The organism is Wolbachia endosymbiont (group A) of Icerya purchasi (assembly GCF_947251635.1).
In the GTDB taxonomy this organism is placed as follows: Bacteria; Pseudomonadota; Alphaproteobacteria; order Rickettsiales; family Anaplasmataceae; genus Wolbachia; species Wolbachia pipientis.
On record NZ_OX366357.1, the window covers coordinates 1,210,527 to 1,325,869 of the forward strand.

The window sequence follows — 115,343 nt, forward strand, 5'->3', positions numbered from 1 at the left end:
ATTTTGCTTGCAAAAGTGGACTGCTTTATATCAACGCCTTCAAGAGCACCAAATATTTTCTTCAATAACTTGTCTTTACTAGTCATATAACCCCCATATTAAAAATACTTTTTAAGTATACAAACCTTAGTTTATACACTCTATTACTCATTATAAATTATAGCGAGTAGATTTGCAAATACTTTCTGCTATAACAATCCGTTTTCTCGAAAGCTGAAATAGCCTCCACTTGTGATGATAATATGGTCAAATAATCTAACGCTTACAGTACTACACGCTGCTGCTAAGCTCTTTGTTACTGCTTGATCTTTTTCTGATGGTTCTAAACTCCCTCCAGGATGGTTATGTGACATTATTATTGATGTTGCATTTTTTATTAATGCTTTTCTTGTAATCTCCTTTATATACACTGGTGCTTTTTCCATTTCACCAATATAGGATTCTTCTCCAATTAGTTGACGCCTTTTATTCAAGTACAGTATTTTTACACATTCCCTCTCTGCATGACCTATACTGACGTTTAAGTACTCTACTAGCCCTTGTAAGTCCATTATTGGCTCACTCTTAAGCTTTTCTCTCAGTACCCTTTTTAGTGTTTCCTTAACGCACATAATCATTGCTACTGCAGAATCAGTTACTCCTTCTATAACTTTCAGGTCATCCATTTCTCGGCCTAAAATTCTTCCTACTCCTGTATAAGTATTCACCAGATTTTTAGCAATTTCCTGAGCTTTTGGCCTTTCATGTACTGCACTTAGAAACGTTTCCATTATTTCACGATCAAGTAGTGCTTTGCCTTTGCTTTCTAATATTCTGAATTCGATTTCTTCTTTACTTTTATTCATATAATGTACCTTTCACTAACAACAAACTTTTTTAGATATTTACTGCTGTTTTTTATCAGCATTGGCATAGAGCCATAGCTTTTGAGTGAAGTCAAATCAATTTTTCAATCCTTTTTACTTATTTTTTCATGAATAAGCCAAGATATTAACAGATACTTATTTTATCTAATTGAAAATTAATTCTTTATGTAAAAGAAGTTGTTACTATTTTAGAAATAACATCAGTAGAAAAACCTAACTGAAGTAAATTATTTGCAACTTTCATTTCCTCTGTTTTGTAAATCTTTTCTTTGTAAATTTGCTTTCTTTGCAAGAAAAATTCTGCCCATATATTTAGCTCATCTCGTGATTCTTGATTGTCAATTTTTCTATATTCCCTCGCCCAACTTAATAAATCATTTTCTGCTTCACCATCTTCGCAATCATTTTCTTTGTATTCCTTTATCAGATCTTCAGCATCTACTGATAATTCTTTTGCTATTTCCCATAACCTTTCACTTAAAAGAGTAACACTACCTTGCTCATAATGATGTATCTGCGAGGGTCCTACATTAAGCTTTTTTGCTAATTCTTCTTGTGTATATCCTTTTATCATCCTCCACTTCTTGATCTCTTGTCCTCCGTTTTGGCTTGCACAACCGATACTCTCTTTATCAGCATATTCTTCAATTGATAAGCCTGTTGCTCGATAGATAATCTCAGTATCAAACCCTGCCTTAACTAGATTCTTTGCAATTCTTATTCTTGCTGCTTTTATATTACTTTCTTCCTCAGCTCGGACAGATTTGGTTAATGCATAAATTGTTTTATGTCCTCCTGTTTTTTCTATGAAATTATACATTTCCTAGCTCCTAGCTTCGTCAAAACAACTGCTCTCTTTTAGTACTTTTCGTCTAGGAAATAGATTTCTAATAGGGATTGATAACGACTCTGCTAGGATTTTTAACTTTTCAACTGGAATACCACATGTTCCTTGCTCATATCTTATCAGTGTATGATAGTTTATTCCTGCCTTGTCTGCTAAGTTTTTCAGGGTATATTTTCGTTTTAATCTCCAGCTCCTTACTTTTTGTGCTATCTGATACCTTATTGAAATATTTGCCATAAATATTATATAGGTTAATACTACCAAATAAAGATATACAAAAACTTCTACGTTTCAATTTTAGTTGAATATTTCTTCACAATTGTGTATAATTATTAATGCTTTTTAGTTTTTTTTCTCATGGCTCTTTCGAAATTTCTTGATGCACGCAATGATTATGCCTTTAAAAGAATATTTGGCACTAAAAAGAATAAAGATATCCTCATTCATTTCTTGAACGATATTTTAGGCTTTACTGGTTTAGCTGCTATTCACGATGTTGAATTCTTAGCTACCATTTTGGACCCTGAAATTGCCGCTAAAAAGCAGAGTATTGTTGATGTTCTTTGTAAAGACTCTCAAGGTTCCAGATATATTATAGAAATGCAGTTCACTAAGACCAAAGGCTTCGAAAAACGTGCTCAATATTATGCTGCTAAAGCCTACTCAAGTCAAGCTGATCAAGGTGATAATTATCATAATCTCAAGGAAATTATCTTTATTGCTGTTGCTGATTGTATTATTTTTCCAGATAAGTCTGAGTACAAATCTAATCATGTCATTTTAGATCAAAATAGTTTTGAACATGACTTAAAGGATTTTTACTTCGTATTCATAGAATTACCAAAATTTACAAAGACGAAGGAAGATCAATTAGAAAATATAGTAGAAAAATGGTGTTATTTTTTCCGATATGCAGCAGAAACAAGCGAAGAGGACCTAGATAAAATAGTTGGTAGTGACGTAATAATAAAACGAGCTTATGAAGAGATGAATAAGTTTAATTGGTCAGAAGAAGAGTTACTAGCATATGAACAAATGAAAAAACGCATAATGGATGAGATCGCTGCTTTCGCTCAAAAATTTGATGAGGGTCTTAAAGTAGGTCAAGAAAAAGGTAGACAAGAAGGTAGACAAGAAGGCATCCAAATCGGCCATCAAAAAGGTAAAATTGAAGGTAAAATTGAAGGTAAAATTGAAGTTGCAAAAAATTCACTTAAGGCCGGTGTCTCTATTGATGTGATAGCTCAAATTACTGGTCTCTCTCATTCTGAAATTTTACAACTCAGGGAAAAAACATAATATTCCTACTTATCCACTTCAATATTGATGAAAATCTTTCCTAAGTCGAACATACCACATAATTAAGAGTCTAGTGAACTTTCTAAAACAATTATAAATATTATACATAAAATAACATAGATTACTACCATGACTAACCCTCCTATTCAGCCTTCCATATCAAAGATACATACTGTAAGTTTAATATGGATAGTACATTAACCATTTATTCCCCAACTCTAGTCTTGTATTCCTACTTCATTCATGTTAGTATTAAAATCATCAAACTTGCTACTGGTTTCCCTAATTATTTTGGCTACCCTCACTTTAAATTTTCCACTACTTGGCATATTATAGCTCCACCTCTTATATTATAACCTACCTATTGAGATTACCTCTAAGCTTGGTTACTCTTATCTCAGAAAGACAAGTTGATACTTTTGAATGGCTTTGAATAGAAGCATTACTTAAATAACTTTGAGGCTCTAAACTCATTTGCTTTGCACCATCAACTTCTAATGTATCATCTCTTTTGTGTAATATCTGTTGTATTGATTGATTTACTATTACATCTAATCCTTTATTAAATTTAGCCATAAACTCATTAAACTTTTTCTCGCTTAATTTACCAGGGTACTCTGCTTCCCTACCAGGACATGCTTTCTCTAGATGTGAGTTTAAAATCCCTAAAATCTCATCAAATTTACCACTCATGATTTTTCCTGTAACTTCTTTCTGTATTTCCACAAAATCAATATTTAACCGATGCATTGATACACCACTTTTTAATCCAGCTTGCTCTACTACTTTCTCAAATCCCTTTGTAATATTGAGTGCATAGCCCTGTGCTTCTAGTGGAGATATAGACTGATCTGCTGTAGAAATATACTTTTGACCTGTAACCTTTCTAACTAGTATATCAAGTAACATTATTGTACTATTTACATCCATTGGTACATCTACTTGTGATATTGAACTTCTAGTATTTAATTTTTCCTTAGGTAAAGCAGCCCTAGAATAAAATAACTCACCCACAGAGCTTTTCACCCAACTAAACAAATTATTTACCCATGAAGATGGCCTTGCTGAACTACTTACTGCTATCTCAGGTTGACTACTTAAATTCATAGCAAGAAGTTTTCTTGACATATGATGACGAGCATGATCTCCATGGTGATGACGGCGTTTGCGTTGTCTTACACTATCATCAGCTGGGATAATATGATAAATCAACGCTGAAGATGGAATTGCAGACTTGCTCCTTAAATATTCCTTAATTTCTCTATAATTCTGATTGATAGCCAAATCATAGGGTGTTCTAACGTCAGCAGTTAAGGCATTAACATCAGCACCTCTTTCAACAAGACGCTTAACGACGTCTAATGAACCCAACTGCACAGCCCAATGAATAGGTGTCCAACCTTCATTATCTTTGACCTTAATATCAGCATTGTTATCTAAAAGAAGTTCAACTATATTAAAATTGTTCTTTTGAATGGCCCAGAACACAGGAGTCCAACCCTGCCCATCCTGAACATTAACGTTAGCACCTTGTCTGATACCGTCTCTAACTTTTTCAAGATCTCCTTTTTCTGTAGAAATTAATAATTCTTTATCTAGATCCAATTGTTTTTGTTTCAAAACTTCTACTATATCTTCGTAACCCTTTTGAATAGCTAGGTCTAAAGATGTCCTGCCGTACATGTCTGTAGCCTTTAAATTAGCACCCCTGTCAAGAAGTAGATTTACTACATTCAACCTGTTTGCGTCAACAGCAATATGCAAAGGTTTCCTATTGTATGCATCTTGAGCCTCAATATTAGCACCTTTATCAAGAAGAAATTGAACCATATTTGAATTACCTTTTTGAGCTGCAAAGTGCAAGGGTGTTCCTTGATTTGTGATCTCATTATTAAACTTGGCACCCTGAGCTATAAGGAACTTGACCATATCCCATTTACTTCCCTGAGCGGCATAGACTATAGGTGTCCAACCATTATTACTATCTTGAGTATCTAAACTAGCGCCTCGAACTACAAAATCCTTAACTTCATTAAGATTACCACCTTGTACTGCAGTTAACAACTGCCTATCTAGACCTAATTGTGTTTGTTGTAAGTATTCTACAAATTATTATGTCCTTTATCTCTAGCAAGATCTAGCGGTGTTTTACCATTCCTATCTTTAGCATTGACGTTGGCTCCCTTACCTACCAGGTATTCTATTATATTAAGATGGCCATTCCAAGAAGCCCAGTGCAGAGACATCCAGCTGTCTTTGTCAACCTCATTAATACTTACCCCTTTATCGAGAAGAAGTTCTATAATATTTTTATTATCGCGCTCAGCAGCAATGTGGATAGGCTCTCTGCCATAAACGTTGTGAGCATTAATATTAGCTTCTTTGTCAACGAGAAACTTAGCAACTTCTAAGCAGCCTTTCCACCATGCTGTATAATGTAGCGGTGTCCAACCATAGTTACTGGTATCATCAACGCTTACTCCTTTACCGAGAAGGAACTCTATAATATCCTTGTAATTTTTTTCAGCAGCAATGTGTATAGGTTTCCTACCAAAAATGCCCACATCTATAGCATTAACATTAGCACCCTGACTAACAAATTTTTTGACTTCAGAGAGATCTCCATTTTCTGTAGCAGTCAATAATTTTTTGTCTAATTCTGTTTGTTTTAAAAATCCTACTATGTCTGTATAATTCCCTTGAATAGCTAAGTCTAAAGGTGTTTTTCCATCGTTAGTTTTAGCTTCAATATTAGCCCCTCGACTTGAAAGTACTCTAACTATATCAAGCCTGTCTTTGAAAACTGCATAATGCAAAGGTGTTAAACCATCATTAGTTTTAGCTTCAATGTTAGCCCTTTTATCTATAAGAAGCTCAATTATTTTCAATTGACCATAAGCATTTGCTATATGCAAAGGTGTTTCTCCAATATTAGTTTTAGCCTCAATATTAGCATTTAGATTTAAAATTGCCCTAGATGTATCAAGCTTATTATCGTTATCAGAAGCATAGTGCAAAGGTGCCCAACCACGTCTATCTCTAATATTAATATCTACACCTATATTAAGAAGATTATTAACTTTACTAAGATTGTTTTGCTTTACAGCACCAAATAGCTGCTCGGTCGATAAAACTAATTTTTCCTTATTAAATTCCACTACAACATCTTCTGAGTTACAAGTAGAAGCTATACACTTTGAGTTAGAAACTGTTGCATCATTAAACCCGAACATCATTTCTCTTGCCGGTTGATAAGTATTCCAGTTCTCTACTTTTACAAGAGTGTTATTTTTATGTGATAGCAATAAGGTATCATTCATAACTCTCATATTGAAATCTAATATAGACTTATCTTTCAAATCAACTAAACCAATATCATTCTTGTTAACAGGTTGATTATGATAAATCTGTAACCCTTGCTCATCTGGTTGGTAATACCTGAAAGAACTAAATTCATCAGCTCTTTCTCCAAATTCTTCTGGTTCCATAATTTTGTCTCTCAACTCTATGGATAAATCCCAGTTTTTATGAACAGAAGAATAGTAATCCGATATTGATAATGCCCCTCTATCTGATAACAATAGCAAATTATTATTTAGCTTTAAAAAAAGTACTTTTTCTGAGTCAAATGTGAAACAATTATGATGATTTAACAGGTCAGTACCATTAACGCTAAATCTTCCATCTATTTTCAAGCTATGAGAGCAATAATCTCGCTCTAATTCTCCATCCTGAAGTTTGTAATATTCTTGCCCATCAAATGTAACTGTGACATCTTTATAATCTGGTAGCAAGGTTACATTTAGGCCATTTTTATTAATCTTTATTTCTCCTTTTTTATTTTCCATAAATGGTATATCATCTAATGTACAATTTAATTGGCTAAAATCTAATATACCATTTGCTTGAGCAATCGTAATATTAGCGTTTCTGTTATCGAAAAGATAAAGATGACTTATATTACTTGGAGCTTCCCAGTAAAAATTATGATGTTCTTTATCAGGATAAAAAATATAATTACTGGAACTACCTATAGTACTATGATAATTAGCACTTGATAATCGCTTTGTGATATTAAAGTTTGAATTGTCCATTTTTCGCAGATTATCCAACTTATTATCTAATTTTGTTATGTGCACATTTGTTACTCTATCAGTATTAATGTCTACTTTTGTTGGAGTTACAAACGAACCATCTGCTGTTTTTACTGATGTTTGTTTATCTACACTTATAAAAGCTCCACTTTTATTGTAGATATTTGTTATATTATTAGCATGAGTCATACTACCTATATCACTAAAATTTATCGGCAATAATACTAAGCCTTTCCCATAAATAGAATCACCAAAATAACCCTTTATTGCAGTAAAGTTTTTTGCTATTATTACATCATTTCCACCTTTACCGTCTACATAACCTGCATGAGAAACTTCTATATGATTAGCTTTGCTACTTCCAATGACAGAGTGTATATTCTCTGAATCTGCAAAATTACCTCGTGTTACAACTATATTATTTTGTCCAGTAGAAGATCCACCTAAATTACATACAAAATTATCCTTTGCTATGTAGAAGAAATTTGTTCCTTGTTTATGAATATCACAATTACTTAACTGATCTGTAAAATAATACCTGTTCTGTACACTAGACCCCTGATTATCGATTCCATAACTATTAAGTAGTATATTCTTACCATTAAAAATAACATCAATAGTATAATTAGAAGTCACATTTATAAAAGCATCATTATTAGGTATGTAAAACAACATATTTGCAGGCAGCCTAGAAGAACTGCTTTTACTATACATAATTGCATTCTGGCAACCAGGCAGATACTCTTTTAAAGAAACTTTTTTCACTGTTGTAGACAATACCATATTCTCATACTCTGATCTGTAACCGCATTGTGCCACACCTTCTACTCTTTGTAAGGTTTTTTCACTTATCACTGTTAGATCAACATCATCCCCTTTAGGACCACAAATAGCACTATAATTTTTCATTGTACTTGGAAGAAGCCTGCTAATATGGTTGTTACCACTCTTTACATTGAGAGAGATATCTGAAACACGTGTTATCAATCGAAAATCAAATTTATTATCAACTATTCTTGTGTGACGGAAACAAGGAGTTATTCCCAAATACGTAGAAGCATCATCTGATTGCATCACCTCTCTTTTTCTCCTAAAAATAGATCCATCAAGGTATTTTTCTTCTGTAAGAAGTATAGAAGGTAATGATATGGCTATTTTATCATAACTACCCTTAAATTGATCTAAGATCTTTGATATATACTGTTTATATATTTCTTCTGCTTGCAGATCATTTCCTATATAATCTGGCACTTTTTTATCAAGAAAGAAATCCCAATACAAGTCATGTTTCTCTTGATCTGTAAGTTTTATATGTTCTTCTAATTTTTCTACTTCAAGTCCTGCTTCTACAAATTGTGCTATAATGATTACAGCAACTGAAATAGCAGCGCCAACCGGACCGGCAAATTCTCCTATTACTCCAGCTTCCATACCTATAGCCGACATTGTTTCAGTAACAACTGCAGGTACATCTGCAGCTATAAAGATGGAATTAGTTGCGATGTTTAGGTCAGCAATCTTTATATCTACAGGATCTGTTACATTTTGTCTTGCTTTAATTGATTCTGCTAGCCCTAAAAATGCTGCAAAGTTACCTATAGCACGTCCCATAGCTGGAGCAAATCCCTTCAACATCTGAGAATCAAGCTTTGTTCCTAACTCTAATATTTTTCCAGAGATTTTTTCACCAATTTTTGGCATTATCCAGAGATTTAATGCATCGTAGCCTAATCCCTCTATATCTCCATTTGCTATATGCTTACCAACTAAGAATGCTGTAAAGGCAAGACCTGCACCTTCTGCTACTTTTCCTATTTTTTCTGCTACTCCAGATCTTCTTAGGATATTTTTTATTTCCTCTTTATTTTCTATATTATCCTTTATCTCTTTCACAATATCCCTAATCTCTGGATCTATTGAACCTAGATCTATATCTTTAATCTTTGCTACAAATGCTTCTTCAACATTTTTGTCTATAATTTCACCTTCAGATATCTTCTGAGAAACCTTAAAAAGCTGATCATAAAACTCAATATTCTTTACTCTTTCTGCTACCTTGTCAGCATTGAATAACTCTTTGATACGCTGCTCTTTTTCTTCCTTTGTAATCTTTTCTTCATCACGTGAATCTATGCAGGACATACTTATACTTCTTTCCTTCCTTGATCTTTTATTTGATGAATACTCTGGTGATGAAGATTCTAAAGCTCTTTTCCTCCTTAGAGAGCATTGACTTACAGCAAGTGACGTATAAACTGAACTATGATCCACTTCAACAGGAATAAACCCTTCCTCACTTGTTCTGCTTGTTAAAATAAGGGAACCTGCATTATTAGCTCCTTTGTCGAAAACAACACCAATGAATTTCACCTCATCACCATCTGTAAGTGTCTTATATGTTACACCTTTTTCATACTCTTTATTTATTTGATCATTCGCTTCCTCCAATAAGGCCTGGGCTCCCTTACCCTGCCTTGATGTCTTAAGTTCCAACCCTATTGGTGTGTACTCCTCAGCATTTCCACCTTGAGCCACAAACTTAATACCATGAACTAGCATGTCAATACGTTCCCCTCTACCAGTTTGAAACTCAGTTAAAACTAATGCTCTGGTTTCTGGAGATTCTTGTAATTTTAGGCCGCTATAATAACTAAACACTCCATTCAATATTCCCTGGAAATGAGCCTCTTTATTAACGAGAGTCTTAAAAGGGAATATTCCTTCTCCAATTTTTCTAATAATCTACTATATCCTTCTATTGATAAAGATTGGATATTTAGTGCTTTATCGAATGTTTCTTTTAACTCACTAGGATAAGGAACTTCTTTGAAAGTACCTTGAAATCTCTCAGCTCCATTGTTGTATTCTTGTAAAGAATTGTATTTTTCAGCCCAAATAGTAAGATATCTTTTAAAATCTGACTTATATCTAGTATCAAAATTAAGATTTAATTCGACTATTTCCCTATTCCCTATTTCTCTATTTAATCTATCAAGAGGGAGCTCTTCATTCAGCACGTTCAAAACATCTTTTCTGTTAGCTTCAACAATATTCATCACATAAACCAACTTCTCCTTATTTTCTGGAATAAGCACCATTGTTACAACTGCATGGCTTGCATCAAGGTTAGCTGACAATCTCCCCCTGGCTCTTTCAGCTGCTAAACGTCCAGGCCCACGAAGATTAGGATGTACCTCGGTAGGTATATTGTCTCTATAGATAAAAATGTATTTTTTAAAATCAGTTTTTAAATCTTCAACTCTATTTAACAATAGTGATTGCCCTAGTAAAAACCTGCTAAAATAATGATTATCTCCCTTCTCCGATGTACCAGGAAACGTGTGATAGATACGTTCCATATTATTTTTATTCGTTTTTTTAGTGCATTTGTGTAGATTTCTTGCGTATCCCAATCATCAGAGGATTTTAACATATCTTGGAAAAGAGGAATTATTCTTTCATTACGATTCGATACCCTAATGTCAGAGACAGGAGATGGATTATCAAGATTTACACCAACACATAAAATGTTATCTGCGGTAGTTAAAACTCGCTGAACATTTGGTTGAAACCCTTGTGCATACTTTTCTGCTTGTTGCAAAGCCTTATCTGGAGTGGCATTAGGACCTGCTCCTGCTTTTAACTCAATAATAATAGGAATAGAATCCAATGCACGGTCAGGACCACGAGCTAGAAGGATAATATCTGCATAACCCCTACCTGCAAATTGCTCTGGATAAACTCTAAGATTATACCTATAGTGGAAATTCATGAAAACGCCTACCATAAATCCATGATGTGCTGCTTCACGTGCACTATTATCATAGATTAATGAGTTTTCATATTTAGAATGAACTTTACTAATCTCTCCAAGAACTCCCTCAAGAGATTCTTTAACTCCTATCTCTCTACTAGAACTTAGCCCAGCTATATCACCTTCCGGATTACTACATATTCCTTTTTCTACTTCATGAAATTCTTTGCTAGTAGCAGAATCAAGTATCCCTTTAGTTTCCATATCAACAAAAATACCATCCTTTCCTTTATAGATCTGTACTAATCTGGATTTTATTCTATCTTGAATTTCATTCTTAATATTTTGCTCAACGTTCCGATCTCTAATCCTACCTCTATCTATATTATTTCTTAATATGTTCTCCAATTCATTAACAGTAAACTGATGGCCACGCTTACCTTCTGAAATGGAAAATAAATCTATATTATTAATCGCGTCTTCAGCATTTCCAATTTGACCATTTTTGACAATAGCTACTTTTAAAGTTTTCGAAGTATCAAAACTAAAATAAATCTTTTTAATATTTAACTTTTCTGCAATTTCTGTATCCAGCAAAGTAGAAAAGCTCCCTAAGAAGAAGTGTGTAAAAAATCCTGCTTTTTCTACAGAGTGTAAATAAGATGGAATCTGATCCACAAATGATTGAAATCTTGTTTCAAAAGATCTAAAATCCCCTTCTTTCTTGCTTGTTCCAACTTCTTTACCTGCTTCCTCTATCAATAACTGTATTAATTCAAAATCTTGTGGCCTTTCTTTACCCATGACTCTTTTTAAGTTTAAGCCTTTTGCAAGCTCTTTATCATTATCAATAATATTTCTTTCAAGACCAAAATTATAATGGTTTCGGTTACCTGGTGCACCAACATGAAATAATTGTATTTGAATACTTCCATCGCCATATTGGCTTCTTGTTGCACCAGAAACACTAATCCTTGCACTAAGCATCTCGCTCATTGCTCTTATTTCAGGTTCATCTCCCCAAGTATTAGGATTTCTCATGTATTCCAAGTAATCATTGAAACTTCGTCCACTTTCACCTTCAACAAAACTTCTAAACTCGTTTTCATGAGAACTTATATGATCAACTACTCGATTGCGAAACACATTTCTTACTAAGTTTGCAAATGTATCATCATAATTCGCAGTACTAAAATTCCTGACCAAATTCCTAATATGATCTAAATTTTGAATTACAGCTCTTTCATTTCCAAATAGAGCTTCATACCTTTGTCGAAATAGAGCATTATCGTTCCTGACAGGTATTAAGTAAGCCATAGTAACAGACCAAAATAAGCAACTACCATCTCCTGGAACATCGATTCTTTTAAATCTACTTTCACTTTCGGAATCAACATCAGACCTTCGATAACGCTTGAATTGAGGAAATTCTTTAGCTTGCTCTATATATTATATTTCATCCGATAATTCAGTAATCCCTGAATTAATGCCTTCTTTTTTTTGATGATCTGTTAGATATTGTGTCTTAAACATAAAACCCTCTTCATTACATTATACCAAACCCACTATTTATTATCAGAGATATCAACAATATAAGCTGTTTTTACCTGCATACTAACTTAGATATATAACATTTGTATTATAATGCAACACCTTTTTAACAAAAACTAAACAGGCTAAAATATTAACAAGAAACCATCACCTGTTTTATAGAATTGCCTTATAATATCTCTTAATTACCCAACTCTAATTGCTCACATACTTTGCTTAATTTAACCTCAGTTAAGCTATTAAGCTCTTCAGTTGTAGACTTTCCATACGCTAGAAACTTATTCAGTGAATCAGTATCTCTTTTTTCCAACATAGATCGTATATACCCCGCTTGTCTAGAATCCATAAATTCTTTGATTTGATCAGAATTAGCTCTATCTAATATTGCCCATACTGGTTCCATACAACCTCTATTAATTAAAGGAGCTAACAATCTTCCTTGAAATACTGAACTACTCTTCATCTCTTTATTTAATAATAAGGCACGATGGCTATCAAATCCCTCTTTCGTCCACATATACATAAAAAGCTTTACCCCTGCACCCACACAAGACTCTGAATAATTTTCTAATTCTTTTATATACTTTAACCAAATACAATAACAACCTTCTAAAACATCACTCGACCCTAAGCAATCAAACAATCTTTGAAATTGATCAAAGCGAAGTGCACCCTGTAGCGTATCTAAACTACCATAATAACCATTTTCAGCTAAGTCTCTTTTTAGAAGTTCTGGATATTTATCAGGGCTTATCTGGCTGAAACAAAACTCAAATATTTCAGGATAACTATTACAACGACTACCTGCTGCATATACTGCTGTCTTTATGAAGATTTCATCCTTTTTCTGTGCGCTGATTTCATCTTCAGGTAATGATTTTATTTTATTCCAGAAGAATTCCACTGCCTGCTCTTGCTTAAAACTCATAGCACATTTAAGCCCGTACTCATATGGATGACAGCCATCTAAATTTAATTTAGAGATATAACCGCTGATAAAATGTGACCAAAACTGCGCTAAAAGACCAGATCCGCAACACCTAACTAAGTGCTCATACTCCAATAGACTACTCTTACCTTGAGCTGATAGGCTTTTTTTTTCTTTCCTCAAATAAAGCAATAATATCTTCTTCTAGACAGCAACGACAGGCAATTTTATAGCTAGAGTTACTAAAGGGACTACCTTCCACTATCAGCTTTTTGCCAACCACCTGTCTATCAAGCTTAACTCCGTGTAAATTATCTACTTTTTTCCAACAATCCTCATTAGATAACACATGCGCAAGAAAATTGTGTCTCTTTTTACCAGCCATTTCGTGCAAATCCCAATTTGCATAGCACCAGCGTTCAATTTGAAAAAGCTTAGATGCTCTATAGGGATCATCTTCTTTAATAGACGAAAATAAAACTTTTGGAATATCTGAATGCAGCATAATCACCCCTCTATGAATGAAAAAATATGGAAACTGTTACGTCTAACATACACTATAGTAACTTGACACCATTTTGAGTAAGATATCCCTTTTCTAAGTTTTGTCAATCCTCAATTTAAAAAATTTTTTTAGACTTGAATAACTCTCAACAAAAGCCTCTTAATATGAGAGATACATGACGTTTTGTTTATTTTAAATTCTGTTTTTTATAAGTGTACCTTAGTTATTATTCTAAAATAAACTAGTATTAATTTAGCAAAATATATTATTAAAACCTCAAGTAAAATAACCATTTTCAGCGCTCAAAACCAGTGGCGGTGAGAATTGTTCGTTTTGGAATTGGTAGGTAAAGTCACTATGAAAAAATCCTGAGAATATTTCTGATCTTATTATAAGCTTCTTCAAGCTCAAAAGTGCTTATTGAATAAGGCGGTAGTAAGTAAACTGAATTACCAAGTGGCCTGATTAAAAGTCCTTGCTCTAAAAATTTTATCTTTAGTGTTTGTGCATCATGAACATCAAAAGCTGCTATTGTACCAGTCACACGTGCACGCTCGACGTTCTTACAAGCTTCAGACAAATTTACTAATTCCTTTTTATGTATACTATGAATCCTCTTAATTGACTCCATGGTATCGTGTTTAACTAACGAGTCTAAAGAAGCAATTGCGGCTGCACAACCCAGGGGATTGGCAGTGTAGGAGTGACCATGAACGAACGCTTTAGTAAAATGTTCACTTAAAAATGCCGAGTAAACTTCTTCGGTAGTAATTGTGAGAGCAAGCGGAAGAAAACCTCCTGTTAATCCTTTAGAAATACACAAAAAATCAGGTATAATTTGAGTTTGTTCAAAAGCAAAATAAGTACCAGTACGTCCAAAGCCGGTCATAACTTCATCACAAATTATCAAAATTCCATGCCGGCGTACTAAATTGACAACTTTTCTAACAAACTCTGGACGGCACATCCTCATACCACTTGCCCCTTGTACTAAAGGCTCTAGAATTAATGCGGCAATTTTGTGAGAACCAGCACGTAAGTGACCCTCTAGTACTTTAAGAGAATGTTCCTCTTTATTTTCTATTTCTTCATCTTCGTCCCAGGTTTCTGGAAAAGGTATTGTTAAGACAGAAAATAACAGATTTGAAAATGCGTCATGGAAGCCGGACTTAACGCCTACACTCATCGCGCCAAATGTATCTCCATGATATCCACCTTCAAAACTCAGAAAAGTAGTTCTTTCACGGTTACCTTGATTCCACCAATACTGATAGGCCATTTTTAGTGCTACCTCAACGGCAGTAGAACCATTGTCTGAAAAGAAAAATCTGGATAATTTATCTGGTAATAAAGTTTTCAACTTTTCACAAAGCGTTACTGCAGGCTCATGGGTAAACCCTGCAAAAATTACATGTTCCAAAGTCATGCTTTGCTCATATATAGCCTGAGCGATCTTGGGATGAGCATGACCGTGCAGATTTACCCACCAACTGGAAATCAGATCCAAGTATGCTTTGCCATTTTCATCATAAAGATATGACCCATGGGCTTTTTTAATTGCAATTGGAAGTTTAGCTACTTTCTCTTGCGTAAAAGGATGCCATATAATTTTTCTATCGCGTTTGCTTAAATTCATAGTTGTTTAACTAAAAATAGCTTTTAATCGATTTGAGAGTGGTATTTGCATTAAACGTTCCATATTGACCTGCTGTAGTTTGGGTACTGATGCTAATACCTGTACTCTACCATAAAATTCTATTGCTTCAAGATTATCTTGGTTAGGTGGTCCATTTAAGATCACCCCCAAAATAGGAATATTTCTAGCACGTAGGGCTCCTAAACTAAGTAATGTGTGATTAATTGTGCCAAGTGTAGACCTTGCAACTAAAATTGTTGGAGTGGCAAGTTTTTTGATTAAATCAACCATTAGTAAGGTTTTATTGATTGGAACTAAAACTCCTCCAGCACCTTCTATGATTAAGTTACGTGCTTTGGGCAAGCTAATCCTATCGATATTAATGCTATCATTCTCTAGTAACGCTGCCAAGTGAGGAGATAGAGGTCTTTTATAAACAAAATTTTCTTTATAAACATTGGCGTTAGTCAAATTGCTTATTTGATGGCTGTCTGTACCTAGAATACTTCCAGTTTGGATAGGTTTGAAATACGAATACCCAGTGTGTAAGCAGAGCCAGCTGCTTACGGTAGTCTTACCAATGTCGGTATCTGTTCCTGTTACAAAGATCTGCATCTACTTAAAACTCCAAAAAATACTTTATAGGTAACATGAATCTTGCCAGTATAGGTTTGAACTACCTTCCTTAGGCCAGGCAGAGGAATTGTCTGACTACTTAAATTTGCTCCCAAATTTTTGAGATATCTGATAAATTCACTTGCACTTGGAAAACACAATATAAATTCTTGCGAATCGAAAAAATACCTTTTTGGCTCTAGGTGAAGTAGATAACTTTCTAATTCTTGTTTAGATGGATACTGATAAGTTGGTACAGGTAATGAGGATTTCATGAAAATCTTAGTCCATTCACTGAATGTACCATCTAGTAAACACGAAAAAACAAAGACATTTGAACTATTGTATGATTTCTTTATCATCTTTTTTAAATTGCACACCCATTGAAGTGCCAGGTTTGAAATGACAAGGTCGTGGAAACTAAGATTTAGCGTTTCCATGTCACTTAAGATGAATTCAACCTTTTTATACCCTACTAACTTTTCTCTTGTTTTTGCCAGCATATTAGGTGATATATCATTTAAAATAAATTTGCTCTGTGGAAACAAACTAAACAAAACCTCTGTAGCATAGCCTGTACCTGTTCCCAAATCTAAAATAGAGCGTGGGTAAAATCCAGGAAGATAACTTTTTAATAAACCGACTAGTTTTGCAGCACATTCTTTTTGGACAAAAGCTACATTATCATAAGACGAGCTTGCTCTGCTAAAATTGTCCTGTATATATCTCTTTTGTAATTCCATTACAAAAACTTATAATTTGCTCGTACACAAAATAACATTCACGTAAACCTAGATTATGGTAACCTCTGCTATGCATAACAACTTTAACATCTTTATTGAAGTTATCATAGATAAGTTCCTGGGGTACAATTGTATCATTTGTTGCACCTAATATTAATAGTGGTATGTGTGGTAGCTGATGTACTGTGGTGAGTAGCTCTAAATCTTGCATTAGTTTTGCTTTATTCAACCGATTAAAAGAGTTGTAGTTTACACCGCATCTTTTATGGAAGGATATCAGGGTATCTACTGGATCCATTTGAAAGTGCTGTGTCATTGCTTTTAACTCTAACTTGCGTTTTTTGTGTAAACGCAAATTAAATCCCAAAAAATTGGTAAAAGCTTGTATGCCGATAAGTGCGTTAAACTTTACATTTAAGGAAGCTAGCTTTATCAGTCCAAGGGAATGGCCAACACCAGTAAATGTACTATCTTCTGGTAAGTCAAGATTTTCTTCTCCAAAATAACCAAGATCCAAACAATGGTAGGGAACTTGAGAGAAATATTCATTTATAAGAGGCTGGAAAAACTTATGATCAAACCCCCACCCATGACAAAACACAAAGCGATAGTTCATATTTGCTGAAGAGCATGTACTAAATGGTCTAGGTTACTTTCAGTGTGATTCACACTTAGTGCAATGCGCAACCTTGACGTTTGAGGAGGAACAGTAGGTGGACGTATAGCAGAAACAACCAACCCTTGTTTCAAAAGCTTTTCTTTTGCACTCATTACAGTATTCTCATCACCTAGAATTATTGGTATAATGTGTGTAGCTGAATCACCTGTATTAAATCCAAGATTTTGCAAATTGTTTCTTAAATTTGCAGCTTTAAAAGATAAAGCTTGACGTTGATCAGCAAGATGTTGTACTAAATCCCAAGCCTTGGCTGCTGCACCAATTACCATTGGGGAAAGAGAGGTTGAATAGATAAACCCTGGACATTTGTTGATTAGGTAATTCTTTATAACATTGGAACAAGCAACATACGCACCAAAGCACCCCAGGGCTTTACTAAAAGTGCCTAAGATTAAATGTGGAATTTCCTGAAGATTAATGCTGGAGGATAAGCCATACCCATTATGACCAATAATACCTGTTGCATGTGCTTCATCTAAATATAGAAAAGCTTCATGTTCTTTACTCAGAGCAAAAATTTTCTCTATTGGCGCAATATCTCCATCCATACCAAAGATTGTTTCAGTAACAATGAACTTTGGTCTTAAGTCATTTTTGAATTTTGTAAGTAAATTACTTAAGTGATCTGCATCATTGTGTTGATATCGTATGAGTTCAGCGTTGCTCAAAAATACAGCTTGATATAAGCTTGCATGGTTTAACTTATCAAAAAAAACAATAGGTTTGTCACCAAGCACTGATTGATTAAGTAGGCTTGCAAGAACAGTTATATTGGCCTGAAAACCTGAATTGAAGATAAGAGCCGACTCAGTTCCTTTGTCTTGGGCAATCCTCTTCTCAAGGTCTTCAAATATTTTTTTATTACCTGAGAGCAACCGAGAACCAGTGGATCCTACTCCAAACTGTGCTCCAGAGAGCTTTGCTGCATCAAACAGTACTTCTGACTGACTTAGGCCAAGGTAATCGTTGGTAGAAAAATCGATGAAGCTTCCCAGGATAGTTTTTGGCAACTGTCGATATTTCCCTTTACTTTGTAATGTATTACAATACTTATTATATAACAATCTATTTACCGAGAAGGAGCCTAGATCATGACAGAAGAATGGACCTTTGCCAAGGCAAAACAAATCTTTAATCTTCCGTTTCCTGAACTAATTTATACAGCACAAACAGAACATAGAAAGCAGTTTAATCCTAGTGAAGTGCAAATTAGTACGCTTTTAAGTATTAAGACAGGTAGCTGCCCAGAAAATTGTTCTTACTGTCCCCAGTCAGCACACTACAACACTGGTTTGCAGAAAAAGCCTTTGTTAGAAGTTGCCGAGGTAATTGAAGCAGCAGAATGTGCAAAAAAGGCTGGGAGTACTCGTTTCTGTATGGGAGCAGCTTGGCGTGGTCCACGTGATCAAGATTTAAAAGTTGTTTGCGAAATGATTAGAGAAGTGAAAAAATTGGGTCTTGAAACGTGTGTGACTCTTGGGCTGTTAAAAGATTACCAAGCTAATATGTTAAAGGAAGCCGGCTTAGATTTTTATAATCATAATATTGATACATCCGAAGAATATTATCATAAGATCATAACTACGCGTACTTTTCAAGATCGCTTGAAGACATTAGAATACGTACGTGCATCTGGCATTAAGGTCTGTTGTGGTGGCATTCTTGGCATGGGTGAGACTAACGAAGATCGAATAAAGATGTTAGTTCTTCTTGCTAATTTGAATGATCCTCCAGAGTCAGTATCAATTAATATGCTGATAAAAATTCCTGGAACTCCTCTTGAGAATGTGGCTGATGTTGATCCGTTTGATTTTGTTCGTACTGTCGCAATAGCCAGAATTATTATGCCAAAGTCCTACATCCGCTTATCTGCTGGGCGAGAGAAAATGTCGGATGAACTGCAAGCATTATGTTTCCTTGCTGGTGCCAATTCAATTTTTTATGGTGAAAAGCTATTTACAGCTCAAAATCCAGTACCTGAACAAGACAATTATTTATTTCAAAGATTGGGATTACAAAAATTACACATAGAACATTAAAGGAATTTCTGCATTGACAGAAAAAAAGATCTATTTTTACTATGAATTTGCCTCAAATTTTCTTTCCATCCTCAGATAAGTTGCTATTAATTTAGTAGTATATATCATTAATAATTTAAATAATATAACCATGTTTAGCAACCAAAACCAGCAAGCGTGAGAATCGTTCGTCTTGAGATTAGTTGGTCTACCACGTAATACATACGAACTTTTTAATATAGTGATTTTGCTATACGCTAAAACTACCCATATTAGCCCATTTTATCCATATCTACATACGAACTGTTTTGCCTAACTTTGTTGCAACAATTTTTCGTTTTTATTTTCACAACCCCGTTTTTGCGCAACTTATTCTCACAAATATACGTACTTTTTTAGATTTTTGGACAAGTAAATAATTAAATTGTTGTTGCTACTAGTTATTGCAATATTTTACCTAAAAAATGCTCATTCAAAAAATATTGCTTGTATCGTGGAAGGCGGAGAGATGGATGATAATGATAGCCTATTTGTCAAGGAATTAATGATTTGCTTGGGAAGATTATTGTTTGGTGCTATACTTAATTGGTTATTAGTAGGAGATAAGATATGGTTAATCAAACTGACTCTCTAGATTCAAGTTGGGTTAATTTGGGCACAGAAGAGAATCAAGAAATAACCAAAGATCGTCGCTATTCTGGAGATTCAGGCATTGAAGAAAAGGAAGAGCTTGAAGTTTTAGATGGCAAAAATCAAGAGATACAAGCTAATCTATGTGATACACCCCCTGAAGATCTGAGTCTAGAGAATGCAATACTTACAAACTTTCCTGATAGTTGTGATAGATCATTTACCGTAGAGTCGAAAGATGAAGATTCATATGACATTATTCCTAAAAATTTAACTTTAACTGAAATAATCAATATCTTAAATCAAGCTATACGGGAAGATGATTGTGAAGAACTAGGCAGGGTTATACAAAATATTGAAAATTATGAAGGCAGATATATTACGCTGGACAATGTAAATTTAAAGAGTTTTTGTGAGCAACAACTTAATTTAGATTTACGAGATAGAAGGGATCACCAGCATATATACTCAAATATACTATCACGGTATAATTTTGATCAGGAGAATTTCAAGTGTGATTATTTAGTAAAAGAATTGGTATTAATGGCAATTGCAGCTAATGATAAGCTGATAGAACAATATCAGGGCATACTTTTTGCTGAAGGAAATTTGAGTCTTTTATCTTTACTTGTCGGTGGTCAAAAATATATTGAAGCTTTTATAGAAAAGTTCCGTGGTACCGATTGGATTTATAGAGCATTAAAAGATCAGGCTATACAATTTATTGAACCTAATAAGATTAGCTTCTTCTCAGCTATAGCATTAAGAAAAGAACGAAATTTATTAGACACAGTTTTTGTTGAATTCATCTTAAAAGATCTTGCACGAGCATTAAAAACAAGTAATCCTGATCTTTTGTATGGTGTGCTTGAAACAGCATCTCTGATCGAAAATGAAGAATTTATCATGATAGTGCTAGGTGCATTTGAAGGATATATTAATAATACGGATAAAAAAGATCTGTTAAGAAAAAGTTTTGTTACTTTGTTAGAAACTGCAATAAGCCAAGAACACATATCTGTCGTTGAATACTTGTGCAAACGATATACTAATAACGCGAATTCTGGATTAAAGGAGAATAGAAAAGGCAGAAAACAGGGTAAACTCAGCAGTTATAAAAAAATAGATGAGGTTACCCATGGAAGATATAACAAAACTGTTTTGTTTGGTCGATGATTTTTGCAGAGATATAGAGAAAAATTTTGCAGGCAAACTACTGCCAAATGGTAAAAAACCCACAAGAACAACGGAAATTGAGCACTCTGAAATCATGACAATAATCCTGCTATATCAACAATCTCCGTGTAAAAATTTCAAAACTTTCTATCTACATTACCTAACGTTGCTCTACAAATCAGAGTTTCCAAAGTTGCCTTCATATACCAGGTTTGTTGCTCTAAAGCCTAGGGTTTTGTGGCATTTAGCAATGTTGTTGCATTGGCTTTGTGGACAGTCAGAAAACACTGGAATTTCATATATAGACACAACTCCCATTGCAGTTTGTCATGCAAAAAGAATATCCAAAAACAAAGTTTTTGCTGGAATTGCAAAATTAAGCAAGAGTACTTACGGCTGGTTTTTTGGTTTCAAATTACATATGGTAATCAATGAAAATGGTGAAATTCATGCACTTACGCTAACAAAAGGCAATGTTGATGATAGGATACCTGTGCCAAATTTGACGGAAAAATTAACCGGCCTTTTGTTTGGTGACAAAGGTTATATTGCAAAAGAGCTTTTTCAGAAGCTGTTTGACCGAGGTTTGAAACTTGTTACCAAGGTGAAAAAAGGTATGAAAAATACATTAATTTCGCTAAATGAGAAGATTTTACTGAGAAAAAGGTCTATCATTGAGACTGTTTTTGGTTACCTAAAAAATAGACTAGAAATTGAACACACTCGCCATAGATCCCCTGTTGATTTCTTGGTTCATATCTTTTCTACTCTCATCTCCTATTCCATCAAATCCAAAAAGCCTTCTATTTCCTATACTTCCTTCCTTAATCCAGAATTTGCGTTTTAAAAAGCAACTATTAGATTATTATAGGATAAAAAAGTTAATGATTTAATAATTTTAAGGCTAAAATTAGCATATACAAAATCCTTAACTTACAGTACATTTCAAAATACGACTTTAATGTAGCAGATATTAGAGTTAAAAGTTTTACTATGGTAGAATAATGATAAGATTCCAAGAAGAAGCTGTCAGTAGTCAAATTAGTCGTGTTGCTGAAATAAATTGTAATATATGGTTACTGTGAATAACAATCGCTTATCTTCTCAAGCAAAACATGAAACACATGGGTTCCCATGTGCTCTTGGAAGCACGTCTAGCTATACGTGCGTTTATGAGTTGTTTAAAAACAATCTTCTAACAAAGAAACCCAAATTCATCACAAGGATTATGACATGTGTCATAATAATTATGATATGAGTTAAAATGATTGTGGCACGAATTAGTAGCACAAGGTGCGTATGCAGGTGCACAAGCTTGTGCACAGTTCGATACTGGTGTTGGTGAAACTGATGCTGGCGAATTAAAAGCTGTACATGGTAGTTTTGGTAAATGACTATAATTATAAACCATAATGATCCTTTAAAAAATACTATGAGATTATTATAAATTAAAATAATTAAAAATTTAATAATTTTAATTATAAATCTAGCATATCAACTAACGGTATGTTTTAAATTTTCTTTCAATTCCACTGTATCTTCGCCAGTTTTGCATACAGCCCGTCTTTACTTATTAGAGAGTTGTGAGTTCCTACTTCTTCTACTTTTCCATGATTAATTACTATAATCTTGTCAGTTTTAAGTGCGGTTGATAGCCTGTGTGTAATTACGATTGTTGTTCTGTTTTGCATTAACTTGCTCAATGCTTTTTGCACGAGGTTCTCACTTTTATAATCAAGGGCAGAGGTTGCTTCATCCAGTATTAAAACCTGAGGATTGTTGAGTATGGCCCTTGCTATTACAATACGTTGTTTTTGTCCTTCAGAAAGTTTTAATCCTCTTTTTCCTACAAATGTATCAAATTTATCAGGCAGCTTATCAATAAATTCCATCGCATAAGCGCTGATGGCTGCTTGCTTCACTTCCTCATATTCGGCACCTGGTTTGCCATATAGTATATTTTCCATTATTGAGCAAGAAAATATCATGTGATCTTGTGGCACTAAGCCAAACAACGATCTGAGGTCATTTAGCGCAATTGACTTAATATTGTGCCCATCGATAGTAATGCTACCTTTGTTTGGATCATGAAAACGGAGCAGAAGCTTTAAAATGGTGCTTTTACCACTGCCAGATGGTCCAACAATTGATACTGCTTGACCTGCCTCTATAGAAAATGATACGTTATCTAATGCTGGCTTATCAGCATAAAAAAATGTTACACCATTAAACGAAATTCCCTTTTGAACACTACAAATTTTTATAGGATCATCGGGATCTGCTATAGAGCTTTTCATATTTTTAAATTCAAATAAACGCTCTACTATTCCAAGACCTCGTTGTAAATCACTGATATTATCGCTCAAATTATTTATAGCTCCTGCTGCGAGCGCTGAATAAAACACAAATGAGGAGAGTTTTCCAATAGTTATATTATTGCTTAAGACTTCTTTAATACCAAAAAAGAGCAAAACAACTAGTGAACCTATCACACACGTGATAACTAGAGTTACTAGAATAGCACGCAAGAGTACTAATTTTACGTATGATTTTGATACTGAGTTTAAATACTCCTTAAAACGGTTTTTTTCATTTTCTTCGAGTACAAACGATTTGATAGTCACTATAGATCTAAAATTTTCCTCACTAAATGACGCGAGCTCACTTAATTTATCCTGGGCAAAGCGTGCATAGCTACGCACTTTTTTTCCAAGTGAGGTCATGATAATGAGTAGTATAGGTATTATTGCGGCTGCATACGCAGTTAGTTGTATATTTGTATACAATAACATAGCAACACTACCAATCAGAATCACAAAATTTCGTAATATGGTTAGTAAGCTGCTGTTTATTATTGATTGCAACACAGATGTATCAGTAACTAACGCTGAGATAACATCTTGTACGCCTGTGTTCTCAAAGAAACTTGGTTGCAAGTTAGTGATACTGCTATATAAGTCATATCTGATTCTTGCGATAACTTTCTCGCTGCCAATGCCAATGAAATATAACCGAGTAAATGCAGTGAGAGAAATGGCTAAAACTATAAGTATTGCAACTAATAGTTTGGTAGTAAAATCGTGCTCTGCGCCAGAATCAATGATGTTACTTAAGCCTCTGCCAAAGAGGAGGATCGTTAAAGCTGAAAATAAAACTGCAATAAAAGCTACGATGAAATAAGATAGATTAGGCTTTATATAGTAAAATAACTGCCTAATATTAGATCGCATCGTATTTTAAAGTTTCTAAAGTTAAGTATATAGATTCTAGTTTCAGGGGAAAGGGGCATAAGTGTTGAAAGTAACACAAAAAAGACATAAAGAACTATTATTGCAAGAAAATGGAGGCAATAATGGATCAAATAGAAAGAGTACTAAATTTAATAAAAGATGAGGATTTAGAAAGGCTAGGAAAATTAAGTGAAGTAGATAAATGTAATACTAAATTGTTGGGCAAGATTATATTTAAAGGTCTAATGAAGTTAATATTAATGGGGCAAAAAACAAGCCTAAGAGCGCTAGAAATGGTAATAGACAGGTGTATAATGGATAAGAATAGCGATAAAAGTACAGTAACATACAGTGGTTTGTCAAAAAGGTTAAAAGTTATAAATCCAGAATATTTTAAGGGAGTATATATTGATTTGATGAGCAAGATTAAAAAGCTATTACCCCAAAAAACATCAAATAACTTACATAAGTTTGATTCGACGATCATAAATTTATCGGGATATCTCATAAAAGATGGGCTAAAAATAGGCGGTAAAAGTAACGACAGTCAAGTTAAAGTGAGTGTAGGATTAAAGGATCAATTGCCGACAAGTATAAGATTTTGTAAAGGACAAGAAGAAAGTAGTGAAGATATGGCATTAGTGAGAGCAATTAATGAAGCTAAAGTTGAAAAAGAGGATATTTTATTATTTGATAGAGGAATCAGAAAAGTTGGAACTTTTGCCGAATTTGATGAAAAGGAGTACAAATTTATCACAAGAGTTAAAGTAGGAAGAAAACATGATGTTATAAGCAGGAACAAAGTTATAAGAGAACAAAAATCGGATGGATCAGAGATTTTAGAAGATATAATAGTTAATCTTTATCGTGCACGAGGTAAAGTGGCAGAAAAGCATGATCTACGGCTAATAAAAATCAGAAATAAAATTGGAGATGAAATATGGTTTTTGACAAACTTGTTTGAAATGCCAGCTTATGAAGTAACAGAGCTATATAGGCGCAGATGGATATAGAAGTGTTCTTTAAATTTATAAAGCAAAATCTTGGATATAAGCACTTTTTAAGCCATACTATGAATGGCATGAAGGTGTATATTTACATGATTATTATTACGGCTTTGTTATTTCTTGTTTATAAAATCAAAAATAATCTACATGGGTTCAAAATAGCATTACTGCAATTCACATTGGATCTAAATGACTCTTTTATACGTTCGATTGTTTTACTGTCGGGAGGTAATTTACATGCCGTTGATCATCTCATATCACGTTATTTTTGATACTTTCAACACTTATGGGTATACTCCTCTTCACTTTGCTGCTTTGTATGGGAATAAAAATATAATACAAGCCTTAATTGATAAGGGGCAAAGTATCGAAGATGTGGACAATAATGGGCGAACAGCTCTGTTTTTAGCTGCTAGGCAGTGCACTGAAGCAGAAGATGATAGCAGAATAGAAATTATCAAGTATTTGATAGACAAGATCAAAGCAGATGTAACAAAGAAAGATAATAATAACAATGCAGTACTCTTTCCTGCCGCTAATAATTGCCCTGGAAAAGTGGTAGAATTCATCATTGAGCAATATATAAAAATCTTTGAGTTAGAGAATTTTATCAACCACAAAAATAATGATGGAATGGATGCTTTGGATATTGCGCTGAATAGTGGAAACGAGAAAGCTATTGAAGTATTAAGATCATATGGAGCAGATATCAAGAATAAGGTAGATGGTAGCATTCAAAAAATTACTGCAGAAAAACCAAGTAGTACCCTAGACAGAGCAGAAAGTGCAGAGGTAGCACCTCCAATTAAGCAAAGAGTATAAAGCTTTTTATAAAGCGATTATAAATTTCAGTAAGTTGCAGAGGCTCTACAATGGGAAGTGTAGTATGTTAGCAGATACAAATGACTAGATAAATTATATTTCATTAAAGTCATTTATCTTGAAACATAAGCAGGATTTTGTATAGTTGTTTCAATTTGGGTCTGTATATTGAAACAACGCGTGAAAATGACAGGTCATTGTACAAGAGGTACCTAATTCACCGACAAGAATGCTAGATAAAGACACTTACATTTCAATTATTTCACAATTTCTGTATAATCTTAAAAACTCAATTAGTGCGTTATGAAGATAATAATAGGTAATGCTAGTAAGGAATTAGGGGAATCAGTAGTTAACCGGCTAGATGTTCAACCATCCTCTGTTCAGGTGTCAGAGTTTGCTGATGGTGAGGTAAATGTAGAAGTAGCAAATGATCTATATAATCAAGAAGTATATATAATACAATCTCTTTCTCCCCCTGTGAATGATAACCTTATGGAGCTTCTGCTCATAATTGATGCAGTAAATAGATTAGGAGCCAAAAGGATAGTAGTAATTATTCCTTATTATGGATATAGCAGGCAAGATAGAATTATCAAGAACAATAATGTGCAGTCTGCTTTAAGTGCTAAATTAGTTGCAAATCTTATTCAAACTGCAGGTGCAAGTAGTGTTGCAGTTATTGATTTGCACTCAAGTCAAATTGAAGGATTCTTTGATGTACCGATAACTAATTTGAACTGCTTTGAAGCATTTGTTGACTCTATACACACAGAAAATTTGGCAATTGTTGCACCTGATGTTGGAGCAATTGGCAGAGCACGTGCTTTTGCAAAGACTTTAGAGGAAAAGTACAAGATAGGGTTAAGTGATAAGATTATTGTAGTAGATAAATATAGGGAGAGAGCAGGCACATCTCAAGTAATGAACATAATAGGAGAAGTTGCGAATAAAAATTGTGTCATTGTTGATGATATAGTTGACTCTGGTGGAACATTGTGTAATGCAGCTCTTGCTTTAAAAGGCCACGGAGCAAAGTCCGTAATTTCATGCATCACACATGGCGTGCTTTCAGGAAGTGCAGTTGAGAAAATCTCTTCCTCTTCTTTAGATAAATTAGTGGTTACGGATACCATACTTCACAAATTTGAAAAAACTGATAAAATAGAAGTTGTTTCGGTCGTAGATATTTTAACTCACTTTATCCAAGGAGGTAAAGATGCCAGCTAAGTCAACAGAAGACGTTATTACTTCACTAATAGAATTTGCAAATAAGAGAAAAATAACAATTACCAAAGAAGAAATGCTTAAAATTGCACAGCTTGTAAGGATTAAGTTATCAAATGACGAGATTGATCACTACTCCAAAGAACTGACAATGCTGGATTGGATACATGATACTTTATTGCAAGTTAATACTGAAGGTGTTTCTCCTATGCGTTATGGCAGCATAGACAAGGACATTCATGTACGCGATGATGTTATAAATTCTCAAAACATTAAAAAAGAGATATTGTCCAATACAAAACCTGAGCATGGGTATTTCGTAGTGCCAAAGGTTATAAGCGATTAAAGTAAAATAAGGCTCATATCAAATCTATAATAGATCGTATCTGTTCAGCAGAGTGGCAAAATAAGGTAGACGAGAAAAGACAACTATAGGAACAAATGGGTGTCATTCCAGTGCTTGACACTGGAATCCAGTCCTTTTGCACAGTTCCATCAAAAACGTTGTAGAGGATTAACCGCTTTCGTGTTTACCAACTTAGTGCCCAATCTGGATCCCAGTGTCAAGCACTGGGATGACAAGAAAGGGAGCACTGGAATTTTTGTTTCAGCATTAGCCATGCATCTGAACAGATACAATAAATCTACTTTCAAAAATAAGACCAATCCGGTAAAGAAGCATTTGTGGGAGTGGAAACCATTTTTTGATTTTTCTTTACCAAGTCTACTAAATATAGTTTAGAGTTGCTTGGTGATTCTGTTCTTGTAAAAATGATTTCTCTACCATTTGGTAACCATGCCGGGGATTCAATTTTATGCCCCTCTGAAAGCAGACGTTCTTCTTTGCCATCTGGCTTCATAACTCCTATGTAAAATTTTCCTGACTGAATCTTTGTAAAAGCTATCAGATCTCCTTTTGGCGACCAAACAGGCGTAGCATATCTTCCACTTCCAAAACTAATTCTTTTAGGTTTTTTACTTTTGTTAGTAAAATCGATAACGTACAGTTGCTGACTTCCACTTATATCAGAACTAAAAGCCATATACTTTTGATCTGGAGAAAAAGAGGGAGAAGTGCTTATAGCTGAACCTTTAGTAATTTTTTTTGTTCGTTTACTACTTAAATCCAAAGATAATATATTCGTTTCACCACCCAATGAGTGGGAAATTAAAAGAGATTTACCATCGGGAGAAAATCTTGGTGCAGAAACAACTCCTTCAAATGCGCTGATTATTGATTCAGTGTTATCTTTTAAATTTTTTAATATTATATAACTTTTACCATTTGCGTACGAGATATAAACAATACCCTTTCCATTTGGTGAGAATCTCGGTGTTGACACAAATCTATCGCCATTTGTTAAGTATTTTATATTACTTCCATCTTGATTCATCACAGCAATTTTACGCACAGATTTGTAGTTGCTATCTTTTTCTTCAGCGATATACGTGATTTTTGTGTTGAAGTGCCCTTTCTCACCAATTAATCTATCATGTATCACATCCGAAACGAGGTGACCAATTTTTCTCCAGTCTTTTGCTGGAAAAACAACTGACTGAGTAAGTAATTCTCTTTTTGTAAAAGTGTCAAATAAACGAAATGATAGCTCTAATGCACTACCAGATATTTCGCTTAAACTTACTGTGACTACAGTATCGCTTTTCCAAGATTTAGATTCAGCTTCCGCGCCACGTTTTACATTAAATAAGCCACAATTAGATAAATTTGTTCCTATTACCTTTGCAATATTTTCGCTTAATTCGCTTTCCAACGCTGTTTTACATGTACATTTAGATACAACAAGACCAATGTTACCAACACTGCTTTTTTTTATATCAACATATAAAGCAGCTTTTGTAAAATAAGGAATAAATAACGAAATAAATAACACCAGATGAGCGAATAGCTTCATTCATTTCATACCTGTTCTATCTGAACCTCAATTATAGGTCTTTTTAGTAAATATTCCTTTAAGATACTCAATATTGAACTTTCAATCTTATTTTTAATTTTTTTTGTTGGCTGCAAACTAAACAACGACTCAACTTTCTTGACAATTTTCTGTATGGTAGCTGCATCTTCTAGCACTTCAAAAACACCAGGTACAAATACTTTTGGTTTAGCAAGCAATTTATTTTTCTTGTTTACAACTGCTGTTACCACAATAACTCCGGCATCTCTCATTCTTTTACGCATTTTTATAACACTGCTCTCCGGATGACGTAGCAACATACCATCAATACCAAAGTAGTCAACATCAATTGAATCAAACTTTTCTCCGTTCTCCAAATTAACAATATCACCTGGTGCAATCATTATTGCTTTTACCACACCGCACTCTTTAGCAAATTTTACATGTGCATGCGTGTGAATATATTCGCCGTGAACTGGAATAGACATCTTCGGTTTTATTAAAGAATACATTTCCTTTAGCTCTTCTCTTGTTGGATGACCAGAAGCATGAACATGCTCTGTTTTTTCAGTAATAACTTCTACCCCCATCTCAATAAAGGCATTGAGCATGTTGTGCGCACGAGTTTCATTTCCAGGAATGATTTTTGACGAAAAGATCATGGTATCACCTTGCTGCATTTTAAATGCTTGATGACTCTTAGCAGCAAGTCTTGCGGTAGCTGCCAGTGGCTCACCTTGACAACCTGTGCAAAGTAGCACCAGTTCTTCCCTTGGAAAATTTACTGCTTCCTTTGCTTCAAGAAACTGAGGAGAATCAGTTAAATAACCACTATCTTGCGCAACTTTCACTATTCTCCATAAAGATCTACCAAGTAAAACTACTTTTCTATTTAGTGCTTTTGCAGCTTGGCTTATCGTTTCAATTCGTGCCACATTTGAAGCAAATAGCGAAACAGCAACTAATTTTTTAGATCGCTTTATTATGTTATAAATATTATTATAAATTTCACCTTCTGACTCAGGGTGATGCTTGCTTAATATATTGGTTGAATCGCAAATTGCTGCAAGCAGGTCACCTTTATCGCCAATTTCTTTTAGACGCTCCATATTAGAAGTTAATCCAACAACAGGTTTTGGATCAAATTTCCAGTCTCCGGTATGGAGTGCACTACCCATTTCAGTGCTAATTAATATTGAATTTGCCTCAGGAATTGAATGAGTTACATTTATAAACTCGACGGTAAAAGGACCCAAATTTATGCTGCCATTTATGTCTACCTCTTTCACAGGCACTATACCTTCCAATCGAAATTCTTTTAGTTTCTCTTTAAGAAAATTAACCGTAAACTTTGTTGTATATATGGAGCACTGCAACTCTTCCCACAAGTGGGGCACTGCACCGCAGTGGTCCTCATGTGCATGTGTAATTATTATTCCAAGTAAATCTTTTTTTCTTTGAGCAATAAAATCTATATCAGCAATGAGCAGCTCAACACCTGGCATAGTTTCATCTGCAAAACCAACACCAAGGTCGATCATAATCCACTTACCTTGGTAATGATATAGGCTAACATTCATCCCGATTCTTCCTACTCCCCCAAGCGGAAGAAATAAAAACTCATTTTTGTTTATATTCATTAAATTTAAATTATTAAAACCTGAGAATAGCAAAACTTCGACCTTAAATAAAGAAATTTATTGCTTTTACATAGTTTTAAGGAACTAAGAAGTTTCTGTTGGCTAATAATAACACTATTGTTAAGTTTTCCATTAATAAGGTCAAAGAATTGCAGGATTAAATGAAAACCCGTAAACAGTTACCCCTTTATGTCATTTAGCAGATTTCTTATTTTTTTTTTACTTTACTAAAAAACCCTTCAGATTGCTGTTGTACACTTGCATTTTCCTCTTCTTCAAGCGCTTTTAATAGTTCAATTTGCTTTTTAGTTAAATTTTTTGGATTTAAAGTCTCAACTATTACCTGTACGTATAAATCACCACGAGCATGTGAGTTCATATATGGCATACCCTTTTCCCTACAACGTAGTTTGGTACCAGTTTGAGTGCCTTCAGGGACCTTTACTTTTATTTTAGCTCCATCAATTGATTGAATATCGATTTCACCACCAAGCACTGCTAGTGTCATTCTTATAGGCACTTTACAGTGTAGATCTGCTTTATTTCTAGCAAAGATTTTATGGGAAATTATTTTCACGTATACGTATAAATCTCCACTTTTTCCACCTTTTGTTCCAGCTTCTCCTTTACCATTTATCCTTACCTTAGCTCCTTCTTCTATGCCTTTTGGAATTGAAACGGATATATTTACTTCATCTCTTCTACGTCCACTTCCACCACATTTCTTACATTTGTTTTGTATTATTTCTCCTTCCCCATAGCATGTAGTACATGTTCTTTCGATGGTAAAAAAGCCTTGTTGAGTTCTAATCCTACCGCTTCCCTGGCATGTGTGGCACTGAACTGGTTTAATTGCTCCTTCGCCACCTGTGCCTTGGCATGTATCACATTTTACATTTGTCACATAATGTATAGGCGCTTGTATTCCTTTAAATGCATCTTCTAAGGTAATTTCAAGATCATAACGTAGGTCTGCTCCAGATACTCCTGTTGTACTTCTTTTTGCTCTCGATCTACTTGCACCACCACCGAATCCTCCACCAAAGAAGTCATTGAATATGTCGCTAAAATCTCCTGCAGAGCTAAAGCCTTGAAATCCACCAGAAGCACCTTCGTGGCCATAACGGTCATAGCCTGCCCTTTTCTCAGAGTCAGACAGAACTTCATATGCAGCTGTTACTTCTTTAAATTTTTCCTCTGCTTCTTTATTGCCAGGATTTCTATCAGGATGATATTTTAACGCTAATTTTTTATATGCTTTTTTTATCTCGTCAATATTGGCATTTCTGCCTACTTCCAGCAGATCATAGTAGTCTTTTTTGCTCATATATAATAGTTTAGTGTTTAACCTTTAAAGATAGGCATTACATATATTAATTTCAAGTGTGACTTCTGTTTCCTATAAAATGTGGTGCACCCTGAGCGACTTGAACGCCCGACCTTTTGATCCGTAGTCAAATGCTCTAATCCAACTGAGCTAAGGGTGCTTTCATAAGGTTAACTTTAGCAGATTTTGTGGCTTGATTCAATTAATTTGGCTAAAAATAAAACTGTTAATTTTTATCACGCATGAACCCCCTCATAACTCCCAAACTGCTGTTCCACATTAGAACTATTAAATTCACTATAAGAAGGAGGAGCGCTTTGAGGAAAGTAAAGAGGAGCGCTTGGAGTAGTATTAGGATATTGAGGAGAGTAAGGAGGTGGTGCATCACGAGAAGAATCTCCATAACCATGCACTTGTTTAAGATAGCTATCTACCGCTTCTTCAACCTTCTCAATATTACTTGATTCTTTCTCATGCTTCATATGAAAAGCTAAACCACCAGCAAAACATACGAGAGAATTAACACCAAGGATAACTAAACCCCACACTGGTAAGACTGGGTAAACAGCACAAGCTACCAAAGCTGCCAAAGAAACAGCGCCAACCGCAAATTCTATATTCCTAAGCATCTTAAGTTTATTATCCAGGTAATCTATTTTTTCTTCTTTTCTAGCCGTTTTTCTGCTGCTGTTATACCAAAAACACATACCAGCATGGAAAGCAACACACACAACTGCAACTGTTATACCTAAAGCTAATAACTTCCTACTATCTTCTGATTCTTTTTTATTCTCTTTTTTCTCTTGATGAGTGGTATTACCATTGTTAATATTCGTTATATTATTAACCGTAGTATGACCACCAAACAGGTTGCTAAGTAGTAAATAATCCCAAAAGTCTAAACCTCTATTATTGTGTACATGTATATGTGTAGTCTGAGAGCTTGTAGGTTGTGGGTTATTCCCTGCGTTATTTCGCTGGCTTCTGTTTTCTCTAGTACTGCGTTCATAACTTGAATTTTGATTCTCATTAAATCTTTTATACACATCGTTAAAATTCTCCTTGCTCCAAGTTAAATTCGGTGTATTATTACAATACTGTAGAAACCCTTCAATATTATTATTACCTAATTTCTTTATATAGGCTAACGCATACCTTTTTAAAGCACTATCTTCTGCTACCATAAATACCCTCTTAAGTTAAGATTAAATTAATAAATACTTACTTATTATAACAAGATAACATCTACTTGTCAACTTGAGCCTGATTCAAGTATCCGTTCAGAGTGTGGCAGAAGAACTTATTCAAATAAAGTAGGTGGTAAAATATAAACATTTTATAAAGTGAAAAATGGACTTTTCAGACCACTGCCGAGCTAAAAAAGCCCTAAAAACCGTGATACTTAGGCCACTTCTTGCTTAAGCTGTACAATTTCAGCTTGAGAAAGGCCAGTGGATTCAGCTATTAAATTAACAGATACACCAGCTTTAAGTAAATTTTTTGCAACTTCGATTTTTCCTTTCTCTATACCTTCCTCAAGTTTGTATTCAAGAATGGCTTCTTCCTTACGTAGATCCATTATTCTTTCTTCATATGCTACTAAATCTTTCTCATTCCAGCAAAACTTGTCTAACTCATCATATGCTAGCTTTACTATTGGTGATTTTTCTGCTATATTCCTTAGGTCTTCATCTGTAGTTTCATCTGCATACTGTTGTCTAAGTGAAGAAGGTCGCCCCTCCTCACTCGACTTCAAAACCGTACGTGAGACTTTGCGCCTCATACGGCTTCTCTCCAATTTGGTGCTTTTCATGCACACCTCCTGTGTAATTCATCGTGACAATGTCCATGTAACAAAGATAAGTTTTTGATCATATTGTTTCGTCTATTCCGGTCCTTGTGATGTATTTCTATTGTATCATCACTTTTAAACCATAGTCTACAATTATCACATTTACTTTGTTGTAACTTCAATAGTTTTATTACTCTTAATGGCTTATCTGGTATCTTTCTCAGACGTTTACCCCAATAAACCCAATCACCATCATATGGAGATCTGGTTTTTTGCACTTTGATATGTCGTTTAATAACATGATCGCTGTGTATAATAAGATGTATCTTGTTACTTGTCATAAAACGCCAGTTATCGTTATTATACTTTTTAAAGTATTTTCTTTTTATCCAGCATTTCCCTTTGTTTGGGTGCCTAAAGACTGACCTTACCCAGAAAAAGTGGAGAGAAAGAAAAGAGTTTTTTTGGGTAAAATAAAATTTTGGAGGATTAGAAATGGTAAGAGAATATACAGCAGAATTCAAATTGGAAGCTGTTAAACTGGCAAATGAACAAAGAAAGGCAGGTCAAACAATTACAAAAACAGCAAAGGATTTGGGAATAAAGGGTGGTTTATTAGGAAAATGGATAAAGAAACACAACGAAAAAAGTCGGCAGCAGAAGCATTTCCAGGTAGAGGTAACATGGCTCCTTACGACAAAGAGAGGTTTGATTTACAAAGAGAGTTAGCAAGAGTAACAAGGGAAAGAGACATTTAAAAAAAAGCCCTGGCCAGTCAAAAAGAGTAAAATATTTTTTTATATAGTAACTGCTATAAAGTACAGGAATTATGTAGGATTTTCTGCTAGTGGCTACTATAAGTGGACCACAAGGAAAATAAGCAGTAGAGAATCAGCAAATAAAGAGCTACTCGCAGCTATTCAAAAAATATATCAAGTTTCTAAATGTAGATATGGAGCTCCTAAAATTCATGCTGAATTGAAGGCTTTGGGTAAAAGTTGCAATTTAAAAACGGTGCAAAGTATTATGCAGAAAAATGACATCAGGGCTATACTGAGAAGAAAGTTTAAAATTAAAAAACAACAAACAGATAATAGAGCTGTAGCTCCCAATATACTAGATCAAAACTTTATTGTTGATCAACCAAATAAAGTATGGGATTACTTACATCAAAACCAAGGAGGGATGGCTATATTTGGCAGCAATAATTCTCACGTATGGTAGTTAATGAGTAGTGCAATAAATAAACAATTGGTTATGAACTCTTTATTAATGGCCATTAATAGGCGTAAACCTGTTAAAAATCTACTGCTGCACAGTGACCAAGGTTCACAATATACTGCGCAAGGGTATCAATATCTCTTAGCTGTAAACAATATAGATGAGTAACAAAGGCTGTTGTTACGACAATTCTGTTGCAGAAAGCTTCTTTAGCTCATTGAAAAGAGAAATACTTATTGATACTTCACAACACTCTGCTCAACAAACTAGAACTGCAATATTTGAATAGGGAATGTTCAAAAAAGTGTGTCAAACCGAAAAAAAGTAATAAATTGATATAAAAAAATGGAGGTTTGACAATGAGTCAGAAAGTAGTAAACAGAACTACCGGATTGGTAGATTATAAAGAGTTGGAAACAAATATCCTGTCGTCTATACGAGAAGGAAGACCGTTGACAGGAAGGGACGGAGCATTAACACCATTTATAAAAAAGCTGCTGGAGGCAAGTTTGGAAGGTGAAATAGAAAACCACTTGTTGGCTGAAAGCGAAGAAAATAATCGAAGAAATGGGAGAAATGGAAAGACTTTACGGACAAGTGCAGGTTCATTTGAGCTTTTGACGCCAAGAGATAGGGAAGGAAGTTTTGAGCCGTAAATAGTCAAAAAAAGGCAAACAAACCAGAGCTTGAAACGAAGATTTTGAGCACATTTGCCAGTGGTATGAGCTATAGAGATATAGCGTCACACGTTGAGGAAATTTATGATCACAAAATATCGGTTGCAGAGATATCAAGTATTACCGACAAATTACTGCCTATAATAAATGAATGGCGTAGTCGTCCACTGCAATCAGTATACCCGATAGTATTTATGGATGGGATGTTCTTTAAGGTCAAAGAGGATGGACATTGCGTAAGTAAATGTATGTACAATATATTGGGCATAGACCAAAATGGCAGAAAAGAAGTCTTGGGCTTTTATTTTGCTGAAAGTGAAGGAGCTAACTTTTGGTTGGGAGTGCTAAATGACCTCAAAGAAAGAGGAGTAGAAGATATTCTGATTGCATGTGTAGATGGGCTAAAAAGCTTTCCTGCAGCTATAAATAGTGCGTTTCCTAAAGCAGAAGTACAGCTATGTATAGTGCATCAGATAAGGAATTCACTGAAATATGTATCAAGCAAAGATGTGAAAGTTTTCATGAATGATCTGAAAAAATATATCGTGCTGCAAGCAGAGAAATTGCCGAGAATTACTTACTTGAGCTAGAAGAAAAATGGGGAGAAAAGTACCCATTGGTTGTAAAATCGTGGCAGAATAATTGGATCCGGCTATTTTAAGTATTCTGGCCCAATCAGGAGGCTAATTTATACTACCAATCCTATTGAGGGGTTGCATAGACAGATTAGAAAATTCACTAAAACTAAGGGCTCATTTACTAGTACAAATGCCTTGTACAAACAGGTATATTGTGCTATAAAAAAGGTAGAGGAAAAGTGGACGATGCCTATATCTGATTGGGCATTAACTATCTCTCAACTTGATATTTTCTTTCCTGATAGATTGAAAATTGAGTTGAACTAAAAATGCGGTTTGACACACTTTTTTGAACATTCCCTAACAAACAACGTCACTATTAACTATTGCATTCCAGAACAATTTGATGCATCATTCTTTTTGTAAAAAACATTCCAAACTTTCTCTCCACTTTTTCTGGGTAAGGTCAGTTGGATTTTCACCAACTGTATTCTAAACGCTTACTTGGCGTACCCATAACAAAAATGCCTGAAAAACGTTAATAATTATATACTATTATTAATAATTATTCAACCATATTTTAAGCTTGCAATTTTGAGCTTAACTGACGCTTATGGATAGGGGCAACTCTATCACCCTGTGTTATGTTTATTTTCTAACGGACGCTGATTTTTGTATAGTAATTTCTTGCTATAAATTGGTTATACAAGAGCTGGCTTCTAAAATTTTATAACCCTAATTTGAATTAATAGACAGCAGAATCGAAAGATTATTACAAGGAGAAACCTACACAGATCGACCCTTTTGTGAATCTGCGTTTCTGCTTTCTTCAACTTGTTTTGCAAAAGATGTTTCCTGTTTCTGAAGTGGTTTAGCAATTTCGCGCACAACGGCAGTAACTGCTGTTAAAAACGTTTTTAACAATGCACCTAAAGCTCCACCAACTGCTTCCCTGCCATGTATATGAGCTTGCTTTTCGTTATCGTCAGCAGTTTCCCCTGCCCTCCTTCTTGGATCCATCCTATGAGCAATCACCGAAAACAACACTCCCCTGATTGAAGACTTCACTTTTTCCTTTGCTTCGTGGACATCCCCATCTTTTGCTGTTTCATGTCCATGACTTAAGTGTTTAGCGTCCATTAGCTCCTTTTGTTGCTGGGCAAACATGCCACTTAATACTTCTTCTATCACTTGCTTTCTTCTCTTCTCTCTAACTCTTTTCATAGATTCTGATTTATCGCGAGTGTGTTTGGTAGTTTCAAATTCTGCATCAATATCTTCAGACGCAGCCTGACTATATAAAGTCTCTATGAGCCTGTCTATGCTTCGCTTTATTTGCATAGTCCTTTCGTAACTATCTAAATTATCGATTCCTTCGTCGATCTGATTTAGAATATCCTCAAAAACTTTTAAATAGTCTTGAATATATTGTATTATATATTGTTTATCTTCCTCTTTGTGTTGTTCTTCTTGATTTAACTGATTTTCATTTTCCAAACTTCTCTCTCTTTTGTCATCGTTATTTTCTTCAATATTATCACTGTCTTCCTCGAAAAGGTCTTTGTCGTTCATGATTTTTTTTAATTTAGTTAAAATTCTCACCAGTTATTATTGTATATGAAAAAATTAAATTAACATTAATGAAAAGCGTTTACAACTTCAGCACTAGTTAAAACTACAGTAAAGCTGTCAAAAGTAACAGGATCATAATATCTCTCATACAATTCAACTGAACACCTAAGCCTTATATTTTCCTTAGCATTAAAACTAATTTCATAATCATTATTAGAGTTTAGCATAGCAGAATTACGTAATAATTCATCAGCTAATACAGAGTCTAAAATTCCATTAATTTTTATCGTAATATGTCTGCTTCCAGCAGAATCCAATACTTTTCTCCAGCCAAAAGAAGAAATATCTTTTACCTCTTCTCTGTTATTACGCAAAGTAAACCTTAGGTTTCGTATATTATTTAACACGATAAAATTATTGTCATGACCTTTAATTTTTAGCTGTAATTTGCTCATTATCACCTCCTTTTATTAAAATATCAAAATTAATTGTTGAATGTAAAATTTCATTGTGCTGATCCATAGCACAATTACTTTCTAAAATGACCTCACTACTAAAACCTTCAATGCTCTTAAGTATCAAGTTAATATGCCTTATAATGGCAAACATACTGTCTATATGATAAGTATATATGTCGCATGAAAATCTTGCCTTTGTAGCAAAATTGGACAGCATATGCAGGTTATTATAATTCACTACACGCAATCTCAGGTAAGGAATGGTGACCTGTTTAGGTAAGTAGTCATAAATGTTAGTAACATATTTCCTTAAATCAGAATTCGCGTTTATAAAGCAAAATCTTGGATATAAGCACTTTTTAAGCCATACTATGAATGGCATGAAGGTGTATATTTACATGATTATTATTACGGCTTTGTTATTTCTTGTTTATAAAATCAAAAATAATCTACATGGGTTCAAAATAGCATTACTGCAATTCACATTGGATCTAAATGACTCTTTTATACGTTCGATTGTTTTACTGTCGGGAGGTAATTTACATGCCGTTGATCATCTCATATCACGTTATTTTTGATACTTTCAACACTTATGACGCGAATTCTGGATTAAAGGAGAATAGAAAAGGCAGAAAACAGGGTAAACTCAGCAATTATAAAAAAATAGATGAGGTTACCCATGGAAGATATAACAAAACTGTTTTGTTTGGTCGATGATTTTTGCAGAGATATAGAGAAAATTTTGCAGGCAAACTACTGCCAAATGGTAAAAAACCCACAAGAACAACGGAAATTGAGCACTCTGAAATCATGACAATAATCCTGAATCTCCGTGTAAAAATTTCAAAACTTTCTATCTACATTACCTAACGTTGCTCTACAAATCAGAGTTTCCAAAGTTGCCTTCATATACCAGGTTTGTTGCTCTAAAGCCTAGGGTTTTGTGGCATTTAGCAATGTTGTTGCATTGGCTTTGTGGACAGTCAGAAAACACTGGAATTTCATATATAGACACAACTCCCATTGCAGTTTGTCATGCAAAAAGAATATCCAAAAACAAAGTTTTTGCTGGAATTGCAAAATTAAGCAAGAGTACTTACGGCTGGTTTTTTGGTTTCAAATTACATATGGTAATCAATGAAAATGGTGAAATTCATGCACTTACGCTAACAAAAGACAATGTTGATGATAGGATACCTGTGCCAAATTTGACGGAAAAATTAACCGGCCTTTTGTTTGGTGACAAAGGTTATATTGCAAAAGAGCTTTTTCAGAAGCTGTTTGACCGAGGTTTGAAACTTGTTACCAAGGTGAAAAAAGGTATGAAAAATACATTAATTTCGCTAAATGAGAAGATTTTACTGAGAAAAAGGTCTATCATTGAGACTGTTTTTGGTTACCTAAAAAATAGACTAGAAATTGAACACACTCGCCATAGATCCCCTGTTGATTTCTTGGTTCATATCTTTTCTACTCTCATCTCCTATTCCATCAAATCCAAAAAGCCTTCTATTTCCTATACTTCCTTCCTTAATCCAGAATTTGCGTAAGTAGGGTGTCATCCCAGTGCCCAGACACTGGGATCCAGAAAAGTTTGCTTGTGAACAAGCAAACTAGCATGGAAAGTGGTTACAACGTTTTCGATGAGATTATATGGAAAACTGGATTCCAGTGTCAAGCACTGGAATGAAAAGGTATAAACCTTATCGTCATGCTGTCGCGAACCGTCATACCGCGATTCATTCGCGGTATCTCAGCATAGATTCCGCTAACGAGTAGTGGAATGACGGTTGTCGGTAAACTTAAGCCACTTTAGCTATAGCCAGTAACCACTCTATTTCTACCACTGTTTTTTGCTTTATATAAATATCTGTCAGCACGTACTATAAATTTTTTAATATCATCAAAGTCAGATCCTTGCATTTCTGCAATTCCAATGCTCACAGTTACATTATGGGTTGTATTTTTATCCGCAAGTACAAAAGGTTCTTTAGCAATAATTTTTCGTATTCTCTCCGCAATAGTATACGCATCTGATACATTGGTATCTGGCATTACAACAACAAACTCCTCACCACCAAACCTAGCTAGTAAATCTGTCACTCTGATATTTTCAGAAATTCTTTTCTGTATTTGCTTTAAAAGTTCATCTCCAGCATTATGCCCAAAACTGTCATTCACTATCTTAAAATAGTCTATATCAAGTATCATAAGAGACAACCTTCTATCCTTTTCCACAGAGTCCTTAACAATGTTTCTTAAGTGTGCATCAAAATATCTTCTATTATAACAGTTAGTTAATGGGTCCTTTATAGACATTTCCGCATTATTAAATAAATTCATTCTCAAGGCATCTTGATATCTTTTGCGTTTTACTTGCGAATTAACCCTTGCTATTAGCTCACCCTCATCCAAAGGTACTGTTAAATAATCATTAGCACCTACATCAAGTGCTTTTACTAAATTGTTTTTATCATAATCCTCAGAAAGAATCAGAATTGGTGTATAACGTGTTTCCACCTTACTACGAAACTCAGAACACAAACGCAAGCCGTCAGTTTTTGAAAATTGCATATCAGAAATGATCAGGTCGTAACCATTCTCAATACCAACCTTCAATGCTTCCATTGGATCACTCAGTATTTTAATTGACCTAAAGCGTTGCTTTAATATATTATATATCTGCTCTGCTTGATGAACATCCTCATCTATAACAAGTATGTTAGCATCAAAAATCTGATTGGAATAATCCATAATACTGTTTCCTGCGACTCCACCAATCTCAGCGTTAGTTTCTCCTCTTAAACGCAATTCATCTATAATCATTTTTAAGCGCGTGAGAGACTTGATCCTTGCAGATAAAGCAGTTTCGTTTATTGGTTTAGTCAGAAAATCATCCGCGCCAGCATTAATACCTTGCACTCTATCATGAGTGTCATGCAGCGCAGTTACCATAATTATTGGAATATGGGTTGTCAAGGGATCACTCTTTAGCTCCTTACAAACTTCAAAGCCATTCATCTTTGGCATCATGATATCAAGTAATATAATATCGGGCTGCTGCTTTGCTACTAAATCTATAGCTTCTTCACCATCATGAGCTACGATAACCGTATAGTATTCTGCTTTTAGTCGAGCTTCTAAAAGCTTGACATTAGATAGTACATCATCTACTACCAGAATCTTTGCTGTCATTATCTTTAGATGTATTATCTATATCATAAGTAGGATAAAGCTTACCATTTTTACCAATTATGTAATTTACTTTCTCAGCATTACATTCTTTATATAAGTCTTCAACTCCTGCATCTTTCAATAACCTCCTAGCTTTTGATTTTATAATCATAAGATACTTATACACATTCCTAATAAGATCAATAAATACAGGCACCTTATTTTTATCAAGAACAATTATGCTCACTAAAGCTACAACTAAAATTTCTGAAAGACCTATATTGAACATTTTCCTATGAAGCAAGTACTTTAATCCTTCTGATTATAAATATTAATTTGCTTAAATCAAGTTTAGAAGCAACCATCTCATCTAAAAAACTATTATAACGTTTTATGTAGTCCTTATCATTACAAGCCCAGGTTTGAACCTTATCTTCAGGGTTATCAGTAGCTTTTATGACTTTAACAGCTAGCTTGTGATGGTAATTGCTTAAATCGTCCAATAAATCATTAACTAAGCTGCGATCCCAATAAGAAGAGCGGCTTTTCATCTTGATGGCAATTGTTCTAATCAGATCGAATCTTAACAGCGACTTTAACTCAAAGTATATTTTACCAGCATCAAGAATGGACAAAGATGTCTGTTCAGCAACAGATATAATGTCCAGTGCATAAGCAAGAACGCATAGATCAGCAACTTTTTTTGCTAGATCTTTATTTATATTAAATTCTACTAAAGAAGTTGATCCATGGCTATAGATCTTTAATAGGTGTTCATCTAAAACATCAGTTAAGTTCTGGCCTAAAGTTTCAATTGCATCTTTAAATTTTGTAACATCATCCAATTCTACAAAGCTAAGCTTGCCAAGATTTTTCACTAGCCAAAATGATACTCTGCCAATAAATTTCTGCACGTTCCTCACTATTTGTAAGTATGAGTTAACATCAATTTTTCCATCCAATTCATCAATTTTCTGCCACAGGCTGTTTAAATCATACAGGTGGTTAACAACAATATATATGTTAACCGCTTCTTGTATCTTAATTCCAGTGTTCTCAGCCAAATTATTGATGAATATACAGCCCATTCTATTCACTACATCATTTGCAATGCAAGTAGAGATAATTTCTCTACGAAGTTGGTGTTTTAATATGAAATCCTTAAACTTTGTTACCATCTTTTTAGGAAAATAACCTAGCAAGTAGTCATGAGATATAAGATCTTTTTCAGACAGATCGGAATGTATAATTTCATTTTTTATTGCTGTTCTAGCATAAGACATTAGAACAGAGAGCTGAGGAGAACTGAAACCTTCTGCACCAGTTAACATCCTTGCTATCTCTTCTTCAGTTGGAAGAAATTCTACGCTTCGGTTTAACAGCCCAGATTTTTCTAAACTGAGCAGTAACCTGTGGTGCTGCTCCAATCTCTCTTTAGCTTGCAAACACTCAAGAAGTAATGCTTTTGTTTCAATTTTGTTGTGGTTCTCAAGCACTTTGGATGCAACTTCATCCACCATACTTGCCAGTATTTCATTCCTTTTTTCTAAAGAAATACCCCCTGCTTTCATAGCTGAAACAAATGCAATCTTAATGTTAACTTCAAGGTCCGAACATATCACTCCGGCTGAATTATCAACAAAATCTGCATTGATATATCCACCTTTTTCAGCATATTCTATTCTTCCAAGCTGTGTACAACCAAGATTTCCACCCTCTATAAACATAGAAGCTCTAATATCCTTACCATTTACTCTCAGCTCATCGTTTGCTTTGTCACCGACCATGCTATGATTTTCACTCTTTGCCTTAACAAACGTGCCAATTCCTCCATTCCATATGAAGTCCACTTTTGCTTTCAACAGATATCTAATCAAATCACTTGGAGGTAGCATATCTTCTGTTATATCAAAGCATTCTTTTATTTCTTGAGAAATGTTTACTTGCTTGCTGCTACGCTCAAATACTCCTCCACCCTTAGAAATCAAATCTTTATTATAATCCATCCAAGTTGAAAATGGTAACTCAAAGAGACGTTTACGCTCTGTGAAACTCTTTTCTGCATCAGGGTTTGGGTCAACAAAAACATGCATATGGTTAAATGCGCCGATTAAATGTATATTTTTTGAAAGCAGCATACCGTTTCCAAATAGATCGCCAGCCATATCTCCAATTCCAATAACAGTTGTATCCTGGTAAATATCCTTATTCATTTTCCAAAAATGCCTCTGTGCTGCAATCCATGCACCTCTGGCTGTAATACCCATTTTTTTGTGATCATAACCTGCTGATCCACCAGATGCAAATGCATCGCCAAGCCAAAAATTGTATTCAGAGGCTATCTGGTTGGCATAATCAGAAAATGAAGCAGTGCCTTTATCTGCTGCAACTACCAAGTATGGATCGTCTTCATCATACCTAATCACATTCTCTGGTGGAATTATTTCACCATCAACCACGTTATCAGTAATATCAAGCATTCCTCTAATAAAACTCTTATAGCACTCAACACTTTTCTCTCTTAAAGTATCTTTGTCTTTATAAACTTGCTTAATTACAAACCCACCCTTTGCGCCAACAGGGACAATAACCGCATTTTTTGTCATCTGAGCTTTCATGAGCCCCAAAACTTCAGTGCGAAAATCTTCCGTCCTATCCGACCACCTTAAGCCACCACGGGCTAATTTCCCTCCTCTTAGATGTATTCCCTCAAAAAGGTTTGAATAAATATATAATTCACGATACGGACGAGGATCAGACAAACCATTCACTTTACTTGAGTCAAATTTTATGGATAAGTAGGGTTTATTATCTTGATAATAACTGGTCCTTAAAATAGCCATTATCAAGTTAAATATCGAGCGCAAAACGTAATCATGTGAAGCATTGCTGATCTCCTTTAGAAGTTCCTCGATTTTTTCTGTCAAAATGTTAGTAGTTTCTGCCCTATCGATATCTATTTTAGTATCAAACCTTGAGTGAAATAATTCTATCAAATACTTTACTACTTTTGGATACTCTGAGACCACTTTTTGCATATATTCTGGGTTATAGTTAAATGACGTCTGCTTTAGGTAAGCACTTAACGCTCTAACCAGAAGCACTTCCTTCCACTTGAGCCCAGCAATAATGATCAAACTATTGAAATAGTCATTTTTAATTTCCTTGCTAAATACTTTTGCAAGCGTTATTTCAAATTGTTCTTTCAGAGTAATGTTGTCTATTAATTCATCAACTCTTGACAACACAAAATGGTGTATCCATATTCCACCATTAATTTCTATGTAATAGCCATTATGAGATAGAATCTTAGCTCCCAAATTCTTAGTAATTCTTAATATCTTCGATAATTCAAGACCTCCATTGCTTGGAGTATAAACCTTTAATTGATAATTAAGATTATCACGAGTAAGTCTTAAATCGACCTCGCTAACTCCTTTTTTCCTCACTATTTCCAATTTTTTCATATCGTAATATGCGTCATGAGGTTCGAAACTCTCTTGATAGCTTATTGGAAATGCCTTGCAATAACGGATGAATATATCCTCAACAGTGCTAAAAGTATTATATAAATTGTCTATAAAACGATCTTCCCACTTTTCCGTAATGTTCCTTAATTTGTTTTCGATACGCAAAACTTCATCATCAGGAACACTAGCGTTTTTAGCCTTTAGCACCACGTGCAATTTCATCAAATCATATTCATTGATAATGTGATTGTTATAAATATCTGAACTTCCTGCACTTGTCTCATCCTTCAATATGTCGCGTATCTTGAACATTAGCCTAGCGCTAGCATAACGCATTGGTATCAGCACTATGCAACTAATAAAATCCCCGACTCTTCTTAAAAATAATCTGACCCTTGGCCTAATCGCAAGAGACATGATCGAAATGCAAATTTTAAATAATTCGTCTTCATTTGATTGGAATAATTCATCACAAGAGAATGCTTGTAAAATAGAAATTAAAGCTTTGTTATTGTGGCCCCCGGTTACAAACCCTGCACTTTTTTCTATAACTTTAACTTTATCTCTTATTATTGGAATAGTTCGAATATCTTGAACCTCCGCTACAGAAGTAAATAGCCCGAAAAAACGCCGTTCCTTTACCACATTACCCTGGTCATCAAATTCTTTTACTCCTATACAATTCATGTATGTACGCCGATGGACTATTGAGATTAGATCTGATCTTAATATGTATAGGGAATCAAAGTTTGCAGAAGGAATCAACGTACTTTGACCTACTCTCATCAGGCCAAGGTCCTTTTTGCTGTCACAGACGAGTTTTTCATCTTTACCAGCAATATATTCCTGATAACCTAGAAATACAAAATTATTGTTCTTTAGCCAAACTAGAAAATCTTTTTGCTCTTGATTTCGGTATGGTGTCATTCCAGTGCGTGACACTGGAATCCACGTGTCCTTTTCCTGATCAAGTACTGGGATGACAGAAAGACTTGCCTCATCAAGTTTCTTAAGCATTAAGTGCCAATCTTTCACAACGCAATTAACTGCTTTCAGCGTTTCTTGTAGAGATTCTTTTAATGTATCAACAAAACTGTCACTTATACCTTTGATAATTACATATATAACTGACTCTTTGATTCCATTGCTTTCTTCCAAAGGGTAAATCTCGTCTATTAGGCCATCTTTTCTTTTAATGTTAATTACGCTGTTGCTGTAATAGCATATGGTTAAATTGTGCGATTTAATAGTTGCAATAACAGAATCAACCAAAAATGGCATATCATCGTTTGTTATCTTAATCGTGGTAAAATCGCCTTCTATTCCTGGTATATCATCTATATTACTTACTACTAACTTACTTTCATCTTTCTCTTTTTGAGAAACAAAATTGTAAGCATCGTTTACAATATATAGGAAAAACTTATCGTTGGCTTTTAGGTCGCTTTTATAAACAAAACTATAAAAATACTTAATAAATTTTTTAATTTTTTCTTTATCTTGCTGATTTTCTTGATCAGCTAACTTAAATAAAGACTCAGTGTCAACATTATGATCTATACACATTTTTTTAACAAAAATACACAGTGAACTTAAACCTTTTTAACTAAGATTTCATTATCAAGAGCGTACACTATTAGCTCATCATTTTCTACTACTTCCCCTGATAAAACTAATTTAGCTAAATTATTTTGAATACACTCTTGTATAACCCTTTTTAGGGGCCTTGCTCCATATTCAGGATCATAGCCAGTTTGTGCTATTAGTTCTTTAGCTTCCTGCGACAAACTTATACTCAGTTTACGCTTAGCAAGTGTTTTTTGTAAATAAGAAAATTGAACATCTATAATTTTATAGATGTCATCTCTGGTTAAACTGTGGAATATAATAATCTCATCCAATCTGTTTAAAAATTCTGGACGAAATGCTGATTTAACTATTTGCATCACTTCGCTTTTTACAGAGTTAGCAACTCCTCCTTCCGATGTCATTCCAGCGCGTGACGCTGGAATCTGCATCTGGATCCCAGTGTCAGCTACTTGGATGACAGGAGGTAGAGTCTCATTTTCTGTAACTCCCTTAAGCATTATCTCTGCACCAAGGTTAGAAGTTAAAATCAGTATGGTATTGCGAAAATCAATCAATTTGCCGTGGCTATCAGTCAGTCTCCCTTCATCGAGAATTTGCAGCAATAGATTAAATATATCTGGATTTGCCTTCTCTATTTCATCAAATAAGATTACCTGATATGGCCTTCTTCTTACTGCTTCAGTTAATCTTCCACCTTGCTCATAACCAACATATCCAGGAGGTGCACCAATTAGCTTTGAGACAGAGTGTTTTTCCATGTATTCTGACATGTCAAAACGTAGAAGTGCTGATTGGTCATCAAACAAGAACTCAGCTAAGGCTTTTGCCAGTTCTGTTTTTCCAACCCCGGTTGGGCCTAAGAATAAAAATGAACCGAAAGGTCGATTAGTATCTTGCACACCAGAGCGAGAGCGCCTAACTGCATTACTTATTGCTTCTATCGCGCCTTTTTGCCCTATTACTCTTCTTCCTATTTCATTCTCCATGTTAAGAAGTTTTTCCTTTTCGCTGTGCATCATGTTATCAACTGGAATTCCTGTCCACTTTGAAACAATGTTTGCAATATCATCTCCAGTCACTTCTTTCTTTAAGAAACTATCAGTAACCTTTTCCTGATTTTTTAATTCATTCTCAAGCTGAGGGATCACACCATACATCAGCTCTCCTGCTTTTCCTAAATTTCCACTCCGCTGAGCCAATTCCAGCTCTTTTCTGGCGTTATCTAATTTTTCAACTGTTTCTTGTATTCTAGCTATTTTATTCTTTTCCATCTGCCATTTGCTGTTCAAGTCAGCAAATTTACTGTTTAGATTTTCGATCTCTTCATTTATCTTTTTTAAACGCTGTTTAGAATTTTCATCACTTTCTTTTTTTAGAGCTTCTGCTTCAATCTTTAGCTGTATAACCTTTCTCTCAAGTTCATCAATAACTTCAGGCTTGCTATCCATTTCAATTCTCACCCTACTTGCTGCTTCATCAATCAAATCAATTGCTTTATCAGGTAAAAACCTATCTGTTATATATCTATTGGACAACGTTGCAGCAGCAATTATTGCACCGTCTGTAATTCTTATACCATGATGCACTTCATATCTTTCCTTCAAACCCCTGAGTATTGAAATGGTATCAGTTTCAGTTGGTTGAGAGATAAACACAGGCTGGAAACGCCGTGCAAGTGCAGGATCTTTTTCTATATGTTCACGATATTCATCTAAAGTTGTGGCTCCTATACAGCGAATTTCTCCACGCGCAAGAGCAGGCTTCAGCAGATTCGAAGCATCCATTGCACCACTTATTGCTCCTGCTCCAACTAAAGTATGAAGCTCATCTATAAACAAGATAACTTTTCCCTCTGTTTTTGAAATTTCATTAATCACTGCTTTTAACCTTTCTTCAAATTCTCCTCTAAACTTCGTTCCAGCGATTAATGCACCAAGATCCAAAGCTAAAACCTTTGCATCACGCAAACCAAGTGGCACATCGTTTGCAACAATTCTGTTTGCAAGCCCCTCGACTATTGCAGTTTTTCCAACACCAGGTTCACCTATCAGCACTGGATTATTTTTTGTCCGCTTCAGTGATACCTGCATAGTCCTTCTGATCTCTTCATCACGACCAATTACATGATCAAGCTTTCCTTGCATAGCAAGCTCTGTAACATCTTTTGTATATTTCTTTGCCGCGTTTAATTTTTCCTCACTGTTTGGCGAGTCCGCACTGCTGCCCTTTCTCATTTCTGCAATAACTGAATTTAATTTTTGCGGTGTAACACCATTTTCTGCCAGAATTTTGCCTACAGTATCATCTTTTTGTGCAGTGAGGCCCTGCAGTAAACGCTCAACAGTAACAAATGAATCTTTATTTCTCTTTGCAATACCAATTGAATCTTCAAAAACTTTTGCTATTTCTCTTGAAAGTTGAAGGCCACCACTTCCTGGACTTTCAATTACTGGCAACTTTTTTATTGCGCTATCCACAGCATCAGAAATACTTTGCACACTTCCACCACAAGCGTTTATCAAATCCTGAACTAAACCTGATTCATCCTCAAGCATCACTTTGAGTAAATGCTCAGGCATAAAAATCTGATGCCCAGCTCCCAACGCTTTCATCTGAGCACTTTGAATTAGGCTTTTTGCTTTTTCGGTAAATTTATTTAAGTCCATAACACCAGTTAAATCCGTATTTGCTGATGTATATAACAACTGATTTCATAAATTAAAACCTAAAGTTGTTTATTGTTAGGTATGAAATTTAAAACTTTCTTAAAAAAGGAACTATCATAGTAACCATACAAATATCTTGTATCTCAAGACCTTTGGTTTTTGTTGCTGAAAATGGTTGTGTTATTTAAGTCATTAACAATATACAATACTAAGTTAATGTAATTTATTTGGAGATGACAGGAAAATTTATTGTAACTTTATATTCTAAATAGAATAAAATTCTTTTGTTAGTATTGTCCTTTTTGTAAAAAATATTCCTAATTTCTTCATCATTTTTGTGGGTAAGGTCAGTTTTCAGTTACTCTTTTAACAGCTAAAGTTTTGCCGCTAAAGGAGCGTGTGAGAAGATGCTGTAAAGCTTTCACCTTACCCCATCTTCCTTGTTGGACAGCTTTAACAATACGTCTTTGTAGCCTCATAACAACTTTTTGGCATTTCTTCCATGATAACTGGTTCCATGCTTCAGAGCTGTTGGTAGGCGCACTTACAGTTTTACTTGTAATCATCTGCTTCTCTACCTCAAGTAGTTAACAAAGTTTCTTGTCACGAGGGACCAAATGGAAGTCTGCTCGTTTTCACGCGAATTAATGTTACAAATTCTATCCATTTCGTTACAAAATGGCATTCGCTTTCTCCATTATCCTTTACCTGCATTTTCATCAGCGTTCCTTGCAGTTTGCTTGCCATATAGGCGGAAATACAGGCTTACCCTGTTCCTTCTGTCATACAACAGTGGGTTAGGTGACTTCTCTATAACGGTGATTTGCGTACATCCAGAAATGAAAAATGTCACATTACCTTTTGGTCGGAGCTTATCAGCATCTTTAGCTCTTTAATCGTTATGATACTTATGAAGCTTCACTTACGTTCACCATACCACTAGCCTAGCTCTCCAACCACATGATGCTTGTAGTTTATGCTCCTCTCACGATTGAGCATCTTCTTTTTCAAGGGGAGGTTCATTGTCCGCATCGCTTGGCACCAACCGGTTACCCGATTCGCACTGATGCGTAGACTCAGATGGCAAAACATCTGGTTTAATAAGTTTTAGAACTCTTTTAGTTTCTTTCTGAAGGAATTCCTCTCCTTTTAAACAATATGACCGAAGACTTCCAGGTCGCACCATTTCAATAATTAGCTGGGTTCCAGCAGAATCAGTACAGAAAACATCAACAATACTTTGTTTTTTAGAGGCAATCTCAGCATCCATGATAACGCAAATTCTGGATTAAGGAAGGAAGTATAGGAAATAGAAGGCTTTTTGGATTTGATGGAATAGGAGATGAGAGTAGAAAAGATATGAACCAAGAAATCAACAGGGGATCTATGGCGAGTGTGTTCAATTTCTAGTCTATTTTTTAGGTAACCAAAAACAGTCTCAATGATAGACCTTTTTCTCAGTGCCAAATATTCTCTTGAACGCGAAATTGTTTTTTAGATCGAGAAATTTCGAAAAGGCCATAATTAAATACAATTAGGAGATGAATAATTATACACTATTTTACACAAATATTCAACTTCTGATTACTCCTTATTCTTTGCTCTTCCTGCACGCTTACGTTCATTTGGATCAAGGAATTTCTTGCGTAAACGTATAGATTTTGGAGTTACTTCCACCAATTCATCATCATCTATATACGCTATCATATCCTCCAGTGTCATTATCTTTGGAGGGGTAAGTTTTATGGCTTCATCACTACCTGAAGCTCTTACATTGGTTAATTGTTTACCTTTTAGCACGTTTATCTCCAAATCATTGTCACGGCTATGCTGGCCGACAACCATGCCACAATATACCTTATCTTGTGGCTTAATAAACATAATTCCCCTGTCTTGCAAATTGAAAATTGCATATGCCACAGCCTCACCCTTATCTGTAGAAATTAAAACTCCATTGCGCCTTCCAGAAATTGGACCTCTATGTGGAGCATAACTATGAAATAAACGGTTAATTATGCCTGTGCCCCGAGAATCAGTTAAAAACTCTCCTTGATAACCAATTAATCCTCTTGATGGCACTAAAAACGTTAATCTTGTCCTGCCATTACCAGAAGGTCTCATGTCAGTCACTTCACCTTTTCGGAAGCTGAGCTTTTCCATGATGATTCCACTATATTCATCATCTACATCAATTACTACTTCCTCTATAGGTTCAAGTTTTTTGCCATCTTCTTCCTTAAATAGCACTCGAGGGCGTGATACCGAAAGCTCAAAACCTTCTCTCCTCATATTTTCAATTAACACCCCAAGCTGTAGCTCACCACGTCCACCTACTTCAAACGCTTCACCGCTTGGTGCTAAAGTCACAGTAATTGCAACATTTGTTTCTGCCTCCGCGTATAAGCGATCCTTTATAGCAGTTGAGGTAAGCTTTGTACCTTCTTGCCCAGCAAAAGGTGAATCATTAACACTCAGAGTAATCGCCATTGTCGGCGGATCAACTGGAGTTGAGCTTACTGCAGTTGTAACCTCTGGTGCTGCTATAGTGTCTGAAACTGAAGCTTCCTCAAGCCCTGCAATTGCAATTATGTCTCCCGCCACAGCTTGTTCTACTGGAATGCGTTTCAAGCCAGAAAATGAGAGCAACTTAGTTAATCTTCCTCGTTCAATTACTTTGCCATCGAGGTCAAGCACCTTAAGATCTGAATTGACTTTTGCAATGCCCTGATAAACCTTTCCTGTCAATATTCTGCCAAGAAACTTATCAGACTCAAGTAGAGTGACCAACATAGCAAAAGGTGCATTTTGATTATAAACAGAAGGTTTTATATAATCTATAACCGTTGAAAATAATGGGCTTAAATCTTTTCTTTCATCAGAAAGCTCCTTAGCACACCAGCCATTTCTACCTGAAGCATACAACACTGGAAAATCTAGCTGCTCGTTGGTTGCATCAAGGTTAAAAAATAACTCATATATTTCATTTAATACTTCATCAATTCTGCTGTCTGGTCGATCGACCTTATTGATTATCACAATTGGCTTCAAATTTGCTTTTAGTGCTTTTGAGAGCACAAATTTTGTTTGTGGCATGGGACCTTCTGCAGCATCAACCAGCAGCAACACGCCGTCTGCCATGCACAATACCCTTTCTACTTCTCCACCAAAGTCTGCGTGCCCTGGCGTATCAATAATATTGATTTTTTCATCACCCCACATTATTGATGTGCATTTTGCAAGTATTGTAATCCCGCGCTCACGTTCTTGGTCGCCACTATCCATAACTCGCTCTTGAACTTCTTGATTCTCGCGGAACGTACCACTTTGTTTTAACATGTTATCAAGCAAAGTAGTTTTACCGTGGTCAACGTGTGCGATTATTGCTATATTACGGATCGATTTAAATTCGTTCATTTTCTATCATTTCAAAATTAATTTAGTAATAAGTATACATAAAATACACTTAGAGTAAATAACTAAAGCTGTGCTGTGCTTCCGAGATATTATAGGATTACTTTGTTAAATATTCCCTACTCCCAGGTTTGGTTATGGGTAGTTGTTTTAATTCACTTGGAAGTTCTTCCTCGCTGTAGTTTTTGATGTTCAGTTCAATCAAAGATATGACAGGAAAAGGCAGTTTCGTTTCACTATTTCTCTTTATCAAAGAAGCTTCAGCAACAACTTTACCTCCTTCCCCTTCTGCACATTCCACTGCTTCAAGTGAAGATTTGCCTGTGGTTATCACATCCTCGATAAGTAATATTTTCTCACCCTTTTTGATCTTAAATCCACGGCGTAATTCAAACTTACCATTAACGCGCTCGCAAAACATTGTCTTTATTCCAAGCTGCCTGCCAATCTCATAACCCACAATTATTCCACCAATTGCAGGAGATAATATTAAATCTATGGAGCTATTTAATTCTTTTTTTATTTTATCTGCTAATAATGCGCAAACTTTCATGGCTCTGCTTGGATTTTCAAAAATCTTCGCACACTGTATGTATGTGTCACTATGCAGTCCGGATGATAAAACAAAATGCCCATGCAAAATTGCTTCTGCTTCTTTAAATTCTTTTATTATTAGATTATTCTCGTCTAATATCATTTTTTAAGTTTCACTATTACATTCTTTATTAATTATCTGAGTTATGCAAATATCAGACCACACGTTTATTGCAGTTTCAAACATATCGATGATTGTATAAATAGGCAAAATCAGTCCCATAATATGCAAAGGAACATTCATCGATACGAGATAACTGGTTGCCATAAAATAGCACCCCATAGGCACTCCAGCGTTACCAATTGCAGCCCCTGTAGCTAAAAAAATCCATATCAACATTTCGCTCAAGGAAAATGCGTATCCGTTCATTTCTGCAACAAACATTACAGTGATTAGTATAAATGCAGCACATGCATTCATATTAATTGTTGTGCATATTGGTAAAATAAAAAACGATAATTTCTTTGGCACCTTTAGCTTGTTCTGCACACATTCTATAGTTGTTGGCAATGTTGCACTGGATGATTTAGAAAAAAACGCAAGTGTGAGTGCCGGCACAACCCCTTTCAGCGTTTGAATTGGTGATATGCCTTTATACCACATAAATAGCGGTAAAATCAGAAATGCCTGCACAAAATTTGCAGACATTATGCAAACAAAATACCATAAAAGGTTGTAGAACTCACTACCGCCTTTTAATTCATGCAAAAAACATGTAATAAAAGACCAAACAGCAAGCGGAATAAATTTTAATAACCCTTGAGCAATTTTAAGTAGCGTATCAAAAAGTGCAGAGAATACTTGATATAATATATCCTGCTTTTCTTTTGAAAGTGAAACAATAGCTCCACCCATCAAAAAAGCGATTAATATGCTACCAATCATATTATTTTCAAGAAAAACTTGCACAAAATTAGAAGGAATGAGTGATTTTAAATATGAAAAATAACTGTGGTTATTGCTGTTAATACTCCCTATTGTATTACTTATGAAATTTTTTCTTGCTGGATCTATTAACAAATAAAACGATAATGCAACAAACGCAGCTATAATAGTTGTAAGCAGAGTATAAAATAGTGTTTTCTTAACTAAGACTTTGATTTCAATTGAGTCTTTGAGCCCGGAAATTGTGGAAACTATGGATAAAAAAACCAGAGGTAAGCTTATTAATTTGAGCAAGCTGATAAAGATATCACTAAATAGCTTTGCTATTTCAAATATGATTTCATTGTTTAGGTGGTAAGCAACTATCGCAAGCAGTATAGAAAAAAGTATTGCAAACTTGTGCATTGAAAATAAAACTTCAAAGTAACATTATACAATAATTTTGCTGTTTTGGAATCAGATTGATAGACAAAATAACTTTACAGATTAGGGAAAGATAAGAGGATGTGTTTATTCGGAGACAGTGTAAGATTTCTTAATTTAAATTTAGGTGCACTTAGCCCATTCTGGTGATAACAAATTGGAATAGATAAGATATGATAACTAACTCTTCTGCGAGTATATAGTTTTGCCGGACACAACAGTACGTACTACGTGTCCTTTTACTTTGCGACCATCGAAAGGAGAATTCTTTGATTTACTAGCAAAGTTGTCAGTTTTAATTTCCCATTCATGATTGAGGTCAACTAAAATTAAGTCTGCAGCAAGGTTTTTTTGTATACGACCACGTGGTATGTGTATTATATCTGCAGGCTTATATGTCAATTTTGCAAGCACATCAAGTAGACCCATTTGCCCACTGTGATAGAGTTCAAGTGAAAGGGGCAGCATTGTTTCAAGACCAACAATACCAAATGCAGCATTTTCAAGTGGTAGATCTTTAGAACTACGATCATGCGGAGCGTGATCAGTTGCAATGCAATCAATCACACCTGTCTTTAAACCTTCAACCATAGCTAAACGATCTTCTTCAGTGCGAAGCGGCGGATTCATTTTTGCAATTGCTCCATGTTGTTTTACTATATCTTCAGTCAAAGTGAAGTGATGAGGGGTTACTTCGCACGTAACATTTAATCCCAAATCTTTTGCACGTTTAATAGCATCAAGTGAATCTTTTGAAGAGACATGTAGAATATGGTAGTGCACATTTTCCATATCCTTCATTAGCAGTATATCACGATTTACCATAACCGATTCTGACGCACTCAAGATCCCCTTTACTCCCAATTCTTCAGAGATTTTACCTTCGTTGATTGCGCCACCAGCAGATAAATTTAAATCTTCTGCATGTTGAGCAATAGGAACATTCAGCATACTTGAATAAAGCAGCGCCTGTCTCATAATCATTGGGTTCATAACTGGCATGCCATCATCGGTGAACCCAACCGCACCTGCTTCCTTTAAAAGTGCCATTTCAGTCAGGTGTTCTTCCGAAGTGGTGATTTTAGCGTAAAATTCAACGTTTACATGTGAAGTTTCAAGTGCTCTATATTTCAAATATTTAGCCAAAATAACGCTATCAATTGCTGGAACAGTGTTTGGCTGACAAACTACAGTTGTAACTCCCCCCGCAACTGCAGATTTGCTGCCTGTATATATAGTTTCTTTATGTTCCTGGCCTGGTTCACGAAAATGTACGTGAATGTCAATAAGGCCTGGCATTAGAACAAGCCCTTTACAGTCTATTGTTTCATCAACTCCACTTGTTGAAAATAATGATTCACCAAAGTCAACAATTTTATCCCCTTCAGTCAATAATGAACCTTTTATATCAAGTTTAGTTTCCGGGTCGATAATACGAGCATTAGTATACGCAATTTTATAGCCTTCCTTTTGCCCTGTTTGCAACAAATCCCAAGTTTGAGTCATTATATTTGAGTATCGATTATAAAATAAATTTAAAGTTTTTTTAATAAAACACAACCAAATTAAAACACAGACTAAGAGCTGTCTTGAATTAAAGTGCTTTCATTACCCTAAAGATTTGGTTCTTATAACCTAGTTAACGCAAATTCTGGATTAAGGAAGGAAGTATAGGAAATAGAAGGCTTTTTGGATTTGATGGAATAGGAGATGAGAGTAGAAAAGATATGAACCAAGAAATCAACAGGGGATCTATGGCGAGTGTGTTCAATTTCTAGTCTATTTTTTAGGTAACCAAAAACAGTCTCAATGATAGACCTTTTTCTCAGTAAAATCTTCTCATTTAGCGAAATTAATGTATTTTTCATACCTTTTTTCACCTTGGTAACAAGTTTCAAACCTCGGTCAAACAGCTTCTGAAAAAGCTCTTTTGCAATATAACCTTTGTCACCAAACAAAAGGCCGGTTAATTTTTCCGTCAAATTTGGCACAGGTATCCTATCATCAACATTGCCTTTTGTTAGCGTAAGTGCATGAATTTCACCATTTTCATTGATTACCATATGTAATTTGAAACCAAAAAACCAGCCGTAAGTACTCTTGCTTAATTTTGCAATTCCAGCAAAAACTTTGTTTTTGGATATTCTTTTTGCATGACAAACTGCAATGGGAGTTGTGTCTATATATGAAATTCCAGTGTTTTCTGACTGTCCACAAAGCCAATGCAACAACATTGCTAAATGCCACAAAACCCTAGGCTTTAGAGCAACAAACCTGGTATATGAAGGCAACTTTGGAAACTCTGATTTGTAGAGCAACGTTAGGTAATGTAGATAGAAAGTTTTGAAATTTTTACACGGAGATTGTTGATATAGCAGGATTATTGTCATGATTTCAGAGTGCTCAATTTCCGTTGTTCTTGTGGGTTTTTTACCATTTGGCAGTAGTTTGCCTGCAAAATTTTTCTCTATATCTCTGCAAAAATCATCGACCAAACAAAACAGTTTTGTTATATCTTCCATGGGTAACCTCATCTATTTTTTTATAACTGCTGAGTTTACCCTGTTTTCTGCCTTTTCTATTCTCCTTTAATCCAGAATTCGCGTTATAAAGGTATTGGATCATCCTAAAAAATTCGTATGTGCTACTGTATTCGTTTTGTTTTCATTTAGTGTGCTGTACTTTACTTTTGGTCCTGGAGTAAAGTTTTTTCCGAAAGTGGATTCAGATAATATTTTAATCAGTGTTAAAGCAAAAGAAAGCTTATCAGCCAAAGAACGAGATCTGATACTCAAAGAAGTGGAAGAACGGATTTTGAGCATTGAAAAAGAAATTCATGTTTCTTATGCTAGATCAGGAGCATTTTCAGACAACGTTATCGCCAGAATACAACTAGAACTTATGGATTGGCGCTTCAGGCGCAAAGCTAAGCACATACTAAATGATATAAGGAGCAGTGTGCAAGACATGAAAGGAATAATAATTAATGTTCAAGAGGAAAAGCCAGGACCGTCGGCTGACAAGCCAATACAAATTAACCTCAGCGGGAGTGTATCCAGTTTGAATTTAGCAGCAGAGAAAATTCTAGAAATTATGAACCAACCTTCATCCGGGTTTATAAATATTCAAGATAGCAGATCAGCACCTGAAATAGAGTGGAATATGAGTGTTGATAAGAGTAAGGCTACAAGCTCTGAAGTAAGTGTTGCAACCATTGGCGATTTTATAAAGATGGTTACAAATGGAGTATTGATTGGAAAATATAAACCAAATAACACGGATGAAGAAATCGATATTGTACTCCGTTTCCCCAGAAAGGACCGCAATATGAAGACTATAGACAATCTTTTTATCAATACAGTTAATGGCCCGTATCCTATGAGCAACATAGTAAAATATGCTCCCGAAAAAAAGGTAAACAAACTAAACAGGATTGATGGATTACGCACAGTGACAATCTCTGCTGACGTTGATACTGGCTATCTTGTTGATGAAAGAGTAAAGTTCATTCAGAATTCTATTGCCCAGGATTGGGACAAGGGAGTAAAAATTGATTTTAAAGGCGACAAAGAAGATCAACAAAAATCAGGAGCATTTTTGTTAAAGGCTTTTATATTAGCGATTACACTAATGATATTGGTATTAGTGACACAGTTTAATAATGTATACCATACATTTATCGTAATGACAGCAGTGTTTTTATCCACAACATGTGTGTTTTTTGTTTTCTTTCTTATCCAACAAGTTTTCGTAGTTGTTATGTGTGGAGTGGGGATAATTACTTTGGCAGGAATTATAGTGAATAATAACATACTATTGCTTGATGCCTTTCATCATCAAATTAAGGTACACAAAAATGACATCAAGCGATGTGTAATAAACGCTGCAATTTCTCGCGTTAGGCCAATATTGCTTACCGTTGCAACCACAGTTCTTGGTTTAATACCGATGATTACCAGGTTAAATATCAATTTTTTTTACGCTACAAATCACATATGATGCTCCATCAAGCCAGTGGTGGGTTGACATTTCAACAACCATAGCAAGTGGAATATTGGCTGCAACGGTTTTAACTTTATTCTTTACTCCTGCGTTGCTTGTTATACAAAAACATGAAAAAACTTGACTTAAATTAGCAATCATTTAACATTTAAGATAGTGTTCTTTGCCCGTTGGAGCTATAATTATAACTAATTACATTGGATTTATTTATTATGATTGCTAATCGTAAAAGCAGTGTTAAGCAGAAAAGTAACAAGAATAACATAGTTGGAAGCCTTGATGTAATAAAAACAGCAGGAGAGCTTTCACTTCAAAAAGGTTTAGATTTTGATGTTGTAATAAAGGCACTAGAAAGTGCTATAGAAGCAGTGGCTCATCAAAAATATGGTAGCAAAAGTAAAATTGTAGTTGATATAGATAGAAACACAGGCAAAGTTACTTCATATAGAAAACTAAAAGTTATTGATGATGAATCAAATGAAAAAGAGAATACTGAGTGTGAATCAATTACGCTTACACAAGCTAAATTAATAAAAGGAGATGCAAAAGTTGGAGATACTGTTAGTGAATTGCTCTCTCTTAACACTGATCTTGCTTCAGCAAGAATTGCCCAGCAAAAGATTGCTCAAGTAATTAAAGATGAAGAGTCAAAAAAGCAATATGAGGAGTTTAAAGATAAAGTGGGAGAAATAAGGTATGGTATTGTTAAACAAGTAGAATATTCAGATCTTATTATAGACATAAATGGCACTAGGGCATATCTTCCATTGCGAAATTTAACTGGTGGTGAATCATTTCGTGAAGGTGATAAGGTTAAAGCTTACATACAGACTGTTAAGCGCTCTGATGATGGACGTCAAATTATTCTTTCTAGGACTCATGAAGGCTTTTTGGAGGCATTATTAAATCAAGAAATACCAGAAATTGCTGACGGATTAGTGACAATTAAAGGTATAGCTAGAGATGCTGGTTCAAGGTCTAAGGTTGCCGTTTTCTCTCCCGACAAGAACATTGATCCAGTAGGTGCTTGTGTTGGAGTTAAGGGAGATAGAATAAAAACTATTATACACGAATTAAATGGTGAAAAAATTGACGTTATAAATTACTCCTCAGATTTGGGTCAATTTGTTATTAAAGCCATTACTCCTGCAGAAGTATCGAAGGTTATTATTGATGAAAATGAAAATTGCATAGAGTTAATAGTTGCTGAAGATCAATTGAGTTTAGCGATAGGAAAAAAGGGCCAGAATGTAAGATTAGCTTCAGAGCTTGTTGGATGGAAAATTGAGATATTAAGCACTCAGCAAGAATCAGAAAGGCGAAGTAAAGAACTTAGTCAATGTTCAGCTTTATTTGCTGAAGCTTTAAACTTAGAAGAGATTATGGGTCAGCTATTGGTAACAGAAGGTTTTTCAAGTGTAGAAGACATATCTAGCGCTTCAATTAAAGAGCTTGCTTCAATAGAGGGCTTTAATGAAGATATTGCAAACGAACTTCACAATAGAGCAAATAAGTACCTGAAAGCAGAAAATGATAGAAAAATAGAAGAGCTAAAAAGTTTAGGTATGGAGGATGATGTAATCAATTTAACTTTATCAATAGACAATAAAATTGCTCTTAGTAAGCATAATATTAAGACTTTAGAGGACATAGCAGATTTATCAAGTTATGAGTTTTGCAGCATACTCTCTTCCTCATCCGATAGCAAAGAAGATCTAAAAGATACAGTAGATTCAATAATCATAGAAGCACGTAAAAAGCTTGGATTAATATAATAAAATAATATGAATAATGAAGATATCAGTGATAAAAAATTAACGCTCCAAGGTTTAAGCAAGCTTAAATTAGACCTCAATTTAAACTCTTCAGCTAGCCCAAGTACTGGAGCTACAGTAGTAAAAAAAAGAAGAAAAAAATCTCATGATGCAGAAGAACATAATTTATTTGACGAGAGTAAATTATGTTCTTTAACAGAGAAAGAACAAATTTTTCGCATTAATGCTGTGCAGAATGCTGCTTTGCTGAAAGAAAGAAATCAGAGAGAAGAAAAAGAGAAAACAGCAAAAGAAGACAGCAATAAAGAGATTGACGAGAAAAATGAAGCGGACGCTTTATCTAAGGAAATAAATAAGCAAGTTTTAAGTAATACCCACTTAGTTGAACCAAAAGAAGATAGTATTGACCATGAGGACAACGATAAAAAGTCTTTTAAAGTCAACAAAGATATATATTCTAAGCATTCTAAACTGGTAATTGCACAGGCAATAGATGAAAAAACTGAACAACCCCCTGTATTTAAGCAAAGATTTGGTATAAAAGGTAGAAAGTCAAAGTTTACTAAGGGTAAAAATATATCAAGAGAAGTTATTATACCAGACAAAATAACTATCAGGGAGTTATCTATTCGCATGGCAGAAGATAGCAAGAGTGTGCTAAAAATGTTCAAAGAAGAAGTCGGTGAGAGTTATAGAGTAGATGATCTGGTGGATCCAGATATAGCATGTGAAATAGTGGAAAAATTTAATCATACGGCTAAACGAGTGAGCGATACCAACAGAGAAAAAGATTTATTTTTTATAGAAGGCAGAGAAAGCCTGCCTAAAAAACCTAAACCACCAATCGTCACTTTTATGGGACACGTCGATCATGGTAAAACCTCATTGCTCGATGCATTTCGTGAATCTAATGTTGCAGAAAGAGAGTCAGGTGGCATAACTCAACACATAGGTGCTTATCAAATAACGACAAAAGATAAGCAAAAAATTACCTTTATTGATACACCAGGACATGAAGCGTTCACTGCGATGCGTGCACGTGGTGCCAATATTACTAATATAGTTGTAATAGTAGTTGCAGCTGACGATGGAATCATGAAACAAACAGTTGAAGCAATAAATCATGCAAAAGCAGCAAATGTTTCTATTATAGTTGCTATTAATAAAATTGATAAATCTGAGCCTGGTGATGTAGAAAAAATAATTAATAGTTTGCCTCAATATGATCTCATTCCTGAAGAGCTTGGTGGTGATGTTATGATTATGCCAGTATCAGCAAAAAAGAAAACTAATTTAGATAAACTAGAAGAGGCGATTTTGTTAATCGCTGAATTAATGAAGCTAGAAGCAATAGAAGATTGTCGAGCACTTGGATGGGTAATAGAATCCAAAATAGATAAAGCGAAAGGAATATCAGCCACATTGATAGTTGAGGAAGGAACGTTAAAGGTTGGTGATATATTGGTAGTTGGTACAACATACAGCAAAGTACGTAGCATGGTTAATCACCTCGGTCAAAGAGAAAAAGCAGCACTACCCTCCGCTCCAATTGAAATTACTGGTCTAAATGGTGTGCCAAATGCTGGAGATAAATTTGTTGTTATAAATTCTGAAAAGCAGGCGCGTGAAATTGTTGAATACAGGCTAGAGTTAATCAAGAAAAAGAAAGAAGATTTGGGCGACAATAATTTAGATATATTCAGTCGTAATAACAGCGAAACAGAAGAACTATCTGTAGTTTTAAAGTGCGATGTAACTGGTTCTATTGAAGCAATATCAAGTTCAATTGATAAACTCGGTAAAGACCAAGTGAAATTAAATATCCTACACAAAGCAGTAGGAGGGATAACAGATTCAGATGTACTGCTTGCAGAAGCATCAAGTGCAGTAATTTTAGCTTTTAATGTAAAAGTGGATTCAAAAATAAGGGACTTGGCAAAACAAAAAGGTGTAGAAATACATACTTATAACATAATATACGAGCTCATTGACGACATGAGAATGTATTTAACTAAAATGTTAAAGCCTGTTACACGAGAGGTTCGTGTTGGCTTTGCATCTGTGAGGCAAATATTTAACGTATCTAAAGCTGGTAATATCATTGGATGTTACGTAAGTGATGGAGTCATAAGAAAAGATTCTTTAATTAAGGTAATGCGTGGTGGCAAATTGGTGCATGAAGGAAAGTTAAAAGCACTACGTAGATTTAAAGATGATGTTAAAGAAGTAGGTGTAAACTTTGAATGCGGAGTATCACTAGAGGGTAATATCGATATTAAAGTTGGAGATATTTTAGAAGCTTATCAATTAGTGCAAGAAGAAAGGGTATTATAGTAGCTGGATATGAAAAAGGAAATTAGAAACCTAAAAATAGCATCGGTATTGCATAGAGCAATATCAAGAGTCCTAATGGAAGGTAAGGTGTTCAATAAAAATGTAGCGGTATCTGACGTAAAATTAAGTAAAGATTTGAAAAAAGCAGATGTATATATTGTGTTATCTTCATTGAATATTCAAGTAGCTGACTACTTAGATCCAGAAAAAAGACGCACTGGAGATCCTTCTGAGAATAATTGTGATATTAACACTGTTGTTAATGAAATGAACCAGTCTGCATGGTCAATACGTAAATCTATATTGTGTTATGTTGATTTGCGATTTATACCTGAGTTAGTTTTCAAGCCTGATTTAGCGTTCGATAATTTTGTTAATGTAAGCAAAATATTACATAATCACACTTAATTAATGTATTTCAACCATTACTTTTCATTAATGAGGTTGCACAGTTTAACAGGTTTGTGGCTTGTGCTATTTCCCAGTTTGAGCGGTATTCTTTTAGCCCCAACTTCTCTATCATATCAGGCTCTTTTTCTCCTTGTTTTGTTTACTATAGGTGCATTTTTAATGAGACCCGCAGGGTGCATAATCAATGATATCTTCGATAGAAAAATAGATGCGCACGTTGAACGAACAAAATATAGGCCACTTGCAAGTGGTGCATTAAACATAAAGCAGGCTTTGGCTTTACTTTCACTGTTACTGTCTATTGCCCTGGTAATCTTATTATTAACTAATAAAACTACACTTATACTTGGAATAATCTCAATGTGTATGATAGCTACTTACCCTTTATTAAAGCGGTATGTTTGGTGGCCACAATTGTTCTTAGGGTTTACCTTCAATATGGGATCGCTCATGGGCTCAGCAGCAATAACAAACCAGATCAGTATAGAATCCTTGCTGTTTTATATAGGATGCGTCTTCTGGACACTTAGCTATGACACCATATACGCTCATCAAGATAAAAAAGATGATGAAAAACTCGGAATGAAATCTACCGCATTATATTTTGGTGATACAACAAAATCTTGGTTGAAAAGATTTTATTTAATATCTCTTATGACGTGGCTATATGCTGGTATCTTATCATCATTAAATAACATTTTTTATATTGCTCTACTTGCTGTAGGGTTCATATTTCACCGCCAATACAAAAATTTCAATCCTGACGATCCCAGTCAATGCATGTCCATATTTAAAAATAATTCCTACGTAGGGTTGCTTCTCTTTTTTGGTATCCTTTTAGATAGAATTATCACCTAGGTCTCAAGAGTTTTGGCTCTAATGAAGTCAATAAACTCAGGTACTCGCAGAAACGAAAAACTTGCTTGACACCCTTCGCCAGCCCTCTTATCATGAAACTGAAGGTATTCAGTTATCTTCATCTGTGCAGATTAAACAGCAAGAAAACAACGTGGTTGGCGTCTTATTTTTAATTTTTTGCACTATGTGCACCTTATGTCTTCACAATATTTCTAGGTTTTTACCTACACAAGCTGAAACGCGCTTATAAGTCGGTTAAGACAGTATAGTACGCCAATTTGCAGGATTAGAGAGTGACAACTAGCTAACACGGAGTTTCTTTTGCCTTTTTTCTGCTTAGTAAATTTCTTAAACATTTAAACTAAGGTGAGTTGCATTAAAAAGCAGCTAAATTGCAGTGTTTAAGACTTAAAAAACGCCAATACTGAAAATAGACAGTGACTAGGGCTTCTTTTGCCTTTTTTTTCATTTGGTAAATTTTTAATGTTTGTAGCTAAAGCAATTTAAGAGCCCGTGAAGGGTAGTGCTTGACACTGCCCTCCTTTGTCATCCCAGTGCCCAGACACTGGGATCCAGGATTTTGATTAGCATTAAGTTGGTGAGCATATAAAGTGTTATGTTAAAATATAACGTTTTTACGGAAAGTCTGGATCCCAGTGCTTGACACTGGGATGACACCTCTGGGCACTACCGTCATAAAGGAACCAGTGTCAGTTACTTGGATGACAGAAGAAGGTGCTGGGATGACAAGAAGAGGGCACTGCCGTCTTGGATGGGAACCAGTGTCAAGCTACTTGCATGACACCATCATAAAGTGTCACACGCTAGGATGACAAAAAAAGGACACTGTGACGGACTTAAATCACAATTATCAGTTAATGCTAATTACAGCATTATAAAAAACGCCAAACTTTTTTCTGCTTTTATGCAAGAAGTCTAGTCCATATATTCCTCCCACTTCTCCGTGACTTTTCTTACTATTTCCTCACTCATCTCAATTTTCTTTCCCCACTCTCGTTTGGTTTCAGGCGGAATTTTGTTTGTCGCATCAAATCCCATTTTACCTCCAAGTCCACTTTCAGGGGAAGCAAAGTCTAAATAATCAATAGGTGCATTTTCTATCATGATTGTGTCACGCACAGGGTCCATCCTCGTTGACATTGCCCACATCACTTCCTTCCAATCACGTACATTTATACCATCATCAACAACGATAATAAACTTCGTGTATAAAAACTGCTTTAGAACAGAAAGTATGCCCATAACAATTCTTTTTGCCTGCCCTGGATAGGATTTTTTTATCGACACTACCGCTATTCTATATGAGCAACCTTCCGGCGGCAGATAAAAATCCACTATCTCTGGAAATTGATTAATAAGAATGGGCACGAAAATTTCATTGAGTGCTTCACCAAGAATCGACGGTTCATCAGGTGGCTTGCCAGTGAAAGTGCTGAGATAAATTGGATTTTTGCGCATAGTAATTGCAGTAATATTAAATTCAGGAAATTGCTCAACAGAATTATAGTAACCAGTGTGGTCTCCATATGGTCCTTCATCTTGATATCTATTGAGGCTCACATAGCCTTCCAGAACGATTTCCGCGTGAGCTGGCACTTGAAGTGGAATAGTCTTACAATTTACAAGCTCAAGCGGCTTCTTTCGCAGCAGTCCAGCAAATTGGTATTCTGACAATGTTTCTGGCACTGGAGTTACCGCAGCAATAATCGTTACAGGATCACTACCGATCACAGCAGCAGCGGGAAATTTCATATCTCTGCCTTCTTCCTTCCAACGCTTATGGTGAGTTGCGCCACCTCTGTGTGCAAGCCAACGCATTAGTGTTGTTTTTTTATCTATAACCTGCATACGATATATTCCAAGATTAAAATTATCTTGCTTTTCTTTCGTGGGTCCTTTTGTTACCACAATCGGCCAGGTGATAAGTGGTGCAGGTTCATTTGGCCAGCATGTTTGAATGGGCAGTAGACTTAGGTCCACTTCATCTCCGGTTAGCACTACCTCTTGACATGGAGCCTTGCTCACGACTTTACTTCGCATCGATAACACGACTTTCAACAAAGGAAACATTTTTATAGCATCCTTAAAGTTTTTTGGCGGCTCAGGTGATTGCAAAAATGCTAAAAGTTTACCAAGATCTCTTAGTTCATCAGGATTTATGTTCAACCCCAATGCAATCCTCTTAATAGTACCAAATAAATTCACCAAAACAGGAATCGAATTTTTACCATTTTCTGTGACAACATTTTCAAAAATGATCGCTGGCCCTTTGTTTGACAAAACCCTACGGTGAATTTCTGTCATTTCAAGAACTGTTGAAACTTTCTCCTTAATCCTAATCAGATCTTTTTTTTCTTCTAAGGCTTTGATGAAGTCGTGTAAGTTGTTGTACATATTCCAGTTTTTAAAATTTTAAGTTTACATTTAGCTTTCAAGCACTTTATTGAAATTTGACCTATGCACTGTCTAGCGAGCTTTCAGTTAATTTGAGATCAAATCTTCATATTGCTTACTAAGTTTGTATTTCCTTCCTCTATTGGAAAAATCTACAATCTCGATAAACCCCATTTCCACCCACTTTTTACAAAGTTGCGCACTAGTACGAGGCTTAAAATTAAATAGTTCGCCAACCTGACTAGCTGTAATAGCGGAAAACTCCTGGAAGAGCTCAAGAGCTTTGCGTTGTTTAGGATCAAGCTTACGTATAAGATCAGTCTGATCAGTGTGGTATTCTTCTTTATTTATACGTTGTAAAACGTTTTCAAATGAATTTGCCATACCTTCTACGAAATACTCCACCCACTTAGTGATATCTGCTTCAGCTCGTCCCATGTAATAGTTGTGCGATGGACCTATACTGATTGCTTCATAATACGCTCCTAGATTCTTAGCATAATATTCTTCCAATGAATAAAGTCCTTTTAGGTCATATCCACCAAGGTGTAAAATTAATGTAGTCAACAATCTTGCAGTACGACCATTACCGTCATAGTAAGGGTGAATTGTTACAAATTGATAATGCGCAATACCTGCAATAATTGGGCAAGGTACTTGCTCACTGTCACGAATCCAATCAATCATACGGCTCATGAGCTTTGGTACATCCTTTGCTTCAGGTGGCATATAAATTATTGCACGTGTACGGCTATCACGAATAACGTTTTGACCATCACGATAAGAGGTTGGCTTCACTTTAGATTTTCCACTTGCCATTACTAGAGCATGAAGCGTTTGAATGGCTTTCTCAGTAATAAGTATTCCCCTTGCTGTCCATTGTTCAACTTGGGTTAAAGCTGCATAATATCCTTTAACCTCATTTTCATCTCTCCTATATTTTGGAAAGTGGCTTTTACCACTTAAAACCTCTTCAATCTGTTTAGGCTCAAGTCGATTTCCTTCAATCATAGTAGAATAGTGTGTGGTATAAAGCCGTGCAGTTTCACGAAGGGACGAGAGCATCGATACAGTGAGTGGCAAATGTAATACTTTTTCTTTTGCTGCTTCAATCCTCATAAGGCAATTAGCGGTTTTGGAGGTAATCGTATAATTTGGCATCGGCATAATATCTGCATTACATTACTTCTATATTATGCTGATAAAATGCAGATAATGCAACATTCACACAACACCAACCATAAACAGCAATAAATTCGGCTGATTGAGAAAGAAGTTTGTCTTGTAGAATAGCTATTTCTTTTTCTCTGCCAATTATTGGTTCACTCATATGTTTATTCCGCGGAGTTTGTTGAAATTATACACAGCGGAATAAAATTATCAACTTTGTTTTACCACCGTATTTACAGCGCGGCGGTAAAAGATAGAGCATCTCATAATTGGCTATTCTGGAGGTAGTTTTGTCACTTGCATCACCAAGTCTTCTGATGAACTTTGTGGTAATGTGCTTGAGTTTTATTGTATATAAAGTTTGTATTTGAGGTAAAATTGGCTATAAATATACTTGCTATGAATGTTTTTATATATTAATATTAGATGCTTCTTTTAATATACAGATAAATGTGTACTAAAAGTTTTATGTTGTAGGTTTTTAAATAAATTGTATGTCTAGAATATCGTTTTTATTGATCCTTATACTGGCAGTAGCAAGTTTACCAGTAATAAACAATTGGCTTTCAAATCGCAGCCAAATGCTAAGCGATGATTATATAGGTGAGAAATTAGATAATTATATAAGCAGGAATTTTGATAAGATCGTAAAAACTCTCAAAGAGGAGTCGATTAAAAGTAGTTACGCTGCTCGAGATAACGCGACCAAAGGTAAAATTTTACAGTACAAAAATGAAATATTTGACTCCGCTTATCCTTACTCAGGAAATGAAAATAGTAGTGTTGTAGCTGCAGGCTTCTTTGATTATTCTTGTGGACATTGCAAAGCTATAAAGAATGATATAAAGCAGTTAATTAACGACGGTAAAATTAAGTATATCTTTAGGGATGCTCCAATACTTGGTAACGCTTCTTTAAAGGCAGCAAAAAGTGCTTTAGCTGTCTATTTTCTCGATAAAGAAAAATATTTCGATTTTCACCATGCTGCTTTAAGTCACAAAGGAGAATTTTCAGACGAAAGCATATTGGATATAGTGAAAAGCATAGGGATTGATGAGGATGATTTTAATAGTTCCATGAAAAATAATGCAGACAAAATTGAGCAAATGATAAACAACAGTAGGCTCCTAGTAGGAAATTTGGGAGTAGGTGGTACACCTTCTTTAATAATAGGAGATAGCCTGTTCGTAGGAGCAACTGATTTGAATGTACTACGCAAAAAAGTAGATGAATTAAGTCGCAAGCAAGGCTAGTTTCAATTTGCCATAAAATTTTATTTTTTTGCTTGACAACTCAAATGAACCTGAGTATAGTAATTATAAATGTGATAAGTAGCGGCATGTAGGAGCTACGCAGTAACTCAAGAAAAGTAGGTGGTGCCTATAGTCAAGCGTAACCTTAGCCTGCAAAGATTGACTAATCCATTAAAAAGTGTTAAACTTAATATATAATTACCATTCTGGAGTTACAATATGAAAGAGTATAATTATGAAAGAGAATCAATTGCTCTTTTTCGACAAATCAAAGAAAAGAAAAAATCAAGTGATTTATTGGATAATTTAAAAAATGCTTGTCCCAAAAATCTAAACATAGGAATTGCTATAAAGACAGGAGATTGCTTTTTTTGACTCCGTGGCTCAAGGATTGAATGAGTTAAAACCTGGTAATCGTTTTACCGCAAAATCATTAAGGGAAGATTGTGCAGATTATGCTAAAGCAAATAAAAGATCAGATTTTTGGGTTTATAAAGCAGTAATAAAAGATGCTGGTATTGGTGGTTACTCTGTTGAGCTAGAAGGCCCATATGGTCCTATACAAGATCCAAAAACTAAAATAAATATGATAGATGAAGAGAAGACTTTTAACAAATATTTAGAGTGTATTACTAATACACATACAGAAACTGAAGCACCTATATGGGGTCGCCCAGAGATTGAAGGTAGAATGATATGTGATAAGTACGAAGTGGAGCTTTGTATTTATTCAATAGAGAAGTACGGTCAAAAAGTTACAGTTACTAAAATTACAGCGAATAATGATGATCCTAAAGTTTTTATAGAAGACGAGAATCTCGATCAGTTAAAGATAGATAATAGCAAAAAAACTGTAGGAGTAGTAAATTACATGAGGCATTTTGTGCCACTTCTTAGTAGAATCTCTGAGGATATAACAAAAAGTCAACCAGTTTCTAATGAAGAAATTCTTGGCACAGATAAAAGAGTTCCTACTTCTGATCAATCAGAGAAAGAAGTACAACAAGAAATAATTAATATCAGCACTAGTGCGCCGGTTTATGCGGATAAAGCAAGTCTTTCTTCTCATCAACCAGAGCAAAAAACACGACAAGAAAGAATTAATACCAGTACTAGTGGGATTAATCCACCGGTTTTACAAGATCATACGGATAGAGGAATTCCTACTTCTGATCAATCAGAGAAAGAAGTACAACAAGAAATAATTAATACCAGCACTAGTGCACCGGTTTATACGAATAAAGGAATCCCTGCCTCTCATCGGCAAGAACAAAAAACACAACAAAAAGGAGTACAAAAAAAAATTAATCAATAGTTACAGGAAAGAGGCTATTTATGGCACAGTTGCTGTGATAGCTGCTATAGTATTCACACCATCTGCTATAGCTGCTGCTTTTACTCAATCAATTCCTTTAGCATTCCTTGCTGGAATTGCTTTAGTCGTTGCATGTGTTTGTGTATATCAATTAACGCAGAGTCATAAGAACATTAATGAACTGAAGAGTGAGTTAGAAGAAAATAGTACCCTTACTTTTCTAGAAGAAACAGGATTAAAAATGCACGATCTTATTAATAAAGCAATTTCAAAAGTTTAAGATTTTTCCTACTTTATCTACATCAACTCAACTTTATTTCTACAGGAGGGTATATGTCATTCACAGAAATTAGATTTCCAGAAAATATATCTTATGGTTCCACTGGAGGACCGGAATTTTCTACTGACGTTGTAACAACTCACAATGGTTGTGAACAGCGCAACATCAATTGGTCTCATGCACGCACTAGATACAACATAGCTTACGGGGTCAGATCAAACGAGCAGCTACTAGAATTAATAACATTTTTTCATGCACGAAAAGGTAAAGCAATAGGGTTTCGTTTTAAGGATTGGTCGGATTTTATAGCCATTAATCAAGAGATTGGTATAGGAGATAACAAAAAAACGACTTTTCAGCTAATCAAAACTTATGTAAGTGGGGAAGATAAGCATATACGCATGATCAAAAAGCCAGTACATGGAACAGTAAAGATTTATTTAAATGGTAAAGAAGAGAGTGAATATTCAGTAAATTATTCAACGGGAGAAATAACATTTATGAAGCCACCAGTAAAAGATGCGATAATCACTGCGAGCTTCGAATTTGATGTGCCCGTACGCTTTGATACAGATTACTTAAACGCTTCGATTGATGACTATGGAAGCAATAGCTGGAATAATATCCCCTTGGTGGAAGTGAAATTTTAGTTATAAGCGAGCATAGATCCACATCATAGTAGGGCTACTAGTCTACCATAAATTGAAAAATTAAGCACCACTGAGGCTCTATACCTAAATGAGCCTCAGTATATGCAATTATTTTAAACTTTATCACCAGCTATATACTACAATGTTGCTGAGCTTTGCTAACATTTACACTTGAAGTTTGGGGAGATTCTAACTCAGTGCTTTTTTCTTCCTGCAAAATAGAAAGCTTCAACAACTCCTTTAGAATTGATTTTGCAAGTGTTGTATCATCTTTGTTTAAGATGTAGTCTAGCACGCCGTTTTTCTGTAAGAGATTAACAAAATATCTATCTCCCTCATTAAGAACCTCTATCTTGTTAATACAAGATAATACTAAATCCGAATTCTTTGTTGCTAAAATTCCATTCAAAAAGATATCTAATTTTGTTTTATCTTCAGTTAAGTCTTCAGCTAACCTATTTCTGATATTCTCATTGTCAAACACAATGTACTCGAGGTACGAGGAAGGCTCAATAAGTATAAAGTCCTCTAAAGGCACTAGTTCTGGATAGGTGCCAGCGTAATCAAGTATGCCACACTCAGTAATACACCCTCCTTTTCTTATAACACAGCAATTGAGACGACCATGATACATTGATAACAAAGAAAAAAGACGTATTATACTTGTACCTCTATCTTTCATTTCCTCGAAAAGCTTCCTATCATTTATTAATTTGTGCAAAATGTAATCCATAGCAGGACCTGATTTGCGGAAACGAAACATATTATTCTTTTCAAAAATGGCCTCAGCTAATTCGATAGACTTTTTATCCTCATCTATGAAAGCCTTTTCGTTTCTATTTAACTTTATGATCTCAGCTTTGCTATTGCTGCGTAGACTAGTTTGCCCTATTAAACGCGAATTCTGGATTAAGGAAGGAAGTATAGGAAATAGAAGGCTTTTTGGATTTGATGGAATAGGAGATGAGAGTAGAAAAGATATGAACCAAGAAATCAACAGGGGATCTATGGCGAGTGTGTTCAATTTCTAGTCTATTTTTTAGGTAACCAAAAACAGTCTCAATGATAGACCTTTTTCTCAGTAAAATCTTCTCATTTAGCGAAATTAATGTATTTTTCATACCTTTTTTCACCTTGGTAACAAGTTTCAAACCTCGGTCAAACAGCTTCTGAAAAAGCTCTTTTGCAATATAACCTTTGTCACCAAACAAAAGGCCGGTTAATTTTTCCGTCAAATTTGGCACAGGTATCCTATCATCAACATTGCCTTTTGTTAGCGTAAGTGCATGAATTTCACCATTTTCATTGATTACCATATGTAATTTGAAACCAAAAAACCAGCCGTAAGTACTCTTGCTTAATTTTGCAATTCCAGCAAAAACTTTGTTTTTGGATATTCTTTTTGCATGACAAACTGCAATGGGAGTTGTGTCTATATATGAAATTCCAGTGTTTTCTGACTGTCCACAAAGCCAATGCAACAACATTGCTAAATGCCACAAAACCCTAGGCTTTAGAGCAACAAACCTGGTATATGAAGGCAACTTTGGAAACTCTGATTTGTAGAGCAACGTTAGGTAATGTAGATAGAAAGTTTTGAAATTTTTACACGGAGATTGTTGATATAGCAGGATTATTGTCATGATTTCAGAGTGCTCAATTTCCGTTGTTCTTGTGGGTTTTTTACCATTTGGCAGTAGTTTGCCTGCAAAATTTTCTCTATATCTCTGCAAAAATCATCGACCAAACAAAACAGTTTTGTTATATCTTCCATGGGTAACCTCATCTATTTTTTTATAATTGCTGAGTTTACCCTGTTTTCTGCCTTTTCTATTCTCCTTTAATCCAGAATTCGCGTTTTAAACGCTTGACAAGCAAGATCAAGCTGCTTTTAATTGCAACTAACTTACGCTGCAAATGTTTAAGAAGTTTACTAAGCAGAAAAAAAGACAAAGAATCCCCGAGTTATCTAGTCTTTTACTATCTCTGTCGAGTATTGGCATTTTTTGATGTCTTGTAACGCTTTATAAGCGCGTTCAGCTTATTTAGATAAAAATCTAGATGTAGATGAAGTTTTGTAAAGACATACAGTACCTATATACTGCAAAAAATTGAACATAAGACGCCGATACATTAAGTAATCCTTACCTTTTAATCTGCAGATTGGCGAAAGCAAATACAATAGCTTCACTATCATGATAAGGGCGCTGGCGAAGGGTGTCAAGTAAGTTTTTCGTTTCTATAGCTACTACCACGATTGTATAGGTAATTCTTCACTTATAATAATGATTCAAGCCTTCAGCTCCTCAAACACTTCACTTGCTCTATTTAAAACAGAATCAGGAAAACCAGCAAGTTTTGCTACATGTATTCCATATGACTCATCTGCAATGCCTTCAATTACTTCATGTAGAAAAATAACCTCTCCGTTCCACTCTCTTATTTTTACACAAAAACATTTCACGTTCTTCAAGTATTTGCTTACTTTAGTTAATTCATGATAATGAGTTGCAAAAATGGCGCGGCACTTATTTACATTGTGAATATGTTCAATCACCGCCTGTGCAATAGATAATCCATCATACACCCCTGTGCCCCTACCAATTTCATCAAGTATCACCAAGGAACGGTCCGTTGCCTGATTTACTATCGTTGCTGTTTCGATCATCTCTACCATGAAGGTAGAATAACCAGCTGTTATATTATCCGTTGCGCCAACCCTGCTGAATATCTTGTCAATCACTCCAATATGTGCACTCTCTGCTGGCACAAATGACCCCATGTGAGCTAAAATTGCAATGAGAGCGTTTTGCCTCAAGAAAGTGCTTTTTCCAGCCATATTAGGACCAGTAATTAGATGTATACCAGCTAAATTGATGCTATTTGCAATGAATTTATCGTTAACTTCAACCACTGGATGTCTTCCGCTACAGATATTGAACTCTTTGCTGTCATCAATAATGGGTTTTACGTAATTATTTTGCACTGCAAGCTCTGCAAATGCGGTTCTAATATCAAGTTTTGCCAAAGCATTTGCAGCAAGAGCAATTTTTTCAGATTCTTTAGCGACTTCACTACACAGTTCACTAAAAATTTTCATTTCTAAGCCGATTGCAGCATCACGTGCCGTAAGAATTTTATTTTCTAGTTCTTTCAATTCATTAGTAGTGTAGCGCATGCTATTTGCTAAGCTTTGCCTATGAATAAATATATCCGAAGTTATTTTGTGATTTGCCGACACTTCAACGTAATAACCAAGTATGTTGTTGTGTAATATTTTGAGTGCGGCAATGCCAGTTAGGTCGCGATAAGATTCACGGAGTTTGGTTATTAGTTTATTACTATTATTTAATATGTAGGATAACTCAGATAATTCTGAGTTGTATTTTGAGTGAGTAAATCCTCCTTCTTTCACGGAACTGAGGTTATTATCGAGTATAGCACTATTTAACAGTTCAAATAGGTCTTTATGATTGCCAAGGCTTTTATGTATTGTGCTTAGTTCACTCTCGTCTGATTTTACTGTCATTCCAGCGCGTGACGCTGGCTGGATCTCAGTTTGGATGACATATTGTTGTGGGAGAGATCCATTTTCACCTGATTCAATTTTACATAAGAACTCAGACAATTCTAAAGTCTTTCCTAGGCCTATTTTTAATAGGTTCATATCCTTTGGTGAACCACGTCCTAGTATTAAGCGCGATAAAGACCTCTCAATATCTGGAATGTTAGATAATATCTCTCGTATTTTTTTGCGTGAATCATGATTATTTACAAAAAATTGAGCGGTGCTGAGCCTTAGGTTAATTGCCTTAGAACAAGCAAGTGGTGAGGCAAGCATTTGTTTTAACAGGCGTCCACCAGAGGCTGTAACTGTGTGATCAATAACTGAAATTAGTGAACCTTTCTTTTCACCAAATTGAGTTGAAAACAACTCAAGATTTCTCCTTGCTGAAGCATCAATAAGCATGAAATTTTGTTGCTTATAGGTTTTTGGGAATTCAAGCCTTGGAATAGAGCCCCTTTGTGTTACTCTGACATATTCAAGCAGTGCACCGCACGCCATGATTTCTACTTTGCTGAAATTTCCTATACTCCCAAGTTCCCTGATTTTATAAAACTCGCATAACGTTCTGTGAGATTTACTATACTCAAAAAAACTCTGGGCGTGTTGTGTAATTGATATTTTATAATTTTTTAAAACCGATCTAATTTTTTCATCCTCAGTGAATTTTTCAGAAATTAATAATTCTCTTGGTGATATACGCAATAAATCACTATCTAGAGCTTTCAAACTCGTTAAAGTGTGAAAAAATTTTCCCGTTGATAATTCAAGCCAACTAATAGCATATTCGTCATTTTGTTCAACTATGGACGCGAGATAATTATTGCTTTTATCCTCCAGTAGCGAATCTTCCATAATTGTACCTGGAGTTACAACTCGCACTACATCACGTTTTACTATGGATTTATAGCCCCTCTTTTTTGCTTCATCAGCAGTTTCTAATTGGTCACAGATTGCTACTTTGAATCCTAAATCTATTAGCTTGTGTAGGTAAGATTCACTACTGTGTGCTGGCACTCCACACATTGGTATGTCCTGCCCACACGAATTACCTCTCTTGGTTAGCACTATATTCAGCAATTTCGCAGCTTTAATAGCATCATTGAAAAACAATTCATAAAAATCTCCTAGCCTATAAAATAGCAGATGATCCTTGTATTGAGCTTTCAGGTTCAAATACTGCTCCGTCACAGGGGTGTTTTTTTCTTTTACGAAGCTCATAATATTTTTTAATATATTGTATTGATAAACGTTATTATAGATTATATTGCACATGTGAATAACATAAATTTTAAATAGGTGTATAGAGGGGAAAATTTAAAACAATTAAATTTCTTGGATCCAAGTAGTCAGGACACTTGGATGACATAAAGAGTAGGAGTATTTGATGACAAAAAAGCAAAAACACAGTTGTCATTCCAGCGCGTGAAGCTGGAATCCAGCTTCTATGCAACCTCATCAAAAACATTCATTTAGTGTAAGATCAGCTACTTTCCATGCTAGTTTACAAGCAAACTTTTCTGGATCCCAGTGTCAAGTACTGGGATGACATCATAGGGGCGCTGGGCATAAGTGTTGAAAGTAACACAAAAAAGACATAAAGAACTATTATTGCAAGAAAATGGAGGTAATAATGGATCAAATAGAAAGAGTACTAAATTTAATAAAAGATGAGGATTTAGAAAGGCTAGGAAAATTAAGTGAAGTAGATAAATGTAATACTAAATTGTTGGGCAAGATTATATTTAAAGGTCTAATGAAGTTAATATTAATGGGGCAAAAAACAAGCCTAAGAGCGCTAGAAATGGTAATAGACAGGTGTATAATGGATAAGAATAGCGATAAAAGTACAGTAACATACAGTGGTTTGTCAAAAAGGTTAAAAGTTATAAATCCAGAATATTTTAAGGGAGTATATATTGATTTGATGAGCAAGATTAAAAAGCTATTACCCCAAAAAACATCAAATAACTTACATAAGTTTGATTCGACGATCATAAATTTATCGGGATATCTCATAAAAGATGGGCTAAAAATAGGCGGTAAAAGTAACGACAGTCAAGTTAAAGTGAGTGTAGGATTAAAGGATCAATTGCCGACAAGTATAAGATTTTGTAAAGGACAAGAAGAAAGTAGTGAAGATATGGCATTAGTGAGAGCAATTAATGAAGCTAAAGTTGAAAAAGAGGATATTTTATTATTTGATAGAGGAATCAGAAAAGTTGGAACTTTTGCCGAATTTGATGAAAAGGAGTACAAATTTATCACAAGAGTTAAAGTAGGAAGAAAACATGATGTTATAAACGCAAATTCTGGATTAAGGAAGGAAGTATAGGAAATAGAAGGCTTTTTGGATTTGATGGAATAGGAGATGAGAGTAGAAAAGATATGAACCAAGAAATCAACAGGGGATCTATGGCGAGTGTGTTCAATTTCTAGTCTATTTTTTAGGTAACCAAAAACAGTCTCAATGATAGACCTTTTTCTCAGTAAAATCTTCTCATTTAGCGAAATTAATGTATTTTTCATACCTTTTTTCACCTTGGTAACAAGTTTCAAACCTCGGTCAAACAGCTTCTGAAAAAGCTCTTTTGCAATATAACCTTTGTCACCAAACAAAAGGCCGGTTAATTTTTCCGTCAAATTTGGCACAGGTATCCTATCATCAACATTGCCTTTTGTTAGCGTAAGTGCATGAATTTCACCATTTTCATTGATTACCATATGTAATTTGAAACCAAAAAACCAGCCGTAAGTACTCTTGCTTAATTTTGCAATTCCAGCAAAAACTTTGTTTTTGGATATTCTTTTTGCATGACAAACTGCAATGGGAGTTGTGTCTATATATGAAATTCCAGTGTTTTCTGACTGTCCACAAAGCCAATGCAACAACATTGCTAAATGCCACAAAACCCTAGGCTTTAGAGCAACAAACCTGGTATATGAAGGCAACTTTGGAAACTCTGATTTGTAGAGCAACGTTAGGTAATGTAGATAGAAAGTTTTGAAATTTTTACACGGAGATTGTTGATATAGCAGGATTATTGTCATGATTTCAGAGTGCTCAATTTCCGTTGTTCTTGTGGGTTTTTTACCATTTGGCAGTAGTTTGCCTGCAAAATTTTTCTCTATATCTCTGCAAAAATCATCGACCAAACAAAACAGTTTTGTTATATCTTCCATGGGTAACCTCATCTATTTTTTTATAACTGCTGAGTTTACCCTGTTTTCTGCCTTTTCTATTCTCCTTTAATCCAGAATTCGCGTTATAAAAGCTTTACTTGCCCACGCAAAAGTTGCTAAACACACTACTCAATATTTCCTCAACATCAATAATTCCAATCACCGCACCAAGTTCAAATGCAGCAAGCCTCAAATCTTCAGATATCAACTCAATTGGATTATCGATATTAAAACGTTGTAAATGTTCCAGTGCTTTCTGCATGTGATTCCTATGTCTTTGCCGAGTAATCACAGGAGTGTCTCTATCATGCCCAAATTTTTCCTCTGCCCTCTCTTTTATGAGAGAGATCAATTTGTTTGTACCTATTTCCTTTAGAATAGAAATGGGTAAAAGATCTATGCCATTAATTTTTATATTGTGATTATTGATAACATCGTCAGCTTTGCTCAATACATAAATAGTATCGCTATTTACAACGTTGCAATTGATATTATAACGCTGTTCAAAAGGAAATAGTTCTATTCTTAAATCAGCTTCAAAAGACCTTTTTTTCGCTCGACTTATACCTTCTGATTCTATTGGATCTGAACTCTCACGAATTCCAGCAGTATCAGAGAGAATGATTGGGTATCCGCCAATGTCAATATGAGCTTCAAGTATATCTCTTGTTGTGCCTGCATATTCAGAAACAATAGCAATATCACGCTTGGCTAAGAAATTAAACAGAGTTGATTTACCGACATTTGGTTCACCAGTTATTACAATATGTAAACCCTCACGCAACCTTTCGCCCCGTCTATTATCATTTAAATGCTCTTGTATCAACTGCACGAGAGATTGCACTTCATTATTAATTTTTTCCAATTCACTTTTTTCTGCCCAAATGTCCTCTGGAAAGTCTATATATGCTTCGATTTTGGATTGTATCGTTATTAATCTTTGCCTCCAATTGCTGTATAGTCTCTCCAATTCTCCTGATATCTGCTTAATCGCTTGTTTAGCTTGCATTTTCGTCTCAGCATCAATTAAGTCTGCAATCCCTTCTATTTGCGTTAAGTCAAATTTACCATTTAGAAAAGCCCTAAGTGAGAATTCTCCAGGCTTGGCCATAACGAAAACTTTTGATAATTCCTCCAAGATGATTTTTATAACTGCCTTGCTTCCATGCACTTGTAACTCTATAACGTCCTCGCCAGTGAAACTGTTTGGAGCAGGGAAATAGATGATTATTCCATTATCTATCAATTGACTGGAATCATCATATAGATCAACTAAAGTAGCAAATCTTGGTTTAATTTCTTTCTTAATATGAAAATGATTTAAAGCTTTAAGCGCGTAATTGCCTGAAATTCTGATTACTGCAACTCCTGACTTACCAAATACGGTCGACAAAGCGAAAATAGTTTCATTTGTGTTTGTCATTATTTATATAAACTACTTAGCAATGTTATACTTAAGGAACCAAAATACCTAATTTGAAAACATCTAAATTTTATTTATCTTGTCAATTTATAGTAATATAACACTATCATATTAATGAATATATTATATAAAAAAACTGTAAAGATCATCCAGGTAAAAATATTTATTTTGAAAACTGATAATATGATTTATAATGACTGACACAAGTTTTAAATATTTTATGCTCAGGAAATTAGCTTGGTACTGGTCTTTTGTAGAGTTAATTAAAGGGTTTGTTATTACATTAAAATATATGTTTAAGCCAAAGGTTACTTTGAGGTATCCTATGGAGAAGGGCCCTTTAAGTCCAAGGTTTCGTGGTGAGCATGCGTTGCGTAGGTATCCAAACGGTGAAGAACGATGCATAGCTTGTAAATTATGTGAAGTTATCTGCCCTGCTCAAGCAATAGTTATTGAAGCAGAGGAAAGAGAAGACGGTAGTCGCCGCACCACGCGCTATGATATTGATATGACAAAATGCATATACTGCGGACTTTGCCAAGAGGCATGTCCAGTTGATGCAATTGTTGAAGGTCCTAACTTTGAATTTGCTACTGAAACAAGAGAGGAGCTAATGTACAATAAAGAAAAGTTATTGCGTAATGGTGAAGTTTGGGAAGACGCAATTGCACTCAGGTTAAAAAAGAATAGGCCTTATTATTAATGTTCAGAGCTTATAACCCTGTTATCCATTATGATTTAGGGGCAGTGCCCACTAGGGGTGGTGTCATCCCAGTAGCTGATACACAACTGTACGAACATTTGTTTGCGAGGGCAGTATGTTAAATGTTATAGCCTGTTTTGCCTCAAACACAAAGGTGTCATCCCAGTGCTTGACACTGGGATCCAGTAAAATTGATTGTGAACAAGCACACTATACAACATTTTCAATGAAATTACAAAAAAGCTGGATTCCAGTGTCAAGCACTGGAATGACACCATTTGCTGTGCAATTTACCTTCGAAAATGAATGTTCGTATGGCTATGTGCATGACACTGGGATGACACCGTTGGAAGAAGCAAACCGCCTTCAAGCTACATGTCCGTATAGGTTTATTTATGGTTAGGATTACTTTTTCAACCGAACAAAAAGTAAAAGAATACAGTGGTAAAGTCATTGGCTTTGATATATTACAACCAGATGCTTTGAAAGAAGCAATTGCCTTTAAGGTAAATGGTGAGTTGCATGATCTCTCACGTGAAATTGAAGCTGATGCAGAGATAGAGGTGATACAACTGAGTGACGAAGCGGGTTTAGATATAATAAGGCATGATGCTGCTCACATAATGGCACAGGCAGTGAAAGAGCTATTTCCTAATACTCAGATTACTATCGGCCCAACAATTCAGGACGGTTTTTACTATGATTTTGCTACAGGTCGTACCTTCACTACGGACGATCTTACCGCAATAGAAAAGAAAATGAAAGAGATTGTAAAAAGTAACCACAGATTTGTTCGAGAAGTTTGGACTCGCAAGCAGGCAATTGATTTCTTTAGTGGTATAGGCGAAAAATATAAGGTTGATATTATCTCATCCATACCAGAGGGTGAAAACCTAACTGTTTATAGGCAAGGTGATTTTATTGACCTATGTCGTGGTCCGCACTCACCATCAACCGGCAGAGTTAAAGCGTTTAAACTTATGAAAGTAGCGGGTGCATACTGGCGAGGTGATGCAAAGGGCCCAATGTTGCAGCGAATATATGGTACAGCATGGAGAAATAAGGATGAATTAAACGCTTACCTTGAGTGCCTCAAAGAAGCAGAAAAACGTGATCACCGCAAAATTGCTAAGGATATGGATTTATTTCACATTCAAGAGGAAGCTGTTGGGCAGGTTTTTTGGCATAAACAAGGATATATTCTATATAATGTTCTTGAGTCTTACATCAGAAAGAAGCTAATAAATAATGGCTATTTTGAGGTAAAAACTCCTATTTTAGTAAGTAAAGAGCTGTGGGAAAGATCTGGACATTGGGATAAGTTTCGTGAAAATATGTTTATTGTTGACGAATCTGAGAATAAAAAGTTAGCAATAAAACCCATGAATTGTCCTTGTCATGTGCAGATTTTTAATTCTCACACCAGGAGCTACCGTGATTTACCAATACGTATGGCAGAGTTTGGCACATGCCATAGAAATGAAAGCTCAGGCTCATTGCACGGACTGATGCGAGTGCGTGGTTTTACGCAAGATGATGCACACATTTTTTGTATGGAAGAACAAGTGAATTATGAGACTATAAAGTTTTGTGACCTTTTGAAAGAAGTATATTCGAAAATTGGATTTAATGAAGTCTCAGTAAAATTTTCAGATCGTCCAGATGTCAGAGCTGGAACAGATGAAGTGTGGGACAGGGCTGAAAAAGCATTGCTTGAAGCTGTTAAGGAGGCAGGGCTCAGCTATGAGCTCAACCCTGGTGAAGGTGCGTTTTATGGTCCAAAGTTAGAGTTTGTCTTGAAAGATGCAATAGGTAGAAGCTGGCAATGTGGAACATTACAAGTTGATTTCATTTTACCAGAACGTCTGGGAGCTTTTTATATAGGGGCAGATGGACACAAGCATCACCCTGTCATGTTACATAGGGCAATTCTTGGGACTTTTGAGCGTTTTATTGGAATTTTGATAGAAAATTATGCAGGAAAATTTCCAGTTTGGCTTGCTCCAACGCAACTTGCTATTCTGACCATTACAAATGAGGCTGACGGTTATGCCACAGAAATCAGCAATGTCTTAAAAGAACAAGGTGTGAGAGTCAAGACTGATTTGACCAATGAAAAAATTAGTTATAAGATACGTTTGCATAGTCTAAACAAGGTTCCTATATTGTGGATTGTAGGCAAAAATGAAGTTAAAAGTAAAACTGTGTCAGTGAGAAATTTAGGATCGGAAAGACAGGAGTCTTTTTCTTTGGAGAAGGCTATTGAATTGTTGTTAAAAAGTATTAATTTGAATTAAGGGAGTTAAAGTTTGCAAGTTAAAAAGAACAATAAAAACAGAATTAATGGATTCATCACAGCTAAGGAGGTACGCTTAGTTGATCACAGTGGTGAAATGGTCGGAATCGTGCTAATAGAACGAGCTTTGGAGCTTGCACAGGGTGTTGGTTTAGACTTGGTAGAAATTGCACCTGATTCAACCCCTCCAGTATGTAAAATTCTGGATTATAGCAAACAAAAGTATGATATAAAAAAGAAAGCAAGTGAAGCAAAAAAGAAACAAAAAACATTAACTATAAAAGAAATTAAACTGGGTCCCAATATTGGTGATCACGATTACGGAACAAAATTGCGTCAAGCAAGAGACTTACTTGCCCACGGACATAAAATCAAAGTTACAATGAGATTTAAGGGCAGAGAGCTTATAAACACTGAAGTTGGATTGGAAAAATTAGAACGGCTAATTAGAGACACTGAAGATATCGCAAAGGTAGAATTAGCACCTAAAAGGGAAGGGAATCAATATTTTTTAGCTCTGGTTGCTAAGTAGCAAGACGGCTTAAGAAGTATAAGTAGAGTTAAACTATCGCTCTCTCTTTGATAACATGGCGAAAATGTCTGATTAATCCTTGAATCGGCCAAGCTGCAGCATCGCCAAGTGCGCAAATTGTATGTCCTTCTATTTGAGTTGTAAGGTCAAGCAGCTTATCTATTTCATCAGGCTTAATATCTCCTGCCACCATCCTTCTCATAATCCTCCACATCCATCCAGTACCTTCACGGCATGGTGTGCATTGTCCACAGGACTCATGCATGTAAAAGTGTGATAACCTCTCTATTGCAGCTATTATATCAGTTGATTTATCCATCACTATTACTGCAGCAGTACCAAGCCCTGATTGTGCAGTTCTTAATGAATCAAAATCCATTTCAATAGTATCACATATAGATTTTGGAATTAATGGCACTGAAGACCCACCAGGTATTACAGCAAGTAAATTATCCCAATCTCCTCGCACTCCACCTGCGTATTTTTCAATTAATTCACGTAATGGAATTCCGAGCTCTTCTTCAACATTACACGGGTTGTTTACGTGCCCTGAAATACAAAAGACCTTGGTACCAGTATTATTTGGTTTACCAAGAGATGCAAACCATTCTCCTCCGCGATTTAGAATATCTGGAACCATGGCTATAGTTTCAACGTTGTTTATTGTGGTTGGACAGCCAAAAAGTCCAACACCTGCGGGAAATGGAGGCTTCATGCGAGGAAAGCCCTTTTTTCCTTCAATTGATTCAAGTTGAGCTGTTTCTTCCCCACATATGTAAGCTCCTGCGCCTCTATGGATAAACACATCAAGATCATAACCTGATTTGCAGGCATTTTTTCCAATTAAGTTTTCTTTATAGGCTTCCTCAAGTGCTTTTTTTAGAACTAAATATTCATTATAAAATTCACCCCTGATATAAATATACGCAACTGATGCGCTGATCGCTCTGCCAGCCAGGAGAATTCCCTCAAGTAACTTATGTGGCTCATATCGCAATATATCTCTATCTTTACATGTACCAGGTTCTGACTCATCTGCATTGACTACTAAATATGCTTTTGGGAGATTTTTGGGCATAAAGCTCCACTTAAGGCCGGTGGAAAATCCTGCACCCCCTCGACCTCTCAAACCAGATTTCTTTACTTCATCAATGATCTTTTCTGATCCTAAATCTAGTAACTCCTTTGTTTTTTGCCAGTTACCACGTTTTTTTGCACCCTCAAGTAGTGGAGTTTCTTTACCATTTAGGTTGGTGAATATTTTGTCTTGTTCTTTTAGCATGTTTTTCAAAATTTGTGAGTGATCCCGACGCGATTCGAACGCGTGACCCACTGATTAAAAGTCAGTTGCTCTACCGGCTGAGCTACGGGATCATTTCATTTTTCAGCTATACTAAACATCAATACAGTTTTTATCCGTTTTAATCAAACTAAAATTTTCATGTGTGGTTAAATAAATTATATAATATACTGCGTTAGTGATAATTTAGTTAAAAAATCTATGGATAATTTAAAAAAATTTCTAAAGGAAAACTTCTTGTTAATTTTCAGTTCACAGATTTATTGAGATGGCGTAACGTATAACGCTAAGGAGACAAAAAAATAGAGATTGTGTACACCCTGCAGAATTTGTGCACTATTTAGCAATAGTCTAATAGATAAATATTTCTTGCATTTCAGCCTGAGTGATTTATGCTTTAAGCAAGAATTACCTGGGGGCATAGCTCAGCTGGTAGAGCATCTGTTTTGCACGCAGAAGGTCAGCGGTTCGATCCCGCTTGCCTCCACCAGTCTATACAGCTCTAGCCGCCACAAAACCTGTCAAAGCAGCTTATTTTAATCTATGAGGGTTTTATACTATTTTCCTAAAAATCCCTATTTCTTTTCATAACTTTTCTCTACACAAGTAATGTTTGTTATTATAATTCTGATATATACCAACTTAACAATAAATTAATCAATAAATGTTAGAATAGCTATAATTAAATTTATTAGGTAATACTCATGAGTGGAAAAAACATGTTTTTAAGATGGTGCCTGGAAAAGAGGTGCTTAAAGACCAAGTTAGACATAACATAGATTGGTCTAACGGGATGCATCGTACATCTGTTAAAAAAGTTGAGCTTGTACCACTGGATGATAAAAATGATGTAGTACTAAACTTACCTGCAAAATTTTGCGGCGATCTTTGCCGAGACCATTTCATATGCATAGAGGAAAATGAAGAAGGTCTGGCAAGCAAGGCAGAACACGATTCTAGCTCAGATTATGTAAACAATAAGCATGCATTTGTATATTACGGTAATACATTAGCTAAGTTATCAATCGCAACAAATTTTGTGAAGGGTATGGTCATTAGTGGTTGTAGGAGTACTGTTGGGTCGGAACAACTGAAATACCAATATGTAACATGGGAAGAGTCAGATACTGGTAACAATAAATATTATTTTTCAGACAGGGAAGGAAATATAATTGACTCACCTGACAATGAGGCATTACAAGACATTATGTTATACTGCGGTGAGAGACAGATGATAAGAGATATAGTACTACCCAATATACCAGAGAGTATACTATTATCAAACGCATTTGCCAAAATTTTTGCTGAGAACCTAACAGAAAACCAGTTAAAGACTCTTGCCAATACCCTTAGTAACGAGCAGCTGCAAAAAATAATTCCTGAACTGAATTCAAATCAACTGCAGGTTCTTGCACAGAATTTAACGGATGGACAGCTACAAAAAATAATTCCTGAACTGAGCTCAAACCAATTGCAGGCCTTAGCAGAGAACCTAACAGATAACCAACTCCGAGCTTTAGTGGATCATCTAACCAACCACCAATTACAAACTCTTGCTCAGGAACTAAATCCAGAAAAGTTACAAATAATTGTTCCTATTTTAAATGATGCTCAGCTTGAAGCTCTAGTGAGAGACTTAAATCCAGAGCAAGTAAAAGAAATTTTACCTCACTTAAAAGTGGATCAGTTCAAAGCACTTATTAAAACTTTAAATGACGAACAATTTACAGTGCTTGCAAAAGACTTGGCTGAGCACCACTTGACGATACTCTCTAAAGAATTAGAAGGTGACCAGTTAAAAGCTTTAGTAAATAGTCTGCAAGAAGAACAACTGAAAGACTTAGTTAATAAGCTTGATCATGAGAAACTCGAAGCAATTGCTCAGGATTTAACTGATTCTGATAGGATTCAGATTATCATCAAGTCTTTAGTTAATAATCCAGAAAAACTTCAAGCTTTTGCTCGCAATATGTCTAATGAGCAGTTTAAAGAACTTTTGGATAACGTAGGTGCAGAAGAGCTAAAAGATATTATTCACAAATTGCCTTATGAGAAAGTGACAGCTGTGATTGGTGATCTTGGCAGTAAAGATCAGTCTAAAGCTATTATTGATGCATTAAAAGGGGAACTTGAAGAGCAGAGTAAACAGAACAAGGAAATGATTGAGATGCTCAAGCAAATCAAGGACGATATGCCAGACATTGGACAGGCTCCAGACTTTACAATAGTAGACATTAATAATGACTCACTGTTATTTGTATAGTAGTGATTTATAAAGATAAGTAGTTTTTTTATAGGAGGTAACTATTATGAATAAAAATATAAAATTATATTCTAGTGAAGAAGTTGAATCAAATAATACATTACAACTTTCGAAGCCGAAGTTTGATAAACCAAGCTTTGAAAAGCCAGTAATAAAGAAGATTGTCAGTGGTAAAACAAAGGAAGAATTTGATATAACTAAAGATATGACACAAGAAGAGATTGATAAGATGCCACAAATTACATTGACCATCAAGCACCTTAAAAATTTTTATGATGGCTTGATAAATAGCATTAATAAGTATGACGAAAATATGGATAGTGCAATTCAAAGTGGTATAATAACACAATTATCATCAACCATAGATAGTATAGGCAGCAAGACAAGTAGTATAGACAGTGAACTTGCAGATCTTAGGAATTCGATTCCAGATATTGGAGAAGTTCCTCCATTACTCCATATTACTGGTGAAGAGAACGGATTGCTTTAATAAAAAAGGTAATAGCCTGATATCAGGCTGTTACCCTTTCCACATATCATTTCAATATAGCTGAGTTGATTTTGAAATTATAATTTTTTATAGGAGTTAGCATGAATAATAGTAAACAAGAAAGCAAAAACGAACTTAAAGTAATAAGCAAAATAGAAGTTAACACCAAACCTAAAGGTTATGATGAAACAGTTGCGCGAAATCCAGCGCAGCTTGGTTATGTCCACAAAGCTTTAGATAAATTAATCGCAGAGCTGAACACGAAATTCGTTCCTGAATTGGATGATGTATTCCATAACAATAGCAACTCTATCAGTCAATTAAATGACATGCTAACAGAAGAAAGGAGTAAGCTTGACGAGCTAATAAAAGAAATTAACAATTTAAATCTTCGCTAGAACCGCCACCAATGGATGCTCCTGAATTCATATAAGAAAAAAAGTAATAGCCCAGTGGGCTGTTACTCTCTCTACATATCGTTTCGATACAGCTGAATTAGGGAATCTGTTTTAAAACTTTCGGCATATAGTTCTCATCATGTTTTGCAAACACTGTATCTGCAAGAAAAGTACTATTATCAAACATTTTACCTTGCACAACAACACCACTTTTTTCTGAAAACATTGGTGGAAGTATCCCTTGATATTTTACCACAACGCTTTTGTTAAAATCTGTCATTTGAAAAATTACTTCACTTTCGCTCCGTATCACGCTATTTTCAACAACCATTCCACCAACACGGATTAGTTTTTGACTATTTTGTAAAACTATTGCCTCACTTACTGTATAGAAAAATGAGATGTTTTCTTTGAGCGTTGTTAAAATAAAAAAGACTATGCAGCTTAAAAAGCAGAAAATTCCTGAAGTTATAAGTAATCGCTTATGTTTCTTCTTCATTATTATCTTTCAGGCTTTCTAGAATTTTTTTTACTTTTAGTATAGCAAGAAATGGTAAAAATCAGCTCTCCGGTAATCAACGTAAAACTAACAAGGTAAGCAAAAATTACATATGTGTTCATAATGTATTACCAATAAATAATTCACCTGCATCAAAATAAATTAAGCTTTCATCCTTTTGCTGCAACACCAATTTACCACTTTCATCTATATCAGCAAAAATTCCTTCATACAATTTGTCAGCTAACTTTACACTGATTTGCTCATTCATTTTGAATGCTTTTTTTAACCACATTTCTCTTATAGCATAAAACCCATCAAATAGCCATTGCTTTCTTAGTTTATTAAAATTTATTATTAATTCCTTTAACAAATCCATATTAGACACAGACTCACCATAATTGCTAATGCACGTTGTTCCTGGAAGTGGTGCATGATTGACATTAATTCCAATTCCTACAATAAGCCAATTCGAATTGGATCTTTTTTCAAGCAATATTCCACTGATTTTTTTACTATCAACTAGGACATCATTTGGCCATTTATATTGAATGTTACTATCATCCATAAATGACAGTAAAGTATTCCCTACAACAAGAGCAGTCACAAAAGTCAATTCTGTTAATTTGCTGATGTCTTTCACTTGACTCGTTAAGCCTACTGTTATCCCAGTACCATCCGATGTCATCCCAGTTCTTGACACTGGAATCCATGCTTCTTGATTCCTAGATTCCAGCGTCACGCACTGGAATGACACCGAAAGCTGGCTTTCATTCAGATAATCGTTAAAGAGGTTTATCACCAAACTCGCATGGAAATTACCTTCTGGAGAAACCCAACTTTTTCCGGTGCGCCCCCTGCCTTCTGTTTGTTTATCGGCAATAATAACAGTTTCATTTGATATTCCTCTGTTAATTAAGTCCAGTGCTTTTCCATTAGTGCTTAAAACTTCTTTGTAATGATGAATATGAAAACCCTCATGGATCACCTTGTCAGCCCTTTAGTTCAATGAGTAAGTAAAACGTACAAGAAAAGAACGAGGTTAATCAGTGAAGCCACCGAAGTGATAATGAATAGACCCTTAGAATAAGTAACCTTATTACCACTAGCTTTATCGAAATACATAGCTTTCATAATATTTAGATAATAGTAACACGATATAACACTTGCCATTACAAGGATCAAAGACAGGGTGATAAAGCCAGAATTTATTAAACTTTTGAATATAAAAAATTTAGCGATAAAACCCGCAAGTGGAGGTATTCCCGACATCGAGAGTAACAGCACAGAAAGATGAAATGCTACAATTGGGCGTTTCTTCCCTATACCAGACAAGTTTGCAACATCACAATCGTCATCGTCAATTTGTACGAGATATGAGAATAGCCCTATGCTTGTGATGATATATATCACCAGATACATTAAGGCACTATCTGTTCCTGCTTGTGTAAAAATAGAAAGTGAAGCAAATATAAAACCAATGTGACCAATTGAACTGTAAGCAAGCAGCCTTTTTAAGTTTTGCTGACGCAAAGCCCCAAAAGCTGAGATAAGCACAGACAATGCTGAAACGTATAAGAAAATAGGCTGAACATAACTTTTTACATTTACTAACTCTTCATTCATCAATCGAATTAAAAATGTTACAAGTGCAGCTTTTGGGGCCGTAGAAAAAAACGCAGTTACTATGGTAGGTGCACCTTGATAGACATCTGGAGCCCACATATGAAAAGGAGCAATAGCAAGCTTGAAACACAAACCAATAAGGATAAAAACTAACCCAAAAACTATACCATAAGTTATCTGATGGCTTTGCAAGAATGAACCGAGCTCAGAGAAATTGACTTGTCCTGTATATCCATAAAGCAGCGACATTCCATATAGCATAATGCAGGAAGATAGTGCACTAAGTGTAAAATATTTCACTCCTGCTTCACATGAATAAGCTGAATCTTTATTAAAGCTCGCAAGAACATATAAAGATATACTCATCAACTCAAAAGCTAAGTAAAAAGAAATCAGACTATTTGCTGAAACTAAAGTTATCATGCCAAATAGTGCAAAAAGAATCAGTATTGAAAATTCATATTTATAGTCATATTTTGATAAATTCAGCATCAAAAGTATTAAAATTCCTGTGCTGAGAATTAACCCTTGGGCTGACCTGATGTGTAAATTGAGTTTTAACAACGAATTAAAGAGAAAAATTTCATTGTTTTCTGCCGAAATAATTAAAATAATCAAAGTTACCACTGTGCAGCCAAGTGCTAATAAGTTGATAGTTCGGCGGTTAAATATAATTCCAAGCAGTAGCAACACTAACGAGGAGATAATAGAGAACGTTTCCGGCAATATCTGTATATAATTCATAGCGCATCATATTTGACTAACAAATTTGCCATACATGGCTTCAAATAATTCAGTGCAAGGGTTGGGTAGAATCCAAGCAAAATAACAAACACTGCAAGCAGAATTAAGACAGAAAATTCTATGCTATCCAAACGGTTATTTAATAATTTAGAATAGCTAACCCCCCATATTATTTGCTTACATAAATTCAGCATATAAACTGCGCTTAAAATAGTGCCAAGTGCGATAAATCCTGTAAAAAACCCTATGCTCTTAAACATCCCAACCATAGCCAAAAACTCACCTGCGAACCCAGATGTTCCAGGTAGCCCTATTGAAGCCATTGAAAATAAAATGAACATAAAACCAAATTTTGGCATTGTGTTTACTATGCCAAAATATTTTGCAATCTCCAAAGTCCCAGTTCGAGTATATAGCATTCCAACACATAAAAATAAAGCAGCAGAAATAAGGCCATGACTAATCATTTGAAATATACTACCCAGTACTCCTTCCTCACAAAATGAAAAGAGGCCAGCGGTAACGATCCCCATATGTGCTATTGAAGAATAAGCTATTAACTTCTTTATATCATCTTGAGCAAACGCAACTAGCGAAGCATATATCACCGCAATAATGCTCAGCACAACAACGAAATTTGAAAAATACAAACTTGCCTGAGGAAGCATTGGAATAGAAAACCTTAAAAATCCATATCCCCCCATTTTAATAAGCAAGCCAGCTAAAATCACAGATCCAGAAGTTGGTGATTGCACATGTGCATCAGGAAGCCAAGTGTGAAATGGAAACATTGGAACTTTTATTGCAAAGGAAATAAAAAATGCAATCCACAGCAATGACTGCACTTCAAGATCAAGGCTTGGCACTAATGTAGCTAATTCTTGTATATTAAACGTCCCAAAAATGCTATAGATGTAAACCAGTCCAAGTAGAAATAATAATGAGCCAGTTAATGTATAAAGAAACAACTTAAACGTTGCATATACCCTGTGTTTTCCTCCCCAAATGCCAATAATAAAGAACATTGGTATTAAAACAGCTTCAAAAAACACATAAAAGCTTATAGCATTCAGTGAAACGAAAAAACCGACTACAAAACTCTCAAGCAGTAGAAACAATGCCATATATGGCCTAAGGGTTGTATAACTCATTTTGCAGTTGTAGAGTATACAAATTACAAACAAGAAAGTTGTAAGCAGAAGGAAAAGCAACGATATACCATCCATCCCTATTCCAACATTTCTAATTGGGTAGCTGACAAACTGAAAGTCCGCATCGTTATAATCAAATTCTATACAAGCTACAATGCTAAGCAAAAATGGAAGTACAGCAAAAAATAGAGCAAGGAATCTTAAGTGTATAGATTGATGATTAATCCTGATTAAGGATAAAATCAATGCTCCTATCAGTGGAAGCAAGAATATACTAAGTAACAACACCTTCTATTTAATTCCAATAATATATAAAGCACCGATTATTAGAGTAACAAACATAATAAATGCATAATCAAATATATAACCAGTTTGCAACTTTATAGAACTTTTTGAACATTCATTAACCAACCTTACAACACCATTTGGCCCAAATGAATCAATAGCCTTAACATCAAACTTCCATAAAAGCCTAGACATAAACCTTATCGGTGGAATGATAACAAACTCATACACCTCATCAAAGTACCATTTATTCTGCAAAAACTTAAGTAAAAATTTACTCTTAATTTGCCTAATTACTTGATATTGGTAAATTAGGTACGCAAGTGCTATTCCACTTAGGCTCGCCAAGGTTGGTAGTAATTTTATAAAGAAATTATGAACTCCATGCTCATCAATCACCATTAAACTTGATTTCCAAAACGCATTACTAGTTATGTTCAAAATATTTGCTCCCCACACTCCAGAAAATACCGATCCAAAAGCGAGTATCAGTAATGGTATAAGCATAATCTTTGGTGCCTCATGTATATTAATTTTACTTTGTTTTTGGCTGTGGAACACAAGAAGCAATAACCTCCAAGAGTAAAACGCTGTGAAGAATGCAACAACTAAGCTTATTACAAAAGCAAAGCTATCCGTGCTATAAGCATGTTCAATTATCAAGTCTTTTGAATAAAAACCTGCAAATGGAAATATTCCAGAAAGCGCAAGAGACCCAATCCACATGAGAGTGTAAGTGCAAGGGATTTTCTTCCAGCAATTTCCCATTTTCTGAATGTTTTGCTCATGATGCATTGCATGAATTACATTGCCAGCACCAAGAAATAGTAGAGCTTTAAAAAAAGCGTGTGTCATAAAATGAAAAATAGCAACATTGTAAGCAGAAAGCCCACATGCCATGAACATATAACCAAGTTGACTGCAGGTTGAATAAGCAATTATTTTTTTTATATCATTCTGAGTAATCGCAACGGTGGCTGCAAAAAAAGCAGTAAGTGCACCAACGATAACTATTAATTCTCGTGCCACATTTGATAGCTCAAACAATGGAGAACATTTTGCTATTAAAAATATACCGGCTGTTACCATCGTTGCTGCGTGAATGAGTGCAGAAACAGGGGTTGGCCCTTCCATTGCATCTGGCAACCAAACATGTAAACCAAGCTGTGCAGATTTACCCATACAGCCAATAAAAAGTAATATGCATATTATATGAATTATTTTAAATTCACAGCAGAATGCCCTAATGTTCTGCGCGCCAAGAAGATCAGCTGTGTCAAAAACTTCAGTAAATTTCAAAGAGTGAAATGTATAATAAATAAGAAAGATTCCAATTAATAGTGCAAAGTCTCCTACCCTATTCACAACAAATGCTTTAATTGCTGCATTATTTGCAGAATATTTTTGGAACCAAAATCCTATGAGTAAATAAGAACATAGGCCAACCCCTTCCCAGCCAAAAAAAAGCTGCACGAAATTATCGCTTACAACCAGCACAATCATGCAAAACGTAAATAGCGATAGGTAAGAAAAAAACCTCGACTTCCCCTTATCATGCTCCATATAACCGATAGAGTAGAGATGTACTACCAGTGAAACGGTGGTAATAACAATAAGCATTAAGGATGAGAGAGCATCCACACTAATTGCCCAATTTACTTTTAAGATGCTCAATGAAAACAAAGGAAATAAACTCAAGTGATAATTTTCAGAGAAGGTGAGAAAAACATACCAAGATAAAACTGCAGATATTCCAATCCCTGCCGTTGTAACTAACTGACTTTTTCTAAAAAGTGCTGCAAATAGCGAACCAAAAAGTGGCAAAAATACTATTAATTTCAGTATATCCATCATACTTTCATTCTTTCATTAAATTTGCTTGTTCAACATCTATATTGCCACGGCTTCTATAATATACAACCAATATTGCAAGCCCAACTCCTGACTCTGCTGCCGCAACAGTCAACACAAACATCACAAAAATTTGCCCAACTATATCATTCATAAAGGCAGAAAAAGCAACTAAGTTGATATTAATTGCCAGCAATAATATTTCTATTGATAACAATATATTGATTATGCTCTTACGGTTGATGAAAATACCGCACACTCCAATAGTGAACAAAACAGCAGCAACTATCAAAAAGTGATTTAATCCTATTTCCATTCTACTCCTTTTCCAAATTTAGCCTTAATCAATTTTACAGATGAAGATTGTGTCAATTGCTTTAATACATTCTGTTTTTTAACTCCTTTTTTCTTGTCCTGCAAAGTAAGAGCAATTGCACCGACAATTGCAACAAGCAGCAGAATACCAGAAAGATGAAAAGCGTACATGTAGTCGGTATACAGCAAATTACCAATAGCTTTTACATTATTGGTATTATAGTTTATAACATTGCTTATATTCGGTGCTGAGCTGCGGATTACAAAGCTGATGACTAGAAAAAACACAACACACAACATAGCACCAAGAGTGCAATGCTTTGCAAAACCCTGGCGCAACCTTATGTAGTCAATATCGAGCATCATAACTACAAAGAGGAACAACACCGCAACCGCACCGATGTATACTATCAGCACCATCATAGCAATGAATTCAGCTCCAAGGAGAATAAAAAGCACTGCAGAGTTAACGAAGGTGAAAATTAAAAATAATACTGCATGCACAGGATTTCTTACACTAATTACACATACAGCAGATAAAATGCTAAGAATTGCAAAAAAATAAAAGAAAAAAGGCATCGATACTTTAACTGCAACAATAGTTACTAATTTAAAGTAACTATCGTGGTAAAGTCAATATTATATTAAACGTTTGAAAACATTGTACTACAAAGCTCCAGCTCCATTTTAAATTATTATACAGAGCATTTTCTCAGTAATGCAATAAACACTTAAACTTGTTCTTGACAACTTTAATTTATTAATGCATAATATATGTATATTAATAGTCAGCGGTAGCTCAAAATGTACAACATATTTGGTTATTTCAAAAGCAACAATAGTTCTAACGCACAAAGTGACAAATTAGATGGAGAAAGTTATCAATACACCGCAAGAGATTATGTGACAATTTACTTTAATAACACACTAGCAAGTTTCAGTAGATCATTGAGAGAATTTAAAGAAAAAGCGTATGGATTTATGTATGATATCGGAACTTGGTTGAAAGAAATATATGAAAATCTCACTGAACGACCTGCAACGCATAATCACTATACCCCAAAAGAAAAACCCCTTGTTGAAGTTGAAGAAACAGAAATGAAGGAACTAGATCGTACATATAAGCCATTCCAAACTCCACCTATCCACCCAACAACTGGTGCCAATGACTTAAATCAAGTTGTTGTTACTCAGCATACACTTGAAACTACCCCAACAAGATAGATCTACGTTTAAATATGTAGTACTTGAGTGAAGCATTCTTTAACTGCTCTATTCAATAAAACCTTTACAATACTTTGATCATAGGTTTAACTTTACGAAGTTATAATCTATAGGGCTACGATGAACGATTATCTCTCACTGCTAAATCCAGAACAACAATCAGCTGTAACTAACATAGATGGACCAGTTTTGATACTGGCAGGAGCCGGGACGGGAAAAACAAGAACGATTACTTCAAGAATAGCACACATAATTAGAAACGTTCACGCTTATTCTGATGAGATATTAGCAGTTACATTTACAAATAAAGCAGCAAATGAGATGGTATCAAGGGTACTTGAGCTAACGGGCACAAACATACCATGGCTTGGCACTTTCCATGCAATTGCAGCAAAAATTTTGCGCCTGCACGCAGAAATTGTGGGCTTAAACCCCAATTTTACAATCATTGGTGTGGATGACCAATTACAGGTAATAAAAAATATTATCAATGAAATAAATCCTGATTACCTATCAGAAAAATGTAAGACCATTATGAATATTATTCAGCAATGGAAAGAGAAGTGCTTATTGCCATCTGAAGTGGAAGATATTCAATCATTTAGGCCAGTATATGTAACTGCACTCAAGGTCTATCACCAGTATCAGGAAAGGTTGAGATTCCTTAACTCTGTCGATTTTGGTGACTTATTGCTATATAACATACAACTCTTTAATCAAAAGACCGAAGTTCTGTCCTACTACCAAAACAAGTTTAAGTATGTCATGGTAGATGAGTATCAAGATACAAATGCAATACAATATCTTTGGCTAAAATACCTTGCAAAAAAGCACTCAAATATTTGCTGTGTGGGAGATGACGATCAATCAATATACAGTTGGCGTGGTGCAGAAGTTGAAAATATTTTGAAATTTTCCGATGATTTTAAAAATGCAAAAACCGTTAAACTAGAGTGTAACTACAGGTCAACATCCCACATACTTGCAACTGCTTCATATGTTATCAATCACAATAAGACTCGCTTAGAAAAAAAATTGTGGACAACAAACATTGAAGGAGAAAAGGTAAACGTAATAAAGTTATGGGACGGAAAAGCTGAAGCAAGGTTCATAAGCGAACAGATATTAAAGCTCAATAAATACAGATTTAGTGACATTGCAGTGCTGGTAAGGGCCACTTTTCAAACTAGACTTCTGGAAGAGTATTTTATAAAATATTCAATTCCCTACAAGATTATAAGTGGCGTAAAATTCTACGAACGTCAGGAAGTCAGGGATATAATTGCATATTTAAGACTTGTTACAAACAATAACGATGACTTAGCTTTCGAAAGGATAGTAAATCGGCCAAAAAGAAGCATAGGAGCTACAACTCTAAAGAAAATATACACGACTGCTCAGGATAACAAAATTTCTTTTTTTGAGGCAGCAAAAATATTAGTTAATAGTAATCAGGTAACCGAAAGAATTAAACTCTCACTCAACGATTTTTTAAATAAAATTAAAGCTTGGGAAGAAATAGTAAGCGTAAAACCACTGCATGAATTCGTTAAAATCGTAGCAAACCAATCAGGATATATTGAAATGCTTGAAAGTGAGGAGGTAACAGGCTTAGCACGAATAGAAAATGTTAAAGAGCTCATCTCATCTTTAAAAAATTTCGATAATGCCACAACTTTCTTGGAGCATATAAGTCTGGTGATGGAAGTGGATAATATGAATAACGATGAAACCGTATATGTTATGACTCTTCATGCAGCCAAAGGACTTGAATTCCCGTGCGTGTTTCTACCTGGTTGGGAAGAGGGATTATTTCCTCATCAAAGATCTTTTGATGACAAAAGTGGTAAAGCTTTAGAAGAAGAAAGGAGACTCGCATATGTTGGCATAACCAGAGCCAAAGAAAGGTTAATCATTTCATGTGCAGATAGGAGGGAAATTAACAACCAGTGGCAACCGATGCGCACTTCTCGGTTCATTAAAGAATTGCCAAGAGAAAATGTTGAGGTAATTAAAAGCAACATTGCCTACTGTTGAAGCTATAATTGCAGATAAACATATCTTACAAATCTGAATTACTTTAACTATATGTTTCTCCTGGCAAAAATTCTGTAACCGTTCACACTTAATTCTTCAATCTCATACCAATTTCTATTACATAACAAACAAATAGACAATAGAAGTGAGAAGGTTATACTAAGGCAGTATAATGATGGAGTTTTGGAATGGCATTGGTATCAGGTTGCAATTTTAGCTTACATTGTGCCAATCTTTCTTCAATTGCTGCTCGCATAAATTCTGCCTGTCTTTTAGTTCTGCAGTGCACTATCGCATCATCCACATATCTTTCAAATGGTACTGTTGGGTGATTTTGTTTCATCCATATATCAAATGCATGGTGCATAAATATGTTTGAAATGATTGGGCTTATTGAACCTCCTTGCGGAACTCCTTTTTTCCCTAACTACCTTACTGCCATCTGCTTGCTGAATAGGGGATTTCATCCACCTTTCAACATACAGTATGACCCATTTGCAGTCTGTGTGCTTCTTGATAGCCTGCAGTGCTAAATTGTGGTCCAGATTGTCGAAAAATCCTGTAACATCAACAGCTTTCTTGGTAATCGTATCCTGTCTCCAATAAACAGCGGTTTTGCTATGTATCCTTGATCAGCAAAAAACTTACGTAAAGTTGGAGCCTTGTATTTAGCTTGAGTGGAAAGATTTAGAGCACCATCACGATCTTGAACACTTGCACTATGAACATCAGCCGCAATAATTAAGCCCACTGTATCTACAACAATATGACGTTTTCTACCCTTTATTTTTTTTTAGCATCATATCCTCTGGATCCCCTTTTTGAGTGGTTTTTACTGATTGACTGTCAATTATTCCTACTGAAGGTGTTTCATTTTTACCAAACATTTTTCTTACCTCTTTTACTAGCATATTATGTATTTTTTCCAATTTGCCATTACTACGTCACCTGAGAAAATAGTCATACACCGTCTTCCATGGAGGAAAATCTTTCGGCAGCATTCTCCATTAACAACCACCTTTCATTATATACCTTATTGCATTAATAATTGTTCTGATATTGTGCTTTCTTGGCCTCCCTATCTTTCCTTGTGCAACATGTGGCTCCAAAATTTCCCATTCCTTATCACTTATATCACTTGGATACAATTTTCCCTCCTATTTTTTACTTACACTATCATATTTTTTTCCTCATTCATTTTCAAGACATACTCTTAGACAACTGGACGTCAAGCCTATCCTAGTGCTGCATATCAAGCTCATACTCAGTATGTAAATCTTTGACCAAAGCTACAACGTATTCTTTTTGAACAATTATACTGATTTTGATTTCAGATGTTGTGATAGCAAGTATTTCTATCTTTTTTTCGCTTAAAACCTTGAGTGTGCGGTGCATCACTTCAGTGTTAGACATAACACCAATACCAATTATTGAAATTTTAGCTACATTATCGTTTATAGCATAATTTTCATTCTTATTCAGTAACTTTTCCATTAAATCAATATCAAATTTGGAGATAACAAAACTTGACCCATGTATCATATCAATTTTAACGTTTGCTCCTGCTATATCTCTTAAAGTACGCAAGTTATTTGCAAGGTTAGTGAAAGTTACAAGAGCTTCATTAGTGCTATAAGTTATTCCAGTAATTAAGTATCTCTCTAGTATATCCCTTTTGTGTAGTACTGTGGTGCCTTCTACTTCCTTAAAAGTGGATAGCACTTGCACTTTAATGTTATGTTTCATTGCAAGTTGTACTGAACGATTATGCAGTATTTTAGCACCAGATGACGACATTTCCAACATTTCATCGTAAGAGATAAATTTGAGCTTGCGTGCCTTTGGAACAATTTTCGGGTCTGCTGTATATATTCCATCAATATCAGTAAAAATTTCGCAAGCTCTAACACCAAAGGCTATCGCGAAGGCAACTGCTGATATATCAGAGCCTCCTCTTCCAAAAGTAGTGATTCTATCATCATTTATACCCTGAAAACCAGCGATGATCGCAGCAGTATAACCCTCAGCAAAAGATCTTTTCACACGTTCAATCTTTATTGTTTTTATTTTAGACTCAGAATAAAAATCATCAGTTACAATTGGTAACTGCCAGGCAAGCCATGATTTAGCATTAACTCCGATCGATTGGAGAGTGATAGCTAATAGACCGCAAGAGATTTGCTCTCCTGCTGAAAGCATAACGTCATACTCTGATAACTCTTGTCTGCAACTTAAATTTGAGATTTGTCTAGCCTGAAAAGCCATTTGGTCAGTAAATCCTGCAACAGCAGATACAACAACGATTACATTACAACCTTTCTCAATATCGTTTTTTATCAAATTTGCAACTCGGTTTAAATCAGTTAGCGAAGTCCCACCAAATTTTTTTATGATTATTTTGTCCATAGTTACAATATAACTCTCTTCTGAAGAAAAATATAGTTTTTGTAGAGATAGCAGCTTGCAAGCCATTTAGAAAAGGGAGGACAAAGCTATAGCTAACGCGTCATACCACGATTCATTCCATAGCTGTACGAACATTCATTTTTGAACGCGAATTCTGGATTAAAGGAGAATAGAAAAGGCAGAAAACAGGGTAAACTCAGCAGTTATAAAAAAATAGATGAGGTTACCCATGGAAGATATAACAAAACTGTTTTGTTTGGTCGATGATTTTTGCAGAGATATAGAGAAAAATTTTGCAGGCAAACTACTGCCAAATGGTAAAAAACCCACAAGAACAACGGAAATTGAGCACTCTGAAATCATGACAATAATCCTGCTATATCAACAATCTCCGTGTAAAAATTTCAAAACTTTCTATCTACATTACCTAACGTTGCTCTACAAATCAGAGTTTCCAAAGTTGCCTTCATATACCAGGTTTGTTGCTCTAAAGCCTAGGGTTTTGTGGCATTTAGCAATGTTGTTGCATTGGCTTTGTGGACAGTCAGAAAACACTGGAATTTCATATATAGACACAACTCCCATTGCAGTTTGTCATGCAAAAAGAATATCCAAAAACAAAGTTTTTGCTGGAATTGCAAAATTAAGCAAGAGTACTTACGGCTGGTTTTTTGGTTTCAAATTACATATGGTAATCAATGAAAATGGTGAAATTCATGCACTTACGCTAACAAAAGGCAATGTTGATGATAGGATACCTGTGCCAAATTTGACGGAAAAATTAACCGGCCTTTTGTTTGGTGACAAAGGTTATATTGCAAAAGAGCTTTTTCAGAAGCTGTTTGACCGAGGTTTGAAACTTGTTACCAAGGTGAAAAAAGGTATGAAAAATACATTAATTTCGCTAAATGAGAAGATTTTACTGAGAAAAAGGTCTATCATTGAGACTGTTTTTGGTTACCTAAAAAATAGACTAGAAATTGAACACACTCGCCATAGATCCCCTGTTGATTTCTTGGTTCATATCTTTTCTACTCTCATCTCCTATTCCATCAAATCCAAAAAGCCTTCTATTTCCTATACTTCCTTCCTTAATCCAGAATTTGCGTTTAAAGTACCTGGATATCTTACTGTTCCACAAATTGCAAAAATCCTCAACGTTACCACGCATTGGCTTTATGATAGAATCAATAATGGTCAAATTAAAATACGAAAAGATGATAGTAAAACCAGAGGTAAATATTTATTTAAAGATACACCAAAGACTGTTAGAATCCTTATGGATTTTAAACATGGTAAACTCAACAATCCAAATTTTTTATAGGAGTATCAATATGCATAATCAAAGCATCCTTTGATATCACCTTCTATAGTATTTTCTAAAATGAATGATAAACGTCTAAAATGGTATTACCAACTAAAAGGTGTAAGTCTGTACATTGATGCATTAGAGGTCTGAGGCGATTTTTGATGGTGTGCCAACAATGCTCTATCGGATTTAGATCAGGTGAATATGTTGGAAGATAAAGCAAATGACAGCCAAAAGACTCTATTAATGACTTTGTTTTGGGAGTTTTATGGAATGTAGCATTATCCATAACTATGGTTGTATCACGCTGTAATTGTGGAAGTAATCTTCGCTCTAACCATACATTAAATATATCTTTATTACACCCTCCTGTGAAGGTCATTGGTGCAATAAACTTCTCATCCACCTATTATACTCACTCTTTCCCGCTTTTTTTTTCTGGAACATCAGCATATATTTTTTCTCCTCTTGGAGCTCGTGCATATTCTCGGTATAGTCTATTATCAACTCCTGCTTCATCTATATATAAAATGCTACAGTGGTCTATTTTTGAGACTTTATCGATAAATTGCTGCCTATCTTCTTGATTGCGCTCTTGATAGAATGTGACTTTTTTTAAAGGTTATTTTTAGCTGTCTTAATCTATACCAAATTGCACTTATCCCAAAGCCAAGGTTTTGTTTCATTTCTGCTAGTGTGTGATCTGGGTGTTTTTTGACATATTCTTTGAGTATTTCTGGATCTATTTTTCGAATAAAACCAGTACTTTTTACCGCTTTGAGACCTTGGCCAGTAGCTTTCTTTTTTAGCCATCTATATAGTGTTGCTATCCCTATCTCAAAAACCTCTGCAACTTCAACCTTTGACTTTCCTTTTTCTACCAAAGACACTGCTTTTTCCCTTAAATCTACACTATATACCATCGCTTTCCCTACTTTAAAAAAACATATTATACCTTTATCATTCGCTTTTGAAAATACTATAGTTGCCCGATTCGCACTGATGCGTAGACTCAGATGGCAAAACATCTGGTTCAATAAGTTTTAGAACTCTTTCAGTTTCTTTCTGAAGGAATTCCTCTCCTTTTAAACAATATGACCGAAGACTTTCAGGTTGCACCATCTCAACAATCGTTTGAATACCTTTAGAATCTCTACAGAGAACATCAACAATGCTCTGCTTTTGAGAAGCAATATCAGGATCCTGAATGGGACTTAAAAAAGAAACATCTTCTATCTGATCAACACCAGTAAGGCCTAGCATATCATTAAGAAAGTGAATAAGAATGTCCTTGTTATTTACAGAGCCAAAAATACGCCGAAAGGCAAAGTCGTTCTTAGGATCGAGAAACTTAGAAATAGCCATAGCTAAAGTGCTTAGAAAAGATTAATAATTATACACTATTATTAACAACTATTCAATCATATTTTAAGCTTAACTTGATACTATAAACTGTGTCAAGCTGCCGCCTTGCCACCTCCTAGCACATTCCCATTTACGTTTTGCGCTTCTTTCGTTTCATCCATTTTAGTACTAGATTTTTAATATGCTATATGTAATACCACCAACTGCTAGTGCCACTGCTGTAACTATAGCTGCTGCTATCATTACGGACATCAATTCAACTGCAACTGTCCCGGTTGCAAAAAGTGTCACTGCTATAGCAGTACTGAGTGCTGCAGTTGCACAGCCGGCAATAATAACGTTTTTAATTGCCTTCTTTTCCAAAAACTGTTTTATATATCCGCTTTTGTCAAGATCCATTGGAGTTTTACCATCCTTATTTTTCAATAAAGGATCTGCTCCATTTATTATGAGAATCTCTACTACCCATTTGTTCTGAGTAGCAGCCAAATGTAAAGGGGTATTACCGTCTCTATCTACCGCTTTAATGTCTGCTCCTCTTTCTATTAGAATATTCAAGGTTTTGTTACTCCAGAAACCTGAGGCAACCACATGTAAAGGAGTCTTTTGCGACGAATCTGTTGCATTAACATTGATCCCTTCTACTTTCAGTAGAGCTTCTACTACCTCTTCATTGCTATTTTTAGCAGCTAAATGTAAAGGGGTCTCATCATCTTGATTTTTTACATTAACATCAATTCCCTCTACTCCCAGTAGAGCTTCCGTTACATTTTCTAGGTTATTACGAGCAGTTAAATGTAATAATGTACACTCATCCTTCTTCTTCCCCCAAAATAGATTACTGAGGTCATTAATAGCGTACAGGTGATTTACACCAAAATCAGCTTTTTCCCTCTCTTTATATTCATCTGAATATTGTGATAATTTCTCTCTAATTTTCTCAATTATATTGTCCTTACTTAAATTCCCTTCTTTATTAACTGTACTTAATATTTCTTCCCATTGCTTATAGTTCATTGCCATAACTTTACCTCTAATTTTAAATAGTATTTTAATTATCACCTATCACAGCAAGTAAAGTCAACTCCAAATGAATTCTTAATTTTGCTTAGTAAGCACACTAACTATGAAACAATCTATATTACCATCAAAAACAGAATTTATATTGCCCACTTCATGTCCGGTTCTTAAATCCTTCACCATTTGATATGGATGCATAACGTACGATCTGATCTGATTGCCCCAGCCTATATCGCATTTTTTACCATATTCTTCAGCCATTTTCTGTTCTTTTTTTTCCAGTTCAATTTGGTATAAACGTCCTTTAAGTAATTTTAACGCCTCATCTTTATTTCTGTGTTGAGAACGACCATTTTGGCATTGAACTATAACACCAGTTGGAATATGCGTAATGCGTACCGCACTTTCAGTCTTGTTCACGTGCTGACCGCCTGCTCCGGAAGCACGGTAGGTGTCGATCTTTAGATCCTTTTCATCCACAGCAATATCAATTGAATCTTCGATCACTGGAGTTACTCCTACACTTGCAAAACTGGTATGACGTTTACCATTTGCATCAAATGGCGATATTCTAACCAGCCTGTGAATTCCACTTTCACTTTTTGTCCACCCATAAGCTTTTTCTCCAACGATTTTTATCATTGCAGACTTTATACCAACTGACTCTCCTTCTAATTTTTCTACAACTTCAACTTTAAAGTTGTGATAAATTTCTGCCCACCTTATATACATGCGCATCAGCATTTCAGCCCAATCATTGCTCTCGGTTCCGCCAGCTCCTGAGTGGATTTCTAAAAAGCAGTTATTATTATCTGCTTCGCCAGTAAATAAGGATTCTGTTTCTTTACACTTGATTAATTTCTCTAGCTTAGCTAATTCATTTTCAACTTCAGAGAAAAATTCTTCATCATTTTCATCAATAGCAGACTTCATTAAGCTGATGGCATCGTTGTAATCGTTTTCCAGCTTTAAAAACGACTCTACGTCATTCTTAATTTTAGAACGTTCTTTTAAAACTTCTTGTGCTTTTTGGTTATCTTGCCATAGGTCATCATTCGACGCTTGGGAGTCAAGCTCTTCAAGACGCAACTTTAATTTTTCTATGTCAAAGACACCTCCTGATAAGAGAAATACTTTTATTTAAGCTTTGAAAGTGTTCAAGAATTTCTGGATAAGTTTTCATTATATTTTAGATTTTAATATATTTACTATCAATAACAATAACAGTAAACAAAATAGAAATTTAACCATATGATAGTTAATTTAAATAATTTCATTATACTTTAATGTTTAAGGAAATCAAGCGCGTATATTTATTAAAAAATAAGGTAAAGTAATGAATATTAAAATAAGTTCTCATTATGGTTTAGACAAAAAGGCTATTGATGACTTAATAGAGTCACTTGATAACGAGGAGCTAGAAAATGTTCATAATATTGTAAAAACGATAGACAGTGTTCAGTTAGCTTATTTTTTATCTACTTCGATCAGTGATCACAGGGAGAAATTAGTTAATATCATCGATCAACATTTGTTAAGTGATGCCCTAGTGCATGTAGTGCCAGATTTACAAATAGAGATCATAGAAACATTGGGAATAGAAAATACAGCAAAGTTACTAATGCTCCTTGATGTAGAAGATATAGTAACCATAGTGAAAGATTTAGATAGAAAGTCTGTAGAAAATATACTTTACTATTTGCCCAGCAAAACTCAGAAATCGGTAGAGGAGTTGCTATCATATCCAGAAGAAAGTGCAGGAAGGTTAATACATAAAGATATGGTTATAGCTCCATATTATTGGACAATAAATCAACTGACAGAATTTGTGTGCAACTATAAAAAAATACCAGAAAAATTTCACCAGATATTCATTATCAACTCAAAATTAGAGCCTATAGGCAGTGTTAATTTAAATAAGGTAATATCTCACTCAGGAGACACAATAATAAAAGAGATAATGGATCATGACATAAAAATCATTAAAACTGGAGTAGACCAAGAGGAAGTAGCAAGAATATTTAAAGATTACTCTCTATTATCGGCTCCGGTAGTAAATAAGAATGGTAAAATTATTGGTGTGATCTTAATTGAAGATGTGATAAAAGTTGTTCAACAAGAAACAGAAGAGGATGTACTCAAAATAAGCGGTGTATCTTCTAAAGCCGATATAAATGCCCCTATACATAAAACTATAATTAAAAGGCTACCTTGGTTACTGTTTAACCTCTTAGCTGCAACAATGTGTTCCATAGTAGTTGGCTTTTTCGATGATGTAATAAAAAGTTTTATAGTACTGCCAATAATCATGCCGATAATTGCATCAATGAGCGGAAATGCAGGATCCCAAACAGTAACGCTAACCATCCGGGCAATCGCAACAAAATATCTAACTGAGCAAAATGCAAAAAGAGTACTGATGAAAGAATTTTTAATAGGTCTTATAAACGGGGTGATTTTATCTACTATTTCACTCGTAGTATTAGCAATAAGGTTTCACAGCTTCAAAGTGGAGATGATTTTTGTGGTCTCCATGATCATGATGTCAATTATTGCAACGTTTATCGGAACTTTCATTCCTATAATGCTTCACCGTTTAAAGTCTGACCCTGCCGTTTCTTCTTCAATCCTAACATCGGCAACAACTGATATTCTCTCAGCTCTTATATTTCTTGGTTTAGCTACGATCTTTTTATTAAATAGCTGATACTATCTATAGCTATACCGCAATTTATTCCACAACTGTACGAACATTGCAATTTGCAGGCAATTTGCGTGGCAGATGGTGTCATCCGAGTAGCCCCTATGATGTCATGCCAGTGCTTGACACTGGGATCCAGAAAAGTTTGCTTGTAAACTAGTATGGAAAGTAGCTGATCTTACACTAAATGAATGTTTTTAATGAGGTTGCATAGAAGCTGGATTCCAGTTTCAAGCACTGGAATGACATCGTTTACTATGTGCCATATTGCAATGTTTGTACAGTTGTAGATTTATTCGCGGTATAGATTCCGCTAACGAGTAGCGGAATGACGGTTTTTCAAATTGTCGTAAGTCAGTTTAGCTATAATATCAAATTTTACCAACTATTTCTTTCTATTAAATAAGAATAAATTGCCTATACAAAAATAGATTGGCAATATTTCAAGTCTGCCAAGCAGCATTAAAAACGATAGAAATAATTTTACTCCATTACTGAAAGAGGAATAATTACCCGAAGGACCTATTAAATTACTAAATCCCGGGCCAGAGTTTGTAAGCGTTGCAGAGACTGAGCTGATGCTAGTTATAAAGTCTGCATTGCTTAAGTAAGACATCACTATTGATGAAATGGTAAACGTTAACATGAAAATTGCAAAAAATATAAAGACAGAGTGAACTTCATCATTCTCCAGGGTTTTTCCATTGAATTTTACCCTATCGCCTGCGCCTGGGTTCAATAAAAGGCGAAAGTGATTTTCTATAGATCTTAGAAAAATGATCAAACGAAAGATTTTGACACCACCACTTGAAGAACCGCTACATCCACCAACAAAGGTTAGAAAAAAAGCTAAGACTGAAATGAAACTCCAATCTATATGATTACAGATTGCATAACCAGTTGACGTAATCAAGGAAGTGATGGTAAATGTGCTGCATCTAAATGATAATGACACTCCTAAATCAACATTTTTATACAACCAAAAACAAGCGAATAAAGATGAGATAGTAGCTATCTTAACAAAGTAAGAGACCTGTTCATCATAGCAAATGTCTAACCGTCTTATAATTTTTAAATAGCTAAGAAAAGGCAGAGAACCCAAAATCATAAAAATGATCGTTATGACTTCTAACATAGGGTTATTATAGTGCCCTATAGAATCATTATAGTTAGCAAATCCACCAGTTGATACAGAGGACATTCCGTGGCATATTGCATCAAACAGTGGCATACCAGCTAGATAATAGGAAAATATACATAACAAAATTAGGCCATAATATATTGCCGTAACATGAATTACTACGCTTCGCGTGTTCGGCAACTTCCTTTTGGTAGCATCTGAATATTCAGAATAAAGTAAATTATTTAGGCTGAGAACCTTAAACATAGGAAAAACTGCAATTCCTATAGTTATTACACCAAAACCCCCCATGCCATGTAGCATTGCTCTCCATAGCAGTATTCCTGGAGATTGTTTTTCAATATCATTAAATATAGTTGCTCCTGTGGTTGTGATGCCAGATATCGTTTCAAACAATGCATCAACATAGCTCAGATTATCAAAATAGAAAGGAATAGCTGCAAACAGAGACAAGGTAATCCAGGTGCAACTAGTAATCGCAAAAATTGCCGGCATGCCATACAATCTACTTAATTTACCGAGTAAAATAAAAATTGCGCCAGATGTGCAGGTAATTATGAATCCAGCGAGAAAATTTTTCCATTCGTAGCTGAGATACTTATTGGTAATAGCAGGAATAAGCATTGCTAAGCTAAACAGCAATAGGAATATTCCCACAATAAATACAATTGAACGCAAATTTTGTAAACGTTGATGATTTTTCATAGAGTTACTTCCTCGCTATACAAAGCCATAAAAGCTACTCTAACGTCAAGCACTTTGTTGGCCTTTATTAACAGTTATTAACAGTATACTTGATTTACTTGTAAATATGTGTGATAATTAAATTTTTATTAGAGGTAAGATATAGTTGAATTAACTAATGCACAAGAAGAAATTCTAGATTCATTAAGACAGGCAGTCTGGAATGGCAATTTTCAAGAAGTCCAGAACGTACTCGACAATAATGAACATAATGATATACAAGTAGTTTTGAGCCACGAGGGGACTTTGACTAGTTACAAAGGTACCATTTAAATGATGTTATTGGCTGTACTAAAACTAGCGTTAACACTAAAGTAGGGATCATTGAACTAATTTGGCAGAAAGCTGATCAAGAAACTCGTGATTTTTTGTGTGATTACAAGGTAGTAAATTCTTTTGAAGGTCAACCATATTTTGTAGATACAATAGATGGTCTTAAACCCTTTCAACAAAAAATTGACCCTAATAACACAGAATATTCTGCTCTTGCACAAGTTATTCGAGAAATAGAAGATCACAAGTGGGTAAAGGATCTTTATTCCAATGCTCCTATAGTAACTAACACTATTACACCAACTACTGGCAACAAAACCCCAGAAAAGAACGAAACAACCTTCTGGAGTGAACACAAAGGGAAGATTTCTCTAGGTGTTGGTGGACTATGCGCAGTTGGTGCTATTGCAGCCTATGTGTTGGCGTATCCTGCAGTTGCATTAGCTTTAACAGTTTTGGCAGCAGTTATATTAATGGGTACTGGTATTGCTAAGGTTTTAGAAAATTCAAATGTAGAAAAACCGTTTACACAACAACAAGAAGTACACTAGGAACGCGAATTCTGGATTAAGGAAGGAAGTATAGGAAATAGAAGGCTTTTTGGATTTGATGGAATAGGAGATGAGAGTAGAAAAGATATGAACCAAGAAATCAACAGGGGATCTATGGCGAGTGTGTTCAATTTCTAGTCTATTTTTTAGGTAACCAAAAACAGTCTCAATGATAGACCTTTTTCTCAGTAAAATCTTCTCATTTAGCGAAATTAATGTATTTTTCATACCTTTTTTCACCTTGGTAACAAGTTTCAAACCTCGGTCAAACAGCTTCTGAAAAAGCTCTTTTGCAATATAACCTTTGTCACCAAACAAAAGGCCGGTTAATTTTTCCGTCAAATTTGGCACAGGTATCCTATCATCAACATTGCCTTTTGTTAGCGTAAGTGCATGAATTTCACCATTTTCATTGATTACCATATGTAATTTGAAACCAAAAAACCAGCCGTAAGTACTCTTGCTTAATTTTGCAATTCCAGCAAAAACTTTGTTTTTGGATATTCTTTTTGCATGACAAACTGCAATGGGAGTTGTGTCTATATATGAAATTCCAGTGTTTTCTGACTGTCCACAAAGCCAATGCAACAACATTGCTAAATGCCACAAAACCCTAGGCTTTAGAGCAACAAACCTGGTATATGAAGGCAACTTTGGAAACTCTGATTTGTAGAGCAACGTTAGGTAATGTAGATAGAAAGTTTTGAAATTTTTACACGGAGATTGTTGATATAGCAGGATTATTGTCATGATTTCAGAGTGCTCAATTTCCGTTGTTCTTGTGGGTTTTTTACCATTTGGCAGTAGTTTGCCTGCAAAATTTTTCTCTATATCTCTGCAAAAATCATCGACCAAACAAAACAGTTTTGTTATATCTTCCATGGGTAACCTCATCTATTTTTTTATAATTGCTGAGTTTACCCTGTTTTCTGCCTTTTCTATTCTCCTTTAATCCAGAATTCGCGTTACTAACATCACTGCATGAAGATATGCCACTATCCCCTGAATCGCGGCGTTGTTTGTTAGGAGTGCTATGAATGTTGTCTTCCATGAGTTTTTGCATTGTTGAGCCAAATGTTCTTCCAAGATTGCTACTCACTGTTTTATTACTATCATTTGCTTGAGAATGAGGTGCATTTCGCTCAAAAATTGCTTTTATTCCAGCAAATTTAGCTTGGGAAGATTTCGGAGGAACAGGTGGAGCAACTTTCTTAAGCTTTACTATTTTTTCTAACTCATTCTGCGACGATAACTTGGTCTCTGGTGCTCTTGGTGGTACCGGTGGGGCAACCATGCCTTTTGAGTTAATCTTTCCTTCATTTTTAGGAAAAATTTTTGGATTATCTTTTTCTACTGTAGTATTCATTTTTTTACCTCTAAGCCTATTAACTAGTAGAATTATAAACTTAGAGGTATTAATTTTGTAATAACGATGCTAATAGGTTACCGCAGTTTCAATAAACATCACCAGAGGATTCTCTATATAATGCTTAAAGGCATTTAAAAACTTTGCTCCGAGTGCCCCATCAACTGCTCTATGGTCAACAGAAAGTGTTACTGTCATTATTTCTGCTATCTCTATTTTCTCATTCATAACAATTGGTTGTTTTTTGGATGCACCAACTGCCATAATGCAAGATTGCGGCGGATTGATTATAGCACTGAAGGCTTTTATACCAAACATCCCTAAGTTGGAGATAGTAAACCCTCCTCCTTGAAACTCTTCAGGTTTCAATTTTCCAGATCTTGCTCTGCTTACTAAATCTTTCACTTCTTTTGATATAGATAAAATACCCTTTTTATCAGCATTTTTTACTATAGGAGTAATTAGCCCATCTTCAAGTGCCACAGCGATTGAAATATCTATATTTAAATATCTCAGTATTTTATTATCTATCCACGAAGAATTTATATAAGAAAATTTTTTCATGCTGAAAGCTGCAGCTTTTATGATTAGATCATTAATTGTTACTTTATTGTTTTCATCTGCTGAGTTAATCTCGTTTTTTAACGATATTAACTTATCAACCTGGCAGTCTACAGTTAAATAAAAATGTGGAACATTCTGTTTTGATTCAGTCAGGCGCTGTGCTATCACTTGGCGCATGTTGCTTACTTCAACTATGGTATCTTTCTCAGGACTTTCAGTATGTATACCACTGCCTAAAAACTCCAACACATCAGCCTTAATTATGCGACCATATGGTCCTGTACCTTTTAATTGCTGCACATTAACCCCTTCATTTTGAGCTATTTTCTTAGCTAATGGGCTTATTTTTATTCTACCTTCTGTTGTCTTAGTATCTTCTTCTTTTCTAGATCCCAGTGTCAAGCACTGGGATGATATTGAAGAGTTGGATGACATTGGATGGTTGGATGATATTGAAGAATTGGATGATATTGAAGAGTTGGGTAACATTGAGGAATTGGATGGCACTGAGGGATTGGTTTCAACTTCTTTCTTAGCTTCAATATTGGTAGCAGAAGCTGAAACATAGTTACCGAGTGCACTTTCATCTTCTCCTTCTTCCAGCATTAAAGCTATCGGTTGATTTACAGGCACGCCACTTGTTCCTTCTGTTACTAAAATTTTTGCTAAAACTCCTTCATCTACAGATTCAAACTCCATTATGGCTTTATCAGTCTCTATCTCAGCAATTACGTCGCCTACTTCAACTTTGTCTTGTTCTTTTTTATGCCACTTTACAATTTTTCCTCCAGTTTTGCTCATTGTCGGTGAAAGAGCAGGCATTAATATTTCTATAGGCATTGATTTTGCATTTAAAGATCTATTCAATTTTTAATTTACTCTTTATCTTATGTCAACCTAATCGTGAATTATGATGAATAAGTCTGTTACACTATCCCTCACGTCATCCCAGTGCGTGACACTGGGATCTTGGTTCAGTACTATTATCCTATTGTTTTTATTATTTAGCCATAGCTTGTTTGCTAATAACTTTGTTTCAACAAAATCAAATAAGATCAACATGAGAACGGGGCCAGGGTTTCACTATCCTGTAAAATGGATATACACTTGCAAAAATCTGCCCCTGAAAGTGATAGAAGAGTTTGAGAGTTGGAAAAAGGTCTGTGATGCACATGAAGACTGCGGATGGATAAAAGGCAATCTTCTTAGTGATAAGCGCTACGCGATTGTAAAAGAAGATACTTATGGATATCAAAAACAGAGTGTAGACAGCAAGATTACTATGAAAATAGACAAGTTTGTTGTAATGAAAATAGAAAAATGCAACGAAGAATGGTGCTTTCTTTCCACCCCAAAACGCAAAGCATGGGTACAAAAAAAACATATATATGGAGTTGATTAGGTTGACAAAAGATCTGGATTAACAATAGTTTCTGGGCCTTCTGTAGCATGCTCTTCATGTGAAGCAGAGGATGCACTGACTTCTTCATGCTCTGGAGACTGTGCAGGGCTATCACAGAAACTCCTTAACATCTCCTCAGCGGATGAATCTAAAATTTGTACAATAGACTTTTCACTTTGTTCTCTTAGCGATCGATCCATTCTAGAAATCAACTTAAGAAACTCACTACCTGATTTTTCAGCTTCGCTTTTTATTTTACTTTCTATACTTGCAATATTACCTTGTTCAATTTCTTCTTTTGTTATGTTGAATGAATTTGCAGCATCTTGATATCCAATCTTGCAATTTCCACAACCAATTATGCAAAAAGCAATAGAATCAGATATTTCGCTTGCAGCCCACTTATGTATAGCGTAAGCTAAATAATTGGCATGGTATTTAATGCTAAATTGTTGTTCTATTAACTCAGAAATTTTATTCTTTAGAGACATAAAGCACCCTCCTCTTACATTCGTTATACCTTTTTGTTAAGATACAGCAATTACACCATTTACTACATGCTTTACTTTAATTAATTATTAAAACAAGAGCATCATTTCCAGAGCTATATCTTTTTACCTTGATAATTCTTTTTTGACTTCCTCTTTAATTATCCCACTTATATTCACGTTAAGATCCCCTACCCAAAAATCAGTCACAGTTTCAAGATCGTATAGATCCTCTATTACTTTTTTAATAGCAGCATTTATTTCTTCTTCGTCAAATTCCTTTATAATAGGTCTAATCTTCACACACCCTGGAGAGCCTTTACCATAAATCCCTTTGCTTTTATTAATGCAGCCACCTGCACCAGATCTACTGCTTCTCAAACCACTTCCACACTCTACTGTTTCATACTTGATTTCACCATTTTCTATATATGCTATTTGATTGTCTTGTGTAGACTTCAGTTTATCTGCCTTTACAATTTTCTCCTCTAGCTTTAAATCTTGCTTATGAATTACTGTTTCCTTATAATTCTTACCACCGTATTTTCTATACTTACCTCCACCTGCAACAGTGATTAATGGCCTACAATTTTGTTTGTCTAAACGACACATTTTTATAAAAATAGGTCCTCCGTCCTTATCTGAGAGGTTACTTTCCTGGTTACCCCCTCCCTCTGTGACTTGCACCTTAATTATAGGATAATTAGGATCGATTTTCAGTTTAGCTTTAATATAATCTCCTGGCATCCCTACTCTGCTTTCAGTAGAATGGCATTTTTGATTGTCACAGCCACTACCTTGTATATGACCTGCTTCACCACTTCCCCACACTTCTATTTTAATACGATCAAATTTTATTGATAAGTCATCTGTATAAACATCTTTATTTTCATGATCATAGGATTTTTCATTATTTTTTTCAAGATCTGGTTTCTTATTTTTCAGCTGTTCCTTGATTATCTCTTTTAATTTTTCTTTTAATTTCTTTTTGAGACCTTCTAAATCGAACCTACACAATTTATCAGCGTAAAAGACCTCCGTTCTGTTTGCTTTAACCGGTTGATCTTTTAATTGTATACACTTTTGTACTTCATTTTTTTCATCTCTTAATACTTTACCATCCTTATCTTTACAATCCACTTCCTCGTGCTCTAAGTAAAATGGACTATTATCTTTTTTATCTAAATATTGCTCTACATCCGTCAATTTGTATACTACTTTCAGTCCTTTACTAGATTTAAATGTATCGTCTATCTCATCATTTCTTTTTACACAGTAACTGCATTCCCCCTTTTCCTGTTTATTGTTGTCAGGGAAGAAAACATACCCTTGCTTATTAAATATTATTTTATCCAACTGATTTTGAGGTCTTTTCAAAAGGTCACCTATTTCCTTGCTTGGAAGATAATAGAACTGATTTGATTCCTTTGAATAAACAGAATTGTATTTAGTATATCTTGTTCCCATTAATTTTAGTGGTATTATTTTATTTTCTCTTTCAAGAACAAACTCCTCTGGTTCTGGCTGCCATCCAGAAAGACAAAGCATTTTACTGTTAGAATTTCCTTTATACTTTACTTCTATTTCTGGTTGTCCTAAGTTGTTCAATTTGCACTTATTCCCCTGAAATTCTTTACATCCTGTTTCAATATCAGGAACATAGCCATATTCTTTCAGAACTTTAAATTGTTGCGGATTACTTTCTAATATACCTTCTATAATATTATCAATATTACTATCAGTTGTTTTTGCTACTATTGCTGGTTTTACTACTTTTAAAGATAGGGGGCCAATATTTACAGCGGTATTAACATTAAAAGCACATAAACCATCACTGTAGGTTCCACGTGCTTCATAAGTACAAGCGCTCTCGCTCATCTTCATTCTTATCTTTAACGTGTCACTCTGCTTTCCAGACATGTTACTTTGTACTATTTCTACTACTTCAGGCTCTGGAGCAGGTGGTGCTGGAAAGCAGCGGATGAACTGTGGATTTTTTTCATCTATACTTTGAGTTCCAAGGTATTCAGCACAGAGCTTATCTTTTTCTCTATAAGTTTTGAAGTAGTACGTGATGCCATCTTTGTCTAAAATAGAGCGCCACTCAGCTTTATTTTCTCCATACCCTTTAGGGAAATCTAATTCTTTTCCAATCTTTCCGTCTTCTTCTATTAGATCACCAGCTATTACTTTAACTTTAGGGTTGAAGTAATCATTATCTTTATCTGTTATAGGAACAATTCTAACTTGTGGAAGCGACATTGCAAGTTGCTCGCAAAGTGGAGGCGGTCCAGGTGCAAGTGGTATAGGAGCACATTTTACTTTTTTTTGATAGCAAGTATCACAAACATTTTCCATTCCTCCAGGGCGAAAAATATTTGCTCCTTCACCTACTTTATCAGCCCATTCAAAAATACCACTTATACAAGCCGCTTTTTGGCTACAAGCACATATTTTAGGAGAATTAGCAAATTTCTTTTTTTCTTCATTAGTAACATTATCTACCCACTCCCACTCAAGACCTTTCGCAATTCCTTCCTTAATTTTTCCATCACCTAACATTTTATCTCCTTCCCAGTCGATAAAAACTGCTGCAGAAATTCCAGCCCCGCTCGTCTGCGTTCCGTATATCTGGCGGCAGGACGT

Annotated in this window: 98 protein-coding genes, 3 tRNA genes and 13 pseudogenes (2 of these 114 cut by a window edge); 42 read left to right on the top strand and 72 right to left on the bottom strand. The window is 35.1% G+C overall.

Features of this window, described 5'->3' with window-relative positions:
* From OPR17_RS06410 to OPR17_RS06425, 4 genes and pseudogenes are all read right to left on the bottom strand, one after another.
* Positions 1–86: pseudogene (locus OPR17_RS06410) on the bottom strand (hypothetical protein) (it extends 1,053 nt beyond the left edge of the window).
* Between the two features lie 102 nt (positions 87–188).
* On the bottom strand, positions 189–845 hold the full coding sequence (locus OPR17_RS06415) for a JAB domain-containing protein (RefSeq protein WP_265021559.1): 657 nt from the start codon (positions 843–845) through the stop codon (positions 189–191).
* Between the two features lie 184 nt (positions 846–1,029).
* Positions 1,030–1,686: a helix-turn-helix domain-containing protein gene (locus OPR17_RS06420; protein ID WP_265021560.1), complete on the bottom strand. Its 657-nt coding sequence runs from the start codon at positions 1,684–1,686 to the stop codon at positions 1,030–1,032.
* Positions 1,687–1,689: 3 nt separating this feature from the next.
* Positions 1,690–1,950 (bottom strand): helix-turn-helix domain-containing protein, encoded by a 261-nt coding sequence (locus OPR17_RS06425; protein WP_265021561.1) that lies wholly within the window; start codon positions 1,948–1,950, stop codon positions 1,690–1,692.
* Between the two features lie 120 nt (positions 1,951–2,070).
* On the opposite strand from OPR17_RS06425, the gene OPR17_RS06430 reads away from it, so the two are divergent.
* Entirely contained in the window at positions 2,071–3,012 is a 942-nt protein-coding gene (locus OPR17_RS06430) for an Rpn family recombination-promoting nuclease/putative transposase (protein ID WP_265021562.1), read from the top strand.
* Between the two features lie 357 nt (positions 3,013–3,369).
* Here OPR17_RS06430 and OPR17_RS06435 read toward each other — a convergent pair whose 3' ends face one another.
* The 11 genes from OPR17_RS06435 to OPR17_RS06485 all read right to left on the bottom strand — a co-directional run bounded on the left by OPR17_RS06435 (position 3,370) and on the right by OPR17_RS06485 (position 18,527).
* Positions 3,370–5,076: an ankyrin repeat domain-containing protein gene (locus tag OPR17_RS06435; protein ID WP_265021563.1), complete on the bottom strand. Its 1,707-nt coding sequence runs from the start codon at positions 5,074–5,076 to the stop codon at positions 3,370–3,372.
* A 38-nt stretch (positions 5,077–5,114) separates the two neighbouring features.
* Positions 5,115–9,641: an ankyrin repeat domain-containing protein gene (locus OPR17_RS06440; RefSeq protein WP_265021564.1), complete on the bottom strand. Its 4,527-nt coding sequence runs from the start codon at positions 9,639–9,641 to the stop codon at positions 5,115–5,117.
* 128 nt (positions 9,642–9,769) lie between these two features.
* Positions 9,770–10,378 (bottom strand): hypothetical protein, encoded by a 609-nt coding sequence (locus OPR17_RS06445; protein WP_265021565.1) that lies wholly within the window; start codon positions 10,376–10,378, stop codon positions 9,770–9,772.
* Between the two features lie 11 nt (positions 10,379–10,389).
* Complete coding sequence (locus OPR17_RS06450) at positions 10,390–12,177, bottom strand: OTU domain-containing protein (protein WP_265021566.1); 1,788 nt, start codon at positions 12,175–12,177, stop codon at positions 10,390–10,392.
* 415 nt (positions 12,178–12,592) lie between these two features.
* On the bottom strand, positions 12,593–13,522 hold the full coding sequence (locus tag OPR17_RS06455) for a hypothetical protein (RefSeq protein WP_265021567.1): 930 nt from the start codon (positions 13,520–13,522) through the stop codon (positions 12,593–12,595).
* Positions 13,485–13,844, bottom strand: a complete 360-nt coding sequence (locus OPR17_RS06460; protein ID WP_265021568.1) for a hypothetical protein — start codon at positions 13,842–13,844, stop codon at positions 13,485–13,487. Before OPR17_RS06460 ends, OPR17_RS06455 begins: the two co-directional genes overlap by 38 nt.
* Before the next feature lie 355 nt (positions 13,845–14,199).
* Complete coding sequence (bioA, locus tag OPR17_RS06465) at positions 14,200–15,480, bottom strand: adenosylmethionine--8-amino-7-oxononanoate transaminase (protein ID WP_265021569.1); 1,281 nt, start codon at positions 15,478–15,480, stop codon at positions 14,200–14,202.
* A gap of 6 nt (positions 15,481–15,486) precedes the next feature.
* A complete protein-coding gene (gene bioD / locus OPR17_RS06470; RefSeq protein WP_265021570.1) occupies positions 15,487–16,095 on the bottom strand; it encodes a dethiobiotin synthase in 609 nt (202 codons plus the stop codon).
* A complete protein-coding gene (locus OPR17_RS06475) occupies positions 16,080–16,838 on the bottom strand; it encodes a methyltransferase domain-containing protein (RefSeq protein WP_265021571.1) in 759 nt (252 codons plus the stop codon). Before OPR17_RS06475 ends, bioD begins: the two co-directional genes overlap by 16 nt.
* The gene (locus OPR17_RS06480; RefSeq protein WP_265021572.1) at positions 16,801–17,454 is read right to left on the bottom strand and encodes an alpha/beta hydrolase; all 654 of its coding nucleotides are present in this window, start codon (positions 17,452–17,454) and stop codon (positions 16,801–16,803) included. The genes OPR17_RS06475 and OPR17_RS06480 overlap by 38 nt, the downstream gene beginning before the upstream one ends.
* Complete coding sequence (locus tag OPR17_RS06485) at positions 17,451–18,527, bottom strand: aminotransferase class I/II-fold pyridoxal phosphate-dependent enzyme (protein WP_265021573.1); 1,077 nt, start codon at positions 18,525–18,527, stop codon at positions 17,451–17,453. Before OPR17_RS06485 ends, OPR17_RS06480 begins: the two co-directional genes overlap by 4 nt.
* A 78-nt stretch (positions 18,528–18,605) precedes the next feature.
* On the opposite strand from OPR17_RS06485, the gene bioB reads away from it, so the two are divergent.
* From bioB to OPR17_RS06510, 5 genes are all read left to right on the top strand, one after another.
* On the top strand, positions 18,606–19,556 hold the full coding sequence (gene bioB / locus OPR17_RS06490) for a biotin synthase BioB (RefSeq protein WP_406828663.1): 951 nt from the start codon (positions 18,606–18,608) through the stop codon (positions 19,554–19,556).
* Between the two features lie 403 nt (positions 19,557–19,959).
* The gene (locus OPR17_RS06495; protein ID WP_265021575.1) at positions 19,960–20,169 is read left to right on the top strand and encodes a hypothetical protein; all 210 of its coding nucleotides are present in this window, start codon (positions 19,960–19,962) and stop codon (positions 20,167–20,169) included.
* Positions 20,145–21,341: a host RNA manipulator TomO gene (locus tag OPR17_RS06500; RefSeq protein WP_265021576.1), complete on the top strand. Its 1,197-nt coding sequence runs from the start codon at positions 20,145–20,147 to the stop codon at positions 21,339–21,341. The genes OPR17_RS06495 and OPR17_RS06500 overlap by 25 nt, the downstream gene beginning before the upstream one ends.
* Positions 21,304–22,188 carry an IS982 family transposase gene (locus OPR17_RS06505; RefSeq protein WP_265021577.1) on the top strand — a complete coding sequence of 295 codons (885 nt, stop codon included), beginning with the start codon at positions 21,304–21,306 and terminating at the stop codon, positions 22,186–22,188. Before OPR17_RS06500 ends, OPR17_RS06505 begins: the two co-directional genes overlap by 38 nt.
* A 421-nt stretch (positions 22,189–22,609) precedes the next feature.
* A complete protein-coding gene (locus tag OPR17_RS06510) occupies positions 22,610–22,735 on the top strand; it encodes a hypothetical protein (RefSeq protein ID WP_007549126.1) in 126 nt (41 codons plus the stop codon).
* Positions 22,736–22,864: 129 nt separating this feature from the next.
* Here the strand turns inward: OPR17_RS06510 and OPR17_RS06515 are convergent, their stop codons facing one another.
* A complete protein-coding gene (locus tag OPR17_RS06515; protein ID WP_265021578.1) occupies positions 22,865–24,571 on the bottom strand; it encodes an ABC transporter ATP-binding protein in 1,707 nt (568 codons plus the stop codon).
* Between the two features lie 110 nt (positions 24,572–24,681).
* Here OPR17_RS06515 and OPR17_RS06520 point away from each other — a divergent pair, with 110 nt between their 5' ends.
* The 4 genes and pseudogenes from OPR17_RS06520 (at position 24,682) to gatC (ending at position 27,973) form a co-directional block, all read left to right on the top strand.
* Positions 24,682–25,584 carry a transposase gene (locus OPR17_RS06520; RefSeq protein ID WP_265021237.1) on the top strand — a complete coding sequence of 301 codons (903 nt, stop codon included), beginning with the start codon at positions 24,682–24,684 and terminating at the stop codon, positions 25,582–25,584.
* A gap of 273 nt (positions 25,585–25,857) precedes the next feature.
* A pseudogene (locus OPR17_RS06525) lies at positions 25,858–26,400 on the top strand (ankyrin repeat domain-containing protein); the annotation flags it as partial.
* A gap of 303 nt (positions 26,401–26,703) precedes the next feature.
* Entirely contained in the window at positions 26,704–27,630 is a 927-nt protein-coding gene (locus tag OPR17_RS06530) for a ribose-phosphate diphosphokinase (protein WP_265021580.1), read from the top strand.
* Positions 27,620–27,973: an Asp-tRNA(Asn)/Glu-tRNA(Gln) amidotransferase subunit GatC gene (gene gatC / locus OPR17_RS06535; protein WP_015588776.1), complete on the top strand. Its 354-nt coding sequence runs from the start codon at positions 27,620–27,622 to the stop codon at positions 27,971–27,973. The genes OPR17_RS06530 and gatC overlap by 11 nt, the downstream gene beginning before the upstream one ends.
* A 149-nt stretch (positions 27,974–28,122) precedes the next feature.
* On the opposite strand, the gene OPR17_RS06540 is transcribed toward gatC, so the two are convergent.
* The 7 genes and pseudogenes from OPR17_RS06540 to OPR17_RS06570 all read right to left on the bottom strand — a co-directional run.
* Positions 28,123–28,248, bottom strand: coding sequence for a hypothetical protein (locus OPR17_RS06540; protein ID WP_265021581.1), 126 nt, complete (start codon positions 28,246–28,248; stop codon positions 28,123–28,125).
* Between the two features lie 29 nt (positions 28,249–28,277).
* The gene (locus tag OPR17_RS06545; RefSeq protein WP_265021582.1) at positions 28,278–29,540 is read right to left on the bottom strand and encodes a Tol-Pal system protein TolB; all 1,263 of its coding nucleotides are present in this window, start codon (positions 29,538–29,540) and stop codon (positions 28,278–28,280) included.
* A gap of 5 nt (positions 29,541–29,545) precedes the next feature.
* Positions 29,546–31,180, bottom strand: a complete 1,635-nt coding sequence (locus OPR17_RS06550) for a ribonuclease J (RefSeq protein WP_265021583.1) — start codon at positions 31,178–31,180, stop codon at positions 29,546–29,548.
* Positions 31,181–31,388: 208 nt separating this feature from the next.
* Positions 31,389–32,507 (bottom strand): molecular chaperone DnaJ, encoded by a 1,119-nt coding sequence (dnaJ, locus tag OPR17_RS06555; protein WP_265021584.1) that lies wholly within the window; start codon positions 32,505–32,507, stop codon positions 31,389–31,391.
* Positions 32,508–32,589: 82 nt separating this feature from the next.
* A tRNA-Arg gene (locus tag OPR17_RS06560) sits at positions 32,590–32,667 on the bottom strand.
* Between the two features lie 76 nt (positions 32,668–32,743).
* Entirely contained in the window at positions 32,744–33,691 is a 948-nt protein-coding gene (locus OPR17_RS06565; RefSeq protein ID WP_265021585.1) for a hypothetical protein, read from the bottom strand.
* 218 nt (positions 33,692–33,909) lie between these two features.
* A pseudogene (locus tag OPR17_RS06570) lies at positions 33,910–34,221 on the bottom strand (nuclease/transposase family protein); the annotation flags it as partial.
* Positions 34,222–34,794: 573 nt separating this feature from the next.
* On the opposite strand from OPR17_RS06570, the pseudogene OPR17_RS07665 reads away from it, so the two are divergent.
* The 3 genes and pseudogenes from OPR17_RS07665 to OPR17_RS06595 all read left to right on the top strand — a co-directional run.
* Positions 34,795–35,806: pseudogene (locus OPR17_RS07665) on the top strand (IS3 family transposase); the annotation flags it as partial.
* 73 nt (positions 35,807–35,879) lie between these two features.
* Positions 35,880–36,176 (top strand): transposase, encoded by a 297-nt coding sequence (locus OPR17_RS06590; RefSeq protein WP_265021288.1) that lies wholly within the window; start codon positions 35,880–35,882, stop codon positions 36,174–36,176.
* Positions 36,177–36,241: 65 nt separating this feature from the next.
* Positions 36,242–37,102 (top strand): annotated as a pseudogene (locus OPR17_RS06595) (IS256 family transposase).
* Between the two features lie 459 nt (positions 37,103–37,561).
* Here the strand turns inward: OPR17_RS06595 and OPR17_RS06600 are convergent.
* The 3 genes from OPR17_RS06600 to OPR17_RS06610 all read right to left on the bottom strand — a co-directional run bounded on the left by OPR17_RS06600 (position 37,562) and on the right by OPR17_RS06610 (position 39,187).
* Positions 37,562–38,347, bottom strand: a complete 786-nt coding sequence (locus OPR17_RS06600; RefSeq protein WP_265021586.1) for a hypothetical protein — start codon at positions 38,345–38,347, stop codon at positions 37,562–37,564.
* Between the two features lie 65 nt (positions 38,348–38,412).
* Positions 38,413–38,802, bottom strand: coding sequence for a phage tail protein (locus tag OPR17_RS06605; RefSeq protein ID WP_265021587.1), 390 nt, complete (start codon positions 38,800–38,802; stop codon positions 38,413–38,415).
* Positions 38,777–39,187 carry a DUF3168 domain-containing protein gene (locus tag OPR17_RS06610; protein WP_265021588.1) on the bottom strand — a complete coding sequence of 137 codons (411 nt, stop codon included), beginning with the start codon at positions 39,185–39,187 and terminating at the stop codon, positions 38,777–38,779. Before OPR17_RS06610 ends, OPR17_RS06605 begins: the two co-directional genes overlap by 26 nt.
* 161 nt (positions 39,188–39,348) lie before the next feature.
* On the opposite strand from OPR17_RS06610, the gene OPR17_RS06615 reads away from it, so the two are divergent.
* A complete protein-coding gene (locus OPR17_RS06615; protein WP_265021589.1) occupies positions 39,349–39,522 on the top strand; it encodes a hypothetical protein in 174 nt (57 codons plus the stop codon).
* Positions 39,485–40,355 (top strand): annotated as a pseudogene (locus OPR17_RS06620) (IS982 family transposase). The gene OPR17_RS06615 and the pseudogene OPR17_RS06620 overlap by 38 nt, the downstream one beginning before the upstream one ends.
* Before the next feature lie 262 nt (positions 40,356–40,617).
* Here OPR17_RS06620 and OPR17_RS06625 read toward each other — a convergent pair.
* From OPR17_RS06625 to OPR17_RS06685, 13 genes and pseudogenes are all read right to left on the bottom strand, one after another.
* Positions 40,618–42,000: a PleD family two-component system response regulator gene (locus OPR17_RS06625; protein ID WP_265021590.1), complete on the bottom strand. Its 1,383-nt coding sequence runs from the start codon at positions 41,998–42,000 to the stop codon at positions 40,618–40,620.
* Positions 41,972–42,268 (bottom strand): Sec-independent protein translocase subunit TatB, encoded by a 297-nt coding sequence (tatB, locus tag OPR17_RS06630; RefSeq protein WP_038250226.1) that lies wholly within the window; start codon positions 42,266–42,268, stop codon positions 41,972–41,974. The genes OPR17_RS06625 and tatB overlap by 29 nt, the downstream gene beginning before the upstream one ends.
* A 4-nt stretch (positions 42,269–42,272) precedes the next feature.
* The gene (locus OPR17_RS06635) at positions 42,273–47,015 is read right to left on the bottom strand and encodes an NAD-glutamate dehydrogenase (RefSeq protein WP_265021591.1); all 4,743 of its coding nucleotides are present in this window, start codon (positions 47,013–47,015) and stop codon (positions 42,273–42,275) included.
* 26 nt (positions 47,016–47,041) lie between these two features.
* The gene (clpB, locus tag OPR17_RS06640; RefSeq protein ID WP_265021592.1) at positions 47,042–49,705 is read right to left on the bottom strand and encodes an ATP-dependent chaperone ClpB; all 2,664 of its coding nucleotides are present in this window, start codon (positions 49,703–49,705) and stop codon (positions 47,042–47,044) included.
* 347 nt (positions 49,706–50,052) lie between these two features.
* Positions 50,053–50,271 carry a reverse transcriptase N-terminal domain-containing protein gene (locus OPR17_RS06645; RefSeq protein WP_265021593.1) on the bottom strand — a complete coding sequence of 73 codons (219 nt, stop codon included), beginning with the start codon at positions 50,269–50,271 and terminating at the stop codon, positions 50,053–50,055.
* A 617-nt stretch (positions 50,272–50,888) separates the two neighbouring features.
* Positions 50,889–50,983 (bottom strand): annotated as a pseudogene (locus OPR17_RS06650) (Rpn family recombination-promoting nuclease/putative transposase); the annotation flags it as partial.
* A 12-nt stretch (positions 50,984–50,995) separates the two neighbouring features.
* Positions 50,996–51,178: pseudogene (locus tag OPR17_RS06655) on the bottom strand (transposase); the annotation flags it as partial.
* Positions 51,179–51,289: 111 nt separating this feature from the next.
* Positions 51,290–53,119, bottom strand: coding sequence for a translational GTPase TypA (gene typA / locus OPR17_RS06660; RefSeq protein WP_065094924.1), 1,830 nt, complete (start codon positions 53,117–53,119; stop codon positions 51,290–51,292).
* Positions 53,120–53,216: 97 nt separating this feature from the next.
* Positions 53,217–53,813: an orotate phosphoribosyltransferase gene (pyrE, locus tag OPR17_RS06665; protein WP_006279657.1), complete on the bottom strand. Its 597-nt coding sequence runs from the start codon at positions 53,811–53,813 to the stop codon at positions 53,217–53,219.
* Positions 53,814–53,816: 3 nt separating this feature from the next.
* A complete protein-coding gene (locus OPR17_RS06670) occupies positions 53,817–55,001 on the bottom strand; it encodes a dicarboxylate/amino acid:cation symporter (protein WP_265021594.1) in 1,185 nt (394 codons plus the stop codon).
* 198 nt (positions 55,002–55,199) lie between these two features.
* Positions 55,200–56,525, bottom strand: coding sequence for a dihydroorotase (locus OPR17_RS06675; RefSeq protein WP_265021595.1), 1,326 nt, complete (start codon positions 56,523–56,525; stop codon positions 55,200–55,202).
* A gap of 122 nt (positions 56,526–56,647) precedes the next feature.
* Positions 56,648–57,541 carry an IS982 family transposase gene (locus tag OPR17_RS06680; protein WP_265021596.1) on the bottom strand — a complete coding sequence of 298 codons (894 nt, stop codon included), beginning with the start codon at positions 57,539–57,541 and terminating at the stop codon, positions 56,648–56,650.
* Entirely contained in the window at positions 57,504–57,644 is a 141-nt protein-coding gene (locus OPR17_RS06685; RefSeq protein ID WP_265021404.1) for a hypothetical protein, read from the bottom strand. The genes OPR17_RS06680 and OPR17_RS06685 overlap by 38 nt, the downstream gene beginning before the upstream one ends.
* On the opposite strand from OPR17_RS06685, the gene OPR17_RS06690 reads away from it, so the two are divergent.
* The 6 genes from OPR17_RS06690 (at position 57,636) to OPR17_RS06715 (ending at position 65,232) form a co-directional block, all read left to right on the top strand.
* Complete coding sequence (locus tag OPR17_RS06690; protein WP_265021597.1) at positions 57,636–59,018, top strand: efflux RND transporter permease subunit; 1,383 nt, start codon at positions 57,636–57,638, stop codon at positions 59,016–59,018. The genes OPR17_RS06685 and OPR17_RS06690 overlap by 9 nt on opposite strands.
* A gap of 215 nt (positions 59,019–59,233) precedes the next feature.
* On the top strand, positions 59,234–60,796 hold the full coding sequence (nusA, locus tag OPR17_RS06695) for a transcription termination factor NusA (RefSeq protein WP_265021598.1): 1,563 nt from the start codon (positions 59,234–59,236) through the stop codon (positions 60,794–60,796).
* Between the two features lie 9 nt (positions 60,797–60,805).
* Complete coding sequence (infB, locus tag OPR17_RS06700) at positions 60,806–63,130, top strand: translation initiation factor IF-2 (RefSeq protein ID WP_265021599.1); 2,325 nt, start codon at positions 60,806–60,808, stop codon at positions 63,128–63,130.
* Positions 63,131–63,139: 9 nt separating this feature from the next.
* Positions 63,140–63,538 (top strand): ribosome-binding factor A, encoded by a 399-nt coding sequence (locus OPR17_RS06705; protein ID WP_006279769.1) that lies wholly within the window; start codon positions 63,140–63,142, stop codon positions 63,536–63,538.
* 3 nt (positions 63,539–63,541) lie between these two features.
* A complete protein-coding gene (gene ubiA, locus OPR17_RS06710) occupies positions 63,542–64,399 on the top strand; it encodes a 4-hydroxybenzoate octaprenyltransferase (RefSeq protein ID WP_265021600.1) in 858 nt (285 codons plus the stop codon).
* Between the two features lie 656 nt (positions 64,400–65,055).
* Positions 65,056–65,232: a hypothetical protein gene (locus OPR17_RS06715; RefSeq protein WP_265021601.1), complete on the top strand. Its 177-nt coding sequence runs from the start codon at positions 65,056–65,058 to the stop codon at positions 65,230–65,232.
* A 103-nt stretch (positions 65,233–65,335) separates the two neighbouring features.
* Here the strand turns inward: OPR17_RS06715 and OPR17_RS06720 are convergent, their stop codons facing one another.
* The 3 genes from OPR17_RS06720 to OPR17_RS06730 all read right to left on the bottom strand — a co-directional run bounded on the left by OPR17_RS06720 (position 65,336) and on the right by OPR17_RS06730 (position 68,144).
* Positions 65,336–66,814: a UbiD family decarboxylase gene (locus OPR17_RS06720; protein ID WP_265021602.1), complete on the bottom strand. Its 1,479-nt coding sequence runs from the start codon at positions 66,812–66,814 to the stop codon at positions 65,336–65,338.
* 87 nt (positions 66,815–66,901) lie between these two features.
* Positions 66,902–67,981, bottom strand: coding sequence for a Fic family protein (locus OPR17_RS06725; RefSeq protein WP_265021603.1), 1,080 nt, complete (start codon positions 67,979–67,981; stop codon positions 66,902–66,904).
* A gap of 10 nt (positions 67,982–67,991) precedes the next feature.
* Positions 67,992–68,144 carry a hypothetical protein gene (locus OPR17_RS06730; protein WP_265021604.1) on the bottom strand — a complete coding sequence of 51 codons (153 nt, stop codon included), beginning with the start codon at positions 68,142–68,144 and terminating at the stop codon, positions 67,992–67,994.
* 334 nt (positions 68,145–68,478) lie between these two features.
* Here OPR17_RS06730 and OPR17_RS06735 point away from each other — a divergent pair, with 334 nt between their 5' ends.
* The 5 genes from OPR17_RS06735 to OPR17_RS06755 all read left to right on the top strand — a co-directional run bounded on the left by OPR17_RS06735 (position 68,479) and on the right by OPR17_RS06755 (position 71,482).
* On the top strand, positions 68,479–69,237 hold the full coding sequence (locus OPR17_RS06735) for a DsbA family protein (protein ID WP_265021605.1): 759 nt from the start codon (positions 68,479–68,481) through the stop codon (positions 69,235–69,237).
* Positions 69,238–69,456: 219 nt separating this feature from the next.
* Positions 69,457–69,612 carry a hypothetical protein gene (locus OPR17_RS06740; RefSeq protein ID WP_265021606.1) on the top strand — a complete coding sequence of 52 codons (156 nt, stop codon included), beginning with the start codon at positions 69,457–69,459 and terminating at the stop codon, positions 69,610–69,612.
* Between the two features lie 4 nt (positions 69,613–69,616).
* On the top strand, positions 69,617–70,552 hold the full coding sequence (locus OPR17_RS06745) for an OTU domain-containing protein (protein ID WP_265021607.1): 936 nt from the start codon (positions 69,617–69,619) through the stop codon (positions 70,550–70,552).
* Between the two features lie 34 nt (positions 70,553–70,586).
* Positions 70,587–70,832 (top strand): hypothetical protein, encoded by a 246-nt coding sequence (locus tag OPR17_RS06750; protein WP_265021608.1) that lies wholly within the window; start codon positions 70,587–70,589, stop codon positions 70,830–70,832.
* Positions 70,833–70,885: 53 nt separating this feature from the next.
* Positions 70,886–71,482 carry a TIGR02217 family protein gene (locus tag OPR17_RS06755; protein WP_138265061.1) on the top strand — a complete coding sequence of 199 codons (597 nt, stop codon included), beginning with the start codon at positions 70,886–70,888 and terminating at the stop codon, positions 71,480–71,482.
* Between the two features lie 130 nt (positions 71,483–71,612).
* Here the strand turns inward: OPR17_RS06755 and OPR17_RS06760 are convergent, their stop codons facing one another.
* From OPR17_RS06760 to mutS, 3 genes and pseudogenes are all read right to left on the bottom strand, one after another.
* Positions 71,613–72,215: a GTPase Era family protein gene (locus OPR17_RS06760; RefSeq protein ID WP_265021609.1), complete on the bottom strand. Its 603-nt coding sequence runs from the start codon at positions 72,213–72,215 to the stop codon at positions 71,613–71,615.
* Between the two features lie 145 nt (positions 72,216–72,360).
* Positions 72,361–73,256 (bottom strand): annotated as a pseudogene (locus OPR17_RS06765) (IS982 family transposase).
* Positions 73,257–73,772: 516 nt separating this feature from the next.
* Positions 73,773–76,268, bottom strand: a complete 2,496-nt coding sequence (gene mutS, locus OPR17_RS06770; RefSeq protein WP_265022189.1) for a DNA mismatch repair protein MutS — start codon at positions 76,266–76,268, stop codon at positions 73,773–73,775.
* A gap of 400 nt (positions 76,269–76,668) precedes the next feature.
* Here mutS and OPR17_RS06775 point away from each other — a divergent pair, with 400 nt between their 5' ends.
* On the top strand, positions 76,669–77,382 hold the full coding sequence (locus OPR17_RS06775; RefSeq protein ID WP_265021610.1) for a hypothetical protein: 714 nt from the start codon (positions 76,669–76,671) through the stop codon (positions 77,380–77,382).
* Here the strand turns inward: OPR17_RS06775 and OPR17_RS06780 are convergent.
* Together OPR17_RS06780 and mnmE are read right to left on the bottom strand one after the other, a co-directional pair.
* Positions 77,367–78,230, bottom strand: a pseudogene (locus OPR17_RS06780) (IS982 family transposase); the annotation flags it as partial. The gene OPR17_RS06775 and the pseudogene OPR17_RS06780 sit on opposite strands and share 16 nt — an antisense overlap.
* A gap of 94 nt (positions 78,231–78,324) precedes the next feature.
* Positions 78,325–79,653, bottom strand: a complete 1,329-nt coding sequence (mnmE, locus tag OPR17_RS06785) for a tRNA uridine-5-carboxymethylaminomethyl(34) synthesis GTPase MnmE (RefSeq protein ID WP_265021611.1) — start codon at positions 79,651–79,653, stop codon at positions 78,325–78,327.
* Between the two features lie 220 nt (positions 79,654–79,873).
* Here mnmE and nuoI point away from each other — a divergent pair, with 220 nt between their 5' ends.
* From nuoI to infC, 4 genes are all read left to right on the top strand, one after another.
* Positions 79,874–80,356 carry an NADH-quinone oxidoreductase subunit NuoI gene (gene nuoI / locus OPR17_RS06790; protein WP_265021612.1) on the top strand — a complete coding sequence of 161 codons (483 nt, stop codon included), beginning with the start codon at positions 79,874–79,876 and terminating at the stop codon, positions 80,354–80,356.
* A 115-nt stretch (positions 80,357–80,471) separates the two neighbouring features.
* Positions 80,472–80,759, top strand: a complete 288-nt coding sequence (locus OPR17_RS06795; RefSeq protein ID WP_265021613.1) for a hypothetical protein — start codon at positions 80,472–80,474, stop codon at positions 80,757–80,759.
* Positions 80,752–82,653, top strand: coding sequence for a threonine--tRNA ligase (gene thrS, locus OPR17_RS06800; RefSeq protein ID WP_265021614.1), 1,902 nt, complete (start codon positions 80,752–80,754; stop codon positions 82,651–82,653). The genes OPR17_RS06795 and thrS overlap by 8 nt, the downstream gene beginning before the upstream one ends.
* Before the next feature lie 12 nt (positions 82,654–82,665).
* Positions 82,666–83,184, top strand: a complete 519-nt coding sequence (gene infC / locus OPR17_RS06805; RefSeq protein ID WP_015589305.1) for a translation initiation factor IF-3 — start codon at positions 82,666–82,668, stop codon at positions 83,182–83,184.
* Between the two features lie 28 nt (positions 83,185–83,212).
* Here the strand turns inward: infC and nuoF are convergent, their stop codons facing one another.
* Positions 83,213–84,466: an NADH-quinone oxidoreductase subunit NuoF gene (nuoF, locus tag OPR17_RS06810; RefSeq protein ID WP_265021615.1), complete on the bottom strand. Its 1,254-nt coding sequence runs from the start codon at positions 84,464–84,466 to the stop codon at positions 83,213–83,215.
* Positions 84,467–84,485: 19 nt separating this feature from the next.
* Positions 84,486–84,558, bottom strand: a tRNA-Lys gene (locus OPR17_RS06815).
* 340 nt (positions 84,559–84,898) lie between these two features.
* On the opposite strand from OPR17_RS06815, the gene OPR17_RS06820 reads away from it, so the two are divergent.
* The 4 genes from OPR17_RS06820 to OPR17_RS06835 all read left to right on the top strand — a co-directional run bounded on the left by OPR17_RS06820 (position 84,899) and on the right by OPR17_RS06835 (position 87,635).
* Positions 84,899–84,974 (top strand) — tRNA-Ala (locus OPR17_RS06820).
* 240 nt (positions 84,975–85,214) lie between these two features.
* Positions 85,215–86,747 (top strand): magnesium transporter MgtE N-terminal domain-containing protein, encoded by a 1,533-nt coding sequence (locus tag OPR17_RS06825; RefSeq protein WP_265021616.1) that lies wholly within the window; start codon positions 85,215–85,217, stop codon positions 86,745–86,747.
* Between the two features lie 46 nt (positions 86,748–86,793).
* A complete protein-coding gene (locus OPR17_RS06830) occupies positions 86,794–87,237 on the top strand; it encodes a hypothetical protein (RefSeq protein WP_265021617.1) in 444 nt (147 codons plus the stop codon).
* Positions 87,238–87,338: 101 nt separating this feature from the next.
* A complete protein-coding gene (locus OPR17_RS06835; protein ID WP_265021618.1) occupies positions 87,339–87,635 on the top strand; it encodes a hypothetical protein in 297 nt (98 codons plus the stop codon).
* Positions 87,636–87,732: 97 nt separating this feature from the next.
* On the opposite strand, the gene ccmE is transcribed toward OPR17_RS06835, so the two are convergent.
* From ccmE to OPR17_RS06870, 8 genes and pseudogenes are all read right to left on the bottom strand, one after another.
* Entirely contained in the window at positions 87,733–88,134 is a 402-nt protein-coding gene (gene ccmE, locus OPR17_RS06840; RefSeq protein ID WP_012673317.1) for a cytochrome c maturation protein CcmE, read from the bottom strand.
* Positions 88,118–88,256: pseudogene (locus OPR17_RS07670) on the bottom strand (CcmD-like small membrane protein). The gene ccmE and the pseudogene OPR17_RS07670 overlap by 17 nt, the downstream one beginning before the upstream one ends.
* Positions 88,253–89,122, bottom strand: coding sequence for a biotin--[acetyl-CoA-carboxylase] ligase (locus OPR17_RS06845; protein ID WP_265021619.1), 870 nt, complete (start codon positions 89,120–89,122; stop codon positions 88,253–88,255). Before OPR17_RS06845 ends, OPR17_RS07670 begins: the two are co-directional and overlap by 4 nt.
* A 17-nt stretch (positions 89,123–89,139) precedes the next feature.
* Positions 89,140–90,504 carry an NADH-quinone oxidoreductase subunit N gene (locus OPR17_RS06850; protein WP_265021620.1) on the bottom strand — a complete coding sequence of 455 codons (1,365 nt, stop codon included), beginning with the start codon at positions 90,502–90,504 and terminating at the stop codon, positions 89,140–89,142.
* On the bottom strand, positions 90,501–91,943 hold the full coding sequence (locus OPR17_RS06855) for a complex I subunit 4 family protein (RefSeq protein ID WP_265021621.1): 1,443 nt from the start codon (positions 91,941–91,943) through the stop codon (positions 90,501–90,503). Before OPR17_RS06855 ends, OPR17_RS06850 begins: the two co-directional genes overlap by 4 nt.
* Positions 91,944–91,946: 3 nt before the next feature.
* Positions 91,947–93,794, bottom strand: a complete 1,848-nt coding sequence (gene nuoL, locus OPR17_RS06860) for an NADH-quinone oxidoreductase subunit L (RefSeq protein WP_265021622.1) — start codon at positions 93,792–93,794, stop codon at positions 91,947–91,949.
* Between the two features lie 4 nt (positions 93,795–93,798).
* Positions 93,799–94,107, bottom strand: a complete 309-nt coding sequence (gene nuoK, locus OPR17_RS06865; protein ID WP_006012916.1) for an NADH-quinone oxidoreductase subunit NuoK — start codon at positions 94,105–94,107, stop codon at positions 93,799–93,801.
* Positions 94,098–94,685: an NADH-quinone oxidoreductase subunit J gene (locus OPR17_RS06870; RefSeq protein WP_065094386.1), complete on the bottom strand. Its 588-nt coding sequence runs from the start codon at positions 94,683–94,685 to the stop codon at positions 94,098–94,100. The genes nuoK and OPR17_RS06870 overlap by 10 nt, the downstream gene beginning before the upstream one ends.
* A 225-nt stretch (positions 94,686–94,910) precedes the next feature.
* On the opposite strand from OPR17_RS06870, the gene OPR17_RS06875 reads away from it, so the two are divergent.
* Positions 94,911–95,330, top strand: coding sequence for a WD_0964 family protein (locus tag OPR17_RS06875; RefSeq protein ID WP_265021623.1), 420 nt, complete (start codon positions 94,911–94,913; stop codon positions 95,328–95,330).
* Positions 95,331–95,450: 120 nt separating this feature from the next.
* Entirely contained in the window at positions 95,451–97,367 is a 1,917-nt protein-coding gene (locus OPR17_RS06880) for an ATP-dependent helicase (RefSeq protein ID WP_265021624.1), read from the top strand.
* A 154-nt stretch (positions 97,368–97,521) separates the two neighbouring features.
* Here the strand turns inward: OPR17_RS06880 and OPR17_RS06885 are convergent, their stop codons facing one another.
* The 4 genes from OPR17_RS06885 to OPR17_RS06895 all read right to left on the bottom strand — a co-directional run bounded on the left by OPR17_RS06885 (position 97,522) and on the right by OPR17_RS06895 (position 99,773).
* Complete coding sequence (locus tag OPR17_RS06885) at positions 97,522–97,734, bottom strand: hypothetical protein (RefSeq protein ID WP_065094389.1); 213 nt, start codon at positions 97,732–97,734, stop codon at positions 97,522–97,524.
* Between the two features lie 162 nt (positions 97,735–97,896).
* The gene (locus OPR17_RS06890; protein ID WP_265021625.1) at positions 97,897–98,118 is read right to left on the bottom strand and encodes a hypothetical protein; all 222 of its coding nucleotides are present in this window, start codon (positions 98,116–98,118) and stop codon (positions 97,897–97,899) included.
* Positions 98,119–98,374: 256 nt separating this feature from the next.
* Complete coding sequence (locus tag OPR17_RS07515) at positions 98,375–98,515, bottom strand: transposase (protein ID WP_406828531.1); 141 nt, start codon at positions 98,513–98,515, stop codon at positions 98,375–98,377.
* A 91-nt stretch (positions 98,516–98,606) separates the two neighbouring features.
* Positions 98,607–99,773, bottom strand: a complete 1,167-nt coding sequence (locus tag OPR17_RS06895; protein WP_265021626.1) for an aspartate kinase — start codon at positions 99,771–99,773, stop codon at positions 98,607–98,609.
* A 141-nt stretch (positions 99,774–99,914) separates the two neighbouring features.
* On the opposite strand from OPR17_RS06895, the gene OPR17_RS06900 reads away from it, so the two are divergent.
* The gene (locus OPR17_RS06900) at positions 99,915–100,040 is read left to right on the top strand and encodes a hypothetical protein (protein ID WP_265021627.1); all 126 of its coding nucleotides are present in this window, start codon (positions 99,915–99,917) and stop codon (positions 100,038–100,040) included.
* Positions 100,003–100,866: pseudogene (locus tag OPR17_RS06905) on the top strand (IS982 family transposase); the annotation flags it as partial. The gene OPR17_RS06900 and the pseudogene OPR17_RS06905, both read left to right, overlap by 38 nt.
* Before the next feature lie 286 nt (positions 100,867–101,152).
* On the opposite strand, the gene OPR17_RS06910 reads toward OPR17_RS06905, so the two are convergent.
* The 5 genes and pseudogenes from OPR17_RS06910 to prfB all read right to left on the bottom strand — a co-directional run bounded on the left by OPR17_RS06910 (position 101,153) and on the right by prfB (position 104,650).
* Positions 101,153–101,488, bottom strand: a complete 336-nt coding sequence (locus OPR17_RS06910) for a transposase (protein WP_265021628.1) — start codon at positions 101,486–101,488, stop codon at positions 101,153–101,155.
* Positions 101,489–101,657: 169 nt separating this feature from the next.
* A complete protein-coding gene (locus OPR17_RS06915) occupies positions 101,658–102,005 on the bottom strand; it encodes an IS630 transposase-related protein (protein WP_022626382.1) in 348 nt (115 codons plus the stop codon).
* Positions 102,006–102,201: 196 nt separating this feature from the next.
* Positions 102,202–102,447 (bottom strand): annotated as a pseudogene (locus tag OPR17_RS07675) (PD-(D/E)XK nuclease family transposase); the annotation flags it as partial.
* Positions 102,448–102,615: 168 nt separating this feature from the next.
* Positions 102,616–103,464: an ankyrin repeat domain-containing protein gene (locus tag OPR17_RS06925; protein ID WP_265021630.1), complete on the bottom strand. Its 849-nt coding sequence runs from the start codon at positions 103,462–103,464 to the stop codon at positions 102,616–102,618.
* 81 nt (positions 103,465–103,545) lie between these two features.
* Positions 103,546–104,650, bottom strand: a protein-coding gene (gene prfB / locus OPR17_RS06930) for a peptide chain release factor 2 (protein WP_265021631.1) whose coding sequence is annotated in 2 segments (ribosomal slippage) — positions 103,546–104,574 and positions 104,576–104,650 — 1,104 coding nt in all. Because the reading frame shifts where the segments join, the coding sequence is not laid out codon by codon here.
* A gap of 153 nt (positions 104,651–104,803) precedes the next feature.
* Here prfB and mgtE point away from each other — a divergent pair.
* Entirely contained in the window at positions 104,804–106,174 is a 1,371-nt protein-coding gene (gene mgtE / locus OPR17_RS06935) for a magnesium transporter (RefSeq protein ID WP_265021632.1), read from the top strand.
* Positions 106,175–106,553: 379 nt separating this feature from the next.
* Here mgtE and OPR17_RS06940 read toward each other — a convergent pair whose 3' ends face one another.
* Positions 106,554–108,014 carry a TrkH family potassium uptake protein gene (locus OPR17_RS06940; protein WP_265021633.1) on the bottom strand — a complete coding sequence of 487 codons (1,461 nt, stop codon included), beginning with the start codon at positions 108,012–108,014 and terminating at the stop codon, positions 106,554–106,556.
* 407 nt (positions 108,015–108,421) lie between these two features.
* Between OPR17_RS06940 and OPR17_RS06945 the strand changes: the two genes are divergently transcribed.
* Positions 108,422–108,877, top strand: coding sequence for a hypothetical protein (locus OPR17_RS06945; RefSeq protein WP_265021634.1), 456 nt, complete (start codon positions 108,422–108,424; stop codon positions 108,875–108,877).
* On the opposite strand, the gene OPR17_RS06950 is transcribed toward OPR17_RS06945, so the two are convergent.
* The 3 genes from OPR17_RS06950 to OPR17_RS06960 form a co-directional block, all read right to left on the bottom strand.
* Entirely contained in the window at positions 108,833–109,759 is a 927-nt protein-coding gene (locus tag OPR17_RS06950; protein WP_458694332.1) for an IS982 family transposase, read from the bottom strand. The two genes, OPR17_RS06945 and OPR17_RS06950, sit on opposite strands and share 45 nt — an antisense overlap.
* On the bottom strand, positions 109,722–110,243 hold the full coding sequence (locus OPR17_RS06955; RefSeq protein ID WP_265021635.1) for a hypothetical protein: 522 nt from the start codon (positions 110,241–110,243) through the stop codon (positions 109,722–109,724). Before OPR17_RS06955 ends, OPR17_RS06950 begins: the two co-directional genes overlap by 38 nt.
* Before the next feature lie 69 nt (positions 110,244–110,312).
* Positions 110,313–111,647: a pyruvate dehydrogenase complex dihydrolipoamide acetyltransferase gene (locus tag OPR17_RS06960; protein WP_265021636.1), complete on the bottom strand. Its 1,335-nt coding sequence runs from the start codon at positions 111,645–111,647 to the stop codon at positions 110,313–110,315.
* A 220-nt stretch (positions 111,648–111,867) separates the two neighbouring features.
* On the opposite strand from OPR17_RS06960, the gene OPR17_RS06965 reads away from it, so the two are divergent.
* Entirely contained in the window at positions 111,868–112,209 is a 342-nt protein-coding gene (locus OPR17_RS06965; RefSeq protein WP_265022190.1) for an SH3 domain-containing protein, read from the top strand.
* Here the strand turns inward: OPR17_RS06965 and OPR17_RS06970 are convergent.
* On the bottom strand, positions 112,206–112,700 hold the full coding sequence (locus tag OPR17_RS06970) for a WBM0748 family T4SS-associated protein (RefSeq protein WP_265021637.1): 495 nt from the start codon (positions 112,698–112,700) through the stop codon (positions 112,206–112,208). The two genes, OPR17_RS06965 and OPR17_RS06970, sit on opposite strands and share 4 nt — an antisense overlap.
* Before the next feature lie 123 nt (positions 112,701–112,823).
* A protein-coding gene (locus tag OPR17_RS06975) for a hypothetical protein (RefSeq protein ID WP_265021638.1) crosses the window boundary here: on the bottom strand, positions 112,824–115,343 show its 3' portion. It continues 309 nt past the right edge of the window; 2,520 of the gene's 2,829 nt are visible here — the last part of the coding sequence; the start codon falls outside the window, past its right edge; the stop codon is at positions 112,824–112,826.

What these genes read in the sequence shown, in the direction of transcription:
- OPR17_RS06415 (WP_265021559.1), bottom strand. Translation starts at nt 845, where the DNA reads ATGAATAAAAGTAAAGAAGAAATCGAATTCAGAATATTAGAAAGCAAA.
- OPR17_RS06420 (WP_265021560.1), bottom strand. Translation starts at nt 1,686, where the DNA reads ATGTATAATTTCATAGAAAAAACAGGAGGACATAAAACAATTTATGCA.
- OPR17_RS06425 (WP_265021561.1), bottom strand. Translation starts at nt 1,950, where the DNA reads ATGGCAAATATTTCAATAAGGTATCAGATAGCACAAAAAGTAAGGAGC.
- OPR17_RS06430 (WP_265021562.1), top strand. Translation starts at nt 2,071, where the DNA reads ATGGCTCTTTCGAAATTTCTTGATGCACGCAATGATTATGCCTTTAAA.
- OPR17_RS06450 (WP_265021566.1), bottom strand. Translation starts at nt 12,177, where the DNA reads ATGGCTTACTTAATACCTGTCAGGAACGATAATGCTCTATTTCGACAA.
- OPR17_RS06460 (WP_265021568.1), bottom strand. Translation starts at nt 13,844, where the DNA reads ATGCTGCATTCAGATATTCCAAAAGTTTTATTTTCGTCTATTAAAGAA.
- bioA (WP_265021569.1), bottom strand. Translation starts at nt 15,480, where the DNA reads ATGAATTTAAGCAAACGCGATAGAAAAATTATATGGCATCCTTTTACG.
- bioD (WP_265021570.1), bottom strand. Translation starts at nt 16,095, where the DNA reads ATGCAGATCTTTGTAACAGGAACAGATACCGACATTGGTAAGACTACC.
- OPR17_RS06475 (WP_265021571.1), bottom strand. Translation starts at nt 16,838, where the DNA reads ATGGAATTACAAAAGAGATATATACAGGACAATTTTAGCAGAGCAAGC.
- OPR17_RS06480 (WP_265021572.1), bottom strand. Translation starts at nt 17,454, where the DNA reads ATGAACTATCGCTTTGTGTTTTGTCATGGGTGGGGGTTTGATCATAAG.
- OPR17_RS06500 (WP_265021576.1), top strand. Translation starts at nt 20,145, where the DNA reads ATGGTTAATCAAACTGACTCTCTAGATTCAAGTTGGGTTAATTTGGGC.
- OPR17_RS06505 (WP_265021577.1), top strand. Translation starts at nt 21,304, where the DNA reads ATGGAAGATATAACAAAACTGTTTTGTTTGGTCGATGATTTTTGCAGA.
- OPR17_RS06515 (WP_265021578.1), bottom strand. Translation starts at nt 24,571, where the DNA reads ATGCGATCTAATATTAGGCAGTTATTTTACTATATAAAGCCTAATCTA.
- OPR17_RS06520 (WP_265021237.1), top strand. Translation starts at nt 24,682, where the DNA reads ATGGAGGCAATAATGGATCAAATAGAAAGAGTACTAAATTTAATAAAA.
- OPR17_RS06530 (WP_265021580.1), top strand. Translation starts at nt 26,704, where the DNA reads ATGAAGATAATAATAGGTAATGCTAGTAAGGAATTAGGGGAATCAGTA.
- gatC (WP_015588776.1), top strand. Translation starts at nt 27,620, where the DNA reads ATGCCAGCTAAGTCAACAGAAGACGTTATTACTTCACTAATAGAATTT.
- OPR17_RS06540 (WP_265021581.1), bottom strand. Translation starts at nt 28,248, where the DNA reads ATGGCTAATGCTGAAACAAAAATTCCAGTGCTCCCTTTCTTGTCATCC.
- OPR17_RS06545 (WP_265021582.1), bottom strand. Translation starts at nt 29,540, where the DNA reads ATGAAGCTATTCGCTCATCTGGTGTTATTTATTTCGTTATTTATTCCT.
- OPR17_RS06550 (WP_265021583.1), bottom strand. Translation starts at nt 31,180, where the DNA reads ATGAATATAAACAAAAATGAGTTTTTATTTCTTCCGCTTGGGGGAGTA.
- dnaJ (WP_265021584.1), bottom strand. Translation starts at nt 32,507, where the DNA reads ATGAGCAAAAAAGACTACTATGATCTGCTGGAAGTAGGCAGAAATGCC.
- OPR17_RS06565 (WP_265021585.1), bottom strand. Translation starts at nt 33,691, where the DNA reads ATGGTAGCAGAAGATAGTGCTTTAAAAAGGTATGCGTTAGCCTATATA.
- OPR17_RS06590 (WP_265021288.1), top strand. Translation starts at nt 35,880, where the DNA reads ATGAGTCAGAAAGTAGTAAACAGAACTACCGGATTGGTAGATTATAAA.
- OPR17_RS06600 (WP_265021586.1), bottom strand. Translation starts at nt 38,347, where the DNA reads ATGAACGACAAAGACCTTTTCGAGGAAGACAGTGATAATATTGAAGAA.
- OPR17_RS06605 (WP_265021587.1), bottom strand. Translation starts at nt 38,802, where the DNA reads ATGAGCAAATTACAGCTAAAAATTAAAGGTCATGACAATAATTTTATC.
- OPR17_RS06610 (WP_265021588.1), bottom strand. Translation starts at nt 39,187, where the DNA reads ATGCCATTCATAGTATGGCTTAAAAAGTGCTTATATCCAAGATTTTGC.
- OPR17_RS06615 (WP_265021589.1), top strand. Translation starts at nt 39,349, where the DNA reads ATGCCGTTGATCATCTCATATCACGTTATTTTTGATACTTTCAACACT.
- OPR17_RS06625 (WP_265021590.1), bottom strand. Translation starts at nt 42,000, where the DNA reads ATGACAGCAAAGATTCTGGTAGTAGATGATGTACTATCTAATGTCAAG.
- tatB (WP_038250226.1), bottom strand. Translation starts at nt 42,268, where the DNA reads ATGTTCAATATAGGTCTTTCAGAAATTTTAGTTGTAGCTTTAGTGAGC.
- OPR17_RS06635 (WP_265021591.1), bottom strand. Translation starts at nt 47,015, where the DNA reads ATGTGTATAGATCATAATGTTGACACTGAGTCTTTATTTAAGTTAGCT.
- clpB (WP_265021592.1), bottom strand. Translation starts at nt 49,705, where the DNA reads ATGGACTTAAATAAATTTACCGAAAAAGCAAAAAGCCTAATTCAAAGT.
- OPR17_RS06645 (WP_265021593.1), bottom strand. Translation starts at nt 50,271, where the DNA reads ATGATTACAAGTAAAACTGTAAGTGCGCCTACCAACAGCTCTGAAGCA.
- typA (WP_065094924.1), bottom strand. Translation starts at nt 53,119, where the DNA reads ATGAACGAATTTAAATCGATCCGTAATATAGCAATAATCGCACACGTT.
- pyrE (WP_006279657.1), bottom strand. Translation starts at nt 53,813, where the DNA reads ATGATATTAGACGAGAATAATCTAATAATAAAAGAATTTAAAGAAGCA.
- OPR17_RS06670 (WP_265021594.1), bottom strand. Translation starts at nt 55,001, where the DNA reads ATGCACAAGTTTGCAATACTTTTTTCTATACTGCTTGCGATAGTTGCT.
- OPR17_RS06675 (WP_265021595.1), bottom strand. Translation starts at nt 56,525, where the DNA reads ATGACTCAAACTTGGGATTTGTTGCAAACAGGGCAAAAGGAAGGCTAT.
- OPR17_RS06680 (WP_265021596.1), bottom strand. Translation starts at nt 57,541, where the DNA reads ATGGAAGATATAACAAAACTGTTTTGTTTGGTCGATGATTTTTGCAGA.
- OPR17_RS06685 (WP_265021404.1), bottom strand. Translation starts at nt 57,644, where the DNA reads ATGATCCAATACCTTTATAACGCGAATTCTGGATTAAAGGAGAATAGA.
- nusA (WP_265021598.1), top strand. Translation starts at nt 59,234, where the DNA reads ATGATTGCTAATCGTAAAAGCAGTGTTAAGCAGAAAAGTAACAAGAAT.
- infB (WP_265021599.1), top strand. Translation starts at nt 60,806, where the DNA reads ATGAATAATGAAGATATCAGTGATAAAAAATTAACGCTCCAAGGTTTA.
- OPR17_RS06705 (WP_006279769.1), top strand. Translation starts at nt 63,140, where the DNA reads ATGAAAAAGGAAATTAGAAACCTAAAAATAGCATCGGTATTGCATAGA.
- ubiA (WP_265021600.1), top strand. Translation starts at nt 63,542, where the DNA reads ATGTATTTCAACCATTACTTTTCATTAATGAGGTTGCACAGTTTAACA.
- OPR17_RS06720 (WP_265021602.1), bottom strand. Translation starts at nt 66,814, where the DNA reads ATGTACAACAACTTACACGACTTCATCAAAGCCTTAGAAGAAAAAAAA.
- OPR17_RS06725 (WP_265021603.1), bottom strand. Translation starts at nt 67,981, where the DNA reads ATGCCGATGCCAAATTATACGATTACCTCCAAAACCGCTAATTGCCTT.
- OPR17_RS06730 (WP_265021604.1), bottom strand. Translation starts at nt 68,144, where the DNA reads ATGAGTGAACCAATAATTGGCAGAGAAAAAGAAATAGCTATTCTACAA.
- OPR17_RS06735 (WP_265021605.1), top strand. Translation starts at nt 68,479, where the DNA reads ATGTCTAGAATATCGTTTTTATTGATCCTTATACTGGCAGTAGCAAGT.
- OPR17_RS06740 (WP_265021606.1), top strand. Translation starts at nt 69,457, where the DNA reads ATGAAAGAGTATAATTATGAAAGAGAATCAATTGCTCTTTTTCGACAA.
- OPR17_RS06755 (WP_138265061.1), top strand. Translation starts at nt 70,886, where the DNA reads ATGTCATTCACAGAAATTAGATTTCCAGAAAATATATCTTATGGTTCC.
- OPR17_RS06760 (WP_265021609.1), bottom strand. Translation starts at nt 72,215, where the DNA reads ATGGATTACATTTTGCACAAATTAATAAATGATAGGAAGCTTTTCGAG.
- mutS (WP_265022189.1), bottom strand. Translation starts at nt 76,268, where the DNA reads ATGAGCTTCGTAAAAGAAAAAAACACCCCTGTGACGGAGCAGTATTTG.
- OPR17_RS06775 (WP_265021610.1), top strand. Translation starts at nt 76,669, where the DNA reads ATGGAGGTAATAATGGATCAAATAGAAAGAGTACTAAATTTAATAAAA.
- mnmE (WP_265021611.1), bottom strand. Translation starts at nt 79,653, where the DNA reads ATGACAAACACAAATGAAACTATTTTCGCTTTGTCGACCGTATTTGGT.
- nuoI (WP_265021612.1), top strand. Translation starts at nt 79,874, where the DNA reads ATGCTCAGGAAATTAGCTTGGTACTGGTCTTTTGTAGAGTTAATTAAA.
- OPR17_RS06795 (WP_265021613.1), top strand. Translation starts at nt 80,472, where the DNA reads ATGTTAAATGTTATAGCCTGTTTTGCCTCAAACACAAAGGTGTCATCC.
- thrS (WP_265021614.1), top strand. Translation starts at nt 80,752, where the DNA reads ATGGTTAGGATTACTTTTTCAACCGAACAAAAAGTAAAAGAATACAGT.
- nuoF (WP_265021615.1), bottom strand. Translation starts at nt 84,466, where the DNA reads ATGCTAAAAGAACAAGACAAAATATTCACCAACCTAAATGGTAAAGAA.
- OPR17_RS06825 (WP_265021616.1), top strand. Translation starts at nt 85,215, where the DNA reads ATGGTGCCTGGAAAAGAGGTGCTTAAAGACCAAGTTAGACATAACATA.
- OPR17_RS06830 (WP_265021617.1), top strand. Translation starts at nt 86,794, where the DNA reads ATGAATAAAAATATAAAATTATATTCTAGTGAAGAAGTTGAATCAAAT.
- OPR17_RS06835 (WP_265021618.1), top strand. Translation starts at nt 87,339, where the DNA reads ATGAATAATAGTAAACAAGAAAGCAAAAACGAACTTAAAGTAATAAGC.
- ccmE (WP_012673317.1), bottom strand. Translation starts at nt 88,134, where the DNA reads ATGAAGAAGAAACATAAGCGATTACTTATAACTTCAGGAATTTTCTGC.
- OPR17_RS06850 (WP_265021620.1), bottom strand. Translation starts at nt 90,504, where the DNA reads ATGAATTATATACAGATATTGCCGGAAACGTTCTCTATTATCTCCTCG.
- nuoL (WP_265021622.1), bottom strand. Translation starts at nt 93,794, where the DNA reads ATGATGGATATACTGAAATTAATAGTATTTTTGCCACTTTTTGGTTCG.
- nuoK (WP_006012916.1), bottom strand. Translation starts at nt 94,107, where the DNA reads ATGGAAATAGGATTAAATCACTTTTTGATAGTTGCTGCTGTTTTGTTC.
- OPR17_RS06870 (WP_065094386.1), bottom strand. Translation starts at nt 94,685, where the DNA reads ATGCCTTTTTTCTTTTATTTTTTTGCAATTCTTAGCATTTTATCTGCT.
- OPR17_RS06875 (WP_265021623.1), top strand. Translation starts at nt 94,911, where the DNA reads ATGTACAACATATTTGGTTATTTCAAAAGCAACAATAGTTCTAACGCA.
- OPR17_RS06880 (WP_265021624.1), top strand. Translation starts at nt 95,451, where the DNA reads ATGAACGATTATCTCTCACTGCTAAATCCAGAACAACAATCAGCTGTA.
- OPR17_RS06885 (WP_065094389.1), bottom strand. Translation starts at nt 97,734, where the DNA reads ATGCACCATGCATTTGATATATGGATGAAACAAAATCACCCAACAGTA.
- OPR17_RS06895 (WP_265021626.1), bottom strand. Translation starts at nt 99,773, where the DNA reads ATGGACAAAATAATCATAAAAAAATTTGGTGGGACTTCGCTAACTGAT.
- OPR17_RS06915 (WP_022626382.1), bottom strand. Translation starts at nt 102,005, where the DNA reads ATGGTATATAGTGTAGATTTAAGGGAAAAAGCAGTGTCTTTGGTAGAA.
- OPR17_RS06925 (WP_265021630.1), bottom strand. Translation starts at nt 103,464, where the DNA reads ATGAACTATAAGCAATGGGAAGAAATATTAAGTACAGTTAATAAAGAA.
- mgtE (WP_265021632.1), top strand. Translation starts at nt 104,804, where the DNA reads ATGAATATTAAAATAAGTTCTCATTATGGTTTAGACAAAAAGGCTATT.
- OPR17_RS06940 (WP_265021633.1), bottom strand. Translation starts at nt 108,014, where the DNA reads ATGAAAAATCATCAACGTTTACAAAATTTGCGTTCAATTGTATTTATT.
- OPR17_RS06950 (WP_458694332.1), bottom strand. Translation starts at nt 109,759, where the DNA reads ATGGAAGATATAACAAAACTGTTTTGTTTGGTCGATGATTTTTGCAGA.
- OPR17_RS06955 (WP_265021635.1), bottom strand. Translation starts at nt 110,243, where the DNA reads ATGAATACTACAGTAGAAAAAGATAATCCAAAAATTTTTCCTAAAAAT.
- OPR17_RS06960 (WP_265021636.1), bottom strand. Translation starts at nt 111,647, where the DNA reads ATGCCTATAGAAATATTAATGCCTGCTCTTTCACCGACAATGAGCAAA.
- OPR17_RS06965 (WP_265022190.1), top strand. Translation starts at nt 111,868, where the DNA reads ATGAGAACGGGGCCAGGGTTTCACTATCCTGTAAAATGGATATACACT.
- OPR17_RS06970 (WP_265021637.1), bottom strand. Translation starts at nt 112,700, where the DNA reads ATGTCTCTAAAGAATAAAATTTCTGAGTTAATAGAACAACAATTTAGC.